At 68.9% G+C, this 115,343-nt stretch carries 95 protein-coding genes, 3 tRNA genes, 1 other RNA gene, 4 pseudogenes and 3 riboswitches (2 of these 106 running past the window's edge); of the genes and pseudogenes, 59 read left to right on the forward strand and 44 right to left on the reverse strand.

The genetic code is table 11. The features are described from left to right. Positions 1-123: the 3' portion of a DNA-3-methyladenine glycosylase I gene (locus IE157_RS02720; protein ID WP_082943480.1), read on the forward strand. The gene continues 543 nt to the left of window position 1, outside the view; only the last 123 of its 666 coding nucleotides appear in the window; its start codon lies off the left edge, out of view; it ends in the stop codon at positions 121-123. 3 nt (positions 124-126) lie between these two features. Here IE157_RS02720 and IE157_RS02725 read toward each other — a convergent pair whose 3' ends face one another. The 6 genes from IE157_RS02725 to IE157_RS02750 form a co-directional block, all read right to left on the reverse strand. Then, on the reverse strand, positions 127-1,701 hold the full coding sequence (locus IE157_RS02725; protein ID WP_193519032.1) for a dihydrolipoamide acetyltransferase family protein: 1,575 nt from the start codon (positions 1,699-1,701) through the stop codon (positions 127-129). A gap of 54 nt (positions 1,702-1,755) precedes the next feature. Further along, positions 1,756-2,730: an alpha-ketoacid dehydrogenase subunit beta gene (locus IE157_RS02730; RefSeq protein WP_064847424.1), complete on the reverse strand. Its 975-nt coding sequence runs from the start codon at positions 2,728-2,730 to the stop codon at positions 1,756-1,758. Beyond that, complete coding sequence (locus IE157_RS02735) at positions 2,727-3,908, reverse strand: thiamine pyrophosphate-dependent enzyme (RefSeq protein WP_193519033.1); 1,182 nt, start codon at positions 3,906-3,908, stop codon at positions 2,727-2,729. The genes IE157_RS02730 and IE157_RS02735 overlap by 4 nt, the downstream gene beginning before the upstream one ends. A 94-nt stretch (positions 3,909-4,002) precedes the next feature. Beyond that, positions 4,003-5,163, reverse strand: a complete 1,161-nt coding sequence (locus tag IE157_RS02740) for a histidinol-phosphate transaminase (protein WP_064847426.1) — start codon at positions 5,161-5,163, stop codon at positions 4,003-4,005. A gap of 44 nt (positions 5,164-5,207) precedes the next feature. After that, positions 5,208-7,403, reverse strand: a complete 2,196-nt coding sequence (locus tag IE157_RS02745; protein WP_318281273.1) for an alpha/beta hydrolase family protein — start codon at positions 7,401-7,403, stop codon at positions 5,208-5,210. Continuing rightward, complete coding sequence (locus IE157_RS02750; protein WP_193519034.1) at positions 7,400-7,819, reverse strand: hypothetical protein; 420 nt, start codon at positions 7,817-7,819, stop codon at positions 7,400-7,402. Before IE157_RS02750 ends, IE157_RS02745 begins: the two co-directional genes overlap by 4 nt. Positions 7,820-8,001: 182 nt before the next feature. Between IE157_RS02750 and purB the strand changes: the two genes are divergently transcribed. Further along, a complete protein-coding gene (gene purB / locus IE157_RS02755) occupies positions 8,002-9,435 on the forward strand; it encodes an adenylosuccinate lyase (RefSeq protein WP_404820553.1) in 1,434 nt (477 codons plus the stop codon). 218 nt (positions 9,436-9,653) lie between these two features. Here the strand turns inward: purB and IE157_RS02760 are convergent, their stop codons facing one another. From IE157_RS02760 to manA, 6 genes are all read right to left on the reverse strand, one after another. Beyond that, positions 9,654-10,463 (reverse strand): di- and tripeptidase, encoded by an 810-nt coding sequence (locus IE157_RS02760; protein ID WP_193519036.1) that lies wholly within the window; start codon positions 10,461-10,463, stop codon positions 9,654-9,656. Between the two features lie 213 nt (positions 10,464-10,676). Then, positions 10,677-12,521 (reverse strand): pyruvate kinase, encoded by a 1,845-nt coding sequence (locus IE157_RS02765; protein ID WP_193519037.1) that lies wholly within the window; start codon positions 12,519-12,521, stop codon positions 10,677-10,679. Positions 12,522-12,603: 82 nt separating this feature from the next. Next, positions 12,604-12,942 (reverse strand): acylphosphatase, encoded by a 339-nt coding sequence (locus IE157_RS02770; RefSeq protein ID WP_145003557.1) that lies wholly within the window; start codon positions 12,940-12,942, stop codon positions 12,604-12,606. Between the two features lie 256 nt (positions 12,943-13,198). Continuing rightward, complete coding sequence (locus tag IE157_RS02775) at positions 13,199-13,861, reverse strand: SDR family oxidoreductase (RefSeq protein ID WP_193519038.1); 663 nt, start codon at positions 13,859-13,861, stop codon at positions 13,199-13,201. 199 nt (positions 13,862-14,060) lie between these two features. Beyond that, positions 14,061-14,612 carry a TetR/AcrR family transcriptional regulator gene (locus IE157_RS02780; RefSeq protein ID WP_193519039.1) on the reverse strand — a complete coding sequence of 184 codons (552 nt, stop codon included), beginning with the start codon at positions 14,610-14,612 and terminating at the stop codon, positions 14,061-14,063. A 96-nt stretch (positions 14,613-14,708) separates the two neighbouring features. After that, positions 14,709-15,908 carry a mannose-6-phosphate isomerase, class I gene (manA, locus tag IE157_RS02785; protein WP_064847440.1) on the reverse strand — a complete coding sequence of 400 codons (1,200 nt, stop codon included), beginning with the start codon at positions 15,906-15,908 and terminating at the stop codon, positions 14,709-14,711. 79 nt (positions 15,909-15,987) lie between these two features. Between manA and IE157_RS02790 the strand changes: the two genes are divergently transcribed. Next, positions 15,988-17,397, forward strand: a complete 1,410-nt coding sequence (locus IE157_RS02790; protein WP_064847432.1) for a phosphomannomutase/phosphoglucomutase — start codon at positions 15,988-15,990, stop codon at positions 17,395-17,397. Between the two features lie 153 nt (positions 17,398-17,550). Here the strand turns inward: IE157_RS02790 and IE157_RS02795 are convergent, their stop codons facing one another. The 3 genes from IE157_RS02795 to IE157_RS02805 all read right to left on the reverse strand — a co-directional run bounded on the left by IE157_RS02795 (position 17,551) and on the right by IE157_RS02805 (position 21,279). Beyond that, positions 17,551-18,741 carry a globin domain-containing protein gene (locus tag IE157_RS02795; protein WP_064845130.1) on the reverse strand — a complete coding sequence of 397 codons (1,191 nt, stop codon included), beginning with the start codon at positions 18,739-18,741 and terminating at the stop codon, positions 17,551-17,553. A 56-nt stretch (positions 18,742-18,797) separates the two neighbouring features. After that, positions 18,798-19,286, reverse strand: a complete 489-nt coding sequence (locus IE157_RS02800; protein WP_064845131.1) for an RrF2 family transcriptional regulator — start codon at positions 19,284-19,286, stop codon at positions 18,798-18,800. 127 nt (positions 19,287-19,413) lie between these two features. Next, positions 19,414-21,279: a phosphoenolpyruvate carboxykinase (GTP) gene (locus IE157_RS02805; RefSeq protein ID WP_193519040.1), complete on the reverse strand. Its 1,866-nt coding sequence runs from the start codon at positions 21,277-21,279 to the stop codon at positions 19,414-19,416. Positions 21,280-21,594: 315 nt separating this feature from the next. Between IE157_RS02805 and IE157_RS02810 the strand changes: the two genes are divergently transcribed. Further along, positions 21,595-21,667: transfer RNA gene (locus IE157_RS02810), tRNA-Arg, on the forward strand. Between the two features lie 96 nt (positions 21,668-21,763). Continuing rightward, positions 21,764-22,933, forward strand: a complete 1,170-nt coding sequence (locus tag IE157_RS02815) for a GmrSD restriction endonuclease domain-containing protein (RefSeq protein ID WP_193519041.1) — start codon at positions 21,764-21,766, stop codon at positions 22,931-22,933. 80 nt (positions 22,934-23,013) lie between these two features. Here IE157_RS02815 and IE157_RS02820 read toward each other — a convergent pair whose 3' ends face one another. The 3 genes from IE157_RS02820 to upp all read right to left on the reverse strand — a co-directional run bounded on the left by IE157_RS02820 (position 23,014) and on the right by upp (position 25,297). Continuing rightward, entirely contained in the window at positions 23,014-23,535 is a 522-nt protein-coding gene (locus tag IE157_RS02820; protein WP_193519042.1) for a SixA phosphatase family protein, read from the reverse strand. 93 nt (positions 23,536-23,628) lie between these two features. Beyond that, the gene (locus IE157_RS02825) at positions 23,629-24,429 is read right to left on the reverse strand and encodes a winged helix-turn-helix domain-containing protein (protein WP_085106103.1); all 801 of its coding nucleotides are present in this window, start codon (positions 24,427-24,429) and stop codon (positions 23,629-23,631) included. 232 nt (positions 24,430-24,661) lie between these two features. Further along, a complete protein-coding gene (gene upp / locus IE157_RS02830; protein ID WP_064845136.1) occupies positions 24,662-25,297 on the reverse strand; it encodes a uracil phosphoribosyltransferase in 636 nt (211 codons plus the stop codon). 156 nt (positions 25,298-25,453) lie between these two features. Between upp and IE157_RS02835 the strand changes: the two genes are divergently transcribed. The 5 genes from IE157_RS02835 (at position 25,454) to IE157_RS02855 (ending at position 29,028) form a co-directional block, all read left to right on the forward strand. After that, positions 25,454-26,383, forward strand: a complete 930-nt coding sequence (locus tag IE157_RS02835) for an ABC transporter ATP-binding protein (protein WP_064845137.1) — start codon at positions 25,454-25,456, stop codon at positions 26,381-26,383. Then, on the forward strand, positions 26,380-27,663 hold the full coding sequence (locus IE157_RS02840) for an ABC transporter permease (protein ID WP_193519043.1): 1,284 nt from the start codon (positions 26,380-26,382) through the stop codon (positions 27,661-27,663). Before IE157_RS02835 ends, IE157_RS02840 begins: the two co-directional genes overlap by 4 nt. A 54-nt stretch (positions 27,664-27,717) precedes the next feature. Beyond that, complete coding sequence (locus tag IE157_RS02845; RefSeq protein WP_167318031.1) at positions 27,718-28,386, forward strand: DUF1129 domain-containing protein; 669 nt, start codon at positions 27,718-27,720, stop codon at positions 28,384-28,386. Between the two features lie 6 nt (positions 28,387-28,392). Beyond that, positions 28,393-28,875, forward strand: coding sequence for a tRNA adenosine(34) deaminase TadA (tadA, locus tag IE157_RS02850; RefSeq protein WP_404820554.1), 483 nt, complete (start codon positions 28,393-28,395; stop codon positions 28,873-28,875). Positions 28,876-28,938: 63 nt separating this feature from the next. Next, a tRNA-Ser gene (locus IE157_RS02855) sits at positions 28,939-29,028 on the forward strand. A gap of 67 nt (positions 29,029-29,095) precedes the next feature. Here the strand turns inward: IE157_RS02855 and IE157_RS02860 are convergent. Further along, positions 29,096-29,887, reverse strand: coding sequence for an enoyl-CoA hydratase/isomerase family protein (locus IE157_RS02860; RefSeq protein ID WP_193519044.1), 792 nt, complete (start codon positions 29,885-29,887; stop codon positions 29,096-29,098). Further along, positions 29,884-31,488, reverse strand: a complete 1,605-nt coding sequence (locus tag IE157_RS02865) for a fatty acyl-CoA synthetase (RefSeq protein WP_193519045.1) — start codon at positions 31,486-31,488, stop codon at positions 29,884-29,886. The genes IE157_RS02860 and IE157_RS02865 overlap by 4 nt, the downstream gene beginning before the upstream one ends. Positions 31,489-31,772: 284 nt before the next feature. On the opposite strand from IE157_RS02865, the pseudogene IE157_RS12775 reads away from it, so the two are divergent. The 11 genes and pseudogenes from IE157_RS12775 to IE157_RS12790 all read left to right on the forward strand — a co-directional run. Continuing rightward, a pseudogene (locus IE157_RS12775) lies at positions 31,773-32,435 on the forward strand (FAD-binding oxidoreductase); the annotation flags it as partial. A 169-nt stretch (positions 32,436-32,604) separates the two neighbouring features. Then, positions 32,605-32,739, forward strand: a pseudogene (locus IE157_RS12780) (2Fe-2S iron-sulfur cluster-binding protein); the annotation flags it as partial. A gap of 44 nt (positions 32,740-32,783) precedes the next feature. Continuing rightward, the gene (locus tag IE157_RS02875) at positions 32,784-33,866 is read left to right on the forward strand and encodes a fatty acid desaturase family protein (RefSeq protein ID WP_193519046.1); all 1,083 of its coding nucleotides are present in this window, start codon (positions 32,784-32,786) and stop codon (positions 33,864-33,866) included. 331 nt (positions 33,867-34,197) lie between these two features. Beyond that, entirely contained in the window at positions 34,198-35,019 is an 822-nt protein-coding gene (locus IE157_RS02880; protein ID WP_193519047.1) for a thioesterase family protein, read from the forward strand. Between the two features lie 200 nt (positions 35,020-35,219). Beyond that, a complete protein-coding gene (locus IE157_RS02885; protein ID WP_085106094.1) occupies positions 35,220-35,546 on the forward strand; it encodes a 2Fe-2S iron-sulfur cluster-binding protein in 327 nt (108 codons plus the stop codon). A 124-nt stretch (positions 35,547-35,670) separates the two neighbouring features. Further along, on the forward strand, positions 35,671-38,547 hold the full coding sequence (locus IE157_RS02890; RefSeq protein ID WP_193519048.1) for an FAD-binding and (Fe-S)-binding domain-containing protein: 2,877 nt from the start codon (positions 35,671-35,673) through the stop codon (positions 38,545-38,547). 12 nt (positions 38,548-38,559) lie between these two features. Then, positions 38,560-39,381 (forward strand): DUF4232 domain-containing protein, encoded by an 822-nt coding sequence (locus IE157_RS02895; RefSeq protein WP_193519049.1) that lies wholly within the window; start codon positions 38,560-38,562, stop codon positions 39,379-39,381. Continuing rightward, positions 39,371-44,371: an Lhr family ATP-dependent helicase gene (locus IE157_RS02900; RefSeq protein ID WP_193519050.1), complete on the forward strand. Its 5,001-nt coding sequence runs from the start codon at positions 39,371-39,373 to the stop codon at positions 44,369-44,371. Before IE157_RS02895 ends, IE157_RS02900 begins: the two co-directional genes overlap by 11 nt. A gap of 24 nt (positions 44,372-44,395) precedes the next feature. Then, positions 44,396-44,599 (forward strand): hypothetical protein, encoded by a 204-nt coding sequence (locus IE157_RS02905; RefSeq protein ID WP_064846562.1) that lies wholly within the window; start codon positions 44,396-44,398, stop codon positions 44,597-44,599. A 256-nt stretch (positions 44,600-44,855) separates the two neighbouring features. Then, positions 44,856-45,032, forward strand: a pseudogene (locus IE157_RS12785) (DNA-formamidopyrimidine glycosylase family protein); the annotation flags it as partial. 240 nt (positions 45,033-45,272) lie between these two features. Further along, the gene (locus IE157_RS12790) at positions 45,273-45,926 is read left to right on the forward strand and encodes an Fpg/Nei family DNA glycosylase (RefSeq protein ID WP_318281330.1); all 654 of its coding nucleotides are present in this window, start codon (positions 45,273-45,275) and stop codon (positions 45,924-45,926) included. 111 nt (positions 45,927-46,037) lie between these two features. Here IE157_RS12790 and IE157_RS02915 read toward each other — a convergent pair whose 3' ends face one another. Further along, entirely contained in the window at positions 46,038-47,066 is a 1,029-nt protein-coding gene (locus IE157_RS02915) for a CAP domain-containing protein (protein ID WP_193519052.1), read from the reverse strand. 274 nt (positions 47,067-47,340) lie between these two features. Then, positions 47,341-48,327 (reverse strand): pseudouridine synthase, encoded by a 987-nt coding sequence (locus IE157_RS02920; protein ID WP_318281274.1) that lies wholly within the window; start codon positions 48,325-48,327, stop codon positions 47,341-47,343. A gap of 74 nt (positions 48,328-48,401) precedes the next feature. Between IE157_RS02920 and idi the strand changes: the two genes are divergently transcribed. Further along, positions 48,402-48,944 carry an isopentenyl-diphosphate Delta-isomerase gene (gene idi / locus IE157_RS02925; protein ID WP_167318023.1) on the forward strand — a complete coding sequence of 181 codons (543 nt, stop codon included), beginning with the start codon at positions 48,402-48,404 and terminating at the stop codon, positions 48,942-48,944. Here the strand turns inward: idi and IE157_RS02930 are convergent. Next, the gene (locus IE157_RS02930; protein ID WP_193519053.1) at positions 48,924-49,937 is read right to left on the reverse strand and encodes a HEPN domain-containing protein; all 1,014 of its coding nucleotides are present in this window, start codon (positions 49,935-49,937) and stop codon (positions 48,924-48,926) included. The two genes, idi and IE157_RS02930, sit on opposite strands and share 21 nt — an antisense overlap. A 582-nt stretch (positions 49,938-50,519) precedes the next feature. Between IE157_RS02930 and IE157_RS02935 the strand changes: the two genes are divergently transcribed. Both IE157_RS02935 and IE157_RS02940 read left to right on the forward strand, forming a co-directional pair. After that, positions 50,520-51,698, forward strand: a complete 1,179-nt coding sequence (locus IE157_RS02935) for a glycoside hydrolase family 76 protein (protein WP_193519054.1) — start codon at positions 50,520-50,522, stop codon at positions 51,696-51,698. A gap of 62 nt (positions 51,699-51,760) precedes the next feature. Further along, positions 51,761-52,303: an NUDIX hydrolase family protein gene (locus IE157_RS02940; RefSeq protein WP_085108758.1), complete on the forward strand. Its 543-nt coding sequence runs from the start codon at positions 51,761-51,763 to the stop codon at positions 52,301-52,303. A gap of 26 nt (positions 52,304-52,329) precedes the next feature. Here the strand turns inward: IE157_RS02940 and IE157_RS02945 are convergent, their stop codons facing one another. Beyond that, positions 52,330-52,566 carry a hypothetical protein gene (locus IE157_RS02945; protein ID WP_193519055.1) on the reverse strand — a complete coding sequence of 79 codons (237 nt, stop codon included), beginning with the start codon at positions 52,564-52,566 and terminating at the stop codon, positions 52,330-52,332. A gap of 212 nt (positions 52,567-52,778) precedes the next feature. Between IE157_RS02945 and tgt the strand changes: the two genes are divergently transcribed. Next, the gene (tgt, locus tag IE157_RS02950; RefSeq protein ID WP_144997130.1) at positions 52,779-54,089 is read left to right on the forward strand and encodes a tRNA guanosine(34) transglycosylase Tgt; all 1,311 of its coding nucleotides are present in this window, start codon (positions 52,779-52,781) and stop codon (positions 54,087-54,089) included. After that, on the forward strand, positions 54,086-54,946 hold the full coding sequence (locus IE157_RS02955) for an MBL fold metallo-hydrolase (RefSeq protein WP_193519056.1): 861 nt from the start codon (positions 54,086-54,088) through the stop codon (positions 54,944-54,946). Before tgt ends, IE157_RS02955 begins: the two co-directional genes overlap by 4 nt. A gap of 64 nt (positions 54,947-55,010) precedes the next feature. Here the strand turns inward: IE157_RS02955 and IE157_RS02960 are convergent, their stop codons facing one another. Beyond that, positions 55,011-55,757, reverse strand: coding sequence for a queuosine precursor transporter (locus tag IE157_RS02960; protein ID WP_404820555.1), 747 nt, complete (start codon positions 55,755-55,757; stop codon positions 55,011-55,013). A 121-nt stretch (positions 55,758-55,878) separates the two neighbouring features. Between IE157_RS02960 and IE157_RS02965 the strand changes: the two genes are divergently transcribed. The 7 genes from IE157_RS02965 to IE157_RS02995 all read left to right on the forward strand — a co-directional run bounded on the left by IE157_RS02965 (position 55,879) and on the right by IE157_RS02995 (position 62,490). Next, positions 55,879-56,706, forward strand: coding sequence for a hydroxymethylpyrimidine/phosphomethylpyrimidine kinase (locus tag IE157_RS02965; RefSeq protein WP_098053503.1), 828 nt, complete (start codon positions 55,879-55,881; stop codon positions 56,704-56,706). A gap of 151 nt (positions 56,707-56,857) precedes the next feature. Next, entirely contained in the window at positions 56,858-57,523 is a 666-nt protein-coding gene (locus IE157_RS02970) for a TetR/AcrR family transcriptional regulator (RefSeq protein ID WP_193519057.1), read from the forward strand. Positions 57,524-57,676: 153 nt separating this feature from the next. Beyond that, the gene (locus IE157_RS02975) at positions 57,677-57,970 is read left to right on the forward strand and encodes a type II toxin-antitoxin system VapB family antitoxin (protein ID WP_098053504.1); all 294 of its coding nucleotides are present in this window, start codon (positions 57,677-57,679) and stop codon (positions 57,968-57,970) included. A gap of 126 nt (positions 57,971-58,096) precedes the next feature. Beyond that, a complete protein-coding gene (locus IE157_RS02980) occupies positions 58,097-59,350 on the forward strand; it encodes an endonuclease/exonuclease/phosphatase family protein (protein WP_193519058.1) in 1,254 nt (417 codons plus the stop codon). A 180-nt stretch (positions 59,351-59,530) separates the two neighbouring features. Continuing rightward, entirely contained in the window at positions 59,531-61,492 is a 1,962-nt protein-coding gene (locus tag IE157_RS02985) for an ExeM/NucH family extracellular endonuclease (RefSeq protein WP_193519059.1), read from the forward strand. A gap of 63 nt (positions 61,493-61,555) precedes the next feature. After that, complete coding sequence (locus IE157_RS02990) at positions 61,556-61,999, forward strand: hypothetical protein (protein WP_193519060.1); 444 nt, start codon at positions 61,556-61,558, stop codon at positions 61,997-61,999. Positions 62,000-62,097: 98 nt separating this feature from the next. Beyond that, on the forward strand, positions 62,098-62,490 hold the full coding sequence (locus IE157_RS02995) for a hypothetical protein (RefSeq protein ID WP_064846545.1): 393 nt from the start codon (positions 62,098-62,100) through the stop codon (positions 62,488-62,490). A gap of 204 nt (positions 62,491-62,694) precedes the next feature. On the opposite strand, the gene IE157_RS03000 is transcribed toward IE157_RS02995, so the two are convergent. From IE157_RS03000 to IE157_RS03020, 5 genes are all read right to left on the reverse strand, one after another. Further along, a tRNA-Ser gene (locus tag IE157_RS03000) sits at positions 62,695-62,779 on the reverse strand. Between the two features lie 130 nt (positions 62,780-62,909). Next, the gene (locus IE157_RS03005; RefSeq protein ID WP_167318016.1) at positions 62,910-63,725 is read right to left on the reverse strand and encodes a sugar ABC transporter permease; all 816 of its coding nucleotides are present in this window, start codon (positions 63,723-63,725) and stop codon (positions 62,910-62,912) included. A 100-nt stretch (positions 63,726-63,825) separates the two neighbouring features. Beyond that, complete coding sequence (locus tag IE157_RS03010; protein WP_318281275.1) at positions 63,826-65,343, reverse strand: ABC transporter permease subunit; 1,518 nt, start codon at positions 65,341-65,343, stop codon at positions 63,826-63,828. 110 nt (positions 65,344-65,453) lie between these two features. Then, positions 65,454-66,686, reverse strand: coding sequence for a sugar ABC transporter substrate-binding protein (locus tag IE157_RS03015; protein ID WP_035960781.1), 1,233 nt, complete (start codon positions 66,684-66,686; stop codon positions 65,454-65,456). Positions 66,687-66,748: 62 nt separating this feature from the next. Beyond that, positions 66,749-67,915: an ABC transporter ATP-binding protein gene (locus tag IE157_RS03020; protein WP_193519061.1), complete on the reverse strand. Its 1,167-nt coding sequence runs from the start codon at positions 67,913-67,915 to the stop codon at positions 66,749-66,751. A 372-nt stretch (positions 67,916-68,287) separates the two neighbouring features. Here IE157_RS03020 and IE157_RS03025 point away from each other — a divergent pair, with 372 nt between their 5' ends. The 8 genes and pseudogenes from IE157_RS03025 to IE157_RS03060 all read left to right on the forward strand — a co-directional run bounded on the left by IE157_RS03025 (position 68,288) and on the right by IE157_RS03060 (position 77,218). Beyond that, positions 68,288-69,355 (forward strand): LacI family DNA-binding transcriptional regulator, encoded by a 1,068-nt coding sequence (locus IE157_RS03025; protein WP_193519062.1) that lies wholly within the window; start codon positions 68,288-68,290, stop codon positions 69,353-69,355. 12 nt (positions 69,356-69,367) lie between these two features. After that, positions 69,368-69,464: signal recognition particle sRNA small type (gene ffs, locus IE157_RS03030), an RNA gene on the forward strand. Between the two features lie 64 nt (positions 69,465-69,528). Then, positions 69,529-73,104 carry a DNA polymerase III subunit gamma and tau gene (locus IE157_RS03035; RefSeq protein WP_193519063.1) on the forward strand — a complete coding sequence of 1,192 codons (3,576 nt, stop codon included), beginning with the start codon at positions 69,529-69,531 and terminating at the stop codon, positions 73,102-73,104. Between the two features lie 48 nt (positions 73,105-73,152). Continuing rightward, complete coding sequence (gene recR / locus IE157_RS03040; protein WP_064846538.1) at positions 73,153-73,758, forward strand: recombination mediator RecR; 606 nt, start codon at positions 73,153-73,155, stop codon at positions 73,756-73,758. A gap of 143 nt (positions 73,759-73,901) precedes the next feature. Beyond that, the gene (locus IE157_RS03045) at positions 73,902-75,188 is read left to right on the forward strand and encodes an aspartate kinase (protein ID WP_064846537.1); all 1,287 of its coding nucleotides are present in this window, start codon (positions 73,902-73,904) and stop codon (positions 75,186-75,188) included. A gap of 14 nt (positions 75,189-75,202) precedes the next feature. Next, positions 75,203-75,724: a MarR family winged helix-turn-helix transcriptional regulator gene (locus tag IE157_RS03050; protein ID WP_082943329.1), complete on the forward strand. Its 522-nt coding sequence runs from the start codon at positions 75,203-75,205 to the stop codon at positions 75,722-75,724. Continuing rightward, positions 75,717-76,613: pseudogene (locus IE157_RS03055) on the forward strand (3-methyladenine DNA glycosylase); the annotation flags it as partial. The gene IE157_RS03050 and the pseudogene IE157_RS03055, both read left to right, overlap by 8 nt. A 233-nt stretch (positions 76,614-76,846) precedes the next feature. Then, a complete protein-coding gene (locus IE157_RS03060) occupies positions 76,847-77,218 on the forward strand; it encodes a Rieske 2Fe-2S domain-containing protein (RefSeq protein WP_085107873.1) in 372 nt (123 codons plus the stop codon). Between the two features lie 39 nt (positions 77,219-77,257). On the opposite strand, the gene IE157_RS03065 is transcribed toward IE157_RS03060, so the two are convergent. Continuing rightward, the gene (locus IE157_RS03065) at positions 77,258-79,075 is read right to left on the reverse strand and encodes a glycoside hydrolase family 15 protein (RefSeq protein ID WP_318281276.1); all 1,818 of its coding nucleotides are present in this window, start codon (positions 79,073-79,075) and stop codon (positions 77,258-77,260) included. Positions 79,076-79,179: 104 nt separating this feature from the next. Then, a complete protein-coding gene (locus IE157_RS03070) occupies positions 79,180-80,022 on the reverse strand; it encodes an SDR family oxidoreductase (RefSeq protein ID WP_064846535.1) in 843 nt (280 codons plus the stop codon). A 234-nt stretch (positions 80,023-80,256) separates the two neighbouring features. On the opposite strand from IE157_RS03070, the gene purS reads away from it, so the two are divergent. The 5 genes from purS (at position 80,257) to cls (ending at position 85,825) form a co-directional block, all read left to right on the forward strand. Continuing rightward, positions 80,257-80,514, forward strand: coding sequence for a phosphoribosylformylglycinamidine synthase subunit PurS (gene purS, locus IE157_RS03075; RefSeq protein ID WP_035960791.1), 258 nt, complete (start codon positions 80,257-80,259; stop codon positions 80,512-80,514). Positions 80,515-80,516: 2 nt separating this feature from the next. After that, positions 80,517-81,308 carry a phosphoribosylformylglycinamidine synthase subunit PurQ gene (gene purQ, locus IE157_RS03080; protein WP_064846534.1) on the forward strand — a complete coding sequence of 264 codons (792 nt, stop codon included), beginning with the start codon at positions 80,517-80,519 and terminating at the stop codon, positions 81,306-81,308. 160 nt (positions 81,309-81,468) lie between these two features. Continuing rightward, positions 81,469-83,766, forward strand: a complete 2,298-nt coding sequence (gene purL / locus IE157_RS03085) for a phosphoribosylformylglycinamidine synthase subunit PurL (protein WP_064846533.1) — start codon at positions 81,469-81,471, stop codon at positions 83,764-83,766. A gap of 39 nt (positions 83,767-83,805) precedes the next feature. Continuing rightward, positions 83,806-84,321, forward strand: a complete 516-nt coding sequence (locus tag IE157_RS03090) for a GNAT family N-acetyltransferase (RefSeq protein ID WP_193519064.1) — start codon at positions 83,806-83,808, stop codon at positions 84,319-84,321. A gap of 13 nt (positions 84,322-84,334) precedes the next feature. After that, a complete protein-coding gene (gene cls, locus IE157_RS03095; protein ID WP_193519065.1) occupies positions 84,335-85,825 on the forward strand; it encodes a cardiolipin synthase in 1,491 nt (496 codons plus the stop codon). A 178-nt stretch (positions 85,826-86,003) separates the two neighbouring features. On the opposite strand, the gene IE157_RS03100 is transcribed toward cls, so the two are convergent. Then, the gene (locus IE157_RS03100; RefSeq protein ID WP_193519066.1) at positions 86,004-87,068 is read right to left on the reverse strand and encodes an alcohol dehydrogenase; all 1,065 of its coding nucleotides are present in this window, start codon (positions 87,066-87,068) and stop codon (positions 86,004-86,006) included. Between the two features lie 286 nt (positions 87,069-87,354). Here IE157_RS03100 and IE157_RS03105 point away from each other — a divergent pair, with 286 nt between their 5' ends. After that, complete coding sequence (locus tag IE157_RS03105) at positions 87,355-87,690, forward strand: DMT family transporter (RefSeq protein ID WP_318281277.1); 336 nt, start codon at positions 87,355-87,357, stop codon at positions 87,688-87,690. Here IE157_RS03105 and IE157_RS13055 read toward each other — a convergent pair. Next, positions 87,623-87,997, reverse strand: a complete 375-nt coding sequence (locus IE157_RS13055; protein WP_193519327.1) for an SdpI family protein — start codon at positions 87,995-87,997, stop codon at positions 87,623-87,625. The two genes, IE157_RS03105 and IE157_RS13055, sit on opposite strands and share 68 nt — an antisense overlap. A 312-nt stretch (positions 87,998-88,309) precedes the next feature. Continuing rightward, positions 88,310-89,737 (reverse strand): LLM class flavin-dependent oxidoreductase, encoded by a 1,428-nt coding sequence (locus IE157_RS03115; RefSeq protein ID WP_193519328.1) that lies wholly within the window; start codon positions 89,735-89,737, stop codon positions 88,310-88,312. Positions 89,738-89,814: 77 nt separating this feature from the next. Next, positions 89,815-89,929: riboswitch (SAM riboswitch) on the reverse strand. A gap of 128 nt (positions 89,930-90,057) precedes the next feature. Then, positions 90,058-90,149: riboswitch (SAM riboswitch) on the forward strand. A gap of 7 nt (positions 90,150-90,156) precedes the next feature. Here IE157_RS03115 and IE157_RS03120 point away from each other — a divergent pair. The 9 genes from IE157_RS03120 to IE157_RS03160 all read left to right on the forward strand — a co-directional run bounded on the left by IE157_RS03120 (position 90,157) and on the right by IE157_RS03160 (position 100,006). Beyond that, on the forward strand, positions 90,157-90,960 hold the full coding sequence (locus tag IE157_RS03120; protein ID WP_064846528.1) for an ABC transporter ATP-binding protein: 804 nt from the start codon (positions 90,157-90,159) through the stop codon (positions 90,958-90,960). 4 nt (positions 90,961-90,964) lie between these two features. Continuing rightward, complete coding sequence (locus IE157_RS03125) at positions 90,965-92,014, forward strand: aliphatic sulfonate ABC transporter substrate-binding protein (RefSeq protein ID WP_193519067.1); 1,050 nt, start codon at positions 90,965-90,967, stop codon at positions 92,012-92,014. Continuing rightward, positions 92,011-92,976 carry an ABC transporter permease gene (locus IE157_RS03130; protein ID WP_318281278.1) on the forward strand — a complete coding sequence of 322 codons (966 nt, stop codon included), beginning with the start codon at positions 92,011-92,013 and terminating at the stop codon, positions 92,974-92,976. Before IE157_RS03125 ends, IE157_RS03130 begins: the two co-directional genes overlap by 4 nt. A gap of 112 nt (positions 92,977-93,088) precedes the next feature. Beyond that, positions 93,089-95,221, forward strand: a complete 2,133-nt coding sequence (locus IE157_RS03135; protein ID WP_193519068.1) for an AMP-binding protein — start codon at positions 93,089-93,091, stop codon at positions 95,219-95,221. Positions 95,222-95,230: 9 nt separating this feature from the next. Next, positions 95,231-95,749 carry a DUF3995 domain-containing protein gene (locus IE157_RS03140; protein ID WP_193519069.1) on the forward strand — a complete coding sequence of 173 codons (519 nt, stop codon included), beginning with the start codon at positions 95,231-95,233 and terminating at the stop codon, positions 95,747-95,749. A 145-nt stretch (positions 95,750-95,894) separates the two neighbouring features. Then, positions 95,895-96,869: a succinate dehydrogenase cytochrome b subunit gene (locus IE157_RS03145; protein ID WP_193519330.1), complete on the forward strand. Its 975-nt coding sequence runs from the start codon at positions 95,895-95,897 to the stop codon at positions 96,867-96,869. Beyond that, a complete protein-coding gene (locus IE157_RS03150; RefSeq protein ID WP_098053523.1) occupies positions 96,869-97,564 on the forward strand; it encodes a succinate dehydrogenase/fumarate reductase iron-sulfur subunit in 696 nt (231 codons plus the stop codon). Before IE157_RS03145 ends, IE157_RS03150 begins: the two co-directional genes overlap by 1 nt. Positions 97,565-97,934: 370 nt before the next feature. Continuing rightward, a riboswitch (SAM riboswitch) is annotated at positions 97,935-98,032 on the forward strand. Between the two features lie 61 nt (positions 98,033-98,093). After that, on the forward strand, positions 98,094-99,518 hold the full coding sequence (locus IE157_RS03155) for an O-acetylhomoserine aminocarboxypropyltransferase/cysteine synthase family protein (RefSeq protein WP_193519070.1): 1,425 nt from the start codon (positions 98,094-98,096) through the stop codon (positions 99,516-99,518). Beyond that, on the forward strand, positions 99,515-100,006 hold the full coding sequence (locus IE157_RS03160; RefSeq protein ID WP_064846522.1) for a CoA-binding protein: 492 nt from the start codon (positions 99,515-99,517) through the stop codon (positions 100,004-100,006). The genes IE157_RS03155 and IE157_RS03160 overlap by 4 nt, the downstream gene beginning before the upstream one ends. A gap of 173 nt (positions 100,007-100,179) precedes the next feature. Here IE157_RS03160 and IE157_RS03165 read toward each other — a convergent pair whose 3' ends face one another. Next, the gene (locus IE157_RS03165; protein WP_193519071.1) at positions 100,180-100,365 is read right to left on the reverse strand and encodes a hypothetical protein; all 186 of its coding nucleotides are present in this window, start codon (positions 100,363-100,365) and stop codon (positions 100,180-100,182) included. A 200-nt stretch (positions 100,366-100,565) separates the two neighbouring features. On the opposite strand from IE157_RS03165, the gene IE157_RS03170 reads away from it, so the two are divergent. Beyond that, positions 100,566-101,840: a YkvI family membrane protein gene (locus IE157_RS03170; protein WP_064846521.1), complete on the forward strand. Its 1,275-nt coding sequence runs from the start codon at positions 100,566-100,568 to the stop codon at positions 101,838-101,840. Positions 101,841-101,978: 138 nt separating this feature from the next. Here the strand turns inward: IE157_RS03170 and IE157_RS03175 are convergent, their stop codons facing one another. The 3 genes from IE157_RS03175 to ilvD form a co-directional block, all read right to left on the reverse strand. Then, positions 101,979-103,469 (reverse strand): alanine/glycine:cation symporter family protein, encoded by a 1,491-nt coding sequence (locus IE157_RS03175; protein ID WP_098053524.1) that lies wholly within the window; start codon positions 103,467-103,469, stop codon positions 101,979-101,981. A 130-nt stretch (positions 103,470-103,599) separates the two neighbouring features. After that, complete coding sequence (locus IE157_RS03180; RefSeq protein WP_193519072.1) at positions 103,600-105,264, reverse strand: amino acid permease; 1,665 nt, start codon at positions 105,262-105,264, stop codon at positions 103,600-103,602. 40 nt (positions 105,265-105,304) lie between these two features. After that, positions 105,305-107,143 (reverse strand): dihydroxy-acid dehydratase, encoded by a 1,839-nt coding sequence (gene ilvD / locus IE157_RS03185; RefSeq protein ID WP_098053526.1) that lies wholly within the window; start codon positions 107,141-107,143, stop codon positions 105,305-105,307. 265 nt (positions 107,144-107,408) lie between these two features. Here ilvD and IE157_RS03190 point away from each other — a divergent pair, with 265 nt between their 5' ends. After that, a complete protein-coding gene (locus IE157_RS03190) occupies positions 107,409-108,935 on the forward strand; it encodes a gluconokinase (protein ID WP_064846518.1) in 1,527 nt (508 codons plus the stop codon). Positions 108,936-108,955: 20 nt separating this feature from the next. Here IE157_RS03190 and bioD read toward each other — a convergent pair whose 3' ends face one another. From bioD to bioB, 4 genes are all read right to left on the reverse strand, one after another. Continuing rightward, positions 108,956-109,672 carry a dethiobiotin synthase gene (gene bioD / locus IE157_RS03195; RefSeq protein ID WP_193519073.1) on the reverse strand — a complete coding sequence of 239 codons (717 nt, stop codon included), beginning with the start codon at positions 109,670-109,672 and terminating at the stop codon, positions 108,956-108,958. Beyond that, complete coding sequence (locus IE157_RS03200) at positions 109,669-110,943, reverse strand: 8-amino-7-oxononanoate synthase (protein ID WP_193519074.1); 1,275 nt, start codon at positions 110,941-110,943, stop codon at positions 109,669-109,671. The genes bioD and IE157_RS03200 overlap by 4 nt, the downstream gene beginning before the upstream one ends. Further along, positions 110,940-112,307, reverse strand: a complete 1,368-nt coding sequence (bioA, locus tag IE157_RS03205; RefSeq protein WP_318281279.1) for an adenosylmethionine--8-amino-7-oxononanoate transaminase — start codon at positions 112,305-112,307, stop codon at positions 110,940-110,942. The genes IE157_RS03200 and bioA overlap by 4 nt, the downstream gene beginning before the upstream one ends. Positions 112,308-112,383: 76 nt before the next feature. Then, entirely contained in the window at positions 112,384-113,781 is a 1,398-nt protein-coding gene (bioB, locus tag IE157_RS03210; RefSeq protein ID WP_064846516.1) for a biotin synthase BioB, read from the reverse strand. Between the two features lie 117 nt (positions 113,782-113,898). Between bioB and IE157_RS03215 the strand changes: the two genes are divergently transcribed. Next, positions 113,899-114,528, forward strand: a complete 630-nt coding sequence (locus IE157_RS03215; protein WP_064846515.1) for a TetR family transcriptional regulator — start codon at positions 113,899-113,901, stop codon at positions 114,526-114,528. A 146-nt stretch (positions 114,529-114,674) separates the two neighbouring features. Here the strand turns inward: IE157_RS03215 and IE157_RS03220 are convergent, their stop codons facing one another. Then, positions 114,675-115,343, reverse strand: partial view of a LysR substrate-binding domain-containing protein gene (locus IE157_RS03220; protein ID WP_318281280.1) — the 3' portion only. 42 nt of this gene lie beyond the right edge of the window; the window shows 669 of its 711 coding nt (coding positions 43-711); the start codon falls outside the window, past its right edge; its stop codon occupies positions 114,675-114,677.

A 115,343-nucleotide genomic window follows, 5' to 3' on the forward strand; every position in this document is an offset into this window, starting at 1 on the left:
CTGCGATCCCACGGCATCGTGCTGGTGGGCCCGGTCACCGCCTACCGATGGTTGCAGCGCATCGGCCGGGCACCGGGCCACCTCGCCGGGTGCTTCCGCACGGAGCCGGGCGACGGCGGCTGAGCATCAGTCAAGCAGCAGAGCGGGTTCCTCGAGGATGCGGGCCACGTCCGCCATGAACCGCGCGGAGAGGTCACCGTCCACCACGCGGTGATCGAAGGAACCCCCCAGGGTCGTGATCCACCGCGGGATGACGTCCCCGTCCACGACCCACGGCTTCTGCTTGATGGTCCCGAAGGCCACGATGGCGGCTTCACCGGGGTTGATGATGGGGGTTCCCGTGTCGATGCCCAGCGCACCGATGTTCGTGATGGACAGCGTCCCACCCTGCATGTCCCCCGGCTGGGTGCGCCCGGCGCGCGCGGTCTGCGTCAGCTCGTGCAGCGCGATCGCCAGCTCCCGGAGGCTGAGGTCCTGCGCGTCCTTGATGTTGGGAACCAGCAGACCCCGGGGCGTGGCCGCGGCGATACCCAGGTTCATGTAGCGCTTGATGATGATCTCGGTGTCGGTCCACGTGGCGTTGACCTGCGGGTTGCGGGCGGCCGCCCAGATCACGGCCTTGGCCAGGATCAACAGCGGCGTGACCTTCACACCCTCGAAGTGCGGGGACTGCTTGAGCCGCTTGACGAACTCCATGGTCCGTGAGGCGTCCACCTCCACGAAGATCGACACGTGGGGCGCGCTGAAGGCGGACTTGACCATGTTCTGGGCGGTGGCCTTGCGCACGCCCTTGACGCGGATGCGTTCCTCCCGCACGTTGGCCGGCTGGCCGGTGTGGGTCCAGAACGTGTCCGGGCCGTCCTCCACCTCGCGCAGGTGTGCCGCGTAGGCGAGCAGGTCGCGTTTGGTGACCTGGCCGCCGTCGCCGGTGGCCTGCACGTCCGCGAGATCGATGCCCATCTCCTTGGCCGCCTTGCGCACCGGGGGCTTGGCCAGGTTCGGACGGCGCGGGATCGACGCCGAGGCGGGCCCCTGTTCGGCACCCTCGTCCCGAGACTTCAACCAGGACTCCCCGCGGTCCCGAATCTTCCCGGCCTTCTCCGCGAGGTCCACGGCGGCACTTCCCAGTCCCGTGCGGGACAACCGGTCCGCCCAACCGTGCTTGCGCTCGTCGGCCGGCCCCGCGGCGTCGTCGGCGCGGGAGGTCGAGGCGCTCAGACCCTGGGGCGCCTCGGCGTCCGTGCGCATGCCCACGCGGGTACGACGCCGCCGACGCACCGGGTCCGCCTTGGGCCCCGAGCCCACGAGGGCCTTGCCCTGGGCGGAGTCCATGCTGCGCCCCGAACCGGACGTGGCGTCCTCACCGGTCGACGCGGCGGTGTCGGGCGCGGTGGCGTCGGCCAGACCGTCCTCCGGGGCGGAACCCGTGTAGCCGGGGTCAGTGGCACCGGCGGGAGCGTCGTCGGCGGAGCTCACGGAGATGATGGGCGTGCCCACCTCCACGGTGTCCCCCTCCGCGACGAGGATCTCCTGGACCGTGCCCTCGAACGGCGAGGGCAGCTCCACCACGGACTTGGCGGTCTCGATCTCCACGAGCACCTGGTTGACGGACACGGTGTCCCCCTCGGACACCTTCCAGGCCACGATGTCGGCCTCGGTCAGACCCTCACCCACGTCGGGCAGTGTGAATACCTGGGACATGACTTCTCCCTCCGGGCCACCGTGTCCGCGCCGGATCACGGTGGGGTGGATGCTCTAGTAGGCGAAGGACCGGTCGAGTGCTTCGAGCACCCGGTCCAGATCCGGGACGTAGTTCTCCTCCACGGCTGCGGGAGGATAGGGCAGATGGTAGGCGCCCACGCGCAGCACGGGAGCCTCGAGCGAGTAGAACGCACGCTCGGTGACGCGCGCGGCGATCTCCCCGCCCAGACCACCGAACGTGGGGGCCTCGTGGGCGATCACCAGGCGACCCGTCTTGCGCACGGACGCCGTGACGGTGTCGAAGTCGATGGGTGACAGGCTGCGCAGGTCGATGACCTCCACGCTGCGCCCGTCCTCCCGGGCGGCCTCGGCGGCGGCGAGCGCCACCGGCACGAGCGGTCCCCACGCCACGATCGTGGCTTCCTCACCCTCGCGGATCACGGAGGCCTTGAACGGGTCCCCCGGGGAAGTCTTCTCGTCCACCTCGCCCTTGAGCCAGTACCGGCGCTTGGGTTCGAAGATGATGACGGGGTCGTCGCACGCGATGGCCTGCTGCGACATCCAGTAGGCGTCCTGCGCGTTCGACGGCGCGAGCAAGCGCAGTCCCGCCGTGTGGGCGAACAGCGCCTCCGGGGATTCCGAGTGGTGTTCCACGGAGCCGATCACACCTCCGTACGGGATGCGGATCGTCACGGGAACCGTGAGCTGCCCGTCCGAGCGGGCGTGGATCTTGGCCAGCTGGGTCGTGATCTGGTTGAACGCCGGGAACGTGAACCCGTCGAATTGGATCTCGCACACGGGCCGGTACCCGCGTTCGGCGAGGCCCACCGCGGTGCCCACGATCCCCGCCTCACCGAGGGGTGTGTCCAGCACGCGGTGCGCACCGAACCTGGATTTTAGCCCCTCGGTCACGCGGTACACGCCGCCCAGGGAGCCGATGTCTTCCCCCATGAGCATGACCTTGGGGTTCTCCTCCATGGCCCGTGCGAGCCCGGCATTGATGGCCTTGGCCACGGTCAGCTGTGTCACGCGCCGGCTCCTCGGGTGTCGTGGTCGTCCATCTCGTCCTGGGGCGCGAAGCCCGCCTGGTAGTCCAGGTACTCGGCGCGTTCGGCGTCCACCAGTGAATGCTGCTCGGCGTACGCCTTGGCGAAGGAGTCCTCGAACCGGGGCGGGGTCATGGCCAGGACGTCCGCGCGCATGCGCTGCGCGATCTCGTCGTTCTCGCGCGCCACGGCCTCGAAGAACTCGTCCTCGACCCCGTGGGCGTCCCGCAAGTGGGCCCGCAGCCGGTCCACGGGATCCAGGTGGCCCCACTGCTCTTCCTCGTCCCGTTCGCGGTACTTGGTGGGATCGTCCGCCGTGGTGTGGGCCCCCATGCGGTAGGTCTCCGCCTCGATCAGCACAGGACCCTCTCCCGCGCGGATCTTCTCGAGCGCGTACCGCGTGGCCGCGACGACGCCCAGGATGTCGTTGCCGTCCACGCGCAACCCCTCGAAGCCGTAACCGGCCGCGCGCGTGGCCAGGGGCACGCGGGACTGGGTCGCGAACGGGACCGAGATGGCCCACTGGTTGTTCTGGATGAAGAACAGCACAGGGGCGTCGTAGGACGCCGCGAAGACCATGGACTCGTGGATCTCACCCTCGGTGCTCGCACCGTCCCCGAAGTACGCGATGACGGCCTCCGGGTCGGTTTCCGGCGGAGTGCCCGCATCCTGGGCAGCCTTACGGTCCAGGGCGGTTCCCATGGCGTAACCCACCGCGTGCGGGACCTGGGAGGCGAGCACCATGGTGTAGAGGTTCAGGTTGTGTTTCTCCGGGTCCCAGCCCCCGGCCGTGATGCCGCGGAACAACCGCATCAGATCGGACGGCGCCACACCGCGTTCTAAGGCCACGGCGTGTTCGCGGTAGGACGGGAAGATCCGGTCGGTGGGCAGCGTGGGCCACACAGAACCGACCTGGGCGGCCTCCTGACCCCGCAGGGGCACCCACAGCACGAGCTGGCCCTGACGCTGCAGCGAGGTACCCTCCTCGTCCACGCGCCGCGCCCCGGTCATGGAACGGTAGAGGTGCTGCAACTGTTCGACCGTGACGTCCGCGACGTACGGGGACAACAGGGCATCGTCCGCGATCGCCCCCTGTTCGTCCAGGATCTGGTGACGCGGGAGCGTGCTGGGCACGGCGCCTGCGTGGGTGCGTGATGCCATGGGTGGTGTCGGTCCTTCCGCTGTCCTCGCCTGCCGTCTCGCCACCGTCACGGCGATCCGGGCGTGCGCGGGGGTCTCGGTACTCGTAACGGTCTCAGGGCTGCCCAGGCAGGGGCATGGTGCTGGGGTGCGGGAACGCGGCGCACAGTTCCAGGAACCGGGTGTTCGCCTCGGGCTCCCCGAAACTCACGCGCACCCCTTCCGCACCGAAACGCCGCACGGACAGGGCGTGCTGATCGCACAGCTGGGAGAACGCTTCGCCGTGCTCCCCGAGGGGCAGCCACACGAAGTTCGCCTGGGTGGGCGGGTACTGCCACCCCAGGTCGTCGAGTCCGCGCAGCACGCGCTCCCGTTCGTCCACGACCCGCTGGACCCGTTCCTCGACCTGGTCGATGTTCGTGAGGGACGCGATCGCAGCGAGCTGGGCCACCTCTGTGACACTGAACGCCGGCGCGCTCTGGCGCAGGTACTGCGTGACCTCTTGCTGGGCCACGGTGTAACCCACCCGCAGCCCGGCCAGACCGTGGGCCTTGGAGAACGTGCGCAGGGAGACCACATTGGGGTGATCACGGTAGAGCTCGATGCCGTCGGCCAGGCCCTCGGCGCGCTGGAACTCCCAGTACGCCTCGTCCACGACGACCACCACGTGGGACGGGACCCGCTTCAGGAACTCGCGCACGGCGTCGTCACGCAGGCTGGGGCCCGTGGGGTTGTTGGGGGTGCACAGCAGGATGACCCGCGTGCGGTCGGTGACGGCGCGGGCCATCGCGTCAAGATCGTGCGAGCCGTCCGGGAGGTTGGGCACCTGCACGCCGAGCGCGCCGGCCAGACCCACCGAGATCGGATACGCCTCGAACGAGCGCCACGCGTGGATCACCTCGTCCGGGCGACCGTCCTCCCCGGAACCGGCGAAGGCCGCGAGCAGTTGGTTGAGTGCGCCCAGGCTGCCCGCACCGGCCACGACGTCCTGCGCGGGGACGTCCAGGTACTGCGCCAGGGCCTCACGCAGGGCGCTCGCGGCGGGATCCGGATAGCGGTTGTAGGCGTCGAAGGACGCGAGCGCCTCCCGCACGGCCGGAACGGGACCGAAGGGGTTCTCGTTGGATGCCAACTTGTAGGCCACGAGACCGGGGATCCCGGCGGCCGACTTGCCCGCGGCGTACGCGGGGAGCTTGCCGAGTACCGCCCGCGGCGTAACGCGCGTGGTCCGCTGCGGTGACCCCTGCGATCCGGGAGCGGGCGTGGAAGTTTCCATAGCTGCCATGCTAACGCCAGGGACCGCCCCACTTCGTCGGTGCGTCAGTGTTCCTCCCGTCCCTCGTAGACGTACGTTTCGGTGCGCGTCCCGGGCCCATGGGGCACCGCGTCCGCGAGCCGCTGCTCATGGGCCACCACGACCGGGTGCCGCGAATCGGTGATCCCCTGGGCGCCCACCGTGTACACGTACATCTCATGCGCCCCGATCCCCCTGAACCCCTGCTTCAGGGTCAGCGCATCCTGATAGGGGGTGTTCACGCGCACCGTGGATCGGTGGTCGGCATCCGGGTTGGGCACGCCGTCCAGGGTGGGCACGACGTCGTCCACGTGTTCCACCGCCATCACGGACGTGCCCTCGGGGATCTCGAAGTCCCCCACGGGCGAACCGAACGTGGTGACCGCGGCGACGTCATAACGCTCACGGAACGCACGGTTGGCAGCCAGCCCAGCGGCGTCGATCCCGCCCAGGCTGTGGCCCGTGAGCACCACGGTGTCCCCGGAGCGGATGCCCGCGTCCTGCAGCGCCTGCACGGCCATGCGCTGCGCCTGGGGCAGCTCGGTGAGTGCAGCGTCCGGTTGCGCCGTGATGCCCTGCCCGATCCCCTTCAGATCATGCACGCCGGGACTGTCCTCCCACTTCTCGGTCCCGGTCAGCACCACGGAGTACGCCGTCCTCCCGTTCCCGTCCGTGGCCTTCTGCACCATGACCGTGCTGTTCTCGACCTGCGCCCCGTCCGGGCCCGCGCCCGAGACGATGTTCTTGGCGTCCTTGAGCGCCGCGGCGGTCCCCGCGATCGTGGTGGGCACGGCTCCCGCGTGCCGCACCCCCGCCGGAAGCGGTCGCTCGGGCATGCCCGTCATGTGGTGGCGGGCCGCGTTCGCGGCGGTCACCCCGGTGAACACCTCCCGGCGTGCCTCGCGTAACGCGCGCGGGGCGAGCACCGGTCGCAGGGCAGCCGGCACACCGCGGTCGAAGGCCTCTGCCGGGGTCAACCGGCGCCCCTTGCGATACGGCGTGTACCACGCGATGCCCGCCAGAGAAACCGACAGCACGGCGGCCGAGGCGGGCGCGAGCATGGCCCCGAGCACCCCGGGTTCCTCCCCCGCTGCATCCCGCCACGGGTCGCCCGCGCCCCCAGTGGTCTTCTCGGACCTGCCGTACGCGGTGAGCAACCCCACGGCCAGCGCTCGCGCGTGCTGGCCCAGCGTTAAGGGCCTCGGCGCCGACGACGCCGCACCGCCGGTTCTCCCGCCCGGCTCCGCCGCGACGGCACCGGGCACTGGTGCGTCCGCACCGGCTCCCGGGGCGGTGTGGGACCCGGAGGCATTCCGGCCGGGCACGACGGGGTACTGAAGCAGCCCCTCCATGAGATCGTCCAGGCCAGGCCCACGGATGAGGGCGTCGGTCCCGCGCGGACCACCTCCCCGGATGATGACCCCGTACTGCCACGGCTGGACCCTCTGGAGGAATTCGTGCGGTGAGTCGATCCCCGCGCGAGCCAGTGCGACGTCCAAGTCCCCCAGGGCCCGACCGCAATCCCGGGCCAGAGGGCGGGTCACACCGTACAGGCGTGAGCCCCACACCGGCCCCGCCAGCAGGGACATCAACGCCCTCTCCACGGTCTCGTAGTTCTGCCGCGCGAGAACCAGTCGTGCGGCAGAGGCCTTCAGCCCGGCCATCTGCCCGAGTAGGTCGCGGCTCACGAGATCGGCGAGCGCCCCCGCACCCGCCAGGGACGGTTGACCCGTGAGGGACCACAGGTGCAGTTCGGCGGTGACCGGGACGAGCCCGGCGAGGGCGCCGCCCACGGTCTCGGCCACCGCGGTGAGCGAGCCCTCGATCCCCGAGATGACGTCCGTGTTCACGCTGAACGCGCCGCCGCCCGGGACGCCACCCGAGACCTCCATGCTGGTTCTCGCGCCCTCCGCAGCGGCCGCGACCCGCTCGGGATCCCCGTACCCGTCCGGCGCGGGGCGCTCCCCGGAACCCGGGGTGAACAGCTCGCTCTGGAGGTCCTCGGCCCGCCCGTGGACCTCGGTCACGCCGTGTTCCATGCTCACGGCGGTGTCCCGCGGGGACGAGGCGCCCACATCTTCCGCGTCCGGTACGGCGGCGGGGCCACTTCCCTCCACCGGCACGGTCGGCCTCCCGGCCTGTTCCTCACCCGCGGCCGGCACAGCTGCGTCCTCCGAGGATCCGGTGCTCGAGCCCAGCACCGTCCGCGCCGCCGCGGTCACGGCGTCCCGCCCCACGACGCGCTCGCAGCATGGCCCACCGCGAGTCCCACGCCCAGCACCGTGCTCAGTGCCGCGGCCATGGGAGCCCCCACCTGGGCGATGCTCTCCACCGCCGCGACCCGTTCCGCGAGCGCGGCCGCCCCCGTTCGCACGAGCTGAGCGGTTTCACGACAGCGGTGCGAAGCGTCTCGCAGTTCCTGTTCGTGGCGATCGGCGCGGGCCCGGAAGGACCTGGCGCCCGGGCCCTCCCACGATCCGTGGGTCTCCGCGAGGGACGCGATCCGGGAGGCGAGCCCCGCGAGGTGCTCCGCGGCGTCGTCGTAATGACGTGCCAGGAGGCAGAGCCGTTCGTGGACCAGCGCCGAGACCGCCGACGGGGACGTTCCCGGGAACACCGAGCTCGCGAGTTGTGACATGACCGGTTCCTTCCCGCGCCCCACCACGCGGGCGCCACGCGACCAGGCTAGGGAGCGGCGATCCTGTGCTCGGGCGGCCCCGGAAGCATGTGTGTCCGCGCCCTGTTCGGCCATCCCGAGGACCGCGGTGCAGGACGTTCACCGCGGCGAGGGGCGGCCCGGCGCGTGAAAGAATGAGGGCCATGTCGAACACCGCGCAGACCCTCCCCTCCGGACGTGTGGCCCTGAGCCAGCAGTCACCCGCCATCGCGCTGGGACCGCTGGACGGCCGTTACCGCCCCCAGACCGCCGTGCTGGTGGACTACCTCTCGGAAGCGGCGCTGAACCGCGAACGGGTGCACGTGGAGGTCGAGTGGTTCATCCACCTGTGCGAGCAGCGAGCGCTCACGGGTCTGGAACCCCTCTCGGATGAGCAAAAGAGCGGTCTGCGCGCGATCGTCGCGGACTTCGACGCCGCGTCGGTTGCGGAACTGGCCGAGATCGAGGCCGTCACGGTGCACGATGTCAAGGCGGTGGAGTACTACATCGGGCGCAGGTTGCCGGAGCTCGGCCTCGAGCACCTGACGCCGCTCGTGCACTTCGCGTGCACGTCCGAGGACATCAACAACCTCTCCTACGCGCTCGGCATCCGCGATGCGATCAACCACGTGTGGTTGCCCGCGGCGCGCGAACTGGTCGCGGCGGTGGCCACGATGGCGCGGGACGCGAAGGCCACCCCCATGCTGTCCCACACCCACGGCCAGCCGGCCACGCCCACGACCCTGGGCAAGGAACTCGCGGTGTTCGCGCACCGCCTGGGCCGCCAGGTGCAGCGCGTGGCGGACACCGAGTTCCTGGGCAAGCTCAACGGCGCCACCGGGACGTTCGCAGCGCACACCGCCGCGGCCCCGGACACGGACTGGCCCGAGATCTCCCGGTCCTTCGTGAGCCACCTGGGGCTCACGTGGAACCCGCTGACCACCCAGATCGAGTCCCACGACTGGCAGGCCGAGCTCTACGCGGACATGGCCCGGTTCAACCGGATCCTGCACAACCTCTGCACGGACGTGTGGTCCTACATCTCGATCGGGTACTTCCACCAGATCCCGGTGGAAGGTGCCACAGGCTCCTCGACCATGCCGCACAAGGTCAACCCCATCCGTTTCGAGAACGCGGAGGCCAACGCGGAGATCTCGTGCTCGCTGTTGGACACGCTCGCCGCAACCCTCGTGACCTCGCGGTGGCAGCGGGACCTCACGGACTCCTCGTCCCAGCGCAACATCGGGGTGGCGTTCGGCCACTCGTTGCTGGCGGTGTCCAACGTGCTCAAGGGCCTCGACCGCCTGGACGTGGCGCAGGAGGTGCTGGCCGAGGACCTGGACCAGAACTGGGAGGTCCTGGGCGAGGCCGTGCAGACCGCCATGCGCGCCGAGGCCATTGCGGGCCGCGAGGGCATGGACAACCCCTACGAGCGGCTCAAGGAACTCACCCGCGGCCACCGCGTGGACGCCGACCGGATGCGCGAGTTCATCGCGGGCCTCGGTCTCTCCAAGGACACCGCCCGGCGCTTGAGCGACCTGGGCCCCGGGCAGTACACGGGCCTGGCCGAGCAGCTCGTGGACCGTTACCTGGACTGAACCGCCGGTCCCCGCCCGGGCACCACCTGGCCACCCGGTCCCGGCCCGACCCCGCCCGGTCCTGCCCCCAGAGCGGCTCCGGGCAGGGCCGACGCAGCACCAAACATCTGTGTCCCGGAACAGCACGCTTCATGCGTGATCACGTGCTGTTCCGGGACACAGATGTTCTCGGGGGTCTCACGGGGGCCCGGAGCGGTCCCCGCCCGGGGTCATGTTCCCTACTTGCGCTTCTTCCGGCCCTTCGTGTCGGACTCCAGTTTCTTCCGATCACCGTTGGGGGAACCGTCCTCGAACTTCTCCGCGCGCTCACCCAGGGCCAGGTTGGGCGGGAACTCCTCCGGGAACTCCCCGAAGGCCTCGCGTGAGGCCTTGATGACCTGGCGGGCCATGGCCAGGTTGGCGCCGCCCCCCACCACGGCGCCCAGGCCGAACGGCAGCGCGCGGCCCCGCACCGCGCCGGACTGGCGGGCCAGGAACCGCTTGACGAACATGTTGCGGATCGAGCGGCCCACGTCGAAGCGCTTGGAGCTGTCCGGGGACTTGCCGAGCATCAGGCCCCACTTGCTCGTGAGGCTCTTGCTCGCGGACGAGCTGGACAGCAACTGGCCCATGAGCGCGCTCCCGTCCTCGCCGAGCATGAGTGCCATGATCATGGTCCGGTTCTGCTGCTCGTCCTTGGGCTCCACCCCGTGCAGTTCGGCCATGGCCTGCGCATACAGGGCCGTGGCCTCCAGGTAGCCCGCCACGGCGGCGGAGGACAGCCCGAGGGACGCGATGGTTCCGATCCCGGGGACCGCCGCGGTGGCACCCACGGTGCCGCCGCCCACGGTCACGGAGCGCAGGTAGAGCTTCTCGGCGCGCTTGGCGATCTGGGCGGGCGTCTCCTTGGGGTGCTGCGCACGCTCCCGCTTGAGCGCCTTGACCACCCACGGCTGCTGGATGCGCAGCACATGGTCCAGGAACTTGTTGACACCGGGCTTGGGTTTGCCGTTCTCGTCGAACGCCTTGTTCAGGGGGTTCAAGCCCATCAACGACCACTCCTCGAAACGGGTTGGGGGTGTTCGGCGGGTACCGCCGAAGACATCAGCACCACTATTCCACAGCGCGCAGCGATTTCGGTGTGCCCGACCCCCCGCGCATCATGCGCGCGGCCGACGACGCCGCCACGGCCCCGTCCCACGCGCGGCTCACCCCGGTACCGCATGACGGACCGCGTGCCCAGGCCCGGCCCTCCCCCGGGCTCAGCGCACGAACTCGGACCACGCGTGGAGCTTGCGCATGAGGTCCGTCTTCTTGGCAGCGTGCCCGGCCATTCGCTGCAGCACGGACGAGAGGGTTTGGATGGCCTCCACCACGAACGGGCCCTTGTTGAGCATCACGCACTCCGCGCGCTGGCCCTGGGCGGCGTCGGTGATCTCCGCCCGTGAGGGAACGCCCTTCTTGGCGAGACCCTCGAGCACCTGGGTGGCCCAGATGACCGGGACGTGGCCGGCCTCGCACAACCACAGGATCTCCTGTTGGACCTCGGCCATCCTTTCGAACCCGGTCTCCACGGCCAGGTCCCCGCGGGCGATCATCACACCGGAGTCCTGCCACCGCATGGCCGCGAGCAACATCATGGGCAGCTGCTCGAAACCGCCCACCGTCTCGATCTTCAGTGTCACGTCCATGGACGTGGCATTGAGCTCGGACAGCTGTTCCAGCAGATCCGCGACATCGTCCGCGCTGTGCACGAAGGACATGTTCACGATGTCCGCGTGCCGCGCCACGAAGCGCAGGTCCTCCCGGTCCCGCTCGGTCAGGGAGCGGATGCTGAGGTCCGTGTCCGGAAAGTTGATGCCCTTCTCCGCCTTGAGCTTGGTCCCCGCGGGCCCCGCGTGGGTGATCTCGAGGTCCATGTGCTCGGGTCCGGTGGAGCGGATCACGCCGCCCAGTTTGCCCTCGTCCAACCACACCCGCTGGCCCTCGCGGACGTCCCGGAACGCTTCCGGCAGGGTGCACCCGATCCGCGCCGGGGACTCGTCCGTCACGGCCACGGGCTCGGTGGAGTCGAGCAGGCGCAGGGTGTCCCCGATCCCGATGCGCAGGTACTGCTCGGTCTCGGGCAGTTCCCCCAGGATGGCCTCGGCGCCGTCGCGGGAGCGCAGCACGATCCCCGTGGCGAAGTAGACCGTCTTGGAGAACTCGACCAGGACGCCGTCGTCGTGCGCCTCGACCACGCGCAGGGTCCGGCCGGAATCGCGGGCGTCCCGCACATGGATCCGCTCCCCCTCGGTGCGCTCGGCGAGCCAGGCCGCGGGCATCACGGGAACGGAGGGGACGTCGTCGTCCGAGTGGGACGCGCCGAGCCACAGCCGCGCGGGACGAACGACGTGACCGGTCGCGTCCCGGTCCGGCTTGATCTTCTCCACGCGCGGACCGGGGGCCAGCGGACCCGTGCGGACCTTGGGCCCGGCCAGGTCCATCGCGATCCGCAGGTCACGACCGAACTCGGCGGCCGCATTACGCAGGTGCTCGATCATCCGGGACCACTCATCCGGTCCGTCGTGCGCACAGTTGATCCGTGCCACGTCCATCCCGGCGCCCACCATGCGGGCGACCAGAGCGGGATCGTCCGCCGCCTCGGATGGCATGGTGACCATGATCCGGGTGTCACGGTCCTCGGGTGCCTGACCGAGCAACCGCACGGTGTTGCGAGCCAGCGTGAGCGGTCCGGGGCGGGGATCCTCCCCCGGGAGAATGCCGGCGTCCAGGTCCGGCAACCGGGGCGGCTCCTGCCCCGCGACCGCAGCGAGCGTGTGGGCCACGGCGCTCAGGTGCTGCGCGACGTCGGACTCCATCCGGCCCAGCGAGGACAGACCCAGGGACGAGAGCTCGGCCTGCAGATCACGAACGTCCTGCGCGCGCACGGCGGCGTAGTCCACGAGGTTCGCGGCGGAGAAGCGGTGGCGAGGATTGACCCCGTTGATGTCCTCGAGCCGGGCCTCACGCGCGGCGCGCATCCGCTCGAACAGCTCGAGCACCCGGGTCAGGCACTCGCCCGCCCGTTCGCTGCGTTCGCGGTTGTCCTGCTGGCCGGTGCTCATGGTTCCTCCCGCTGCGGCGGTCTGCTCCGTGGCCTCCACCGTACGAAGCGCAGATCAACGGCAGGTGAACTCCGCCCGCGGGTCAGTGCGTGCTGAAGTCGGTGAACGACCCCGTGGGCGGGCCGAAGTGCTCGTCCACGGTGATCACCGCACCGGGGGTATCCCGGGAGATGAGCGCCTGCAGCAGCTCACCCACGGCCCAGCGCGGCCCCTCGGCCACGACGGTCACGGTGCCGTCCGGGTTGTTGGTGGCACTCCCCACGAGTCCCAGTTTCTCGGCCTGGCGCCAGCACCAGTAGCGGAACCCCACGCCCTGCACGGTCCCGTGCACCACGGCGGTGAGGGCGATGGTCTCGTTCAGGTCCAGCTTGTCCTGATTGCGGCCGGCTGACGCGGCGGGATGAATCGACGGCATCTCCATGACCCCAGCCTAGAAGACCCCAGCGTGGAAGACCCCGGTCGGAGCGACCCGGCAGACAGGGCACGCAGGTCAGGGGCGGCTATCAGGACCGGCTACCGGGGTCGGCTGTTAGGGCCAGCCGCCGGAGCCCGACCCATCCGGGCCTGATTCGCGGGGCCCGATCCGCCACGACCGGGCGTGAAAAATCGCCCGGTCCACGCGGACCCCGGTGGGGCCCGCCACGGACCGGGCGATCACGACTGACGAACGCCGCAGGTCAGCTCAGGTTCTCGAGCGCCTGTGCAATCGGTGTGTCACCGTCGGAGAACTCGATGAACTTCCCCGCGGTGCCACGCGGATCGGCGAGCGCCCGGGCGGCCACGAGGGCCACGTTGCCGCGCGCCGTCTTCCGCTCGTCGTCGCTGCCGGCGCGGCCCAGCGTGATCTCGCCCGAGGGGTCGTCGTCGGTGAGCGCCCCGGGGCCCAGGATGGTCCATTCGAGGGAACTCGCGCGCAGGTGGTCGTCCGCGTCCGCCTTGGACTGCGCGTAGGGGTAGAAGTCGTTGTCCTCGGGGACCCCGTGGTCCTGACCGGCGCCCATGTAGGACACCATGACGTAGTGCGTGACGCCGGCGGCCTGTGCGGCATCCATGGAACGGATCGCGGCGTCCCGGTCCACGGCGTACGTGCGCTCGGGGTCGCCCCCGCCCGCGCCCGCGGACCACACGACGGCGTCCTGGCCGGAGAACATCTCCGTCATGGCCTCAACGTCCAACTCCTGGACGTCCGCGACGACCGGGGTTGCCCCGGTGTTCTCCACGTCCTGGCTCTGCTCCCGCTTGCGGATCACCGCGTTGACGGTGTCCCCCTGCGTGGACAGCAATCGGCTCAGCTGCAGCGCCACCTTGCCGTGGCCACCGATGATCGTGATCTCGGACATTGCGGGTCCTTCCTGTCGGAACGGGTGTCGCGGGGACAGCGCGTGCCCCCGACATCCGGTACAGCATGCGTCAGCGGCGGATTATTCCGAACCCCCGGGGCCCACCCGGTACCCCTGCCGCCGCGCGATACGGGGGTCCGCCGCGCCCGGTGGGGCCGGAACGCCCCGGCCTCACGGGGCCGTCACACCCTGCGGGACCTCAGTTCTCGAGGCCGCCGGTGGCCAGGCTCGCGTTGAGCACCCGGGCGAGGGTCACCAGGTCTGCGTCCTGCTGTTCGGCGAGTGCGTCCGCGAGCACGCCCAGTAGGCCGTGGACCACGAACCGGTCCCGGATCTCGACGACGCCGCGGTCCTCCCCGCTCTCGCGATCCTCCCGGAGGCTGCGCAGACCCGTCATGGCGTGTTCCGCGACCGCCCCACGTGCCAGGGAGGGACCGGGCCCGCACAGCATGGCCCGGTAGAACTCCTGGTGCTCGCCCAGGTGCGCCACGAGCGGGGGCAGGACCAGGTCCAGCGGACTGGCCTCGCGGTTCTGCAGGGCGCTCGGGTCCAGGGGGAGGCGGGCCAGCAAGGATTGCGTGGCGCCGAGCAGCACCTGGTCCCGCGAGCCGAAGTTCTCGTACACGGCCTTGCGGCTGACCCCCGCGGCCTGCGCGATCTCGGTCATCCCCACCTGGGAGCCCCGGCGCGCGACCAGTTCGACGGCGGCTTCCACCACGGCCGCACGGGTGCGTTCGATCCGCCGGTCCATGTGCGCTCCAATATCAGGGTCGTAGAAAGGGTGCCCATCCATTGAACGCTCAAACAGGAAATTACGCGACAACCTAAAGGGTGAGACCCGAAAACCTCAGCGCGCGGGCGTAACCGCCTCCACGAGGAACACCCGCCCGTCCCCGCTCAGGGTCACCGTGCTCGGGGTCTCCAGGCAGATCAGGGACTCGCCCGACGTCGCTCGCGCACCCTCCGCGTCCGCGTCACCAGCAGAGCGCGCGGAGACCTCCACGTCCCCCTCGGTCACGAGCACCATGCACACCCCCGCGAGCTCCCGGGTGACGGGGCGCTGCGGGCTCACGCGCACCGCGGCCAGGGAGAGAGCGGGGTCCCACAGCGTGTACCGCACCACGCCGTCCTCGGCCTCGCGCGGTTCCAGGACGCTCACGGGTTGCTGGGCGGTGGCCATGACCCTCAGCAGTTCCGGGACGTCCACGTGCTTGGCGGTCAGACCAGCGCGCAGCACGTTGTCCGAGCACCCCATGATCTCCACCGCGGTGCCGCTGAGGTACGCGTGCACCTGTCGGTCCGGGGTGAACAGGGCTTGGCCGGGGGCCAGGTGCACCATGTTCATACACAGGGCCACGAGCAGACCCCGGTCACCCGGGTAGTGGTGGGTCAACAACCGGATCAGGTGCGTCGCGCGTTCCACGGGATCCGCCTCCGCGGACAACCGGGGTTTGTCCGCGTCCTCGCCGCGGGGCGAGGTGGCCGGGGTGGTATCCGCAGCGGTGACGCACGTGCGCACGGCGGCGGCAGCGGCGTCGTCGTCGAGCTCGAGCGCATACTGCACGGGACACTCGGACGCCGCGGCGTCCGCGAGCCACGGGAGGTTCAGTTCCCGGGCGAGGCGCTTCAGGTCGGCCCGGTCCTGCTGACCCGCGAGCAACCACATGGGTGACAGCGCCACGACCGTCTCCGGTTTGGCGCGCTCGTCCTTGTAATTACGGTGCGCGGAGTCCCGCGCGACGCCCGCGGCGTTCTCCCGCGCGAACCCCTCACGGGCCTGTTCCTCGGACGGGTGCACCTGGATGGACAGCGGCGCCGCGATCGCGAGGATCTTCAGGAGGAACGGCAGGTCGGGGGCCACTTCGTCCAGGCCGCGCTGGACCCCGTCGAGGGTCACCCGGGACGGAGCGCTCGCGTGGGCACCCATCCACAGCTCGGCCTCGGGTTCCTCGGTGGGTGCGGAGCGCCCCTGCATGCCGGCGAGGACCGATCGCGATCCCCACGCGTAGTGCTGGATCGGATTGGTCATCCTCAAGAACTCGGCCATGTCGAACATGTAACCACAGCGCCCCGGAAAACGCCGGACTACCGGGGTTCACCGATCCCGCTCACGTAGAATCGGGACGGTGACCACAGATCTTTCCTCATCATTCAAGGCGTACGACGTCCGCGGCATCGTGGGCGAGAGCATCACCGCGGACAGCGTGCGCGCCACCGGTGCCGCGTTCGTGGACGTCCTGGGCCTGGTCGGCTCCGGGGTGGTCGTGGGCGGCGACATGCGCCCCTCTTCCCCCGAGTTCGTGGAGGCGTTCGCGGCCGGCGCCACCCGCCGCGGTGCGGACGTCACGGTGATCGGCAGCATCTCCACGGACGAGCTGTACTTCGCGTGCGGCACCCTGGACAGCGCCGGCGTCACCTTCACCGCGAGCCACAACCCGGCCGAGTACAACGGCATCAAGATGGCCAAGGCCGGGGCCGTCCCCGTCTCCTCGGACACCGGCCTGTACGAGATCCGCGACGTCGCACAGCGCTACCTGGACGCCGGGGAGATCCCGGCCTCCGAGCACCGCGGCCAGGTCTCGCGCCGGGACGTACTGGGTGACTACGCCCATTACCTGCGCAGCCTGGTGGACCTCTCCGGGATCCGCCCCCTCAAGGTCGTGGTGGACGCGGGCAACGGGATGGCCGGGCTGACCACTCCGGCGGTGCTCGGGGACGCACTGTTGGACCCGCTGCCGCTCGAGATCGTCCCGCTGTACTTCGAGCTGGACGGCACGTTCCCCAACCACCCCGCCAACCCACTCGAGCCCGCCAACCTCGAGGACCTGCAGCGGGCCGTGCGCGAGCACGGTGCGGACATCGGGCTCGCGTTCGACGGCGACGCCGACCGCTGCTTCGTGGTGGACCAGAACGGTGATCCCGTCTCCCCGTCCGCGGTGGCCGCGATCGTCGCCGAGCGCGAGATCACCCGGGCCCGCGCCGCGGGTGAGGACCGGCCCGTGGTGATCCACAACCTCATCACGTCCAAGGCGGTCCCCGAGCGGATCGAGGCCTCGGGCGGGCGTGCCGTGCGCACGCGCGTGGGCCACTCCTTCATCAAGGCGGTCATGGCCTCCGAGCGCGCCGTCTTCGGCGGTGAGCACTCCGCGCACTACTACTTCAAGGACTTCTTCAACGCGGACACGGGCATGCTCGCCGCGATGCACGTGCTGGCCGCGCTGGGTGAACAGGACGCGCCGCTGAGCGATCTCATGCGCATGTACGACCCCTACGTGGCCTCCGGCGAGATCAACTCCGAGATCGAGGACAAGGCCGCCGCGGTGGACCGCGTCCGAGCCCACTTCGCGGCCACGGACCCCGCCGTGCAGGTCGAGGACATGGACGGCACCACGTTCACCCACCCCGAGCAGGGCTGGTGGTTCAACCTGCGTCCGTCCAACACCGAGCCGTTCCTGCGGCTCAACGTGGAGGCCCCGGACGCCGCCGCCATGGAGTCGGTGCGGGACACCGTCCTGCAGCTCGTCCGGCAGGACTGAGCCCGCCCGGGCGCCGCGGGTCCCACCCGCGGCACCCCCGCTCGAAACGCCATCCCCGGGCACCCGCCGCGGGCTGCCCGGGACGGCCCGCAGAACACGACGACGCCGCGCGGCCCAGGTGGCCACGCGGCGTCGTCGTCATGTCAGGGAGGCTCAGGCGTTCGCGGCGCGCGCCTCATCGTGGAGCATCCACTGGTCGGGACCGAAGATCTCGTAGTGAATGTTGCGCCCCGGCACACCCTTCTCGATGAGCTGCGAGCGCAGCGCCTTCATGAAGGGCAGGGGGCCGCACATGAACGCGTTGGTGTCCTCGTCCACGTCCAGGTCCACGTCCGCGATGTTCATGAAGCCCTCGTGGTCGCCCTCACCGGGGGTCTCCATCCAGGTGATCATCGTGGCGTTGGGCAGGCTGTCCACGAGACGCTCCATGATCTGGCGGCCGGGCCAGCGTTCCTTGGAATGATCCGCGTGCAGCACGGTGACCTTGCGCTGCGAACCCTCCTTGGCCAGGCGGTCCAGGAACGCGACGATGGGTGTGGTGCCGATGCCGGCCGAGGCCAGCACGAGCGAGCCGTGGCCCTCGTCCAACACCACGTCACCGTAGGGGTTGGAGATCTCCAGGACGTCGCCCTCGTTGATGTCCTCGTGCAGGATGGGCGTGACCTCGCCGTGGGGATCCTTGCGGATCACCACGCGGCGGTGGCCCTCCTGGGAGGGCACCAGTGTGAACTGGCGGGGCTGGCGGATCCCGTCCTTGACCTTGACCTGGATGGTCACGTACTGACCGGGGATGGAGCGGGTCAGCGGGGTGTCGTCCGCGGGTTCGAACTCGAACGCCACCACGCCTTCGGCAATGTCCTCCTTGGACACGAGTTTGAAGGGCGCGAACATGACGTCATTGGCCTGCTGACCGTAGAGGCCCTTCTCGAGCTTGATCAGCGCATCCGCCATGAGCCAGTACACCTCGTCCCATGCGGCCACGACCTCGGGGGTCGCGGCGTCACCCAGGTCCGCGGCGATGGCCCCGAACAGGTGCTCATGGACGGTGGGGTACTCCTCGGGCAGCAATCCCAGGGACGCGTGCTTGTGGGCCACGCGCGAGAGCACCTCGTCCGGGTAGGAGTCCGGGTGGTTGAGCAGGTGCGAGGCGAAGGCCGCGATGGAACCGGCAAGCGCCTGCGGCTGGGTGCCGTTCTTCTGGTTGGAACGGCTGAACATGCCGTCCAGCAGATCGGGGCGGGCGTTGAACATGGACTTGTAGAACTCGGGGGTGATCGCGGGGATCCGCTCGGCGATCACGCCGATGGTTTGCTCGATGACCGGGCGGGACTTCTGGGACAGCATGATGATTTCCTCTCATCGCGGTGTGACGAGAGTCAATTTAGCATTTGAAATGCACGTTAAAGAACCGACGCTCCACCCCTGGTGGCGGGGGTTCGCACGCTCGGGGGACGCAGCCCCAGTTGCACCGCGATGGGGCCCACCTGGCGGGGGTTCACGAGGTCCGCGATGGTGATGCCGTCCAGTTCCCGGTAGAAGGCCTCACGCGCCCCGGCCAGGGCCCGGCGCAGCCGGCAGCCGTGGTTGAGCGGGCACGCGGCCTCGTCCGCCTCGCACTCCACGATCGCGGTGTCCGCCTCCAGGATCCGCAGCACCTGGCCCACACTGGCCTCCCGGCCCTCGTCCGTGAGCATGACCCCGCCAGCGCGCCCGCGTTGCGAGCACAACAGGGACATCCCGCGCAGTTTGGCCACCGTCTTGGCCACGTGGTTGTACGGCGCCCCCACGCCGTCCGCGATGCGCTGCGTGGACATCATGGTGTCCGGGGGCAGCCCCCCCATGAGCAGCAGCACCCGCAGCGCGATGTCAGAAAAAGCTGTCAGCCGCACAGTTGTCCCTTCGTCACCGGCCCGCCCTCAGCCCACCGATGACGACGCCGCGCGGCCGGTCTGGCCGCGCGGCGTGATCATACAGGATGGCCCCGACCGCGTGACAACGCGGATCGGGAGACCGGCGTCAGCTGTTGCGCAACCGGTCCTCGAGCCCGGCGCGCTGTTCGAGGATCACCTCGGGCACGTCGCCGAGGCGCGCGAACCACTCGTCGATCCCGGGCAGTTCGTTGAGCCACTCGTCCTTGTCCACGCGCAGCGCGGCCTCGAGATCGGCGTCGGAGATGTCCAGGCCGGTCAGGTCCAGGTCCTCCTTGCCCGGGACCACACCCACGGGGGTCTCGTGTCCCTCCGCGGTGCCCTTGAGGCGTTCGACGATCCACTTGACCACGCGGGAGTTCTCCCCGAAGCCGGGCCACGCGAAACCGCCCTCCGGGGTGCGGCGGAACCAGTTGACGTAGTAGATCCGCGGCATGTTCTCCTCACCCACGCGGGCGCCGGTGTCCAGCCAGTGCTCCAGGTAGTCATTGACGTTGTAGCCGATGAACGGGAGCATGGCCATGGGGTCACGGCGCACCACACCCACGGCGCCCTTGGCGGCCGCGGTGGTCTCGGAGGACAGCGTGGCTCCCTGGAAGACGCCGTGTTCCCACCCGAAGGACTCGGAGACCAGAGGCACGGTCGTCTTGCGGCGGCCACCGAAGATGATCGCGGACAGCGGCACACCTTCGGGGTCGTCGTACTCGGGGGCCAGGATCTCGACCTGCTTGATGGGGGTGCAGAACCGGGAGTTGGGGTGCGCGGCGGGGCGGCCGGACTCGGGGGTCCAGTCGTTGCCCTTCCAGTCCGTGAGGTGCTCGGGGATGTCGTCGGTCATACCCTCCCACCACACGCCGCCGTCGTCGGTCAGCGCCACGTTGGTGAAGATGGTGTTGCCGCGTTCGATCGCCCGCATGGCGTTGGGGTTGGTGGACCACCCGGTGCCGGGTGCCACACCGAACAGGCCGGCCTCGGGGTTGACCACGCGCGGGGTGTGGTCCTTGCCGAAGCGGATCCAGGCGATGTCGTCCCCGACCATCTCGGCCTTCCAACCCTCGATGGTGGGCTCGAGCATCGCGAAGTTGGTCTTGCCGCACGCGGACGGGAACGCCCCCGCGATGTAGTGGGACTCCCCCTGCGGGTCGGTGATCTTGAGGATGAGCATGTGCTCGGCCAGCCAGCCCTCGTCATGGGCGATCGCCGAGGCGATGCGCAGCGCGTAGCACTTCTTGCCCAGCAGTGCGTTGCCGCCGTAACCGGAGCCGAAGGACCAGATGGCCCGGTCCTCGGGGAACTGCACGATGTACTTGGCGGGGTTGCACGGCCACGGCACGTCCTGCTCGCCGGGCCGCAGCGGGGCACCCAGGGAGTGGACGCACTCCACGAACTCCGCCTTGTCGCGGGACATCCTCTCGAGGACGGGCGTGCCGATCGTGGCCATGATCCGCATGGAGCACACCACGTAGGGCGAGTCCGTGATCTCCACGCCGTACTGGGGCTTCTGGGCGTCCAGGGAACCCATCACGAACGGGATCACGTACATGGTGCGGCCGCGCATGGCCCCATTGAAACGCTTGGTCAGCGTCTCCTTCATGGCCGTGGGGTCTTCCCAGTTGTTGGTGGGACCGGCACCCTTCTCGGTCTTGGTGCAGATGAACGTGCGCTCCTCCACGCGGGCCACGTCCTCGGGGTCCGAGAACGCCGCGAAGGAATTGGGGAGCTTCTCGTCCGAGAGCCGGACCAGGGTGCCCGCCTCCACCATGAGGTCGGTGAGCCGGGTCCACTCGGCTTCCGAACCGTCTGCCCAGTGGATGCGATCCGGCTGGGCCAGCTCGGCGATCCCACGCACCCAGTCCACGAGCTCCCGGTAATCCGTGGGGGGATTGTCCAGGGACTGCTGGACCTCGCGGTTCAGGGCGGTGGTCCCGGTGGTTGCTGTGCCGTTGTCAGCCATTGACATGTCTCCTCGTTGAGGCCGTCGTACGTGCCGCTTCCCGCCGAGGTGCGCCGCCCGTTCATGCTTGCCACGTCACTGTGGAACGGTTCCGGGGGCCGACCTCGCAGGGGGTTGCGCGCGGGTGTGCCTGGAGTCTATCGCGGGGGTGGCCTTCCGGAACGCGAGTTACACCACATCGCGGCCCCGACCACACGGCTCGCACCGCCCAGCCGCCCCGGCACCGCGAGGGCACCGCTCCGGCGCGATTTGTCGCCGGGCACCGGCGGGTGTAAGTTATTACCCGTTGCAAGGGCCTTGGTCGTTACTTCAGGAGCGCCTGTAGCTCAACGGATAGAGCATCTGACTACGGATCAGAAGGTTGTAGGTTCGAATCCTATCGGGCGCACTTCTTGTCGGACCCCGCATCCCCCAGGATGCGGGGTCCTTCTCATTCACCGCCGCGCCTCGGTATCAGGATCGGCTCCAGGATCGAGGTACCGCCGTGTCCCCTCTCACGACCCCTGTTCGTCGTCTCGCCCTGGGCGCCGCGGCGCTCGCGCTGGCTCTCACGGGGTGCGCGGCTCCCACCGATTCGGCGGCACCCTCCCCATCCGCCTCCGCGACCACGAGCGCTGCGGCCCCGACGACGACGCCCGCCGCGCAGTCACCGTCCCCCACCCGGGGCACGGAAGACGCGACGTCCCCCGCGGCGGCGGCGTCCCCGCAGGACGCCACCGATCACGCGGCGGCCGGGACCGCGCTGGCCGCGCTCGGTGACCTGCCCGTGAAGGGGCGCGCGCCCAAGACCGACTACTCGCGGGACCAGTTCGGCCCGCGCTGGGCGGACACCGATCACAACGGCTGCGACACTCGCAACGACATCCTGCGCCGGGACCTCACGGGGATCGCCGTCAAGCCGGGGACGCACGGGTGCAACGTGAGCTCCGGGGCGCTCGAGAGCCCGTACACCGGAGAGACGATCGACTTCGTGGCCGGGCAGGCCACGAGCTCACAGGTGCAGATCGATCACGTGGTCGCACTGTCGGACGCGTGGCAGAAGGGCGCGCAGCAGCTCGACGCCGCGCGGCGCACCGAACTCGCGAACGACCCGCTCAACCTGCTCGCCGTGGACGGGCCGAGCAACAACACCAAGTCGGACGCGGACGCCGCCACGTGGCTGCCGCCGCGCACCGGCGAGCGCTGCGAGTACGTGGCCACCCAGATCGCGGTCAAGCAGCGCTACGAGCTGTGGGTCACCGACGCCGAGAAGAACGCCATGGTGCGCGTGCTCGACACGTGCCCCGAGCAGCCGCTGCCCGAAGCGCGTTCCATCCTGGATCCCGCGGACTCACCCGCGGCTCCCGTGACCGAGGCGCCGGCTGCGCAAGCGGCAGCGGCCGAGGCGCCCTCGACTCCGGAGGCATCGGCTCCTGTGGCACCAGCTCCGGCCGCACCCGGTGCGGGCGCGGGATCCGATCCTGCGGACGCTGCCGTCGCGGAGGCCGAGGCGCCCGGTGCGGGAGCTCCGGGCGTTCCGGGTGCGGACGTCTACTTCTCGCGGTGCGCCGAGGCGCGCACGGCGGGGATGGCCCCGCTCTACGCCGGCACGCCGGGGTACCGTCCCGGCTTGGACGGCGACGGCGACGGCGTGGCCTGCGAGTCCAGGAGCTGAGCACCGGCTCGGGGTGAGCTCCACACCCGAGGGGACTCCGCATGAGCTCCATGCCCGTGGCGCATGGAACCGTGCGGGTTCTAGACCCCCGGGGTGTGGAAGCGCGTGAGGCGGGCGTCGGCGCCGTCGAGCACGGCCCAGTCCCCGGGGACCTCGAGCACCGCGGTGCCCCCGGTCGGGAAACCCGCGGCGGCATCCATCATGGCGTCCTGGTCCGAGTCACGAGAGGCCAGGCGCAGGACGGTGTCCAGCACCCCGGGCATGTGGGCGACCACCATGAGGGTGCGCACGGTTTCCGGGGCGTGGTTCACGGCCGCGATGATCTGCGCGTCCGTGGCGTCGTAGAGCCCGTCCCACAACTGCGGCGTGGGAGCCTTCTCCCCGAGTTCATGGCATACCCACGTGATGGTCTGGCGGGTGCGCAGCGCCGGGGACACCAGGATCATGTCCGGCGCGGCATGTTCGGCGAGCCACCGTCCCACGTCCGCGGCCTCACGGGCACCGCGCGTCACCAGGGGGCGGTCGTGGTCCGGGACGTCCCGCGGGAAGTCCGCTTCCCCGTGCCGCATGATCACCAGGTGCTTGAGGTCGTGGGGTGCCATGGGCCCCAGTGTGTCACGGCGGGGTGCAGCCCGGTCACGGAAGCAACGCGACGGCGCGCTCCCGGGTGAGCGCGGTCTCGCGACTGAGGAGGATTAGATGGAGTACTCGGGCGCGGCCCACACGACGACCTCGGGGTGGTCGTAGAACCGGTACCCCTGACCGCGAACGGTGCGCACGGTGTTGGCCAAGCGACCCAGCTTGGAACGCAACCGCCGCACGTGCACGTCGATCGTGCGCTCGGAGGGGACCTCCTCGGCGTCACCCCACAGGCTGTCGAGCAGCTCGGTGCGACCCACGGTGCGGGTGCCGTTCTCCACGAGGTAGTTGAGCAGTTCGAACTCGCGGTGGGTCAGGTTCAGCAGCTCCCCGTCCAGGAACACTTCGCGGCGGGAGAGGTCGATCAGCACGCCCACCCGCTGACGGTCAATCGCACTCCCGGCACCGGCCGCGGGCAGCGGCGCAATGGGTTCGATCACCGGGTCCGAGAACGTGGGGTCACCCAACGCGCTGCGCACGACTTCGAGATCCGTGCCTTCCGCGTGCACCGGGGCGAGGGCCACGGCGGCGTAGGAATCGGACTCGGGGACCGCGGAGCTGATGAACTGGCGGACGTCCTGCACGAGCTGCACGAGGTTGATCCCGCGGTCGGCGGCGGCTTGCTCGTCCACGCCCACGTAGATCACGAAGCCGCGGGCCTCAGTGGGCTGCTGCCCCGCGCCCGGTTGACGTTCCAGGCGTGAATCGGCACCGTGTTCGGCGGCGACGGAACGCAGGTGTCGGAAATCCTCAGCGGTCCCCACCATGCGATGCGCCCCGCGGGGTCGGGCCGTGGACTGGGCTCCACCCAGTCGGTGTCGCTGCGAGATGTGGACGTAACCCGGTGCGCCTGACATTCGAACCCCTGCCTCGTGATGCCCCCGTTCCCATGAATTCCCTGGAAAACGGCATTATCATCATGTTCTGCGACGCGCGGCTGGACTGGCAAGTAATATATGGGTTTTTTTCTCACATAGTGAGACCTACTCTTGATTCACGCGATCCCATGGCGAAATGGATTGCATTCTCGCCGAGATGAGGGGCTACTTCCCCGCTCGAGATGCTTTCCGAGAGCCGACGAGCGGGGCCTCAGTGCGCGACGCCGTACAGGCGGTCGCCCGCATCCCCGAGGCCGGGAACGATGTACGCGTTCTCGTCCAGTCGTTCGTCCACGGACGCCAGCACCACATTGACCTCGCTGTCGTCCAGTTCCCGGGTCAACCGGTCGAGGCCCTCGGGCGCCGCCAGCAAGCACACGCACGTGATCTGTTCGGCACCGCGGCGGTAGAGGAACTTGATGGCCTCGCTCAGCGTGCCACCCGTGGCGAGCATGGGATCGAGCACGTACACCTGACGGCCCGTGAGATCGTCCGGCAGCCGTTCGGCGTACGTGATGATGTCCAGCGTGGTGTCGTCACGCGCCATCCCCAGGAACCCGACCTCCGCGGTGGGGATCAACCGGGTCATCCCCTCGAGCATGCCCAGCCCCGCGCGCAGGATGGGCACCACGAGCGGCCGCGGGTACGCGAGCGCGATCCCCTGGGTCTCGGCCACCGGGGTCCGTACCGTGACCGGCTCCACGCGCACGTCCCGGGTCGCCTCGTACGCCAGCAGGGTGACCAGTTCCTCCACCAACAACCGGAACACCGGGGAGGAGGTGTCCTTGTCGCGCAGCACACTCAGTTTGTGGGCGACCAGGGGGTGATCCAAGACAGTGACTCGCATACCTCAGAATCTAGCAGCCGCCGCAGGGCCCGCGGACGTCACGGATTCATCACACGCCGGGGAAGATCAGCCGAGGGGACGAGGACGTGCCATAGGGTCATACGGGAGACTCGACATGGTTCTGCGCACGGCAATCCTCGGAAGGGACACCTGAATATGACGGCTCCGGTTCTCGAAACGGAGAATTTGGTCAAGATCTACGGCAGAGGAGAAACCCGCTTCGACGCCCTCAAGGGCATCAACCTGGAGATCGGCAAGGGCGAGTCCGTTGCGGTGGTGGGAAAATCCGGTTCGGGCAAATCCACTCTCATGCACCTGCTGGCGTTGCTGGACGCCCCCACGCACGGCGTCGTGGCCCTGGAGGGCAAGCCCACCGGGGATCTGAATGCCAAAGAACTCAACGAACTGCGCAATTCCGCGTTCGGTTTCGTGTTCCAGCAGTTCTTCCTGACCCCCAATCAGAGCGTGTTGGAAAACGTCACGCTCCCTCTGAAGATCGCGGGTGTTCCGGCCGGTGAGCGCAAACGCCGCGGCATGGAAGTCCTCGACCAACTGGACATGGCGGACAAGGCCGAGAACAAGGCCACCGATCTTTCGGGTGGTCAGAAACAGCGCGTGGTGATCGCGCGAGCCCTGATCAACGAACCCTCCGTGATCTTCGCGGACGAGCCCACCGGGAACCTGGACTCGGCAACGTCCCGGGTTGTGGAGGACATCCTCTTCGGGCTCAACCGGGACAAGGGCATCACCCTGGTGATCGTGACCCATGATCTGGACCTCGCGCAGCGGTGCTCCCGGCAGATCTACCTCGTGGACGGGCAGATCGTACCGACCCCGGAGGCGGCCACGAACGACGTCGTCGATCGGCAGCCGCGCCGCGCCGCGCACCCGGCGGGCGCCGACGACGCCACCGGGACCGTCCGGATCACCGAGCCCACGACCGGCGAGATGATCACCCTCAGCGAGGCCGACGCCGCCGAGCTCACCCGCGCCGCCCAGGAACCCGTGCGGCCGGGCAAGCACGCCGCCCCTTGGGCCACCAACACCCCACACCGCCCGACCGACCAGCCAGGAGCCACCGCGTGAAATTCCTCGATCTGCTGCGCACGGCGATCGCCAACACGTTCCGGTCCAAGGCCCGCACCATCCTGACCGTGATCGCCATCTTCATCGGTTCCTTCACGCTCACGCTGACCTCGGGCATCGGCACCGGCGTCAACGACTACATCGACAAGACCGTGGCCGCGTTCGGTAACCAGAACGCCCTGTACGTCCAGAAAGTGTCCGAGCGCTCCACCCCCGGCTCCGGCCAGGAGGACGGGCCCACCGAGTACGACCCCGAGCGGGCCAATGTGCAGACGGGGTTCGGTTCGATCGCAGGGCTCACGGACGCCGACATCGACAAGATCAGGGATATCGACGGCGTGGAGTCCGTGGACCCCATGTACATGGTCACGCCCACCTACCTGGAGGCCCCCGACGGCAAGAAGTTCCAGCTGAGCCTGGGCTCCCCGGCGGAAGCGGAAGGGCTGCAGCTGGAGGCCGGTGAGACCCCGGACCGGTCCGCGGACGAGATCCTGCTGCCCGCCTCCTGGGTGGCGCCCCTGGGCTTCGACTCCAACGAGGACGCCGTGGGCAAAACCGTGACGATCGCCATGCGCAACGCCGCCGGCGAGACCCGAGCCTTCGACGTCCGGGTCTCCGGCATCAGCCAGGCCTCCCTCGCGGGCGCGTCCACCAGCCCCATTCCCTCGTCGGAGCTGAACAGGAAGCTGTACGAGTACCAGACCTCGGGCTCACCCCGGGAGATGCCCAACACGTACTTCACCGCCACGGCCAACCTGAGCGACAACACCGAGGTGGGCCCCATCAAGTCCCAGCTCGCGGACGACGACATGCTGGGCATAACGGTCGAGGACCAGCTCGGGATGTTCCGGGCCGTGATCAACGGGATCGTGTGGATCCTCAACTCCTTCGCGATCATCGCGCTGCTCGCGGCCGGATTCGGCATCGTGAACACGCTGCTCATGTCCGTCCAGGAACGCACCCGCGAGATCGGGCTCATGAAGGCCATGGGGATGAGCGGGGGCAAGGTCTTCGGCCTGTTCTCCCTCGAGGCCATCTTCATCGGTTTCCTGGGCTCCGCGATCGGAGCCGCCGTGGGCATGGCCACCGGCAGCATCCTCAGCGGGGTCCTCTCCAACGGGTTGCTTTCCTCGCTGCCCGGGCTGAGTCTGTTCTTGTTCGACCCGCTCAAGATCGTGATCATCATCCTCGCAGTGATGTTCATCGCGTTCCTCGCCGGGACCATCCCCGCCATGCGGGCGGCCCGGCAGGATCCCATCAATGCCCTTCGATACGAGTAATCCCCCCACACTCACGCAGTATCACTCGCACGATGCACAGGAAGGACAGTCCTCATGAGCAACGACACCCCCAACAACAACCCGCACAACCCTCCGTACGGTGACCCGGGCGCGACCCAGCCCGTGCCGCCCCAGCCCCGCGGGCAGGGCGCAGTCAACGGCGCGCCCCAGGGCCAGCAGTACGGCATGACCGGCGGCAAGTACGGCACCTCGGAGTACAACCCCAACCAGTACACCGGCACCATGGGCCGCCCCTCCACGGTGGACAAGCTGCTCAAGCTGACCCTGGCGTCCCTGGGGCTCTACGTCCTCAACGGCATCATCGGCCTGATCGCGGCGAGCAGCGTGGACTACACCCAGATGTACCGCGACATGGGCCTGAGCACGGAAATGGCCGATCAGAGCGCGAGCCAGATGGCCATGACCACCGGCCCCGTCGCCAGCATCATCAGCCTGATCATCGGACTCGCGCTGTACTTCCTGGTCTACAACGGCCTGAAGAAGGGCAAGAACTGGGCTCGCATCCTGGGCACCGTCCTCGCGGCCATCGCCATCCTGAGCGGAATCTTCGGCCTGTTCGGTGTCTTCATCTACCCCGCGCCGTGGAACATCATCATGGCCATCCTGATGATCGTGAAGGTCGTGGTGGACATCCTGTGGATCGTGACCGCGTTCCGCGCCCCTACCTCCGCGTGGTTCAACCAGAACCGCGTCCAGCGCTGACACAGCGTGGCATTACCGCACACCGCCAGGTCCATCCAGCTCTCGGGCTGGATGGACCTGGCTCTGTCAGAGGCCCGCGCCACGGAAGGCACGGGGGACGTGCCGATCGGCGCCGTCGTCCTGGACCCGGACGGCCGGGTCATCGGGCGCGGGTACAACCGCCGCGAGGCCGACGGCGATCCCACCGCCCACGCCGAGGTCCTGGCCCTGCGAAAGGCTTCCCGCGCGCTGGGGTCCTGGCGGCTGGAAGGCTGCACCCTGGTGGTGACGCTCGAACCGTGCGCCATGTGCGCCGGGGCGATCGTGCTGGCTCGGGTGCCCACCGTGGTGTTCGGGGCATGGGACTCCAAGGCGGGGGCGTGCGGATCGGTGTTCGACATCGTGCGTGATCCGCGCCTGAACCACTGGGTGGAGGTCACGGGCGGGGTTCGCGAGGCCGAGTGCGCCGCCTTGCTGCACGAGTTCTTCCGGGGCCACCGCAACCCCTGAGCCGGTCCGCGCCCAGCCCTGGTTTGGAGGGGTTGCGCCCCGGGCTGTAAAGTGCTGGGAGTTGGTGACGTGTCCGAGCGGCCGAAGGTGCATCACTCGAAATGATGTTTGGTGTCAAAGCCAACGTGGGTTCAAATCCCACCGTCACCGCCAATTTTCGAGGCCCCTGCCTCCCCGAATTTCCGGGGGAACAGGGGCCTCGTTCATGACCGGAGCCGGTTCACCCCCGGCCCGCGAAGCCGTCCACGAGGGCCACGGACTCCGGAGTCCCGGAGCGCTCGGCGATCACGCTGATCTCCTCCGCCAGGTGGGTCTCGTACTCCGCGACGACGCCGCGGCGCAGCAAGCGCTTCGTGGACCCGTAGGAACCGGCGGTTCCCGCGACGAAACGGTCCTCCACCTCCGTCAATCGCTCGGCGAACTCCTCCGCCGAAACGGATTCAGCGGCAATCCCCCACTCGACCGCTTCCATCCCGGTGAGCCGGCGACCCCAGAGGGTCAGTTCCACCGAACGTTGATGACCCACTGCGCGGGGCAGCAGATAGGACACACCGGTGTCCGGCGTCAGGCCGATCGCGGCGTAGGCGGCGAGCACGGTGGCGTCCTCCCGGATGAGCGCCCAGTCGGAGTTGAGGATCAGCCCCAGTCCGGCCCCGGCCGCCGTGCCATTGACCCCGGCGATGATGAGCAGCCGCGAGCGCACCATGGCCAGGGCCAGATCCCGGGCCGCGGAGGCGAGTTCCCGCAGGAACCCGGGACGCTCGGTGGCCGGACGACCGGCCATGCCCTTGACGTCACCGCCCGCGCTGAAGAACCGCCCCGAACCCGTGAGGGTCAGCACGTGGACGGTGGGATCGGCTTCCGCCCGTCGCAGGGCGGACAGTGTCTCGCGCGCGAGGTCCAGGTCCACGGCGTTGCCGGTGGCCGCGCGGTCCCACACGATCCGCACCACGCCGGCTCTGTGCTCCACCCGGACGGCATCGGGGTGTTCCACGGTGTCCCCCTGCCTCATACCGGGCTCGTCCGTTCCGCCCGCAGTTCGCGCTTGAGCAACTTGCCGGACTGGTTGCGGGGCAGCTCCGCGACGAAGTCCACACGCTTGGGCACCTTGTAATCGGCCAGGCGGGCCTTCACATGGGAGCGCACCGACTCCGCGGTGAGCTCCGATCCCTCCTTGGGGACGATCACCGCCGTGACGGCCTCGATCCACCGTTCGTCCGGGAGCCCCACCACCGCGACCTCGGCGACGTCGGGCAGCTCGTAGATGCAGTCCTCGATCTCGCGAGGAGCCACCAGGACACCCCCGGTGTTGATCACGTCCTTGATCCGGTCCACCACCTGAATGTACCCCTGTTCGTCCTGCACCACCTGGTCCCCGGAACGGAACCAGCCGTCCACGAACGCGTCCGCCGTGGCCTCTGGCTTGTTCCAGTAGCCGGTCAGCAGCTGCGGGGAGCGGTACTGGATCTCCCCTGGCTCCCCGTGTTGAGCGACCCGACCCTCGGACGTGACCACCCGCGCCTCCACGTTGAACGCGGGACGCCCACACGACGCCGGACGGGCGTCGTGCTCGGCGGGTGTCAGGACGGTGCACAGGGGCCCGAGTTCCGACTGCCCGAAGCAGTTGTAGAACCCGATGCCCGGATAGCGGGAGCGCAACCGTTGCAGCACCGTGACGGGCATGATGGACGCGCCGTACTGCGCCTTGCGCAACGACGACAGGTCCCGAGTCTCGAGGTCGGGGTGATTGCTCAGCGGCACCCATACGGTGGGCGCCAGGAACAGCGAACCCACGTGCTCCTCCTCGACCAGCTGCAGGATCTCGGCGATATCCGGTTTCCGGGTCAATCGCACCGCCGCCCCCAGAGCGAGGTAGGGCAGCAGGAACACGTGCATGCCCGCCGAGTGGTAGAGCGGCATGGCCACGAGCGGACGGTCCTGCGCGGTCAGGTCCAGCGCGATGATCGCGGACGTGTACTCGGCCAACAGAGCGGCGTGCGTCATCATGGCGCCCTTGGGCGCGGACGTGGTGCCGGAGGTGTAAAGCAGCTGCAGCAGATCGTGGCCGCGCACCGTCACCCGGACGGCAGCGTCGTTGGCCCGGGGATCGAACGCGGTCTCCTGAAGCGAGGTGTCGTCGTCCTCGCCGCCGGGCAGCATGGGCAGGACGCGTTCGACGGCGCGTGCTCTCCCGGAGTCCCGGACCTGCGCCACGAGCGGCAACAGTTCGGGATCGGCAATCACCGTGGTGGCCCCGGAGTCCTCGAGGACGTACGCGAGCTCGTCCCCTTTCAGCGCGAAGTTGACGGGGACGTGCACGAGCCCCGCTTGGGCGCACGCGAGGTACAGGATCGCGTAGACGTCCGAGTTCACGCCGAACGCCGCGACGCGCGTCCCCGGGGTCAGGCCCGCATCGGCCAGGCGGCGCGCGACCCGCCGGACCGCGTCCCCCAGCTCCCGGTACGACCAGCACCGGTCCTGGAAGAGCAACGCGGTGGCACCGCCGTTGCGCGACACGGCCCGTTGCAGCAGAGCCCCCACGGTGTCGGCGCGGGCCTCGCCCTGCGGTTCGTCCTCGGTGGATGGCGGCGTATGTGGTGCGGGATCGGTCATGGCGGGGTTCCCCTCATGGTCGGGTCCTCGGAGTCGGCGCGGATCCGGGGACGACGGCGCTCCCCGGGTCCGCGCGCGTAGTAGCCACAGTGCCCAAATGCGGGGGTGTTGTCCAGATCACGCCAGCTCCGCGCCACATCCGCCCTCCTCGAATATCTAGTGGAGCAAAAGCAGCTCGGGGTGCTCGGATGCTGCTTCTACTCAGTAAAAGCAGAGGGGTGCAGGGGGCGCCCACATGCTGGACGCATATTGCACGTTTACTTACTAATAGGTAGAACTGGGGTATGGGCCACCCCGGGATCAAGGGATTCTTTCGTGCAGCCGCTGGAATCCTGAGCTACCCCCAGGACCCACGGTCCTTCGCGCAGGTCTTCGGCTCCCTGACGAGCGCACATTACACACGAGGCCGCATCACGCACGTGCGGCGCGAGACCCCCGACACCGTGACCCTGTTCTTCACCGCGGGTGAGGGGTGGATCCCGCACCGGGCGGGGCAGTGGGCGCGGATCGGCGTGGAAGTGGACGGGAAGCGGATCTGGCGTCCGTACTCCATCAGCGCCCCCGAACACGGTGACCCGTCGATCACCGTCAAAGCGCAGGGCCTGGTGTCCGAACACCTCGTTGAGCGCACCGCCCCGGGCAACGTGCTCTACCTGGAACGCCCCGAAGGACAGTTCCTGCTCCCGGACACCCCCACAGAATTGCTGTTCATGGTGGCCGGTTCCGGGATCACCCCGGTGATGTCCATGCTGCGGACCCTCATGCCGCGCAGGCCGGACCACGACGTCGTGCTGGTCTACGTGTCCCGGAGCCGGGAGTCGTGCATCTTCCACGACGAGATCCTGGAACTCGCGGACCAGTTCCCGGGTCTGCGGCCGGTCTTCTGGTTCACCGAGGAACGCGGCCGCCTCGACGCCTCCGACGCCGATGCCCTGGCCGAGCTGTGTCCCGATCACGCGGACCGGGTGACGTACGCGAGCGGCCCGGACTCGTTCGTCAGCGCCGTGGAGGACCTCTCGCGCAGCCACGGCGGCCCCCCCCGTGGTGGAACGCTTCGATGTCACCAGGCAGTTCAGCGGCGGCCAACGCGGGGAAGTTTGGTTCACCCGTTCCGAGATGACCCTGGGGGTGGGCCCGGACGAAACCGTCCTGGAGGCCGCCGAACGCGCGCAACACCAGCTGCCCCACGGATGCCGTATGGGCATCTGCCACAGTTGTCTGGTTCCCTTGACGGACGGGGCCGTGACCAACATCCGCACCGGTGAGCTGCACCGTGAACCCGGTCCCGTCCAGACGTGCGTGACCCGACCCGCTCCCCACGCCGCGATCCGCTGCGCCTCACGGAGGCCGAGCTCGCGGAACTCGCGGCCGATTTCGACGCCGTGCGGGACGAGGTCTTCTCCCGCCGCGGCCAGTCCGACGCCCAGTACATCCGCCGCGTGGTGGTACTGCAGCGCAGCCTGGAGATGACGGGGCGGGCCTGTCTGCTCTTCTCCCGTCACAAACCCCTGTGGTGGGCCGGTGTGGGGTGCCTGAGTGTGGGCAAGATCCTGAATAACATGGAGATCGGCCACAACGTGCTCCACGGGCAGTGGGACTGGATGAACGACAAGGAGATCCACTCGACCACGTGGGAGTGGGACTTCGTGGCGCCGTCGGCGGGCTGGCAGCGCACCCACAACGAGACGCACCACACGTGGACCAACGTGCTCGGCAAGGATCGGGACGTGGGGTACAACGTGCTGCGCATGGACCCCGATCAGCCATGGAAGCCCGTGAACCTGCTGAACCCGGTGATCAACCTGGGCCTGGCACCGGCATTCGAGTGGGGCATCGCGATCTACGACATCGAACTGGACCAGTTCCTGGCCGGCAAGAAGTCCGGGCGGGCCACGTTCGAGGACTTCAAGCGCGTGATGAAGAAGCTGGGCCGCCAGTCCGCCAAGGACTTCGTGGTCTCTCCGCTGCTGGCGTCCCTCACGGGTTCGGGGAAGGCGTCGCTTAAGGGGTTCCTGGCGGCGAACGTGATCCGCAACGTCTGGGCGCACACGGTCATCTTCTGCGGCCACTTCCCGGACGGCGCGGAGACCTTCACGGAGGAGGACGTGCGCGACGAGACTCGGGGGCACTGGTACCGCCGCCAGGCCATGGGCTCGGCGAACATCGACGGTTCACGCCTCATGCACTTCACGAGTGGGCACCTCTCCTTCCAGATCGAACACCACCTCTTTCCGGACATGCCGTCCAACCACCTGGCGCGCATCGCACCCCGCGTGCGGGAGATCTGCCGTAAGTACGGCATCCGCTACACCTCCGGCCCCCTGCCCCGGCAGGTCTTCCAGGCGTGGCGCAAGGTGTGCCGGCTCGCGCTGCCCTGACGACGCCGCCACTCTCGGCCCCGGCGCTCGCATCTACCGGCTCCGAATTCCCAGTGGAGTAGAAGCAGCTCGGGGTGCCCGGATTCTGCTTTTACTCCACGGGAGCAGCCACCCGCTGGGAGGGCCGGGCGGGCGGTTGCCGGGCGGGTGCGCGGGTCGTGAGCCCGCGGGTGGGCGGGCAACTCGTCCTGCCCGGCACGCGTCGCAAGTCCGATAGGTGTTCCCGCGACGCTCCCCTAGGGTGTATTCCGGCACACACTCGCACCGCGGGCGGCCATGTTCCAGGAACCGGACGCGGCCCCGCCCGCGGTCAGGACAGGCAGGAGCACGCATGAGTACCGAAGGAGCTTCCGGGCACCTGGGCGCCAACGGCGAGGACGTCCCGGACGCCCACTACGTGCGCACGAGCGATCACGGTTTCCGCACCACGGTGTACACGCAGGGAGCGTGGAGCCCCCTGGAACAGCACATGGCGGCGTCGTCCGGCCTGCTGGTACACGAGATCGAACGCAACCACCCGCGGGAGGACGTGCTGCCGGTGCGTTTCTCCTTCGACATTCTGGGGGTCATCCCCGGTGGTGAGATCGAGGTGCACACGCGCGTGCTGCGCCCGGGCAGAACCATCGAGTTGGTCGAGGCGACCATGAGCGCCGGTGGGCGGGACTGCATCCGGTTGAGCCTGTGGCGGCTGAAGACCTCGGACACCCAGGACGTGGCCGGCGGGGAGATCGAGCCCCTGACCCCCGTGGAGCAGTGCGAGCCGGTCAATATGTCCGAGGCGTGGGGCGGCGGGTTCATCAGCTCCGTCGAGGCACGTACCGCCCGGCGGCCCCGACCCGGCAACGGCGCGGGCTGGCTGCGGATCACCAAGTCGGTGGTCGAGGGCGAGGAGTCCTCCCCCACCGCCCGGTTCATCAGCTCGGTCGACGCCGCCAACGGGATCGCTCCGCGCGCGGAGATCGGACCGTGGGCGTTCCCCAATGTGGACCTGAGCATCCACATGTTCCGCGCCCCGGTGTCCTCGTGGGTGGGACTCGACACCCGGGTGGAGTTCGGCGGGGACGGCGTGGGCCTGACTCATTCGGAGCTGTTCGACGAGCGCGGTCCGATCGGTCGGGTGGCCCAGGCGCTGACCCTGCGCCGGGCGAGCTGAGAAGCCGGTGGCCCGCCAGGACTTGGGTGGGCCGGAACCGCCCGGCTCCGCCGGGGGTTGAGCAGGGGCCGGGCGGGTGCGGGTCTCATCACACTTCGCCACGCGATGTCCCCGGAGTTGACGCCCGATCATAGAATGGCCGCTAGTTCCCAGTAATCCGCAACATCCGGACGGGGTAGAACCCCAGGAGGTCCAGCCGCGTGAGCAGCATCCTGATCAATGTGACCAACCGCGAGGGCGAGCGCACCGAGGGCGTCGAGTGGAAGGACTACGAGACGCTCATGGAGTGCCTCACCCGCCACAAGTTCCCGATCCTCGCCACGTGCGGCGGCAACGCCTCGTGCTCCACGTGCCACTCGTACCTGGACCAGGACACGTTCGTGAAGACGGGCGGGACCAACGAGGAGGAGGAGGACCTCCTGGAGATGCTGGACGACACCCGCCACGACAACTCCCGGCTCACGTGCCAGGTGGAGTGGTCCGAGGACCTCGCGGGCGCGGAGATCACGATCGCCCCCGAGTGGTGATCGTCCGCCGCTGACGCGGTGGCAGCACGACACCGCCGCCCCGGCCCGGCGGTGTCGTCACCGGCGGCCTCATGACCGGCGACACGAGTTGGTAGCGCGGCGCCGCGTGGGTGAAAGTTAGAGCATGACTGCTCTCCGGGATGACCTCACCACACGCGCCGCTTACGTCTCGGACGCCTCGATCTATCGCCGGCTGCCGGCGGCGGTCGCGGAACCGCGCTCGGTCGAGGAGATCCGTGAGCTGTTGGCCACGGCCCGGGAGAACGGCTGGCCTGTGATCTCCCGCGGTGGTGGCACCTCCGTGGCGGGCAATGCGATCGGTGACGGGTTGGTCATCGACACCTCCCGGTACTTCAACCGCATCCTGGAGATCGATCCGCACGTCCGCACCGCCACGATCGAACCCGGTGTGATCTGCGATCAGTTGCGGGACGCCGCGAGCGAGTTCGGCCTGACCTACGGACCGGACCCCTCCACGCATTCGCGGGCCACCGTGGGCGGGATGGTCGCCAACAACGCGTGCGGTTCCCACTCGGTCGCGTGGGGTACGAGTGCGCAGAACCTCGTCTCGCTCACGGTCATGCTCGCCGACGGGCGCGAGGTCACCCTGGACGCGGGCGGCACCTCGGACGCCGCACTGGATTCCCAGCTCACCCAGTTGCGGGACCGACACCTGGCCATGCTGCGCACCGAACTGGGCCAGTTCCCCCGCCAGGTCTCTGGGTACGGACTGCACTACCTGTTGAGCGAGAACGGTTTCGACGTGGCCAAGGCGTTCGCCGGGACCGAGGGCACGTGCGGGATCATCACCCGGCTCACCGTGAAACTCGTGGCCAAGCCGCGCTTCACAGCGCTCGCGGTACTGGGTTTCACGGACGCGATCGCGGCGGCCACCGCGGCCCCGAAGTTCCGCGTCCGGGGCGTCACCACGATCGAGGGCATGGGCTCGGACCTGCTGGACGCCCTGCGCACCCGCCCCGGTCAGGAGAACGCGGGCCGTGAGCTCCCGGAGGGCGGCGGCTGGCTCTACTGCGAGGTGGGCGCGGACACCCAGGAGGCCGCGTTCGAGGCCGCCCGGGCACTGCCGGGACTCGTCGAGGAGACCGTGGTGGATTCCGTGGTCGTGGGCGACCCCGCCGAGGCCCGCGCCCTGTGGCGCATCCGCGAGGCCGGTGCGGGGATCGTGACCCGCTTGCCGGACGGCGGCGAGGCGTGGCCCGGGTGGGAGGACTCCGCCGTGCCCCCGCAGCACCTGGGCGCCTACCTCAAGGACCTCTACGCGCTGCTGGACGAGATGGACCTGCGCGGTATCCCGTTCGGCCACTTCGGCGAGGGCTGTGTGCACATTCGGATCTCCTTCGATTTCAACACGGACGAGGGCGTGGCCCACTACCGCCGGTTCATCGAGCGGGCCGCGGAACTCGTGCACCGCTACGGCGGCTCGGTCTCCGGGGAGCACGGGGACGGCCGTGCCCGCTCGGAGCTGCTCAGTACCATCTACTCCGACGAGGCACGCGGCGCCTTCGCCCGATTCAAGCGGATCTTCGATCCCGACAATTTGTTCAACCCCGGGGTCGTGGTGGATCCCGAACCCCTCGACCGGGGCATCCGCCCGGGTCCCGGCGCGCGCACGTTCGAGCTGACCCCGGTCCACGCGTTCTCCGCGGACGACGGCTCGTTCGGCCAGGCCATCAACCGCTGCGTGGGCGTGGGCGCATGCCGCTCGGACTCGGGTGCCATGTGCCCGTCCTTCCACGCGACCCACGACGAGGTGCACTCGACCCGCGGGCGCATGCGGTCCCTCGCCGAGATGCTGCGCGGCGAGCACATCACGGACGGGTGGAAGTCCAAGGAGACCTACGAGGCCCTGGACCTGTGCCTCTCGTGCAAGGCGTGCGCCACGGAGTGCCCCGTGAACGTGGACATGGCCACCTACAAGGCCGAGTTCTTGCACCACCACTTCCGCCAGGGCCTGGGCTCGTTCGTCGGCAAGGACCGCCGGCCCATGGCGCACCTGACCATGGGGTGGATGCCGTGGCTCATGAAGCTCGTGACCAGGGTCCCCGGTTCGCTGCGCGCGGTGAACTTCCTGGAACGCTTCCGTCCCATCGAGGAACTGACCAAGAAGCTCGGCGGCATCGAACCGAAGCGGCGGATGATCCGCTTCAACGACACCCCGCTCACGTCGTGGTTCAAGACCCGCACCCCACAGGGCGCGGTGGCGCGCGGAGGCGGCCGCGCGGCGTCGTCGGCGGAGAAACCGTCCGTGGTGCTGTGGCCGGACACGTTCACGAACTTCTCCGCGGACGGGCCCGGCAAGGCCGCCGTGGCGGTGCTAGAGGCCATGGGCTACCGCGTGCTCATGCCCATGGGAAACGTGTGCTGCGGACTCACGTGGCACTCCACCGGGCAGTTGGACATGACCCGCCGGACCCTGCTGCAGACCCTGGACGTGATGGAGCCGCTGCTCGAGGCTGGCTACCCGATCATCGGGCTGGAACCGTCTTGCACGGTGATGCTCCAGCACGACATCACCGAGCTGCTCCCGGATGACCCGCGCGCCCACAAGGTCCGGGCCCTCACGGTGACGCTCGGTGAGTTCAGTGCGCGCCACGCCGAGGACGGCGGGGACTGGCCGTTCGACACGCTCGAGACCCACGCGGGACCGGGCACCGCGGTGTGCCAGGTGCACTGCCACGAGAAGGCCCAGGGCGACTTCACGCCGGAACTACGCGTGCTCGAGAAGCTCGGGGTGGACGCCGCCGTGGTGGGCGGTGGCTGCTGCGGTCTCGCCGGGAACTGGGGCTTCGAACCAGGTCACCACGAGATCTCCCAGACCCTCGGGGAACGCAACCTGTTCCCCGCGATCCGTGCCGCGGGGCCCGGTTCGATCGTGCTCGCGGACGGTTTCTCGTGCCGCACGCAGATCGCCCAGGGCACCGACGCGGAAGGAGTCCACCTGGCACAGGTGATGTATGCCGCATTACGCGCGGAAAAGTAGCACACTGTTGCCATGAGGAGTCACTTGCCCGCCCCCCGGGGCACCCACACCGCCACCCGTCCGTTGCTCGCGGCCACCGCGCTGAGCGCTCTCATGGTCCTCTCGGCCTGCGGTTCCTCGGACGGCGCCTCGTCCGAGGAGCAGAACACCGCACCCGCCGGCGCCTCCGTCTCCGCGAGCGCCACGGCGTCCCCGAGCGCCTCGTCCATGTCCCCGAGCCCGTCGGCCAGCCGGTCCGCGAGCCCGTCCGCGAGCGCCGAGGCCACGGAAGCCACAAACGCCGCGGCGTCCGGTGGACAGGAGGGGCAGGCCGCGGAGTCGGCGCAGCCGTCCGCCGAGCCCGATCGCCTCGCGTCCGCTCCCGAACTGGGCATGCCCACTGCGAGCCCGTTCGACCAGGCGAAGGCGGATGCCCAGCGCGCCGGCGGCACGTGCAGTGCCGGGCAGCTCTCCGGATCGCTCACGCCGCAGCAGGGTGCGGCGGGTTCGGTCATTGCGTCCCTCACGCTCACCAACAACGGCTCCGCACCGTGCACCCTGAGCGGCTACCCGGGTGTGTCCTTCGTGGACGCGAACGGTGCTCCCGTGGGTGCGCCGGCCTCCCGGGACGCCTCGGGTGCGGGCACCGTGACCCTACAGCCCGGCGCGTCCGCGAGCGCCGGGGTGCGGATCACCCAGCCCGGTGTGATCGGTCAGGTGTGCAACCCGCACCAGGCCGCGGGCGTGCGCGTGTACCCGCCGGACAGCTACGAGTCGCTCGTGGTGCCCTACTCGGGTCAGGCGTGCGGCAACCCCAAGGTCTCCCAGTTGCAGGTCAAGGGTTTTGGGTCCTGACCCCGTCCTGAACCTTTTCTCCCCCGCGACCGCGCAGTGGTTCGACGCCGCGTTCAGCGGGCCCACGGCGGCCCAGCGCGGCGCGTGGGAGGCCATCTCGGCGGGCCGCCACGCTCTCGTGGTGGCCCCCACCGGTTCCGGTAAGACGCTCGCGGCGTTCCTGTGGTCGATCGACCGCTTGCTGACCGACAAGAAGGCGGACGGGTCCGACGACGCGGAGGACCGCACCTCGGTGCTCTACATCTCCCCGCTCAAGGCCCTGGGCGTGGACGTGGAACGCAACCTGCGCGCACCGCTGATCGGGATCACCCAGGCCGCCAAGGCCGCCGGCGGGGAGCCCCCGGAGATCTCGGTGGGTGTGCGCTCAGGTGACACCCCGCAGGCGATCCGCCGCGCCCTGTTGGCGCATCCCCCGGACGTGCTCATCACGACCCCGGAATCGCTGTACCTCATGCTCACGTCCAAGGCGCGGGAGACCCTGCGCCACGTGAACACCGTGATCATCGACGAGGTGCACGCGGTGGCCGGGACCAAACGCGGGGCGCACCTGGCGGTGAGCCTCGAACGCCTCGACGACCTCCTGGAACGTCCCGCGCAACGGATTGGGCTCTCCGCGACCGTGGAACCCGTGGACACCGTGGCCGGGTTCCTGGGCGGCTCCCAGCCCGTGGACGTGGTGCGCCCGCCGTCCGAGAAGGACTGGGACCTCACGGTGTCCGTGCCCATCCCGGACATGACCGTGTTGGGCGGGGCGGCGGCGTCGCCGTCGTCCGGGGACCTGGACGGCAACCTGGAGGCGTCCGACTACCAGGCCACCGCGTCCATCTGGCCCCACGTGGAGGAACGGATCGTGGACCTCGTGGAGGCGCACCGTTCCACAATCGTGTTCGCGAACTCGCGTGGCCTCTCGGAGAAACTCACTGCGCGACTCAACGAGATCCACGAGTTCCGGCTCGCCAACGCCACGGAAGAGAGCCCCACGGATTTGGACGGTGGCGATCCCGTGGCGCTGGGTGATGCGCTCTCCGACCTCCTGGACGGCGCCGCCGCGCAGGCCGACGACGCCGCGCGCAGCGAGGGCGCGGTCAGCACTTCTCGGGCCCGCGACTCCGCCCCCGCGGACATCCCCCGCCAGCACAACCGCCACGAGGGCGCGTCCCCGGTGCTCGCGCGCGCCCACCACGGCTCGGTGTCCAAGGACCAGCGCGGTCTGATCGAGGAGGACCTGAAGACCGGGCGGTTGCGGTGCGTGGTGGCCACCTCCTCCCTGGAGCTCGGGATCGACATGGGCCACGTGGACCTGGTGATCCAGATTGAGTCCCCGCCTTCGGCGGCGTCCGGTTTGCAGCGCGTGGGCCGCGCGGGCCACCAGGTGGGCGAGGTCTCGATCGGGCGGATCTACCCCAAGCACCGCGGGGACGTGCGGGACGCAGCGGTGATCGCTGAGCAGATGCTCGCGGGGCACCTGGAACCGCTGTCCGTGCCCACCAACCCCCTGGACATTCTGGCCCAGCAGACGGTCTCGGCGGTTGCCGCGGAGGACGTGGACGTGGAGAGCTGGTACGACACCCTGCGCCGCAGCGCCCCGTTCCGTTCGCTGCCGCGCTCCGCGTACGACGCCGTGCTGGACCTGCTCGCCGGGCGGTACCCCTCCGACGAGTTCGCCCAGTTGCGGCCCCGGCTGGTGTGGGACCGCGAGACCGGGACCCTGCAGGCCCGCCCCGGTGCCCTGCGGCTCGCAGTCACGAGCGGTGGCACCATCCCGGACCGTGGTCTGTTTCCCGTGTTCCTCGTGGGCGAGCAGGACAGCAAGTCCCCCAAGCGCGTGGGTGAGCTGGACGAGGAGATGGTCTACGAGTCCCGCGTGGGGGACATCATCGCCCTGGGTGCCTCGAGTTGGCGCATCGAGGAGATCACGCACAACCGGGTGGTCGTGGCCCCGGCCCCGGGCGTGCCCGGCAAGCTCCCGTTCTGGCACGGGGACGGTCTGGGCCGGCCCGTGGAGCTGGGCCGTGCCACGGGTCGGTTCACCCGTGAACTCGCCGGTGCCCAGGACACCGAGGCACGCGAGCGCCTGGCCGCCTCCGGCTTGGACGAATGGGCCCGGGACAACCTCATGGCCTACCTCTCCGAACAGCGGGAGGCCACGGAACACGTCCCGGACGATCGCACGCTCGTGGTCGAGCGGTTCCGGGACGAACTCGGGGACTGGCGCGTGGTGTTGCACAGCCCGTTCGGCACCCCCGTGCACGGCCCGTGGGCGCTCGCGGTGCGCGCCCGGTTGGACGAGCGCTGGGGTCTGGATGCCAGTGTCCAGGCCGCGGACGACGGCATCGTGCTGCGCGTCCCCGCCACGGACGAGGAACCGCCCGGGGCGGAGCTGTTCCTCTTCGACCCGGACGAGCTCGAGCGCACCGTAACCGAGGAGGTGGGCGGCTCGGCGCTGTTCGCGTCCCGGTTCCGGGAGAACGCCGCGCGTGCCCTGCTGCTGCCGCGGGCGGATCCCGGTAAGCGCACGCCCCTGTGGCAGCAGCGTCAGCGCTCCGCCCAGTTGCTGGACGTAGCCCGCAAGTACCCGCAGTTCCCGGTGATCCTCGAGACCGTGCGCGAATGCCTGCAGGACGTGTACGACGTCCCCGCGCTGCTGCAATTGCAGCGCGATCTGGCCGGGCGCAAACTGCGCATGGTCGAGACCACCACGGACACCCCCTCCCCCTTCGCGCGCACCCTGCTGTTCGGGTACGTGGCCCAGTTCCTGTATGAGGGCGATTCGCCCCTGGCCGAGCGCAAGGCCGCGGCCCTGTCTCTGGACCCCTCCCTGCTCAACGAGCTGCTCGGTCGCGCCGAGCTGCGCGAGCTGCTGGATCTCGAGGTCATCGAGACCACGGTCCTGCAGTTGCAGCGCCTCGCGCCGGACCGTCGGTTGCGCGGCGTGGAGGGCGCGGCGGACCTCCTGCGCCTGCTCGGTCCCATGACGGCCGACGACGCCGCAGTGCGCTTGCGCGCGGAAGGCACCGCAGCGGCGTCGCCCCCCGCGCAGAGCGCGCCGGAGACCCCCGATGCCCCGGAAACCGACGACACCGAGGATGTCGACGCGGCCGAGGACGTGGCCCCCGAGTACCAACCCATCAGCGCGGACGCCGCCCGCGAGCTGCTGGACGCCCTGGTGTCCACGAACCGGGCGATCGTCCTGCGCGTGGGCGGGCGCGAGGTCTACTGCGCGGTGGAGGACGCCGCGCGGATGCGGGACGCCCTGGGCCAGCCCTTGCCCATGGGTGTGCCCCTGGCGTTCCTGGAACCGGTCGCGGATCCCGTGGGGGACCTCGTGTCCCGGTACGCGCGCACCCACGGTCCGTTCAGCGTGGCGGAGGCCGCGCAGGCCCTGAGCCTGGGGCCCGCCGTGGTCGAGACCGCGCTGCGCTCGCTCGCCAAGCAGCGGCGCGTGAGCGAGGGGGCGTTCCGCCCGAGTGGGGACCCCGCGGCGTCGAAGTCGGAATGGTGCGACGTGGAGGTGCTGCGGACCCTGCGCCGCCGTTCCCTGGCCGCCCTGCGCGCGGACGTGGAACCCGTGGACCCGCAGGTATACGCCACCTTCCTGCCCGCGTGGCAGCACGCCGTCCCGGGGCACCAGTTGCGCGGGTTGGACGGGGTGCTCACGGTGATCGACCAGTTGGCCGGGGTGCCCGTGCCCGCGTCCGCGTGGGAACCGCTCGTGCTCGCGCAGCGCGTGGTGGACTACCGGCCCGCGATGCTGGACGAGCTCATGGCCGCGGGCGAGGTGCTCTTCTCGGGCGCGGGGTCCCTGGGCGGTGAGGACGGGTGGGTCGCGTTCCACCTGGCCGAGTCCGCGGAGCTGTCCCTGCCGCCCGTGCCGCAGCTCGAGGCCGCCGCCGAGGCCCTGGACTCCACGCTGGAACGTGAACTGCTCGCCGTGCTGCGGGCCGGTGGGGCGTACTTCGCGTGGCAGCTCATCCAGCCGCTCGCCGAGGCGGGCGTGTCCGTGGACATGGCCCAGCTGCGCACTGCGCTGTGGAACCTGCTGTGGGCGGGGCTCATCACCAATGACACCTACGCCCCGGTGCGCGCACTCGTCTCGGGCGGGCACTCCGCGCACAAGACGCCCAAGCGCCCGGGCCGTTCCCGTACGGCCGGGCGGCGCGGCGCCGCGCGGTTGCGGGCCGCGTCCCGCGGCCCCGGCGGTGTGGATCCGGCGGCGTCCGCGTCCGGCGACGGCGCTCGCGTCGTTCGCGCCGCGGGGGGCGGTGAGGACCGTGTCACGGCCGGGCGCTGGTCCGTGCTGCGCCCCGAACCGCTCAACCCCACCGTGCGGGCGCAGGCCCAAGCGGAGCTGTTGCTGGACCGCTACGGCATCCTCACGCGCGGTCCCGTGGCGGTGGAGGACGTCCCCGGCGGGTTCTCCACCGTCTACAAGGTCCTGCGCGCCCTCGAGGACGCGGGCCGCGCGCGGCGCGGGTACTTCATCGATGGCCTCGGCGCCGCCCAGTTCACGCAACCCGCGACGGTTGACGTGCTGCGCAGTTTCACGGACGACGACGCCGCTCGCAAGGCCGAACCCCGCGTCCTCGCCCTCGCGGCCACGGACCCCGCCAACCCCTACGGTGCCGCGCTGGACTGGCCGGAAGCGGTGGCTCTCGAATCCAGCACCAAGCACCGCCCGGGGCGCAAGGCCGGTGCCGTGGTGGTGCTCGTGGACGGGGCGCTGATCCTCTACCTGGAACGTGGCGGGAAGACCGCGCTCGCGTTCGTGTCAGACCCGGCCCTGCTGCGCCTCGCGGCGGAGGCCGTGGCCGAGCTCGTGCAGCGCAGGGCCATGGACTCGCTCGTGGTCGAGAAGGTCAACGGCGACTCGGTGCTCTCCTCCGAGGACCTCGTGACCGCGGTCCGGGACGGTCTGCTGGCGGGCGGCTTCTACCAGACCCCGCGCAGCGTGCGGATGCGGGCTCCCGTGGGCGGGGGCAGGTCCGGCTGATACCACTTTGATACCTTGAGGGGCATGGCGATGACTTTGCGGCTGACCGAGGACGACGAACTCGCTCTCGCCGCCCTGGCCGAAGCGGACGGCATCAGCCGTCAGGAAGCCACGATCCGAGCCATCCACGAAGTTGCGGCCCGGAGAGGTCACGAGCGGCAGGTGACCGAAGCGTCGGCGCGTGCACGTGCACGCTATGCCGATGTGTTGGACCGGCTCGGGCGGTGACGCGGTACCTCACGACCGAGGACCTACTCGTGGTGATCAACGATCTCGGAGTCGGCCCATTGCGCGATGTGGGGTTGCTGGAGGCCACGGCGAGTGGCCGAGCCGATCTCCATGATGTCGCCGCAATGCTGCGACGGTGGCACTGACGCCACAGCTGCGAACTGCCGCCGAGCCCACTCCCGTTCGACACTGAACACCCCACCCTACCTAGGAGGCCCAGGTGCCTGAAGGTGATTCCGTCTACCGCCAGTGCAAGATGCTGCGCGAGGCGCTGGAGGGGTCCGTGATCGTGAGCTCGAACTTCCGGGTGCCCTCACTCGCCACATCGGACGTGTCCGGGCGCACGGTCGTGGCCGTGGTGCCGCGGGGGAAGCACATCCTCATCCGACTCTCCCAGGCCCCCGATGCGGCCGAGCTGAAATCCGGGGCCGAGCCCCTCACCCTACATTCCCACCTCATGATGGACGGCACGTGGCGAGTCTTCGACCGGGAACCGGCGGGGGGCGCCACAACCGGCTCCGGCGGGGAACCACAAGCGGCACGCAGCAAAGGTGATGCTCCGGCCGGAAGCGGGCGAGCGGCGTCGTCGTCACGAGCAAGGAACGGAATGCGCACGAGCCGACCCGGGGCGAGTCCCTACCGACCGCGGGGGCAGGCCCGGCGGGGCGGCAGCGTGCGTTCACGCGCAGAAGCGAGGACCCGGCTCAGCGCGGACGTGTCCATCGGGCAGGGCTCGCACACCATTCGCGCGATCCTGCGCACCGAGGACGTGGAAGCCGTGGGTTTCGACGTCAAGGACGTCCGACTGGTGCCTACCCGCCTGGAGGACGAGCAACTCGTGGGGTACCTGGGCCCGGACATCCTCGGACCGGACTGGGACCTGGAGAGGGCCCTCGAGCGGCTGGGTGCGCAACCCGACCGGGCGATCGGCACCGCGCTCATGGATCAGCGCAACCTCGCGGGGATCGGCAACGTGTACCGCGTGGAGGTGCTGTTCATGTCGCGCACCAACCCATGGGTCACGGTCGGCTCCCTGCCGGAGGGCAAGCTGCGCGAGATCGTGACGCTCGCGCACAAGCTGCTGCACCTGAACAAGGACCGCTCGATGCGCTCGACCGTGGGGCAGGCACCGCAGGGTCGCCCCCTGTTCTGGGCGTACGGCAAGGACGGTCAGCCGTGTCGCCGGTGCGGCGCGGTGCTGCGGCGCGGAGAGATCGACGACGCTCTGCTCACCGTCCCCGCGCCGGACGGCACCACGACGGCGCCGGGCACCGCAGTGCAGCACCTGCGCAAGATCGTGTGGTGCCCGCGCTGCCAGAGCGAGTGACGGGCTGACGAAAAAGGGGATCGGCTGCGGGGTGCGCCCGGGCCTGTCAGGACCGGAACGCACCCCGTGCGCGCGCCGTCGGCGAATCCGGACGTTCCGGTTCGTGGTGCGTCAGCGGGTGACCCAGGTCTTGCCCGTGACCGAGGACCAATGGACGGTGTAGCCCTTGGAGAAGCGCTGGCGCATCTCGGAGCCCACGCGGTATTCCTCGGTGGTGGGGTAGCCCCACCCGCGCTCGAAGCCGGCTGCCTTCCAGCGCTTACCGATCGCGCCGGTCTCCTTGATCACGTGCGCGCCGGAGGACGGGGACCACATGAACTTGTACTGGGCGCCGCCCGCGGTCCTGAAGTTCTGGTAGACGCCGCCGTTGACCAGGCCGCCGCGTTCGTTCATGGTCGGGTAGCCGAACTTGGCGGCCCCACCCAGTGCTTGGTACCGGCTCTTGATGCCGCCCTTGACGGTGTAGGCCGGGGGTGCCACGCGCTTCGCGGCCACGGGGGCCACGGTGTCGGCCTGCGGGCGCGGCGCTGCCGCGGTGACCGTGCGGGTGACGTCCGAGGGACCGCTGCCGGCAGGGTATCCGTAGGAATCCACGGTGCCCACCAGGCGCCAACCCTCGCCCGTGCCGGACAACCGGCCGTCCACGTAGGTCAGTCCGATCCCCACGACCTGCATCCGGGGGTCCGTGAGGACCTTGTTGTGCGCATGGGAGCCCTTCCACCAGTTCATGAGGTCGGGAACCGAGTTCTGCCACGACAGTGCGTGGATCTCCCCCGCCGCGTTGTACCCGGCGGCCCGGCGGTCCGTGAGGAACAGGTTGCTGTGGTCGATGACCTCTTCCTTGACCAGTCGGTCGGACTGGCTCTGGGCAATGCCGGACAGCGACTTGGAGTACTTCACCGGGGCCAAGCCCTTGGATGCCCGGTGTTGGTTGATCAGGTTCAGGAGCTTCTGGGCGTCCGCCGCCCGCGTGCTGCTGGACACGGACACGATGTCGGAGGGCGCGGCCTGCGCGGGGGTGCCGGTGAACAGGCCCCCGCTCAGGATCATGAGAGCCGCAGTGATGGTCGCGGCCAGGTTCGAGAAGGCTCGTCGGGTCGGGGAGTACCCGTCGATGGCAGGAATGCGGTGATGTGACATGGGGACCATTTCGTCGTTGGGCGCACGCGCCCGCACCTCCGTGGCATGACACCACGAGGGTGTGACAGACGTACGCGCTGTGGGGGGACAGCTCGTGGTGGCATGTGCCAACCGACTCGGGGCTGCGTGTACGACAACCCCTGTACGGGCCCGATGAGGGGGGAAGACCCGCTGATAAGGGTACCCCGGGGTAGCCGGGTTTTGGTGTGTTACATCACACTCGGTCGGAACGTTTCGGCATCCTTCGACAGATGTTCAACTTTGCCCTTGCAGGTCAATGTGTCAGAAGTTCGCTGGGCGCCCCGGATCGACGAGCCGTATGGGCGCTGGATGACAGACGTGAGCTCACGGTGATCGTCTCACCCGTCATGGGATGGGTGAAGGTCAGGGAGCGGGCGATCAACTGCATGGGGTTGTCCGGATCCTCCACGTCGAAATCGTCCAGCGGTACCGGGTACAACTTGTCCCCGCGTAATGGGAGGCCCAACGAGTTCATGTGCACCCGGATCTGATGGGTGCGCCCGGTCAGCGGAGCGATCTCGTAGCAACCCCACTGCCCCGCGTCATCGGTGAAGCGTTCGAGCAGGCGGATGTCCGTGACGGCGTTGACGTCTCCCGGTTCCTCGAAGGCCTGCACGACTCCCTGGATCTTGCGGATCCGGGACTCCACGCGCACCGGCTCCTTCCCCACCCGATCATTGACGCGGGCCACGGCCCAATAGGTCTTGGTCACCGTGCGCTCCTGGAACATGCGGTGGAACACCCCGCGGTCCGCCGCGTGCTTGCTCAGCAGCAGCACCCCGCCCGTGGAGCGGTCCAGCCGGTGCACAGCGGAGATCTCGTCGTTGTGGAACTGGCACCGCGCAGCCACCACCACGGAGCGGCGGACGTTCTCGCCCTTCGGGGTGCTGCACAGCCCGTGCGGTTTGTCCACCGCCAGGATCCATTCGTCCTCGTACAGCACGTCGAGGGTGATGGGCACGGCGTCGTCGTCCGGGACCGGGCGGTGGAACCATACCGAGGCCCCCGCTTCGTAAGGGGTGGCCGGGGTGACGACGGCGCCGTCGTCCCCGCGGACACGACCAGCGGCGACCTCGTGGGCGAACCACGCGGCGTCGTCCGGGAAACGCTGCTGGACGTAGTCCGCGGCCGTGGTCGGGAGACCGTCCAGAGCCCGCAAGACCGGGTCCGGGGAACCCGGGCCGGGCATCCGGACCCGCGCGGGCCCCACGCCGCGCACCGTGGGTAGCGGAGGGTTCACGCGTCGTCTCACTGCGTGCCCGATCCGGCGGTTACCATGGCCTGGAACCTAACACATGACCGTGAGGCGGCCTCGTGAGCGAGCACACCAGCCCGGAGCGCGTGGTGCTCCTGGACGATCAACACCAACCCACCGGAACGGCCCTGAAATCCACGGTTCACACCGAGGACACCCCCCTGCACCTGGCGTTCTCGTGCCACGTGCTCAACTCCCGCGGCCAGGTCCTGGTGACCCGCCGCGCGCTCGGCAAGCGCACGTGGCCCGGCGTATGGTCCAACAGTTTCTGCGGTCACCCGGGACCGGACGAGTCCTTCGAGGACGCCGTCGCCCGCCGTGCCCAGCAGGAACTCGGCCTGGAGATCCGCAACCTCACCGTGGTGCTGCCCGAGTTCCGATACCGGGCCACGGACGCCTCCGGGATCGTTGAGAATGAGTTCTGCCCGGTGTTCATTGCCGTCGCCGACGACGATCCCCGTCCCGCCGAGTCCGAGGTCGCCGAGTACTCGTGGGCCGCCCCCCACGACCTCGTGGCCGCGGTGGAGAGCGCCCCGTTCGCGTTCAGCCCGTGGCTCGCGGACCAGATCCGCGAACCCGTGCTACGGGAGGCGCTGGGCTGAGGGCCCAGGTTCACCATCCTGGATCGGGTCACCTTTGGCCGTTGTGTGTTGATCGTCCCTCGGGTCATTCGGGGCGTAGAAATCTGGCATCAGTGTTCTTCCCCAGCGCACCAAATTACCTCCACCCTCGGTGAGTGGGATCGACTCCACCAGCTTCTCCGGGGAGCACCCGACATACACGAGGCAACGGGAGGCCACCAAGACGGTCAGCGAGGTAAAAAGCACAAGGTTTTTCCTGAGCTGGGTCTGCTTCTGCAGGCCATGGGCGTAGTTGTTCCGCAGGCTCTTCACTTCTCTCTTCCACAGGTCGTGTGCCCCGGCAGCCGTCCCACAGATTATCGGCACCAGTGGCTGTACATCGTCCAAGATGTCCTGGACACGCTGCTCAAGTGTGGGTTCTCCCAACTGGCTATTGAGGACACGATTTTTCAGGGTGGAGGCTATGAGATCGTCTATTTCCCCTTCATCCTTGGCCCTCGCGATGATGTCCCCGATGGCGCGACGGGCCTTTTTTTGAGCTTTTGTCAGGGCACCGGTTTTCCCAGAGTGAAGCTTGCGGTGTAGCCCCTCCAGCGACATGACCATCGTGGAGAAGTCTGCGTCCACGAACCGTTCGCCATACGTGCCATGAGCTAGAACATTCGCTGTAAGTTCAGGAGCCCGCCCCAGTTCTGGGCGTCGTTCCAGCCAGGCAGCAATGAGCTCGACGCCAGACTCGCCCCTCCGAGCGGCCATGCCGTCATGACGTTGATCGTCTAGGGGATCTTCAACCACCCGACCGTCGACCTCCAACGGCCGCTCGGGCCCTCCGGCGATCCTCACTCGGTACCGGTCGACCACAGCCCGGTTCATGTGCAGCAAGGAGAAGAATTCCTGCCGTTCCTCAGCTTGGTCAGAAGTGCTCTCCAGGGACGCGATCGGAGCTTGCGCCCAGGCCTCCAATCCGCTCAGATGCATGAACAGGCAAAGTGGGGTGATCTGGGTCGATGCCATACACGAGCTCGCGCACCACGCGCCTATTCCACCCGCAAGTGATTACTCCTCGTGCATTTACTGGGGCCATACCGAGCACTCGGCCCCGACGGTCGTCCCTGCCTGCCGGCGATGGCCGCACGCTGCTCTCCGTGCACCCGGTGGGGCCGTCCTTCGAGAACGCCCCCTATGCCCAGACCCGGGCTTTCTACACCAGGATGGGTTTCCTTCCCCTGGAGGAGCACGAGGACCTCGAATGGCCGGGCCCCACGCTCATCCTGGTCCGGGCCTTGCCCGCGACAGGCCAAGGCCACACTGAGAACCAGGACCACACCCAGGGGACATCAGCACCACCAACCAACGGGGCAGGCGGCGTTGGGAGCGAGATGTCGGGGAATCGATGGGGCCCATGAAGCGAGTGTATGGGGAGGTGTTCAGGGATCCGCGCACGCCCCGACGCGAATTCCTGGTGGAGTAAAAGCACCCCACCACGGGGAAAAGCTGCGATAACTCAGAAAAGGCAGCGGGGGCACCGGGCGAGCCGCAGCAGCACCGGGCGATAAACTCCTCACACACCCCACCCGTCCTCCCAGGAGCCCCGCGATGTCCGAATCCCCCGCCCACCGCGCCGCGAAGGCCGCGCACTCCGTGGACTACCTGTTCGGTACGCGGGCGCTGCGCGTGCCGGGCACGTACCTGGGGGCTGTCGCGTTCCCGCGCCCGTGGCGGGGGCCGTGGCACTACTGGTGGCAGGCCCATTTGCTGGACGCGTTCGTGGACGCCGCGGCCCGCGAGCGCCACGCCGGCAACCAGGACACCGCTGAGCTGGCCCGCTCCCGCGCGCATCGGTTGCTGCGGGGCATCGCCGTGCACAGCGGCGGGCGGGTGACCAACAACGTGTTCTTCGACGACATGGCCTGGCTGACCCTCGCCGTGGGGCGCCTGCGTGACGAGGACCTCGCCGCCACGGGCCGCACATCGCGCGCGGTGCAGGACGACGGCGCCGCTCTGGCCACGCGCCTCGCCTCCGGTTGCGACGACACCATGGGCGGCGGTGCGTGGTGGAACACCACGCGGGACTACAAGAACACGGCGTCCACCGCCCCGGTGGCGCTGACATTCCTACGCATGCACCGCACTGCCGAGGCTCGCGCACTGCTCACGTGGTTGTTCGACACCCTCTTCGACGCCGAGCGCGGCGTGTTCCTGGACGGCATCCGCATGGCCGCGGCGGGCTCCGGGAAGGAGATCACGTCCGTGGACCCGCACGTCTACACCTACAACAGCGGCCCGGCCCTCGGTGCGGCCCTCGAGCTCGCGGAGGTCACCGCGGATCCCGCCGAGCACGCACTGTGGCTCGACCGGGCGGCACGGCTCGTCCACGGCGCGGCCCGGGAGTTCACGGTCCCCGGCCCCCACGGTGCACCCGTGTTGCGCGGCCAGGGCGGCGGTGACGCCGGGCTGTTCACGGGCATCCTGGTGCGCTACCTGGGCGAAGCCGCGTCGTCGTCGTTGCTGGACGACGACGCTCGGGCCACCGCCCGCGCGCTCGTCACCGACACCGCGGACGCCCTGTGGGACGGGCGTCGGGAATTCGATCCGAACGAGGACTTCACGGTGCCCGCCGCGGTGCGAACGGTGGGCGAGACGGTCGCGGTGTTCTCCCCCGAACCGGCGCAGCACGCGAACCAGGCGCAGCGGGCCGGCGCCCCGGTGGAACTCAGCACGCAGGTGCAGGCGTGGACCGTACTGGAAGCCGCCGCGCGTTCGGCTGATCGCTGAACTCGGCCGCTGACGCCGCAGATTCCTGGCCCGCGGGGGCGTCACGACGGTAGAAACGAACCATGAGTTCAGTACGCACCCCGGACCCCAACCCTGGCTGGCTCAGCGAGGACGACCTCAATCGTGCCCGCGCGTCCCTGCCGATCGTGTACGTACAGGCCATCCCCGTGCGCCTGGACCCGCTCGGTTGTCTGTCCGAGATCGGGTTGTTGCTCACGCCCAACGACGAGGGCCGCATGGTGCGCACATTCGTCTCGGGACGCGTGATGTACCGCGAGACGGTGCGCGCGGCGCTGCTGCGTCACCTCGAGAAGGACCTGGGACCGCTCGCCATGCCGCAGATGCCGTCCACCACGGTCCCGTTCGCGGTGTCCGAGTTCTTCCCGTCCCCGTCCGAGACCGGGCTGACCGACGACCGGCAGCACGCGGTGGCGCTGAGCTACATCGTCCCCGTGCGCGGTGAGTGCGAGCCCCGTCAGGACGCCCTGCAGTTGTCGTGGATGACCCCGGACGAGGCGCTGTCCACGGATGTCCAGGACGAGTTCGAGGGCGGGCGCGAGGACCTCATCCGTCAGGCGATCGCCCACGCGGGATGGGGCCGCTGAACAGCGGATGATCTGCCCGGAGGGCGTCACGTGCTCCCGTTGGCCGCTTGCCGCATGAGCGGGATCGCCTGGGTGTCCGCCGCGACCATGGCCCAGTAGCTGTGGGACAGCCCGCTGAGGCTGCCCAGGATGCCGGCCACACCCGTGGCCAGGAAAAACCGACCGGCGTGGGCCCACAGCTGTCCCGTGGTCAGCCCGTGATGCTCCGGGACGGGCACCACCGGTTCCGACGCCCCCAGGTTGGACAGCAACACACCGAGCATCCCGCATCTGTGATGAGAACCCCCGCCTGGGTCTGGTGCTTGAACCGCGCGCGGATGAGCTCGTTGCGCGCGTAGATGGAGGTGAAGGCACGGACTGTGGGACCCTGAAGAATTCTGTGACCTGACTCACCGGATTGCGCTCGTTCTTTCGGCATCGGGTGGAGGGGACACCACATTGTCTCTCGCTTTCGCGCAACCGGCACAATGGTGTGGTGTCCAGCACCGAATCCCCCTCCCCGTTCACCTTCCGGCTCCACACGCGCCTGCGTGATTCTCCCGTTCCGCAGCAGCGCATCCGGGACAATGGCGGCCAGTTCCAGGCCCGCACGGGCACCATCACCACGCCGCACGGCCCGATCCGTACCCCGGCGTTCATCCCGGTGGCCACGCAGGCCGCCGTGAAGGCCGTGCTCCCGGAGTCCATGGCTGCGGAGGGCGCCCAGGCGATGCTGGCCAACGCGTACCACCTGTTCCTCGAGCCGGGCGACGACATCCTGGACGCCGCCGGCGGGCTGGGCACCTTCATGAACTGGCCCGGCCCCACGTTCACCGATTCGGGCGGGTTCCAGGTGATGTCCCTGGGTTCGGGGCTCGGCAAGGTCATCGACATGTCCGCGCTCACACCGTCCCCTGGGGGCGCACAGCCCGCCCCCGGGCACAAGCGCATGGCGCGCGTGGACGACGACGGCGTGTGGTTCCGTTCCTACCTCAACGGGGACCTGCACCGGTTCACGCCGGAGGTCTCCATGCGGGTGCAGCACAACATCGGCGCGGACATCATGTTCGCGTTCGACGAGCTCACTACGCTCCACGATTCCCGCGAGTACCAGGAGGACGCCCTGGAACGCACCCGCAAGTGGGCCCTGCGCTGCGTGGCCGAACACTGCCGACTCACCGAGGCCCGCCCGGACAAGCCCTACCAGGCGCTGTTCGGGGTGATCCAGGGCGCCCAGTACGAGGACCTACGGCGCATGGCCTGCCGGGATCTGGCCGAGATGGGCTTCGACGGGTTCGGGATCGGGGGTGCCCTGGAGAAACGTCAGCTGGGGACCATTGTGCGGTGGTGCACGGAAGAACTGCCCGAGGAGACCCCCAAGCACCTGCTGGGCATCTCCGAACCGGACGACATCTTCACCGCGATCGACAACGGCGTGGACACCTTCGACTGCGTCTCCCCCACTCGCGTGGCCCGCTCGTCGGCCGTCTACTCCCCCGATGGCCGGTTCAACCTCACGAACATCCGCTTCAAACGCGACTTCACGCCCATCTCGGACACGTGCCCGTGCTACACGTGCACCCACTACACCCGCGCGTACCTGCGTCACCTGTTCAAGGCCAAGGAGCGCAACGCCGCAACACTCGCGTCCATCCACAACGAGCGCTTCATCCTGGACCTCGTCTCCGGCGCGCGGGACGCCATCGACGCGGGGACGTACTTCGACTACCGTGACGATTTCCTGGCGAGGTACTACGGCGCGCCGTCGACCTCCCCTGTTCCTTCCGAAACGGGAGGCCCGCGATGAGCGACCCCAAGCCCGTGCACGCCACCCCAGGCGTCCTGCGCCGCGTGAGCGCGTGCGCCGGCGTGGTGCTCGCGCCCAATCCCGGGCCCATGACCCTCGACGGCACCAACACGTGGATCCTCTCCGCCCCGGGGGACGGCCCGGAGCACCCGAACTACGGCCACCACCCGTCCGCGCAGGGCCGGGGCGAGTGGCCCGGACCGGACGTCGTCGTCGTGGATCCCGGACCCCTGGACGAGGCGCACCTGCAGGCGGTCGCGGCGACCGGGACCGTGGTGCTGATCCTCGTGACGCACCGCCACGGGGATCACACGGACGGCATCGACCGACTCCACGAGATCACCGGTGCGCCCGTGCGTGCGGCCCTGCCCGAGTTCTGCCGGGACAGCGGCGAGCCCCTGCGGGACGGCGACTGCATCCTGGCCGCGGGCGTGAGCATCCGCGTGCTGGCCACCCCCGGGCACACCTCCGACTCCGTGTGCTTCCGGTTGCCCCACGACGAGCCGGAGACGGTCATCACCGGGGACACCGTGCTGGGGCGCGGTTCCACCATGATCGACCACCCGGACGGTTCCCTGGGCGACTATCTGCGCTCCCTCGAACTGCTCGGGCAACGCTCGGGCGCCACGGTGCTACCTGCTCACGGCGCACCCCTGCCGGATCTGCAGGAGGTGTGCGAGGAACTCACGGAGCACCGGCTCGAACGCCTGGATAAGGTGCGGGAGATCGTCGCCGGACTCGGCCGCGACGCGAGCGTCGAGGCGATCACGGACGCCGTCTACGCCGACGTCCCCCCCGGGGTACGGCGCGCCGCGGAGCGCTCCATCGCCGCGCAGCTCGCCTACCTGGGGTACTGACCCGGGGGCACCTCGCCTACGTGGGCTCCCGAGCCGGGGGCACGACGACGCCGCTCGCGCCCCGCTACCGCGCGTTCGCCTCCTCGAGGGCGCGCGTGTCGTAGCCGGGTTCGCGGCGCTTGATCCAGCCGATCACCGCGTACGTGACCGGCATGATCAAGACCTCCACGAGGACCTTGTAGACATAGCCCACCAGGACGTAGTTGAAGAACGCGGACCACGAGTCGATCCCGATGATGGGAGCGGCGATCGAGCAGAAGATCACGGTGTCCACGAGTTCGCCCACCATGGTGGAGGAGATCAGCCGCGCCCACAGGTGCTTCTCCCTGGTGCGTTCCTTGACCTTGACCATCACGTATGCGTTGAGCAGCTGACCCACCAGGTAACCCAGCAGGGAACCCGCCACGATCAGCGGGACCGGGCCCAGCACCGTCTCGAACGCGCTCTGGTTCTCGTAGAAGGGCGCCGGCGGCAGGATGATCACGATCCAGAACACCAGGGAGGAGAACGCCCCGAAGAAGAAGGACGTGATGATCGCCTTGCGTGCGGCCCGGAAACCGTAGACCTCGGAGACCACGTCCCCCAGCACGTAGGCCAGTGGGAACAGGAAGAACCCGCCGTCCGTGATGATGGGGCCGAACTGCACGCCCTTGGTCGCGCCGATGTTGGAGAGCACCAGGATCACGCAGTACGCGGCCAGGATCACGTCGAAGTACGTCCGGGGGCGGCGCGCGAAGAGGGACTGCCGTTCGCCCTGCGCGAGCGCGGCGGTGCGGGAGGAGGAAGTGTGGGGCGGGGTGGCGTCAGACACGGGTGTCCTTGGGATGTACGGAAGGGTCAGGGACGTCGTCTGCCACCCGGCGTCGAGCCCAGTGTAATGGGGTGGTGCGCCGAGTCGCGGGCACGTCCCGTGCGGGAGCACAATAGCGTGCATGAGCGAAACCACACGTAACCAACCGCCCGTTGCCATGACCGTCGCGGGCTCCGAGGCCACCGGCGGCGCCGGGGCGCTCGCGGACATCAAGACCTTCACGTCCCTGGGAGTCTTCGGATCGCTCGCGCTGACGTGCATCGTGGCGTTCGATCCCGAGAACGACTGGGGCCACCGCCTCACGCCCGTGGACCAGCAGACCCTGGCGAACCAGCTGCAGACCATTTCCGCGGCGTACGACCTGGACGCCGTGAAGATCGGCATGCTGGGTTCACCGGACACGATCCACACGGTCGCCACGGCCATGAAGGACCTCGCGCCCCGCCACCTGGTGCTGGACCCGGTGCTGATCTGCAAGGGCCAGGAACCGGGCGCCGCGCTCGACACCGATCAGGCGCTCAAGGCACAGATGCTGCCCCTGGCCACGTTCGTGACCCCCAACCACTTCGAGTCCCTGTCCCTATCCGGGATGGAGGAGATCAACGACGTGGAGGACCTCAAGGAGGCGGCCCAGCGCATCCACGACTCCTCCGGGGCCACCGTGCTCGCGAAGGGTGGCGTGCGGCTCTCCGGCCCGGACGCCGTGGACGTGTTCTACGACGGCTCCACGCTTGAGGTGCTGTCCGAACCCAAGGTGGGCGAGGTCCCGGTCTCGGGCGCCGGCTGCTCGTTGGCCGCGGCCGTCACCGCAGAGCTGGCCAAGGGCGCCTCCCCGCTCCAGGCCGCCCGCACCGCCAAGAGTTTCGTCTCCGCCGGCATCCGGCACCGGCTGGGATCCCACCTGCCGTTCGACTCCCTGTGGCAGGGCGGGCTCGCTGCCGAGGCCTGACCGAACACCGGCGACGAAGTTCCTGAAAGCCCGCGGGGAATGCCCTGAAGTAAGGGGCATTCCCCGCGGTCATGCGGTGGAATGGGGGAAGAACACACACGGCCCGTCAGTGCCCCGTCCTTTTGCTGACAGAATCAGGTAAGGTGTCGTCATGCCCCGCATCACCGCTTCCAGTAATGCCGCCCAGCGCGAGCGCACGCAGCGTGCCGTTCTCGACGCGTTCGGGGACCTGCTGTACAGCAACGGGCTCACCGATCTGACCATGACCCAGGTGGCCAAGACCGCCGGGGTGGGGCGCACCGCGGTGTACAACTACTTCGCGGACATGGGCGAACTGCTCGTGGCCTACGCCCTGGACAAGACCGAGCGCTTCGTCTCGGACCTGCATCGAGAACTCGCCGCGGTGGAAAACCCCGTAGACCAGTTGGGCGTGTACGTGCGGTTCCAGATCGAGGACCTCAGCCGCCGGCACCTGCCTCCCGGCCAGGCCATGCGCACCGTGTTGTCCCCGGAGGACTTCGCCAAGCTCGGCGAGCACGTGCAGCAACTGCAGTCCCTCCTCGCGTCCATCCTGCAGCGCGCCATGGACGAGGGCTACCTCCCGGAGGGCGACACCGACGAGCTGTCCGACCTGGTCCACGGCTCCCTCACCTCCGCCGCGGATCGCAGCAAGTCGGTGCAGAGCGAGCGCGCCCAGCGCGAACGCACCCTGGCCACGGTCCGGTTCATCCAGCGGGGTCTGGGCGCCCAGTTCGACGCCGACTCCCGCCCCGTGCGCCTGCCCTCGCAGCCGCCCGCGCTGAGCGCGGTCTCCTGATCCCGAGCCCGGCCCCTCCGTCGGGTCCGGTCGACTTGTCCAGACGCCTGCCGCCTGCTGCAGCACGGGGAGCCTTCAGCCCGGCCGACGACACCTACCCGCCACGTACGCCCCGGTTCTGCGGACCGGGGCGTACGGCTTTAGGGTGAATCCATGATTTTCAAGGCCGTGGGAGACGATCGCCCCTATCCGGACCACGGTCTGGTCACGCCCTCCGACTGGTCCAAGGTGGCCCCGCAGCAGGTCCGCCTGGGGGATCTGGTGACCACGACCTCCACCCTGAACCTGGCCACCCTCCTGGACTCGGACTGCACCTTCTACGGGGACCTCTTCCCCCACGTGGTGTCCTGGCGGGGAACCCTTTACCTCGAGGACGGTGTGCACCGGGCCCTGCGCACGGCCCTGCACCACCGTTCCGTGATCCACGCGCGGGTCCTGGAGCTCTGACCGCGCCGTCGCACGAGCCTTCGCGGCGCACGTAGCACGGATCACCAAATCTTCACTTTCCCGCCACGACCTGGTCGTTCGGCCTCCCTACCCTCGGGTCATCTCGTTCTGACCTGGAGGTTTGCCATGCGTCTGCGTTCTCGTACCGCTGTTGTCTCGGCCGCGGCACTGGCCGGAGTCCTCGCCGTGACCACCGTGGCACCGGCCGCGGCGGGGGAAGGTCCGCGAGCGGCGTCGTCGTCCAAAGGACACGAAAGCCGGGACAAGCACGGACTGCGCGTGGCCACGTACAACGCGTCCCTGAACCGGGGCGAGCAGGGGCAATTGCTGCGGGACCTGTCCACACAGGACAACCAGCAGGCCCGGAACATCGCCCAGGTCATCCAGATCAACGACCCGGACATCGTGCTGCTCAACGAGTTCGACTACGTCCCGGGCGGACGCGCCGCGCGGGCGTTCCGCGACAACTACCTGGCGGTGAGCCAGAACGGCCACGCGCCCGTGGACTACCCCTACCACTACGTGGCGCCGGTGAACACGGGCGTGCCGTCCGGTCTGGACCTCAACCAGGACGGCACGGTGGACGGACCGGACGACGCCTGGGGCTTCGGGCTGTTCCCGGGCCAGTACGGCATGGTGATCTACTCCAAGTACCCGATCGCCCGGGATCGGGTCCGTACGTTCCAGCACTTCCGGTGGCAGGACATGCCCGGCAACCGCCTGCCCACCGACTACTACACGCCGGAGCAGGCTGCGCAGCTGCGGCTGTCCTCCAAGTCCCACTGGGACGTCCCCGTGCGCGTGGGCCACAAGACCGTGCACGTGCTGGCCGCGCACCCCACGCCGCCCAGCTTCGACGGCCCCGAGGACCGTAACGGGCGCCGGAACAACGACGAGATCCGGTTCTGGGCCGATTACGTCACGGGCACCAAGTCGGCGCGCTACATCTACGACGACGCCGGGCGGCGCGGCGGTCTGCCCCGCGGCGAACGCTTCGTGATCGTGGGCGACTACAACTCGGACCCGAACGACGGCGATTCCTTCCCGGGTGCCGCGCGGCGGCTGCTCGACAACTCCCGGGTGCACGATCCGCAGCCCACGTCCACGGGCGCCGTGGTGGCGAGCGCGCGCCAGGGCGGCGCCAACCGGACGCACGTGACGCGCCCGGCACTCGACACCGCGGACTTCTCGGACGATCCCGCCCCCGGGAACCTGCGGGTGGACTACGCGTTGCCGTCCAAGAACCTGCCCCTGCTCGACGCCGGTGTCTTCTGGCCCGCTCCGGGCCGGCCCGGTTCCGAGCTGACCGGTGAGTACCCGTTCCCGACTTCCGACCACCGCTTCGTGTGGGTGGACGTCAAGGTCCCGGGCAGGCGCTGATCCCCGCACGACGGCGCGTCGCGGGTCTTCGTGTGAAGCGCCGCCCGCTTCCGACACCGCCTGTCACGCACCCCCCCTGTTCCCACACCCCCTGTTTTCGCATCCTCTGTTTGCGTAACCCCGCCCCGGGGCGTGCGATCCCGATCCCCCACCCGACAAACCCTCAACTGGAGACCCCTCATGCCCGTGACATCACCCCTGTTCAGCCTGCGGACCCGCATTGCGGCCATGTCCTCCGGCGCGCTCCTGCTGTGCGGCGGCCTGGCCGCAGCACCCGCGGTGGCCGCGCCCACCCCCGCGCCTTCCGGTTCCACCGGGACCGTGTCGATCGCTCAGATCCAGGGCACCGGGGACGAGACGCCCCTGAAGGGCCAGACGGTCACCACCGAGCCCTCCGTCGTCACCGCCGTGTACCCGGGTGATCCGGGGACCCTGGGCGGATTCGCGATCCAGACCCCCGGAACCGGTGGGCACGTGGACACCTCCCGGGCCTCGAACGCCGTGTTCGTGTACACGGGAGCCACCCAGTCCACGGTGTCCGTGGGTGACCGGGTGCAGGTCACGGGTGTGGCCGGGGAGTTCAAGGGCCTGACCCAGCTCGCGGGCAACGTGGAGGTCACTCCGGTGCGCGACAAGCTCCCCGCAGTGAAGCCCGTGACGAACAACTGGGCGTCCACCGCCGCGAACCGCGAGAACCTCGAATCCATGCTCTACCTGCCCAAGGAGAAGTTCCGGGTCTCGGACACCTACGGCGTGGGCCGCTACGGTGAGCTGGGCCTGTCCGCGGGCAAGGAGCTGCCCGCCCAACCCACTCAGGTGGCACGCCCGGACAGCCCCGAGGCGCGCGCCCAGGCACAGCGCAATGAAGCCATCTCGGTCACGTTGGACGACGGCACCAACCGGGGCTTCGCGGCATCGCCCACCCAGGAACCCCGCCAGGTCCCGTACCTGACCCCCGAGAACCCCGTGGCCGTGGGCGACACCGCGCGGATCACCGCCCCAGTGATCGTGGACTACCGCTTCGACAAGTGGCGCCTGCAGCCCACCGCCCCGGTGGTCCCGGGCAAGGAACCGGCCCGGTTCTCCGGCTCGGCGGACCCCAAGCCGGGGGTGGGTGGACAGGTGCGGATCGCGTCCTTCAACGTGCTGAACTACTTCACCACCGTGGGGCAGGACAAGGGCTGCCGCGGCGGGAACTACTCCACGGACGGCACGTACAACGTGGCGCAGGGCTGTGACGCGCGCGGGGCCTACGACCGCGCGGACTTCGAGCGCCAGCAGGCCAAGACGGTCTCGGCGATCAACAAGGTGGATGCCTCCGTGGTCGGGCTCATGGAGGTCGAGAACTCCGCGAAGCTCGGCGAGTCCAAGGACGAGGCGCTCGCCTCCCTGGTCAAGGCGCTGAACAAGACGGCCGGCTACACCAAGTGGGCCTACGTCCCCGTGGCGGATTCCGAGCTGCAGCCGGTCGCAGAGCAGGACTTCATCACCAACGCGATCATCTACCAGCCCCGCGAGGTCACGCAGGTGGGTCAGGCCCGGGCCCTCGGCTCCGAGGCCGTAGCCGGCGGCGCCTTCGAGAACGCGCGCACCCCGATCGCGGCCACGTTCACCGCGACCAAGGGCGGCGGCAAGCACGGCGCAGCACCCACCACGGTGGTGGTCAACCACTTCAAGTCCAAGGGCTCCGCTCCCCGCACCGGTCCCAACCGGGACACCGGTGACGGCCAGGGTGCCTGGAACGCGTCGCGCGTGGCGCAGGCGAGCGCCGTCGTCGACTGGATCCCCGAACTCACGGTCGCCGCGGGCTCCCAGGACGTGGCCGTGCTCGGCGACTTCAACTCGTACGCGCAGGAGGACCCCCTGCAGGAGTTCTACCGCGCCGGGTACGCACGGGCCGCCGATGAAGACTACACGTACGTGTTCGGGGGCCAGGTGGGTTCGCTCGACCACATGCTGATCTCACCGTCGCTCGCCAAGCGCATGACCGGCGCGGCCGCGTGGAACATCAACTCGGGCCAGTCACCCTTGCTGCAGTACGCCCAGTACCGCACCACGGCCCTGGACTACTACGTCCCGAACGAGGTCGCCTCCTCCGACCACGACCCGTTCATCACCGGGTTCCGGGCGGGCAAGAAGTAGCCCTCCCTTCCGGTACGACGACGCCGCCCGGCCCGTTGCGCACGAACGCGGCCGGGCGGCGTCATGCTGCCAGCCCCCGCGACCTCGGAGGCGCGGGACTCCCCGGCCGCCACGGGTGGGTCGGGGAACTCCGCGGACAGCAGCGACCCCTCCGGTGGGATGGCCGTGGTGACCGGCTCGCTCACGGCGGCCGAGACGTGCCAGCACATCGACGCGTTCCGGGCCAACATGCCGGGCAACGTGAGCAACGATCCCGCGGGTGCCCGCGAGGCCGTGGCGCGGCCGCGCTCGGCGGCACCGCAGGAGCTCAGCGGTAACCTGCGCGGCATGAAGCAGGTGCTGTGCAACTTCGAGAACGGCAACAACCCCATGCAAGCGGTCGAGGGCAAGATGACCGGGCTGACCAACCAGTGCCGGGGCCTCGCGAACCGGAGACGGATCCGCGCAGACATGTGCGATCGTAATTATTCGGCGGATATTACTCGGGGGTCATTCCTGTTCCTATGATGTGCTCACCCCCTTGATCGGTGAGTACCGCACAGGCCGGCGGAGCTGTCATCACACGCCCGCCACGGGCTTCCTCACCCTTAACGAAGGATCCGCGCATGTCCGCCGCAACCTCCATCCGCCGCTCTGTCACGACCGGGCTCATCGCATTGTTCCTCGCCTCCGGCACCGTTGCCGTGGGCTCCTCCGCACCGGCCGAGGCCGCCGTGGTCAAGCCGTGCAAGGCCAGCATGTCCGTGACGCAGCCCCGCCAGTACACCAAGACCTCCGTGAAGGTCTCTCAGGTGGGTGCACGCGCCAAGGTCACCACCACGGCCAAGTACAAGACCACCACGACCAAGAAGTACGCCACCGCCTCGACCAAGGGCACCGCCGTGACGACCTACTCGATCGGCCGGGCCACCCTGAACCGCAAGGTGGTCGTGGACGTCGTCGCCACCTCGGGCAAGACCACGTGGAAGTGCTCCACGTCGTTCACGCCGAAGCGCTGACGCCTCGGGTGGTGGGCCGCCTTCCCACCCCTTCCGCTGGTGAAAATTAAGTGGAGTAAGAGCAGCCTGGCGCACGTGAGGCTGCTCTTACTCCACGAGGAATTCGACACGAGGTTCGACGGAGGGCCCACGCCCACGCGCCGGCGTTCACGAATGAGAAATGCGCCCCGTGCTGACACCGGGCGCATTTCGTCGATCACAGCGCGGAGGATGGGGGATTTGAACCCCCGAGGGCGTTAACCCAACACGCGTTCCAGGCGTGCGCCATAGGCCGCTAGGCGAATCCTCCAAGCAAGCACGAGCCCCACATACGTGGGTAACGTGCGGCCATCAGCATAACGGAACTGGGCGGGCGGACGCGAATCGATGAAGTAAGTGAGCCGCCCGCGGCGGGCCCAGCGACGTCGTGAGCCCCCGAACTACCCCTTCACGGCCCCTCCGGTGAGACCGGAGACGATGTAGCGCTGCAGGAAAAGGAACAGCAGCACCACGGGGATCGCCGACAGGATGGCGCCTGCGGTGAACACTCCCCAGTTCTCACCGAACTGTACGGAGACGAATTGGTACAAGCCCACGGCCAAGGTGTACTTCTGCGGGTCCTGCAACACGATTTGAGCCAACAGGAAGTCCGAGAAGGACGCGATGAACGACAGCATGCCCACGACCACGAGGATGGGTGTGACCAGGGGAAGGATGATCGTCCAGTAGATCTGGGAGTGTGACGCGCCGTCCAGTGTCGCAGCTTCGTCCAGGTCACGCGGAATGGTGTTGAAGAAGCCGTACATCAAGAAGGTGTTCGCCCCCAACGCGCCCCCCAGGTAGACCGCGACCAGACCCATGCGGGAATTGAGCCCCAGGAACGGATACACCTCGGAAATACTGAAGAGCAACAAGAAGATTGCCACGAAGGCCAGCAACTGCGGGAACATCTGAATGATCAACAGGGACATCAGACCGCCCCTGCGGAACCTAAACCTGAACCGGGAGAAGGCGTATGCAGCTGCCGCGCCCATGAGAACCGTGCCCACAGCCGTGATGGACGAGATCAACATGGAGTTTCCGAACCATGTCAAGAACGGGTTCTGTGGATCGTTAAGAAGGTTTCGGTAGTTGGCGCCGGTGATCTCCGCGAAGAGGTCATTGGATCCCAACAAGGACCCCGTGGGCGACAACGAGGCCGATAGCGCGTAGACCAGGGGGAACAGGGCGAAGACGCACGCGATGACTGCGGCCACGTGTTTCCATCCCCCACGGGCGAACCGTTGTCCGACACTGAGCCGTGACCGGGACCCTGGCTTCCTGGAGGCGACGTTCGAGACTCGTGATGTGGACATGTCAGTTGATCTCCTCGAGTGCCCTGCTGCGGCGGAAGGTCAGTGCCGAGACCACCGCCACCATGATGAAGATGAGGATCGACAGCGCGGAGGCAACTCCATAGTCGTTGGCACCGCCGGCGAAGGCGATCTTGTAGACGAACGAGATCAGGATGTCCGTGGCCCCCACTCCCGTCGTGGATTCTAAGTCCTGGGGCCCGCCGCCGGTGAGCAGATAGATGACATTGAAATTGTTGAAGTTCATGGCGAAGGAAGCGATCAGAAGGGGTCCCACAGCCACCATGAGCATCGGCAGAGTGATCGAGCGGAACTTCTGGACGGCTCCCGCACCGTCCATGTCCGCGGATTCATAGAGTTCCGACGGGATGGACTGGAGCGCGCCGGTGGTCACCAGGAACATGTAGGGGAACCCCAACCACAGGTTTACCAGCAACAGTGAAGCCTTGGCCAGCCACGGATTGTCCAACCACGGGATGTTCGCCCCGCCCAGCAGCACCTGGTTGATGTAACCGAAGTCGGCGTTGAGCAGCCCCGCCCAGATCAGGATGGAGAGGAATGCGGGAAACGCGTAAGGCAAGAAGATGATGGCCCGGTAGACGTTACGGAACTTGAGGTTCTTGTCATTGAACAGCATGGCCAGAAACAGACCGAGGAAGAACGTCAGGGCCACCGAGAGGATCGCGAAGGCGAAGGTCCAGAGGGTGACGGAAACGAACGGCCCGCCAAGGATGGCGGGATCGAAAATGGCCGCGAAGTTGTCCAGCCCCACGAAAACCCGCCACCCGGGACGCAGCTCTTCTCCCGCCGGGCCGACGAAGGCCCCCTGCCCGTTATCCGCGTACACGGTCCCGTCGTCCGAGACCATGGCATTGGCCTGCTCGTCGTAGACCAGCGTGGGCGTGTAGGGATAGGCAGTGCGGCCGTCATCGGTGCGCAGCGCACCGTCGGCCGGATCATCGGAGACCGGGACTCGCAGGTCCATGACCGCTTCGTGCGCCGCGGTGACCTGCCCGTAATCGAGGATGTCGTAACCGGGGACCGCATCGATGGCACCGTTCGTCACGGTCGCACCCTCGACCGGGCTGAGCGCCTGGTGTGCGGAGCCGACGAGAACCCGGCCGTCCTGCACGGTCGCCAAAGCCAGGTCACCGTCCGCATTGAGCACCGAGACCGGATATTCCTGACCACCCGCCACCCGCTGTTCGTACGTACGGGTCAGCTGATTGACGGCCGCTTGTTTCGTGGAATTGTGACCATCACCGTAATTGGTGAACGCGGTGGCCGCGGTATAGAGGACCACGAAGATCTGGAAGACCAGTAGGAAGATCAGCCCGGGATAGAGGTACTTAGCCGGGAGCATCCTGCGGGTCGGTAGGAAGTACACGAGGTCCGCCGCGATCAGGGCCAGGAGCAGGAACACCAGGATGCCCCAGCTCTCGGCCGCCCATGCGGACAGGATGCCGAACAGCCCGAAGGCGTTGATCAGGGCCATGAGCACGAGCTTGATCACGAACCCCATGCCGAAGCCGCGCGAGTGGGAATGCCGGATGCTCGGAGGTGACTCCGGCCGGCCGTCACCTGCTGAGTCCCTCTCCGTCGGAGAGATCACTGGACGGGCGGGGGTCGTGCTCATTGGATCTGTCCTTCGATATTGGCGATCATGCGATCCCACAGCTCGATCGGGTCCCCGTTGCCGTTGACGATTCCGTTCTCGGTGGTTCCCCAGAAGGACCACACTGCGCCCATCGCGGGGATGGCGGGCATGGGCAGTGCCTTGGTGGCGTTCTCTGCGTAGGCGGAACGCAGCGGGTCACCCTGCATACCGTCAATGGCCACTTTGCTGGCCGGTGGCCGCCCCGTGCTCTTGTAGAGCGCAGTCTGTGATTCCGAGCGTGTCAGGTAGTTGGTCGCGAAGTCCTGCGCGGCCACGGGATTCGCCGCGTTCGCATTGACGAAGAACGCCTGGACTCCGGCGAACGGGCGTGCTTCCTTCCCACCCGCGGACGGGACGGGAAGAACGGTCACGTCCATACCCGCGGCTTCGATGTCGCCGAGCTCCCACGGGCCCGCGATGTGGAAGGCGGATTGCCCGGAGATGAAGGATTCTTTTGCGATGTCCGGTGTCATGGACGTCCTGAGGTCACCGCTGCGCCCCAGCTCCGCCAGGTAGCGGGCGAACTCGTGACCATTTTGTCCACCCATGGCCAGCTCGTTCGAGTACTCACCGTCCGCGCCCCGCTGGAACACTTCCACACCGAACGAGGTCTGAAGGGGGTAGAGGTGATAGGGATCCCCGGCATCGGGTGACTGGCTCACCGTGAAGGGGTATTTGATGCCGCGTTCGTCCATGAGCCGATGGCCCTCGGCGCGCAGTTCGTCGAAGGTCGCGGGATCATCAGTGGTCAAGGCATTGTTGCGCACCAGGGCCACGCTTTCCACGGCGTAGGGCACCCCGTAGCTGACTCCGTTGTAGACGACGGCGTCCCGCGCGTTCTTCGTGAATTCCTCACCCCGGTCCCCCAGCTCCACGGGGGCGACCACCCCGTTGGCCGCCAACTGTCCGAGGTTGTCGTGCGGTGACACGATGATGTCCGGAGCTTGACCCGTGGGGCTCTGGGAGATGAAGTTCGAGATGGCCTGGGCGTTGATCTCGCGCTCGATGAACCGGACGTTCACACCCGTGTCGGCCGTGTATTCCTGCGCGATCTCACGCAGCGCGGGGATCTCGTCGTCACCGGCCTGGATGGTGACCTCCCCCGGCCCTCCGCCCAGCCCCGCCACCCCTGTTGTGGGTACGCTCGAACACCCGGCCAGTAGCAGAGCGCAACCAGCCAGAGCGGCTGCCCACCGCGTGCGTCTCATGGGCTTGTCCTCATCTCTCGTTCGGGTCCGTCGTCCGGCACGCCCACCGGGTCGCACGGGGCTCACGAGGGCAACCGGTTTCCGGTCGCGGCATCGAAAAGGTGGATGCGCTCGGGATCGGGAGCGACCCACAGGGTGCTCCCGGCGCTCGGCGGCGTGCGGCCGTCCGTCCGAACCACGATGGGGCTGGCGCCCCCATCGGCCCCTTCCTCCTCGGAATCGATGGAGTGGTCCGCGGCGTGTGCGGACGGATCCACCCGTACCACCGACGTGGCGGCTGTCAGCGGGGCGAGTTGGCCGTACACGTATGCATCGGCGCCGAGTTCCTCAACGACCTCCACCGTGATCGGGACCCCCGTCCCTTCCGCTGCGGGTGACAGGTCCTCCGGGCGGATTCCGACGGTGACCTGATGATCGGTCACCGCCTCCTGCTGGGCGGAGGACAACTGCAGAGAAAGCGTGCCCAACTCCACATGACCGGCGGAAACCGGGGCTCGGAACAGGTTCATGGCCGGGGACCCGATGAAGCCCGCCACGAATTCGCTGTTCGGTCGGTCGTACAGGTTGCGAGGGGTGTCCACTTGCATGAGCACCCCGTCCTTGAGCACAGCCACCCGGTCACCCATGGTCATGGCCTCCACCTGATCGTGGGTCACGTACACCGTGGTCACACCCAGCCGACGGGTCAGGGACGCGATCTGGGTCCGCGTCTGGACACGCAGCTTGGCATCCAAGTTGGACAGTGGCTCGTCCATGAGAAACACCTGCGGTGAACGGACGATCGCGCGTCCCATGGCGACGCGCTGCCGCTGGCCGCCGGAGAGGGCTTTCGGTTTGCGATCGAGATACTGCGTCAGGTCCAAGATCTTCGCGGCCTCTTCGACCCGCCGACGCCGTTCCTCGGGATTGACCTTGGCGATCTTGAGCGCGAAGCCCATGTTCTCCGCCACCGTCATGTGTGGATAGAGGGCGTAGTTCTGGAAGACCATGGCGATGTCCCGATCACGGGACGGGACATCCGTAACATCACGGTCACCGATCAGGATCGTGCCGTCCGTGACCTCCTCGAGTCCGGCCAGCATGCGCAGGGTCGTCGATTTGCCGCATCCGGAGGGGCCGACCAGGACCAGGAACTCCCCGTCCGCGACATCGAGGTTCAGATCGGTCACGGAGGGGCGCTCGGCGCCCGGGTACTGACACGTGATGTGGTCGAAGGTCACGGCGGCCATGGGCTGAGCTTCCTTTCAGAGTCCCCGTCACGGGGAAATTCCGACATGTCACGAGGAGACTGCCGGGCGCCACCACCACCATGCGATAGTGATGGACCTCACTAATGTAAGCGATTCCATCAGTGGGAGGCAGGATCGGCACTTTGTTGCGTTGACATGTCGGAAGGAAGGAGCAAGCGTTTCCAGAAATGGGGTGAGACCCGCAGAGGAGAGGGAGCACGGGTTGGCCGGAGGCCGGTCCGCCGTGGAAGGTTTCGGGCCATAATTGGCGCATGCGGCGGTGGCGGCCCGCATCGCAGCTCATCCACCGCCCCGCCACGTGTTCTGTGCGGGATCACGCTGGTACCCACCCCTTGATGCGGAGGCACGCCCATGATCGCCCGAGAACTGTCGGCAACGCGTCGGCCGCAGGGGCCACCCCGCTTGAAGGACGTGGCCTCCAAGGTGGGGATGTCCACGGCCACCGTCTCACGCGCGCTCACGGGCCGGGGGCCCGTCTCCCCGGGGACGAAACGCCGCATCGAGGCCGCAGCCAAAGAACTCGGGTTCGTGGCGTCCTACCACGCATCGAGTCTCGCGAGCGGGCGCAGCCGGAACATCGGCGTCGTCCTGCCCTACGTGGATCGCTGGTTCTTCGCCACGGTCCTCGACGGCATCGCGAGCACACTGACAGCAGCCGGGTACGACGCCGCCCTGTACAACTTGCAGGGCGAGAACTTCCGCGAGAGCGTGCTCACCGATTTCCTGCTCCGCAAACGGCTGGACGCGGCCGCCGTGGTCTCGCTGCGATTGACACCCGGAGAGACCGAACAGTTGTTCTCCGCCGGCATTCCGCTGGTAGGAATCGGGGGCTCCCTCGAGGGTGCCCCCACGATCAGCGTGGGCGATCTGAATGCGGGACTGCGCGCGACCAATCACCTGATCCAGTTGGGACATTGCCGTATCGCCTTCATCGGAGGGCCCCCCGAGGCCGGCCGTTCCTTCCCCATGTCCAGTGATCGACGCCGCGGTTTCGAACGAGCGATGTCAACTGCGGGACTGCCGATCCACGAGAGGGACCAACTCGTCTCGGACTTCACGTTCCTGGGCGCCTATCAGCAGGTTAAGAATCTGCTCGCCGAGCCAGAGCAACGGCCCACCGCCGTATTCGCCGCGAGCGACGAAATGGCGACCGGTGCCATTCTCGCGGCGAGGGACCTGGGTCTCGATGTCCCTCGGGACCTGTCAGCCATCGGCATCGACGCCCATCCCATTGGTGGGACTTTCGGGCTGACTACCATCGACCGGCGAGCCCGCCGCCGGGGCACCCACGCCGCGCAACTGCTCCTGCGCCAGTTAGTTAGCCGGGGAACCGGTCACGGCGACCACGAACTGCATCGGGCCCACTTCATCGCACGATCCTGGACGGCACCGCTCGGTTCGAACTCCTCGCCGGCTTGAGCTAGAGTATGGGGCAGCCCCTCGTGTGGCGCCATCTCGTAAAACTCCCCCAGGACCGGAAGGTAGCAAGGGTATATGGGCTCTGGCGGGTGCACGGGGGGTCTTTTCGTACCCGGCTCCCCACCCCCGCGAGCGCGCTGTGCGCGTCCGGGTCCCCGGCTAAGGTTTCATACGTGACTACCGCCCTGTACCGCCGCTACCGCCCGGAGACCTTTCAGGATGTCATCGGTCAGGAACACGTGACCGAGCCCCTGATGACCGCGCTGCGCAAGAACAGGGTCAATCACGCCTATCTCTTCTCCGGTCCGCGCGGCTGCGGTAAGACCACGTCCGCGCGCATCCTGGCCCGCTGCCTCAACTGCGCGGAAGGGCCCACCGCCACACCGTGCGGTCACTGCGAGTCCTGCCAGGATCTGGCCCGGGACGGTGCCGGCTCACTGGACGTCATCGAGATGGACGCGGCCTCCCACGGCGGCGTGGATCATGCCCGTGACCTGCGGGAACGCGCCACGTTCGCCCCCGTCCGGGACCGCTACAAGATCTTCATCATCGACGAGGCCCACATGGTCACGCGGGAGGGCTTCAACGCCCTGCTGAAGATCGTGGAGGAACCGCCGGAGCACGTGAAGTTCATCTTCGCCACCACCGAGCCCTCCAAGGTGCTCACCACCATCCGCTCGCGCACGCACCACTACCCCTTCCGCCTCGTTCCCCCGGAACCGCTCATGCGCTACCTCGAGCAGCTGTGCCAGGAGGAGGGCGTCACCACCGAACCGGGCGTGCTGTCCCTCGTGGTGCGCGCCGGCGGCGGCTCGGTGCGTGATTCGCTCTCCGTCCTGGATCAGCTCATGGCCGGCTCCGAGGACGGCGGCATCACCTACGATCTCGCGGTCGCCCTGCTGGGCTACACGCACGCGGCCCTGCTCGACGACGTCGTGGACGCCTTCGCCGCCGGCGACGCCGCCACGGTCTTCGCGTCCGTGGACCGCGTCATCCAAACCGGGCAGGACCCCCGCCGTTTCGTGGAGGACCTGCTCGAACGCTTCCGCGACCTGGTGGTGGTCAACGCGGTCCCCGATTCCGCCGCGAACATCCTGCACGGGATGCCCACGGACCAGATCAACCGGTTGCGGAACCAGGCCACCCAGCTGGGCGCGGCCGAGCTCTCCCGCTCCGCGGACATCACCAACGAGGCCCTCAACGAGATGACCGGGGCCACCTCCCCGCAGTTGCACCTGGAACTGCTGTGCGCCCGCATCCTACTGCCCTCGGCGGATCACACAACGCGCGGCATCACGTCCCGGGTGGACCGTTTGGAACGCCGCCTGAGCATTCCTCGGGGCACCGGAATTCGTACGACGGCGCACGACGCCGCGTCGTCGTCCCCCGCGGTGGAACCGACCGCACGCGGAAGCCAGGAGCCCACATCTCCGGAGCAATCCGGCACCGCCGCGCCGGCACCCGCGTCGTACGACGCCCCCGCACCGGAATCCGCCGGGGTACCTTACCCGATACCCCCCGAGTTCGACGCCGCCGCAACGGACTCCGTTGCCCCGTCGCAGCCCGTGCGCCCGGACGGGTCCGCCGCGGACGGTTCCGCAACGGGCCGTCCCGCGGAGGAGACCCCGGACGTCCAGGAACCCACGGACCCGCAGGACGAGTCCGAACAGCCCGAGGGCAGCAGCCACCCCGCCGCTGCGGACCCCGTTCCGGAAGGCGAGCGCGGCCCCGACGCCCAGCACCCGCCCGCGGACGGCACGACCGACACCCGCTCCCCCGCGGCACAGGACGCGGGAGCCGATGTCTCGGCACGCATGCAGCAACGGGAGACGTCGAACCAGTACGGGTCCCAGCGGCCTGACGACGACGCATCCCGCCAGTACGCGCAGGGGGAGCCTCGCCGTGACGTCGCGCCACACGATGACCACCAGCCGCAAGCCCCGCAGGCGTCCGAGGAGCAGGCCGCCCCGAGCGACGTCACCAGCGGTGAACTGGAACTGCTGCGTTCCTCGTGGCCCGAGATCGTGTCCGCGCTCGCGGAGATCCGCCGCGTGGCCTGGGCCATCACTGTGCGAGGAACGCCCATCTCGTTCGAGAACCGCACTCTGCGGATCGCGTTCGAGAACGACGGCGACCTCCTGAACTTCCCCCGCTTCGAGGCGGACGTCCGTAATGCCATCCAGAGCGTGGTGGGGTTGGATTGTGCAGTGGAAGCAGTGCGCCCCGGTGACACGCGCGGCCGGCAGGACACCCCGGGTGCGGGTGGTCCGCCGTCGAACGCGGGCCGTGGCACCGGGCCCGGTCCCGGGCGGGACGCCGGCGGTGGACAGGGTTACCGGGGAGATCGCCCCGCGCCCCGGGGCAGCGGGCCCCAGAACGCTCAGGGATCCCGGCAGGATCGCGGATCGCAGCAGGACCGGGGTTATCAACGCGACGATTCCTCCTCGGAGCACGGCCAACAGTACGGATCCGGCTCACGGCGAGACACCGGTGCATCTCGCGGCGACGGACCCACCGGGCGGGACGCCAGGCTGAACGCCTCGGGCCAGGCCGGATCCTCCGACCAACCGGACTATTTCCGCGAGTCTGAGGGCTTCGGGGTCAATCGTCGTCGGGGCAATCCTCCCGCGCCCGACCGCGAACCGACACCGGAACGCGAGTCGCGGTCCATGCCCGATTCCGCCTCTCGTTCCACGTCCGGCACTGACCGGTCCTCCGTGCCCGCTTCCTCGTCGCACTCGGCGCCCGCATCCGCCCCGGACGACGACGAACCCGTCACCTCGTGGTCCGTGGCCTCCATTCCCCAACCGGGTTTCGCCGCACCGAGCGGCGGGGATTCCACGTCGAACACCGCCGATGCGGCGCCCACGCGTGATGATTCGGACCAGAATCCGGACACGTCCGACAGCTTCGGGGGCGACTCCTCCAGGGACGATGCCCACCGAGCGACGGATTCCCCGGCGGACGACCGCGCTGGCACCGGCGATTCCACCTCGGTTCCGTCTCGTGAGGGCTTGGGCGGTGCCAGTGACTCCGCGGACGTCGGCGCGACCTCGTGGACCCCTGGCGCCCCCGCGTCGGATGGCCCCGGGTCGGATGTTCCCGCTTCCGATGACTCCGCGGCATCCGAGTCCCACGATTCCGGGGCCGCTACCGGCAGACCCGATCTGTCCATGCGTGACGGTTCCATGCGGGATGGTTCCGTGCGCGACGGCTCCGTGCCCGAGGACCCCGCATCCGGTGCTCCTTCCTTCCGTGCCCCGCAGCCGCGGGATCGCGGCCCGGAGTACTGGAGCCCGGAGGAACCGCCGCCCCCACCGGAGGATGACCCCCCGGCGGATATGTACGACGAACCCGTGCCCCGAGCGCCGTCGCCCGCGAGGGATCGTAGGGCCCAGGGCGGGAACGGCCCCGGCGGCGACAACCCGGCGGGGCCCGGTCCCGACCACGACGGGCGCGGGAACACCCGCCCCGGCGGCGTCGTCCCTCGCGAGAACGGCGACACCCGCCCCGGCGGGAACCGCCCGAGCTGGCGAGAGCGCCACGCGGAAGCGATTGCCGCGGCGGAACGGCGCTCCACCGACATCGCGCCCCCGACCTCGCGCAGCCCCGGCATGGAGGACGAGAACTTCGTCCCGGGCGCGGACGACGAATCCCTCGAGGACTCGTCCCTGTACGGGCGGGCGGCCATCGAGCGCATCCTGGGCGGCATGCTCATCGACGAGCACGCCCACGGAACGGATCAGTGACCGGGCCCATCGCCCGGCTGTTCACGAACACGACAATGAAGGAGCACGGTGTACGAAGGACCGGTCCAGGACCTCATCGATGAGCTGGGGAGGTTGCCGGGTATCGGCCCCAAGTCCGCGCAGCGCATCGCCTTCCACCTGTTGGACGCGGACAAGGACGAGGTCCAGCAGCTCGTGGAGGCCATCACCACGGTGAAGACCTCGGTGTCGTTCTGCGTGATCTGCGGCAACGTCACAGAGCAGGAGGAGTGTGCGATCTGCCGGGACGCCCGCCGGGACCGCAGCGTGATCTGCGTGGTGGAGGAGTCTAAGGACGTCATGGCCATCGAACGCACCCGCAGCTACCGGGGGTTGTACCACGTGCTGGGCGGCGCGATCTCGCCGCTGCAGGGTGTGGGACCGGATCAGCTGCGCATCCGCGAGCTGATGACCCGGTTGTCGGACGAGACAGTTCAGGAGATCGTGCTGGCCATGGACCCCAATCTGGAGGGCGAGGCCACCTCCACGTACCTCACCAGGATGTTGAAAACGCTGGGTATCCGGGTCACCCGGCTGGCCTCGGGGCTGCCCGTGGGCGGTGACCTCGAATACGCCGACGAAGTCACGCTGGGCAGGGCCTTCGAGGGACGCACGGTGGTCTCCGAGGCCCGCTGAGGCCCGTAACATTCGCGTCCCTCTTTGTGTCCACGAATGCCCGCTCGACTCCGCGCGGCTGCGGGTGAGCGGATAGCATGGATCACTGATCCCGCGAGACCGCCCGTGCGTTCGGGCCGGGTGCCTGCCTGTGAGAGGAATGTATGAGCCTCATTGTCCAGAAGTTCGGCGGTTCATCGGTCGCCGATGCCGACGGTGTCCGCCGGGTCGCCCGGCGAGTAGCCGAGACCAGGAACGCCGGCCACCAGGTGGTCGTGGTCGTCTCCGCGATGGGTGACACCACGGACGACCTCCTGGACCTCGCCGGTGAGGTGGCCCGCAAACCACCGGCTCGCGAGTTGGACATGCTGTTGACCTCCGGGGAACGCATCTCCATGGCCCTGTTGGCCATGGCCATCTCCGACCTCGGCGTCCCCGCGCAGTCCTTCACCGGATCCCAGGCCGGAATGATCACGGACGGCGCCCACGGTGCGGCCAAGCTCGTGGAGGTCAGCCCCCTCCGAGTGCGTGAGGCGCTCGACCACGGCAACGTCGCGATCATTGCCGGGTTCCAGGGCGTCAACCGCTCATCCAAGGACATCACCACGCTGGGCCGCGGCGGTTCGGACACCACCGCCGTGGCGCTCGCCGCCGCCCTGGACGCGGACGTGTGTGAGATCTACTCGGACGTGGACGGCGTCTACACCGCGGACCCCCGCATCGTCCCCACCGCCCAGAAACTGGACCGGGTCTCCTCCGAGGAGATGCTCGAGCTCGCCGCCAACGGCGCCAAGATCCTGCACCTGCGCTGCGTGGAGTACGCCCGCCGCTTCAACGTGCCGTTGCACGTCCGTTCGTCTTTCAGTCACAACGAGGGCACCATGGTCATCCCCAGCCCGCACGAGAACCTCACGCCGCAGAAGGAGATCCCCTTGGAACAGCCGCTGATCGCCGGTATCGCTCATGATCGCAGCCAGGCCAAGATCACCATCGTGGGGGTCCCCGACCGCCCCGGGATCGCCGCGCGGATCTTCCGGTTACTGGCCGACTCCAAGGTGGACGTGGACATGATCGTCCAGAACGTCTCCACCGGCGAGAACCCGCTCACCGATGTGTCCTTCACCCTGGCCGAGTCCCAGGGTGACCTGGCCATGAACCTGCTGCGTGCCGCCGAAGAGAAGATCGGCTATGCGAGCCTGGACTACGACGACGAGGTGGGCAAGCTCTCCCTCGTGGGCGCCGGTATGAAGACCAACACCGGCGTGGCGTTCACGTTCTTCGAGGCGCTCGCGGAGAACGACATCAACGTGGACATGATCTCCACGTCCGAGGTCCGGATCTCGATCATCACGTCCATCGCCAAGCTCGACGAGGCCGTCCGGGCCGTGCACACGGTGTTCGGTCTGGACTCGGACGAGACCGCCACGGTGTACGGGGGTACGGGACGCTGACCCCGGCTTCATCCATGAGTTCTGATTCGGACCCGTCCGAGGATCCCCGGCTCGCCGAGATCATCGACTTCCTGGGTGGTTCGGACGAATCCGCCGTCGAGGATCCGCTGTCCCTGGCGGACCAGCTGTGCTTCTCGCTGTCCGTGGCGTCACGCAGGGTCGCGCACAGCTACCGCCCCGTGCTGGAGCCTCTGGGACTGACGCTGCCCCAGTACCTCGTGATGCTCGCGCTGTGGGATGCCAACCCGCGCACGGTGAAGGACCTGGGCGAGCAGCTCATGCAAGATTCGGCAACGCTCTCGCCCCTGCTCAAACGCTTGGAGGCCCGCGGTTACCTCACGCGGGAACGCGATCCGCACAACGAGCGGGCCCTTGCCGTGACTCTCACGGAGGAGGGCGCGCGTCTGCAGGACGGGGCGCAGGCCGTGCAACCGGAGATGATGCGCCGGTTGCGGTTGTCCCCTCAACAGGTCCGGTTGCTGAACCGCGGGATGCAGCGGTTGATCGACAACACCCAGGACGCCGAGAGTGCATGAGGCGCTGACCCGGGAGGAGTGGTCACGCCGGGCGCACGCGCACGCGGAGCGGGTGGCGCCCCACACCCGGCCGTTCCTGGACCGGCGGTCCCGCGGGGAAAAGCATCCCGTGGAGGACTTCCTGTTCACGTACTACACGCTGTCCCCGGCCCAGTTCACGCGGTGGCACCCTGGGCCCGGCGTCATCCTCTTGGATGCCTCGGAGCGCGAGGGCTGGAAGCACTACCGTCCCGCGACGACCGCGGAGCTCGAGGCGGCGGGCGCGGGGGAGGGCGTGAGCGGCGTCGTCGTCGCGGTGGAGGAATTCGTGGCCGAGCGGGGCACCGCGGTGCGGTTCACGCGCGAGATCCTCGCGAACACCCTGGCCAGGAGCGGGACGTTCGACTGCTTCGGGCTGCATGAGTGGGCCATGGCCTACCGCGCGCAGAGCAACGGTGTGCGCCACGAGGACGCGCCGTTGCGCTTGGGGGCGTCCGGGACGGACGACGTGGTGGAGGCCCACCGGATCCGCTGCTCGCACTTCGACGCGTTCCGTTTCTTCCAGCCCCAGGCCGTGGAACGCAACGAGCTGCAGCCCACGCGCGAGTCACAGCGCCGCATGGAACAGCCGGGGTGCCTGCACGCGAGCATGGACCTGTACAAGTGGGCCTACAAGTTGTTGCCCGCGGTGGATTCGGACCTGCTCGCGGACTGCTTCGACCTCGCGTGGGACGTGCGCGTGACCGACATGGAGGCCTCCCCCTACGACCTCACGGAATGGGGGTACGAGCCCGTGCGGATCGAGACGCCCGAGGGCAAGGCCGAGTACGTCCGGCGCCAGCGCGCCTTCGCGCAGCGGGGTAATCGGTTGCGAGAGCGCTTGGCGGCGACCGTCGAGCGGCTCCTGGACGGGGTCGACGACGCCGCGTCCGCGCCGCTCGATTCCACCGGCTCCGCGCCCCGGTCACGCCGTTCGGACGACGCCGCGGTGCCCGTCCGCGCGGCCGGGCATGATGGCGCGACGAGGCAGTCCGGAGCGGGCGGGCACATCGGCGCTATGGCGCGGACCGGAGCAGTCGGACGGAACGGCGCGAGCGGCGTCGTCATGCAGGGCCGAACCGCTCGGACCCGCGGAGACCGTTCATGAGGCCCGGGGAAACCGCCCACGGATGGGAACGGATCACCGTGGTCTCCGCGGTGGCGGAACCCCTCGACTTCGTGACCGCCCGCTCGAGCGCGGGCCCGGTGCTCGTGACCCGGGATGCAGACGGGGCGCTGCACGTGCTGTCCAACACGTGCCCACACCAGCAGGCCACGGTGTGCCGGGAGGCCGCGGGGCGCGCCGAGAGCTTCGAGTGTCCCAACCACTACTGGGTGTTCGGCCCGGACGGCCGGTTCCTGGGCTCGCGACTGGCCATGGCCGCCGGTCGGCAGCTGCCGCACGACCCGGCCAAGGACCTCCCCGCGGCCGCCGTGGATGTGGTGGACGGCTGGGTGGTGGCGCGCTTCGACTGAGCGGACCTCGGCGTTCGTCGTCTCCTGCTGCAGCGCGTCCTACTCGAGCGCCGCCTGCTCGAGTGCCACGGCGGCGTTGAGCAGGGCCAGGTGGCTGAGGGCCTGCGGAAAGTTGCCCAGAAACGAGTTGTCCTCGGGGTCGATCATCTCGGTGAACAACCCCACGTCATTGGCGAGAGGGAGCATCTCGTCCATGAGGTCCACGGCCTCGTCGCGGCGGCCCACCGTGGCCAGCGCCGCCACGGTCCAGAACGAGCACGCCACGAACGCTCCCTCCTCCTTCTCCATGCCGCTGTAGCGGTACATGAGCGGACCGCGGCCCAGCTCCTCCCGAACGGCGTCGATGGTCGAGGACATGCGGGGACCACGATCGAACCCGGTCATCGCGTGCAGCAACACGGACACGTCCAGCTCGTCGGTTCCCGGGTACCAGACGTACGCGCCCCGTTCCTCGCTCCAGCCCTCGGTCTCGATCCACTCCCGGATCCGTTCCCGTTCCGAGCGCCACCGATCCACGCACCCGGGGATGTGACCGGCCTCCGCCAGTTTCACGGCCCGGTCCAGGCCGTGCCAGCACCCCAGCTTGGAGCTCGTGTAGTGCCGGTGCTCAGGCAGTTCCCACATCCCGGAGTCGGGGCGGCGCCACAGGTCGCACACCGCGTCCGCGAGGTCGGCGAACATCCGGGCGGTGGCGGTGTCCAACACGTTGCCGCCGCCCACGTAGAGGTGCGCGATGTCGAAGACGTCCCCGTACACGCCCAACTGCAACTGGTCCGCGGCGTCGTTGCCCGAGACCACGGGGCCGATCCCCCGCCACCCGGGGGCGTCGTACTCGGTCATCTCGGAGGCGGGGACCTCGCCGTCGAAGCGGTTAAGGACGTGCAGGTCGGGGGTCTGTGCCCGGGCCCGGCGCAGGATCGTGGACACCTGCGCGTGCACGTCCTCCTGCTCCCCCAGTCGCAACAGCGAGTGCAGGGTGTAGGTGGCGTCACGGATCCACGCGAAGCGATAATCGAAGTTCTTGGTGCCCTCCCTGTTCTCGGGAAGGGACGTGGTCGCCGCGGCCGCCACGGACCCCGACGGGCTGTGGCTGAGCAGTTTGAGCGCGAGGGCGCTGCGTTCGACCTCCGCGCGGTAGGGACCGTCATAGTCGAGCAGATCACGCCATCGGCGCCACGTGTCCCGGGTCATGGCCACGTTCTTGCGGATCTCACGGGGCGAGGGCAGGCGCAAGGGCTCATCGTGCGTGGCGACCACCGCGAGCAGGTGCTCGGAATCGGGGCGCGTGGTGAACCGCCCGGAGATCTGCTGGGTCCCCACCTGCGGTTCCCCCGCATCGTCGGTGCGGACCCCCATGCCCACCCGGTTCGTGCGCAGCACGGGCTCCCCCGCGATCATCTCGACCCACGGGGAGACGGTGTTGAACATGGTGCCCGGGGCCACCCGCCACACCATGGCCACGTTCCCGGTCACACCGTCCACCGAGCGGGCCAGTTCGTTCCACGGCAATTGCCCCGTGGACCCCATGTTGAGGCAATCGGTGACCCGCACGGTCCCCGAGGCCGTGGAGAACGTGGTGGTCAGGATGTTGGTCCCGGGGACGTACTCCCGGGTGACCTCGAACTCCTCCTCCGGGCGCAGCTCGATACACCCGCCGTGCTCGGCGTCGAGCAGCTTGGCGAACGGCGGCGCGGAGTCCAGGTCCGGGACGGGGTACCAGTCCACGGATCCGTCCTGGGCCACCAGCGCCACGGTGCGCCCGTTACCCAGGGCTGCGTAGGAACGCAGGTCCACGTAGCCGTCCCGGCGCCGGGACACCTTGTTCAGGAGCTCGGCGCGGTCGGGGGTTGCGTTCACGGGGCTCGTTTCTCTCGTGAGGCGGGACGGGAGGACGGCGGATCGCGCCGCAGGAACGGCACGACCCGCCCTCCGGAGGACTCGGTGACGTCAGCGCGGCCGGGTCACAGGATCGGGCTGCCGCCGGTGACGGCGATCCTCGCCCCGGAGACGTAACTGCCGTCGTCGGACGCGAGCAACACGTACACCGGGGCCAGTTCTGCGGGCTGGCCGGCGCGCCCGAGGGGCTCCGCGTCCCCGAAACTCTCGAGCTGCTCCGCGGGGATGGTCGAAGGGATCAACGGTGTCCAGACGGGCCCGGGGGCCACGCTATTGACGCGGATCCCGCGCTCCCCGAGCAACTGCGCGAGACTCGCCGAGAAGTTGGCGATCGCCGCCTTGGTCGCCGCGTACGGCGCCAGGGTGGGGACCGGCATGTCCGAATTGACCGACGAACTGCCGATGATCGCCGATCCCGGCGCCATGTGCGGCACGGCCGCCTTGGCCAGGTAGAAGTACGCCCCCACGTTGAGCTTGAAGGTGTGCTCCCACTCCTCGTCGGGGATCTCCTCGAGGCTCTCGCGCGTCATCTGGTAGGCGGCGTTGCTCACGAGCACGTCCACCTTGCCGAACTCCTCCACGGCCTTCGCGATCACGGCACGGCAGTGCGCCGCTTCGGACAGGTCCCCGGGGACCAGGACGGCCTTGCGTCCCGCCTCCTCGATGTAGCGGGCGACGTCGCGGGCGTCCCGTTCCTCCTCGGGCAGGTAGGTGATCAGCACGTCCGCGCCCTCGCGGGCGTAGGCGATAGCCACCGCTCGGCCGATCCCGGAGTCACCACCGGTGACAACCGCGGCCTTGCCCTCGAGCTTGCCCGATCCGCGGTAGCTGTCCTCACCGCAATCGGGGACAGGGTTCATCTCGGCCTGCAGTCCGGGGGCCTCTTGCTGTTGTTCAGGGAATCCCATGACAGTGTCCTCTCTGGTGGAGCGGGTCCGGGCGAACTCTCGCGCTTCGCCGACCCGGTGACCGGGAGGACTCCCGGGCGGGCCGACGCTCAGCACACTTTCCATCGTAGGGGACGCCCGTGTCCGGAAACATCCCCTGCGGGCCGCGCACGGCAGCTCTGCCGTCTGCCCGCGGCCCACCCGCGGGCCGATAGGATGGGCGAGGATTGGCCCGTAAGCGCAGGAGTAGTGGAAATGGCCCGTATCGTCGTTGACGTCATGCCCAAACCGGAAATCCTTGACCCGCAGGGCAAGGCGATCGCGAATGAGTTGCCCCGGATCGGGCTCAGCGGTTTCACGGAGGTGCGCCAGGGCCGCCGGTTCGAACTCACGGTCGAGGGCGAAGCGGACGAGCAGGTGCTCGCCCAGGCCCGCGAAGCCGCGGAGAAGCTACTGTCCAACCCGGTGATCGAGGACGTCGTGAACGTCTCCGTGGCCCCCGAGGAGGACTGAGCGTGGCCCAGAACCTCACGGCCGAGCAGACGCCCCTCGTGGCGGACCTCTCCGAACCCGCCACCGATTCTCGACTCGCGGACGTGCGGGTGGGTGTCGTGACCTTCCCGGGCACGCTCGACGACCGCGACGCCGCTCGCGCCGTCGAGATCGCCGGCGGCACCGCGGTGCCGCTGTGGTACGCAGACAAGGACCTCAACGGTGTGGACGCCGTGATCCTGCCCGGTGGCTTCTCCTACGGGGACTACCTGCGCGCCGGTGCGATCGCCCGCTTCGCCCCCCTCATGGACAGGATCGTGGACGCTGCCAATGCCCGGGAGGGCATGCCGGTGCTGGGGATCTGCAACGGTTTTCAGGTACTCACCGAGGCCCACCTGCTGCCGGGGTCCATGATCAAGAACGAACAGCTCAAGTTCATCTGTCGGGACCAGGCGCTGCGCGTGGAGAACACGGACACTGCGTGGACCGGGCGATTCGAGCAGGGCCAGACCATCGTGGTGCCGCTGAAGAACCAGGACGGGCAGTACGTCGCGGATCAGCGCACCCTGGACGAGTTAGAGGCCGAGCACCGGGTGGTCTTCCGCTACGCGGGCGGCAACCCCAACGGTTCCCGCAACGACATCGCCGGGATCACCAACGCGCGGGGCAACGTGGTGGGACTCATGCCCCACCCCGAGCACGCCGTGGAACCGGGCTTCGGCGCCGATCTTTCCGGCTCCGGTCCGGTCCAGATGCGCCAGGGAACAGACGGGCTGGACGTCTTCGTCTCCGCCCTGGAACACCTATTGCGCTGACCCGTCCACGCCGCGCTCGCCCGCAGCGAGGACCGCGGCGTCCCATCCGTTCGTCATCGGGCCAGTTCGGGGAACCGCACCCGGCCCACACCATGCCTCCGCGTGAGCGCCCGCCCGGCACCGCACGCCCCATCGTTCGCAAAGGGATCTAGTAGTCGTCATGAGCGAAACCCACTTCAACCTGGACACCGTGGAGCACGCCGCCTCCACCCCGGACACCGAGCTGCCCTGGGCGGAACTGGGGCTGAACGAGACCGAGTTCGAGCGCATCAAGGAGATCCTGGGCCGCCGCCCCACCGCGGCGGAACTGGCCATGTACTCCGTGATGTGGTCTGAGCACTGCTCGTACAAGTCCTCCAAGGTGCACCTGCGCCAGTTCGGGGACAAGGTCACGGACGAGATGCGCAAGAACCTCATGGTGGGCATCGGTGAGAACGCCGGCGTCACGGACATCGGGGACGGTTGGGCCGTGACCTTCAAGATCGAGTCCCATAATCACCCGTCCTACGTGGAGCCCTATCAGGGTGCGGCCACGGGCGTGGGCGGGATCGTGCGGGACATCATCTCCATGGGTGCCCGCCCGGTGGCCGTGATGGACCCGTTGCGTTTCGGCGCGATCGACCACCCGGACACCCAGCGTGTGGTGCACGGGATCGTGGCCGGCGTGGGCGGCTACGGCAATTCGCTGGGGTTGCCGAACATCGGCGGAGAGGTGGAGTTCGACCCGTGCTACCAGGGCAACCCCCTGGTCAACGCGCTCGCCGTGGGCGTGATGCGCCACGAGGACATCCGCTTGGCGAACGCGTCCGGGACGGGCAACAAGGTGGTGCTCTTCGGCGCGCGCACCGGCGGGGACGGGATCGGCGGCGCCTCGGTGCTCGCGTCCGAGTCCTTCGACGACTCCAAGCCCTCCAAACGCCCCGCGGTGCAGGTGGGTGACCCCTTCGCGGAGAAGGTGCTCATCGAGTGCTGCCTGGAACTGTTCAAGGGCTCGCTCGTGGAGGGCATCCAGGACCTCGGTGCGGCGGGCATCTCGTGTGCCACGTCCGAGCTCGCGTCCAACGGTGACGGCGGCATGCGCGTGGACCTCACCGAGGTCCTGCTGCGCGATCCGTCCCTGACCCCGGGCGAGATCCTGATGTCCGAGTCGCAGGAACGCATGATGGCCGTGGTCACCCCCGAGAAGGTCGCGGGCTTCGAGGCCGTGATGGCCAAGTGGGACGTGGAGTACTCGTGGATCGGCGAGGTCACGGACACCGGCCGCCTGGTCATCGACTACCAGGGTGAGGTCATCGTGGACGTGGATCCCCGCACCGTGGCCCACGACGGTCCCGTGTACGAACGCCCCTACGCGCGCCCCGAATCCCAGGACGCCCTGCAGGCAGCCCACTTCACGGGCTCCCCGGAGGACGCCGCCCGCCCGTCCGGCGCGGAGCTCGGCCCTGCGCTCGTGGAACTGATGGCCTCCCCGAACCTGTGCTCCAAGGACTGGGTCACCGACCAATACGACCGCTACGTTCAGGGCAACACCGCCATGGCCATGCCGGATGACGCCGGCGTGATCCGCGTGGACGAGCGCACCAACCTGGGCGTGGCCCTTTCCACGGACTCGAACGGCCGCTACACCCGCCTGGACCCGTACCAGGGCGCCCAGTTGGCGCTCGCCCAGGCGTACCGCAACGTGGCCACCGCGGGCGCGCGCCCCGTGGCCGTGTCCGACTGCCTGAACTTCGGTTCCCCCGAGGACCCGGACATCATGTGGCAGTTCGCGGAGGCCGTGCGCGGCCTCTCGGACGGGTGCCAGACCGTGGGTGTGCCCGTGACCGGCGGTAACGTCTCCCTCTACAACCAGACCGGCGGCGTGGCCATCAACCCCACCCCGGTGATTGCCATGATGGGCGTGTTCGACGACGTCACGCGCCGCACGCCCTCGGGCTGGAGTGAGGATGGCCAGGCGATCTACCTGCTCGGCGAGACCGCGGACGAGCTGGACGGCTCCGAGTGGGCGCGCGTGCGCGGCCACCTGGGTGGGTTGCCCCCGCGCGTGGACCTGGCCCGCGAGCGCGTCCTGGGTGACATGCTCATCAACATGTCCCGGGACGGGATGATCGACGCCGCGCACGACGTCGCGGAGGGCGGCCTCGGGGCCACGCTCGCCGAGATGGCGTTGCGCTTCGGCGTGGGCGCCCGGATCGGCCTCGGTGAGGTCGCCGAGCGGGACGGCGTGGACCTGTTCACGCTGTTGTTCTCCGAGACGCAGGGCCGCGCCGTCGTGGCCGTGCCGCGCTCGGAGGAGGTGCGCTTCCAGGACATGTGCACCGTGCGCCGCTACCCGTTCGCGCGGATCGGCGTGGTGGACACCGAGGCCGGGGCCCTGGACTTCCAGGGCGAGTTCACGGTGGCGCTGGACGAGCTGAAGACCGCCCACGCATCAACCCTGCCCCGTCACTTCGGCTGACGGGCCGGGGCCAGAGCACGAGAACCCTCGGAGGGAGCCATGTTGGACGATATGCCGCGGCCGGTTCCGCCGCAGCCGTTGCGCACGCAGCGGTTGGAGCTGCGCGCGTTCACACCGGACGAACTCGAGGCCGTGGCCGGGGGCTCACGACTGCCCGAGTTCGCGCCGGGTTTCCCCACCCCCGAGAACGAGGACTGGGCCCGGGAGGCGATCGAGGCCGGTGAGCACTTCTTCACGGAGAGCGACTGCGCCCTGCTCGTCGTGATCCGGCTCAGCTCGGGGCAGGTCATTGGCGCCGCGGGGTTCGCGGGACCCGCCATGGACCACGAACTGGAGATCAAGGGGTCCATCGTCCCGGAGCACCAGAACCAGGGGCTGGCCACCGAGGCCTTGCGCGCGCTCGTGGACCGCGCATTCGAGGACCCCGGGATCCGTGCGGTGCACGGCTCCGTCCCGGCCGACCACGAACCGGCACGCCGGGTGCTCGTGCGCTGCGGGTTCGTGAAACGACCCTCCGAGGGCTCGGAGGACACCTACTACCTGCGGCGCCCCTGACGAACGGTCACGGATGTACCCCTGGATACCCTTCGACCTGCTCCCCGCGGACACCCTGCCGGAGTGGATCCTCATCATCCTGGCGGTCCTGGACCTGCTCCTGAAGATCCTGGCCCTGGGCTGGATCCCCCATCAGCGCCGTCCGTCCGTGGCGCTCGCGTGGTTGCTCGCCATCTTCCTGATGCCGTACGCGGGGCTCCTGTTGTTCGTGGTGATCGGCTCCACCCGGTTACCGCGTAAACGCATGGCCAAGCAGGCCCGGATGAACCACGTGATCCAGGAGAACACCCCCGAGCGCCTCCCGCTGGGGCCCGAGCTCGCCGAGTACCCGGAATGGGTGCGCACCACCGCGGAGCTGAACCAGAACCTGGGTGCCCTGCCCATGGTGGGCGGTAACGACTTCGAGATCCTCACCGACAATCACGATTCCATGGCCCGGATGGCCCGGGACGTGGACCGCGCCACGGACTACGTGCACTTCGAGTTCTACATCGTGGCCGTGGACCAGGTCTCCCGCGAGCTGCTCAATGCCCTGATCCGCGCCCACGAACGAGGTGTGCGCGTGCGGATCCTGATCGACCACGTGGGGTCCCTGGGTTACCCGGGGTACGCGGAACTGGTCCGCCAGTTCAACCGTTCCGGGGTGCCGTGGCGGCGCATGCTTCCCATCCGCCCGTGGCGCGGTGAGTGGCAGCGCCCGGACCTGCGCAACCACCGCAAGATCCTGGTGGTGGACGGCCAGGTGGCCTACACGGGCTCACAGAACATCATCCACCGCTCCTACAACAAGAAGAAGAACCTGCGGAAGGGCCTCGAGTGGAAGGACCTCATGGTCCGGGGCACGGGATCCGTAGTCACCGAGTTGAACGCGGTGTTCGTCTCGGACTGGTACTCGGAGACCGACGACCTCTTGCTGGACGAGACCCCCGCCGCGCTCGAGCACACGGCCGGGCCCATGTACGCCCAGGTGGTGCCGTCCGGGCCCGGGTTCGAGAGCGAGAACAACCTGCGCCTGTTCAACCACCTGATCTACAACGCCAATCACCGCGTGGTGATCTCCAGCCCGTACTTCGTCCCGGACGAGTCCTTGCTCCACGCCATCACCACGGAGGCCCAGGCGGGCGTACGGGTGCAGTTGTTCGTGGGTGAGACCTCGGACCAGTTCCTCGCGCAGCACGCCCAGAACTCGTACTACTCCGAACTCGCGCGCGCCGGGGTGGAGATCTACCGCTACAGCTCCCCCACCGTGCTGCACGCCAAGTTCGTGCTCGTGGACGACATCGTCTCCGTGATCGGTTCCTCCAATATGGACGAGCGTTCCTTCGCGCTGGACCTTGAGGTCTCCGTCCTGATCGTGGACGAGTCGTTCCGCACCCGGATGGAGGACGTCGTGGGGCAGTTCCGCGCCAACTCCACCCTCTTGGACCTGGACGCCTGGGAGAAACGCTCGCTGGGGCGCAAGTTCGTGGAGAACGTCTGCCGCCTTACTTCCGGCCTGCTCTGACGCGCCCCGGACGACGACGCCGCGGGGCCGGGCGCGGCGTCGTCCGTCCCCTCGGTGCCGCCCACCCGGGGCGGGCACGAGTGTCCGTTCCTCGCCCGGGTGCGCGAACGCCGTCGCCGCCCGCAGAGATCGGGGTGGCGACGGCGTCGTGCACGGTGGGCACGGGGCCCGGTGCGGATCAGCCCGCTACGAGCACCGCGCGGCCGTTGAACGTGCGGTTGCGCAGGCCGTCCAGCGCGGAGTTGACCTCCTGTGCGGTGAGCGGAAGCTCCGTGATGGGCGGCTTGGGCAGATCCGTGTCCTGGGCGAGCTTCACGAGCTCCTTGAGCTCGGGCAGGCTGCCCACGAAGTTGCCGCGAATGTTCAGCAGGTTGAACGCGGTAAGCGCGGTGGGGAACTGGTACTGGCCCCCGAACAGGCCCACGCTGACCAGGGTCCCGCCGTTGGCCATGGCGAAGAGCGCGGCGTTGGAGGTGTCCCCGTTGTTGACGAGGTCGATGGCCGCGGCAATCTTCTCCCCGCCGGCCCGGACGATGTCGCCCACGAGGTCCTCGCCGCCCACGGCCACCGTGGCGGACGCGCCCACCGCCTGGGCGTTCTTCAGCGCGGCCTCGCTCATGTCCACGGCCACGATGTTCTCGTGACCCAGGGCCTTGAGCACCGCAATGGTCATCAGCCCTACACCGCCCGCGCCGATCACGGCCACGGGCTTATCCGCGGGCAGTGGCATGATCTTCTTGACCGCTGAGTAGGAGGTCAGGCCGGAGCAGGCGAGCGTGGCGCCGAAGGACGGGTCGATGTCGCCCAGCGGCACCAGGTAGCGCTCGTCCGGCACGTGGACCTCCTCTGCGTAGCCGCCGCGGCGCTGCACCGAGAGGTTGCGCTTCTTCCCGCTGCAGTAGTTCTCGCGGTCCTCCGAACAGGCCTGGCACTCGCCGCAACCGATCCACGGGAACACGATGTACTTGGTGTCCCCGGGCGTCACCGTGGCGTCCGGTCCCGCGGCCACGACCTCCCCCACGATCTCGTGCCCGAGCACCACGGGGTACTGCGCGCCCGCCGCGGTCAGTTCGTAGCGTCCGGCGCTGCCGAGGTCGAAGTACCCGTCCTGGCAGTGCACGTCCGAGTGGCAGACCCCCGAGTTGGTCACGCGGATCATGACCGCGGAGCCTTCCAGTACGGGCCGTTCCACCTCGAGTTCCTGGGCTGCTCCACCCGGCTCCGTGTGCGCGAAAACCTTCATGTTTACTCCTTCGTAGCGTGTGTGGAAGTCGCCTTACCATGTAAGCTGTGTCACCACTCTAGGCCGCCGGGGTGAATTGTCCACGGACTCGCTCCCGTCGGTTCGAGGGATGACGACGCTCGCGCGCCCCCGCGCGGTCAACGGCAACCGCCGCCCGACTTCGGTCACACGGCATGGCTCCGGGTGCCGCCGCGATAGGCTCACCGGCGATGATCTCCTGCCCGAGTAGCGCCACAGCGCCCGACCGTGCCGTCGCCGGTGTTCGCAACCGCCGAGACCGGGTGTCATGAGGCAGGGCAACGTCATGGCCTGGTTCTTCCTGGCCGGGGCCATCCTCCTGGAGGTCACCGCGACGCTCAGCATCAAGGCGGCCCTGGGACAACCCGCCCTGTACGCCGTGGTGGTGCTGGGGTACGCCGGGGCCTTCATGTGTCTCACGCTGGTACTGCGCCGCGGGATGCCCCTGGGGGTCACCTACGGGATCTGGGCCGCCGCCGGGGTGGCCCTCACGGCCGTGCTGAGCCGCATCCTGTTCAAGGAACCGCTCACCCGGGTCATGGCGCTGGGGATCCTGCTGATCGCCTCCGGTGTCCTGCTCGTGGAGCTCGAAGCGAGTCACTGATCCGCAACCTGGCCGCCAGCACCGCGACCTGCAGCAGTACACCCACCAGCCCGGCGACGATGCCCCATTCGGGCCACCCCAGAACGAGCAACACGATCGCCGCCACCACGGCACACACGGCCACGGGAACGGACCACCGCACCCTCGGAAGGGCCGCGGCGTGACCCGCGGACCACGCGGCGTCGGACGTGCGCGTATGCCGGGTCCGGAGGCCCACGGCCCCGTTGCGATCGAGCGAGCCGGCGGCCGCTGCCCTGACGGTCACCACGGTCACGACGCACACCAGGACCGTGCTGAACGACAGCATGATCACTCCGAGCAGGTCCTCGTCCACGGTTCCCTCCGGGTCACGGGCATTTCCTCCACCCTACGACCGTCACGGATCCGGGCACTGCGGGTCCGCTGACGTCATCCGCGAACGCCTCCACCGCAAGGTGCTCCGCCGCAGGGCAGAACCCAGTGGGGAATCCTGGTCGTCGTCAGCTGACACAAGGTCATGACGAGGTCGCTCTCTTCCGCATCGCCAGGGATGGGGCGGTCACGGTGACCGGGGTCGACGACGACGCCCTGCCGGACCTGCGGGACCGGGCGCGAGCGGCGTCGTCGTCGGAGGGAGGTGTCAGCCCACCAGCTCGCGGGACGGCGTGTCCGCGACGGAGGGCTTGCCCACGAACGCGCCGCGGTACTTCGCGGCGGGGTGGGTGTCCTTGACCCGCAGCTGGCCCTCGCCGTAGAGGGACTCGCGCAGGGTGGTGCCCTCGTACTCGGTGCGGTAGCGCCCGCGCTTCTGCAACTCGGGGACCACGTACTCCACGAAGTCCTCGAAGGAACCGGGGCTCACGTGGTAGGCCAGGTTGATGCCGTCCAGGCCGCCCTCGTCCACCCAGGTCTCGAGCTGATCCGCGACGGTCTGTGCGGAGCCCACGAGCACGGCACCCATCCCGCCCAGGGCGCAGTGCTTGGCGATCTCCTCGCGCGTCCACTGCTTGTCCTTGGACTGCAGCGTGAACGGGGTCAGGAAGGACTGGATGGAGTCGGTCTTGATGTAGTTCAGGGCCTCGTCCTCGTCGAACTGGGACAGGTCCACGCCGGACCACCCACCGATGATCGCCTGGGAGGCCTCCAGGTCCACGTATTGCAGGTAATCGCGGTACTTCTCCTGGGCCTGCTCGTCCGTGTCCGCGACGACCACGGAGAGCATCGCGTAGATCTTGACGTCGTCACGGCTGCGGCCCTCGGCCTGAGCCCGGTCGCGGATCTTGTCAGTCACGAAACGTGTGAGGTCCGGGCGCAACCCGCCGATGAACACGGCTTCCGCGTGCTTACCCGCGAACGCCTGCCCGCGCGAGGACGCGCCGGCCTGGAAGATCAGCGGTGTGCGCTGCGGGGACGGTGCCGTGAGCCCCGCTCCGGGAACCGTGAAGTGCTCCCCGCTGTGCCGGATGGGATGGACCTTGGTGGGATCCGCGTAGACACCCGTCTCACGGTTCTGAACCACGGCGTCCTCCTCCCACGAGCCCTCCCAGAGCTTGTAGCACACGTCCAGGAACTCCTCCGCGATCTCGTAACGCGTATCGTGCTCGATCTGGCGCGGCAGGCCCTGGTTCTCCGCAGCGGACGGAAGGTAGGAGGTCACCACGTTGAATCCCACGCGGCCCTTGGTGAGGTGATCCAGTGTGGCGTACTTGCGGGCCAGGGTGTAGGGCTGCTCGTAGGTCACCGCGCTCGTCACGCCGAAGCCCAGGTGCTCGGTCACGGCGGCCATGGCCGAGACCTGCATGAACGGGTCGTTGACCGGGACCTGGGCCCCGTCACGCACGGCCGGAGCCGCGGAGTTCTTGTAGATGTCGTAGATGCCCACCACGTCCGCAAGGAACAGTGCGTCGAACTTGCCCCGCTCCAGCAGCTTGGCCAGCTCCGTCCAGTACTCGATGGTGTTGTACTCGGTGGCCCGGGACCGCGGGTGGCGCCACAACCCGAAGCTCTGGTGATCCACGCAGGTCATGTCGAACGCGTTGACGGAAATCCGTTTGCTCATCTCGGTCAGCCCCTCAGCAGGAACACGACCCGCGCCCCGTGCACCACCTACGGCGGCCTACCTTGCGGGTCCAGCGCGCTTGTGTGGCGCCGTACTTGCCGCATGCGGTGTGTCATGCGGCCCGATCCTCACCTGGGGCACCCCGCTACGGGAGAGGGTTGCCGTCCGACAAGCCAGGGCTAAACGTCGGAACTCGTGATCGTTGTGGCATTGATCCTAACGGGGATCCCCGGTCCTCGGAAACACCTCGGGTTACGGCACGTCACGACGGCGCCCCGGCGCGTCACACGATTTGCACCCGCGGGCTCCCGGCCCGTTCAATGGTGGGGTTCCCATCCGGAGCGGCTGAGAGACCTGGCTCGTTGACGTCGCAGCAACCAGCCCCACGCGGGCAAGGTGCTAATGCCAGGAACGATGGAGTTGATGAATTGAGCCATATCCTCACGCGCCCGGAATCTGCCGTCGACGCCGCGGCGGTCATCTTCGACCGGGTCGGCAAGTCCTTCCCCGCGCACCAGGGACCCGGAACGCACCGGGTGTTGCAGGATGTGACGTTCACGGTGCGCCCGGGCGAGATCGTCTCGGTCCTGGGCCCCTCGGGCTGCGGCAAGTCCACCCTGTTACGCGCCGTGGCCGGGCTCGGCACGGCGAGCGAGGGCGAAGTCCGGATCGACGACTCGGTGGTGCGCGAGATCGACCCGCGCTGCGCCGTCGGCTTCCAGGAACCGCGGTTGCTGCCGTGGCGCAGCGTGGCCCGCAACGTGGCGCTGGGTCTGCCCGACGGGACTCCCGCCCGGGAGGGGAAGCAGCGGGTGGCGCAGCTGTTGGAGCTCGTGGGCCTGTCCCACCACGCGAATCACCGTCCCGCGGAGATCTCCGGGGGCATGGCACAGCGCGCATCCCTGGCCAGGGCCCTGGCACGGAACCCTCGGGTCCTGTTGTTGGACGAGCCCTTCGGGGCCCTGGACGCCCTGACCCGGATCAGGATGCAGGACCTGTTGCTGGACGTGCACCGCGCCGATCCCACGACCGTGCTCATGGTCACCCACGACGTCGAGGAAGCCCTGGTGCTCTCCGATCACGTGGTGGTGCTCGCGCGGGAAACGGCCACGGGCCCCGCGACCATCGCCGAGATCATCTCCCCCGAGCTGGCCCGCCCGCGCTCCCGCGAGGACAGTGAGATCACCGCGCTGCGCGCCCACCTGTTGGCCCTGCTCGGCGTGGAGCGCTGAGCGCATGGCGCAGCTGTCCCGACGCCGCGCACTGCAGGCACTCGGCCTGTCCGCGCTGGCGCTGCCCCTGAGCGGATGCGTCATGGAGGGTGAAGGTCCGGGCCGTGGTGTGGCCGGCGGTTCCGCGAACGAGATCTACCTGGATTACGCGACCTACAACCCGCTGTCCCTGATCATCAAGGCCAAGGGCTGGCTCGAGAAGGTCGCCGGCGCCCACGGCCAGACCGTGACGTGGGTGTACTCGGCCGGTTCCAACAAGGCCAACGAGTCGCTACGCGCCGGGGTCGTGGACGTGGGCTCCACGGCAGGTTCCGCCGCACTGCTCGCGCGTGCCAACCGCTCGCCGATCAGGACGATCGACCTGTTCTCACAGCCCGAGTGGTCCGCGCTCGTGCGCACCCCGGACTCCCCCGTGCGCACCGTGGCGGACCTCGCGGGCACGTCCGTGGCCGCGACGAAGGGCACGGATCCGTACTTCTTCCTCCTGCAGTCCCTCGGCGCGGCGGGCATGAGCGCCCAGGACGTCACCGTGGTGAACCTGCAGCACGCGGACGGGCGCACCGCGCTGGACACCGGTCAGGTGGCCGCATGGTCCGGACTGGACCCCGTGATGGCCGCCGCGGAGAAGGCGGGGGACGTGCTGTTCCACCGGCAGTTGGAGTTCAACACGTACGGGTTCCTCAACGCGAGGGAGGTGTTCCTGCAGCTGAATCCCACGGGTGCGCAGGACGTGGTGAACACGTACGCCTACGCGCGGCAGTGGGCGCTGCAGCACCCGGAGGAGGGGATCGCGATCCTCGCGGAAGGCGCGAGCATCGATCGCGACACCGCTCGGCGGGTCTGGCAGCGCACCCACCTGGACATCGACCCCGTTCCGGGCCCCGAACAGCTCGCGGTGCTCGAGCGGGTCGGGCCCATCCTGGTGGAATCCGGGGACGTCTCCTCGCAGCAGGACGTGGACGAGGCGCTCGCGAACATCGTGGAGCAGCACTACGCACAACACGCCGATGCGGCCGCCGTGGCCCAGGTGATCGAAGGGAAGCAGTCCTCATGAGCACTCACGACACCTCCTCCGCCGCACCGCGGTCCTCGGACGGCGCGTCCTCCGAAGCAGCTGGCGTCACTGCGGTGGCCACACTGTCCGACGACAACGGACGCCACGAGGCGGGCGCGGTGGCACCCGGCGACGTCGCAGCCCCATCAGACACCCCTGCCGCGGCGGATTCCCGCACGCGTCCCAGCGCGCTGCGCAATCCTTGGGCCCTGGGGCTGATCGGGATCGTCCTGCCCGTGCTGCTGGTGCTCGCGTGGCACACCCTCTCCACGAACGGGACCTTCTCCCCCGTGCAGTTGCCGCGCCCGTCCGCGGTGCTCGCCGCGGGATGGGAGCTGCTGCGCAGCGGTGACCTGTGGTTGCACGTCGGGATCTCCACGCAGCGCGTGATCGTGGGCTTCCTGATCGGCAGTGGGCTCGGGCTGTTGCTCGGCGCGTTGCTGGGGCTCTCCCCGTGGGCGCGGGCCATCGGCTCGCCCACGATCGGCGCGCTGCGCGCCGTGCCGTCCCTCGCGTGGGTACCGCTGCTATTGCTGTGGATCGGGATCGGGGAGAACTCCAAGGTGACCCTGGTGGCGATCGGCGCCTTCTTCCCGGTGTACACCACGGTGTCCGCCGCGCTGCGCCACGTGGACCGGCACCTGATCGAAGCCGCACGGTCCTTCGGGCTGCGCGGGGTCAAGCTCTTCACCACCGTGCAGTTGCCCGCGGTGCTGCCCTCCGTGATCTCCGGGCTGCGCCTGGCCCTGGCCCAGGCGTGGTTGTTCCTGGTGGCCGCGGAACTATTGGGCTCCTCCATGGGCCTGGGATTCCTGCTCACCGATTCGCAGAACAACGGCCGCACGGACCGGTTGCTGCTCGCGATCGTGTTGCTGGCCGTGCTGGGCAAGCTCACGGACGCCCTGCTCGGCATCTTCGAGCGGTGGACCCAGCAGCGCTGGAGCGTGGCCGGAACCAGGTGACAACCCGCCCGGTTCCCGCCGGCGCCCGCCGTTCCACCGCGGCCCGGTCGTTCGACCGGGGGCCCGGCCGTTACAGACACCGACCGTTCGGATCGACATCACAGGAGGACTCGTGACCGGTACGCACTCGTACTCAGACCCCGCTCACCCCACACCGAACCCGGCGTTGATCTCCGACGACGCCCGGGTGCAGTTCTGGGTCGAGCAGGCCGGGCGGCTGGACTGGGCGCAGCCGTGGCACACGGCTCACCGGTTCGAGAAGCCGCAGCGCACGGGTGAGGACCACGACGGCAACCCCACTTACACCGTGCCCGAGATCGCGTGGTTCGAAGGCGGGAAACTCAACGTCTCGTACAACTGCGTGGACCGCCATGTGGCAGCCGGGCGTGGTCAGCACGTGGCCCTGTACTTCGAGGGTGAACCCGGGGACCGCCTGGTCTATACCTACGCGGACCTGCAGCGTGAGGTGTCCAGGGCCGCCAACGCCCTGCTCGAACTGGGCGTGGAGAAGGGCGACCGCGTGGTCATCTACCTCCCGGTCATCCCGGAGACCGTGATCATCACGCTCGCGTGCGCGCGCATCGGGGCGATCCACTCGCTCGTGTTCGGCGGGTTCTCCGCAGAAGCCCTCAAGTTCCGGGTCGAGGACACCGGAGCCAAGGTCCTGGTGACCACGGACGGGCAGAACCGGCGCGGCGCCGTCGTCCCCGTGAAGACCAATGCGGACGAGGCCTGCAGCGGTGAGAACAGCATCGAGCACGTGATCGTGGTGCGCCGCACGTCCCGGCCCGGGCGCACCGATCTGCCGCGCGGCACCCGGGGCCTGCATTCCAAGGACGAGGAACTCGTGCCGTGGACCCCCGGGCGTGACGTGTGGTGGCACGAGCTCACCGAGGGCGTCTCGGACGTTCACGAGCCCGAGGCGTTCGACGCGGAGACGCCCCTGTTCATCATCTACACGTCCGGCACCACGGGGAGGCCCAAGGGCCTGGTCCACACGATGGGCGGATACATGGTGCAGACGGCATACACCCACGCCCTGCTGTTCGACCTGCTCCCGGACGTGCCCGACGCGTCCGGGGTGCTGCGCCCGGAGGAGCTGTCCGCCGTGAACGACCCCGCCAAGGTGGACTCCACCGTGCACTGGTGCACCGCGGACCTCGCGTGGGTCACCGCGCACACCTACGAGATCTACGGCCCGCTGGTCAACGGCGTGTCCCAGGTGATCTACGAGGGCACGCCCAACACCCCGGATTACGGTCGCCACTTTGAGATCATCGAGCGCTACGGCGTGACCAACTACTACACGGCACCCACCCTGATCCGCTCGCTCATGGGCGCGTTCCCCAAGGGGCTGCCCCCGGTCTACAACCTCTCCTCGATCCGGTTGCTCGGCTCCGTGGGCGAGTCCATCAACCCGGAGGCGTGGCGCTGGTTGCGCGCCCAGGTAGGCCGCGACGAGGTGCCCTTCGTGGACACGTGGTGGCAGTCCGAGACGGGCTCCTGCGTCGCATCCCCGCGCCCGCACGATCCGCAGTTCGCCCCTCCCGGCACGTTCGACGAGGCCGCAGCGCACACCTCCCTCAAGCCCGGTTGCGCTACGCGTGCGGTCCCCGGCGTATCTGTGCGGGTGCTGGACGAGGCCGGTGAGGAAGTGGCCCCCAACCTGCAGGGCTATGCCGTGATCGACAAGATCGGCCCGTCCATGGCCCGCACGGTATGGGGCGATCCGCAGCGCTACCTGTCCTCCTACTGGGCGGCCTACGGCGAGCGCGGTTGGTTCCGGGCCGGCGACGGCGCACGCACCGATGACGAGGGCGACCTCTACATCCTGGGGCGGGTGGACGACGTGATCAACGTGAGCGGGCACCGGTTGTCGACGATCGAGATCGAATCCGCCCTGGTGACCCACCCCCACGTAGTGGAGGCCGGGGCCACCCCGATCCGCGACGCGGTAACGGGCCACGCCATTTTGGCGTGCGTGGTGCTCACGGCGGATGCGCAATCGCTGTCCGCGGACGAGGTCCGCGAGGAGCTGCGCGCGCACGTGGCCCGGGAGATCGGCCCGATCGCCAAACCGCGCGAGGTCATCGTGGTTCCGGATCTGCCCAAGACCCGTTCGGGGAAGATCACGCGCCGCCTGCTGACCCAGCTCTACGAGGGCGAGCAGCTGGGCGACCGTTCCTCGCTGCAGAACGAGGAAGCGCTAAACGCGATCGCGGAGGTCTTGGCAGGGCGTGCTTAGCTTGACCACATGAGCTTGTTGCCCCGATCCCACGGCGGTCGCGGCTGGGTCTGGTTGGCGTGTGCGGCCGGGATCGTGCATGCCGGATTCAGCCTCTACTGGGCTTTGGGCGGGCACTGGTTGCTGGACACCGTGGGGCAGTGGACGGTACGGCTGTCCTACGAGGCACCCCTGGCCGTCGGGCTAGGGCTGGGCATGGTTTCGCTTTTCAAGCTCATGGCGGCCGTCATCCCAGTGGCGGAAGCCTACGACAGGGTGCCCTGGCGGCGGTTCTGGCGGGCCATAAGTTGGGTGGGTGCCGTGGTCCTGGTGGTCTACGGCGGGACCAACACGGTGATCAGCAATGCCGTGCTCATCGGGCTCATCCGCCCGGCCACCGGATACGAGCGACTAGCCATGATCGGTCACGCATGGTTGTGGGATCCACTGTTCCTGGTCTGGGGTGCCGCGCTGCTGATCCATCTGTGGCGGTCCCGGCCGGCGCGGACGCGCCCGCACGGCACACGTAAGTCACTTATCGGGAGGTGAACATCCGCACGAAGGAGACGACCGGGGAACCCACGCCACCAACTGCGGATGACCACCACCCAGGCTTCTTCCCGATCTGCGGGCATGACCGCGTGTGACCCCGTGAACTGTTATGCCCCGAAGGAACTTCTAAGATGGCTCAGTGATGAATTCCGCCGCGCAGCCCTCGACCGAGCGACCCGTCACCGGCACTACCCGCACGGCCACCGCCCCCGCGGACGCGTCCGTCACTGCCGGGATTGCTACCGTGGCCGGCGATGCCTGGCAGCGCATGTTCGGGGACACCCACAGCTCCGACCTCAAGCTCGCCATGGCCGCCTCGGGCACCGTGTTGAGCGTGTTCACTGTGGGGCACATGGCCGGGAACATGCAGGTCTACCTAGGCCGGGACCACTACAACGAATACGCCGAGTTCATTCGCACGGTGGGCGCGCCGGTGCTGCCCCGCAACTCCGTGCTGTGGGTCGTGCGTATCGGGTTGATCGGAAGTGCTGCGACCCACGTGTTGGCCGGAACCGAGCTCACGCTGCGGGCCATGAGCGCCGAGGGCCGAACGGTCGCTGATGCGCTCCGGCCCATCACGTGGCGGGTGGGCGCCGCCGCTCAGAAGATACGGAACGGTTTCCCCACCGCGCCTGCCCCGAGCGGGACGCAACGGTACCGGAAAGCGGCGTTCGACCGAGCCTTCCTGGCCAGCCACTTCGACCGCCACGCGCCACGTCAGCGTCCCCGAGGCCGACGCCGCTCCGTCCCCCGAATCATCGCCCGCTCGATGCGCTCCACGGGCGCGGTGCTCGGACTGTTCACGGTGTACCACGTGCTGGACCTGACGGCGGGCGCCCGGCCTGCTGCTTCCGTAAGCCACACCCACGGTGACGCGTACGGCAACCTGGTGGCGAGCCTGTCCCGGCCGTCCGTGGCGGTGTTCTATACGGCCTCGATGGCCGCGCTCGCCGGACACATGATCCATGGCTTGCGGACCGCCGCGATGGACACCGGGGTGACCGGAACCGCGCGACGGGTACGACAGGTGGACACGATCGCTAAGGCCGTGGGCGGCGTCGTCGCCCTGGGGAACGTGAGCATTCCCGTGGCCGTACTGACCAAGGTGGTGCGCTGATGCTGTTGACCGTTCACGTGTGGCGCCAGGCGGGCGAGGACGAGCCCGGTGGCTTCGAGACCGTCCACCCCGTGCAGGCCCGCGAGGACCTGAGCATGCTCGAATTGCTCGATGCCGTCAACGAGACGCTCGAGCGCCAGGGTGCAGAGCCGGTGAGCTTCGACGACGGCTGTCGCGAGGGCATCTGCGGCAAGTGCGGCGTGACCGTGGACGGCGTGGCCCACGGGCCGGAGAAGAACCGGGCCTCGTGCACGCAGTCGCTCAGGGCCTACCGGGACGGGGACGAGATCTTCATCGAGCCCCTGCGCGCGGGAGCGTTCCCGGTCAAGAAGGACCTGTCCGTGGACAAGAAGGCCCTGCGGCGCGTGGCCAAGGAGGCCAAGTTCCCGGTCGCGATGAAGGCATTGAACACCGCTGGGTGCATCAGCTGCGGCGCGTGCGTGGCCGCGTGCCCCAACGGCTCGGGCCAGCTCTACGTGGGCACGCTGCTCAAGGAACTGCCGCCGCTCGCCAAGACGCCCGAGGAACGCGACGAGCGCTCGAGCAAGGTGCTCGACGCCGCCGAGCACGAGTTCGGCCCGTGCTCCCTGCTGGGCGATTGCACGGAGGTCTGCCCGGCGGGGCTGCCACTCGAGAACCTCACCGCGGTGGCGCGGGAGAACCTGCGCCGGAAGGACCCCGAGAAGTACGGCTGAGTTCCGCCCCGAAGCCAGCGAGCTCACCAGCAGTCGGCGACCCCACGGGCGGGAAGTTCACCGCTTTCACCGCGGGCCCCACCGGCCGGGGGCCGAACCGCGGACGGGCGGGTCAGCCCTTGCGCCACCGGGGAAAGGGCAGCCGCAACAGCCCGGCGGGACGCGCGGTGGTGCGGGCCGCCGAGCGTGAGTCCTCGACCACCGTGGCATCCGGGATCCTGCGGGCCAGAGAACGCTGGAACCTGTTCTGCAGCGTGACCTTCGCGGCGGGGCACCCGTGGCGCGCGCCCTCTGAATCAATCGCACCCGCTTTCGGGCGGCTGCGATCCGCACGGTTTGGTCCGTCACCCACGCACGCGACACAATAGACGCACCATCCCGAGCGGCCGAGAGACCTGGATCCATGACGCCGCAGCAACCCGCAGTGCTCGGCCAACTGCACGGTGCTACCGCCAGGACCGATGGAGTGCTGCGCGGCCCCGGGCAGCTGTCGGACGGGAGCCGTACCCGGCCGACGAGGAGGACATCCATGGCCGAGCACCAGTTCGGTTTCCGCACCCGCGCCCTGCACGCCGGCGGCACCCCGGACGCCGAGCACGGCGCCCGCTCCGTGCCCATCTACCAGACCAGCTCGTTCGTCTTCAAGGACGCCGACGACGCCGCCAACCTGTTCGCGCTGCAGAAGTACGGCAACATTTACTCGCGCATCGGCAACCCCACCGTGGCGGCCCTGGAAGAGCGCATCGCCTCCCTCGAGGGCGGGATCGGGGCGGTCGCCACGTCCTCCGGGATGGCCGCCGAGTTCATCACGTTCGCCGCGCTGTGTGGCCAGGGTGACCACGTGGTGGCCTCGTCCCAGCTCTACGGCGGAACGGTCACCCAGCTGGACGTGACCCTGCGTCGCTTCGGTGTGGAAACCACCTTCGTCCCCGGGACCGACCCGGCGGACTACAAGGCTGCGATCACCGAGCACACCAAGGCCGTGTACACCGAACTCGTGGCCAACCCGTCCGGCGAGATCGCCGATCTGGAGGGGCTCGCCGCGGTGGCCCGCGAGGCGGGTGTCCCGCTGATCGTGGACGCGACCCTCAACACCCCGTACCTGTGCCGCCCGTTCGAGCACGGCGCGGACATCGTGATCCACTCGATCACCAAGTTCCTGGGCGGGCACGGTAACACTCTGGGCGGCGTGGTGGTCGAATCCGGCCGCTTCGACTGGGGCAACGGGAAGTTCCCGGCCATGACCGAACCGGTTCCCTCGTACAACAACGTGACGTGGTGGGGGAACTTCGGTGAGTACGGATTCCTGACCAAGCTCCGTTCCGAACAGCTGCGCGACATCGGGGCGTCCCTGACCCCGCAGGCCGCGTGGAACCTGCTGCAGGGTGTGGAGACCCTCCCCCAGCGCATGGACGCCCACGTGGCCAACGCGCAGGAGGTCGTGCAGTGGCTCGCCACGGATCCACGCATCTCCTACGTCAATTACGCGGGACTCGAGGACCACCCCCACCACGAACGCGCGCAGAAGTACCTGCCCCACGGCATCGGATCCGTCTTCGCCTTCGGTGTGGCTGGCACGGACGAGTTGAGCGGCCGTGAGGTGGGCGCCCGATTCATCGGGAGCCTGCAACTGGCCTCACACCTGGCCAACATCGGGGACGCCCGCACCCTCGTGCTGCACCCCGCGTCCACGACCCACCAGCAGTTGAGCTCCGAACAGCTCGCCGCGGGCGGGGTCAAAGAGGACCTGATCCGGATCTCCGTGGGTCTCGAGGACACCGCGGACATCCTGTGGGACCTGGACCAGGCACTGAGCGCAGCCAGCGGCAGGGACCGGGAGGGCGGCGTCGTCGCCCCCTCCGCCGCGCTCACGGGCGCGGCGCGCACCACCCTGGACCAGGACAACAGTGCGGCGGCCTGCGCGCTGCCCGGAGACGAAGGAGAACAGGCATGAGCACGCAACGCACCTGGGTGGGCCCCAGCGCCCCCGAACGGCTCGGCATCCTCCGAGGCACGCGCTCGATCGCGATCGTGGGGATGTCCAACAAGCCGTCCCGTGCGAGCTACTTCGTGGCCACGTACCTGCAGTCGTCGAGCCCGTACCGCGTGTACTTCGTGAACCCCGTGCTGGACGAGGTGCTGGGCCAGAAGGCCTACCCGTCGCTCGCGGAGCTGCCCGAGGTCCCGGACCTCGTGGACGTGTTCCGCAAGGACGCGGACCTGCCCGACGTGGCTCGGGAGGCCGTGGCCGTGGGCGCCAAGACCCTGTGGCTGCAGCTGGGCTCGTGGAACGAGGAAGCGGCGGCCATCGCGGAGGACGCCGGGCTGGACGTGGTGATGGACCAGTGCGTGAAGATCGAGCACGCGCGCTTCCACGGCGGTCTTCACCTGGCCGGGTTCAACACCGGAGTGATCTCCTCGAAGCGCCAGGTCCTGGCCTGAGACCGGGGCGCGACGGCGCCGGCGCGCCGCTGCCGACGCCGCTGACCGGCCACCCCCGCTGACGCCCGCACCGGAAATCGAATTTCTAGTGGAGTAAAAACAGATTTGGGCGCGAAACCCTGCTTTTACTCAGTTAAATCGCGAGGGCTATCGGCCCTGCGAGTGCGGGTCGCTCAGGGTGGAGTGCACCACGGGTGACCCCATTCGTCCACCTCGAAGCGCGAGTAGTCACCCATGGGTGCGTCGAACGATCCCGCCTCCCCGGAGCACACCAGGACCTCCTGCTGCAGGGCGTCGTCGCGGACGGCGTCCCAACCGGCCACCCAGCTCTCGAGATCTGCCTGCCACTGCTGCGTCACGGGGTGCTCCCTTCGTCGAATGCTCCGCCTCCGAGTATTCCACCGGCCCCTGAGCCGGGAGGTGTCGGCATCATCACGTCACGGGCAGGCCGCTGCCACGTGGCGCGGACGAGCCCACTCCCTATGCTTGACCAGTGGAGAAGACCTGGAATGTGGTCCGAGCCACATGAGAACCGTCCGACCCCCGAGGAGTTGCTCCCGTGTCCGCCAAGAAAACCCTGCAAGTCACCCTGGCCTTCGTGGGCCTGCTGGTGGGTGCCGGTTTCGCCACCGGTCAAGAAGTCATCCAGTACTTCATCTCGTTCGGTGTCTGGGGGCTGGCCGGCGCGGTGGTCTCGGGGATCCTGATGATCGCCGCGGGTGCCGTGATCATCCACATCGGCAGCTACTTCCTGGCGGACGAGCACCGCCGGGTCTTCCGGTCCGTGTCCTCTCCCGTGGTGTCCCGGTTCCTGGACATCGCGGTGAGCCTGACCCTGCTGGCCATGGGCATCGTGATGCTCGCCGGTGCGGGTTCCACACTGGAACAACAGTTCGGGCTGCCCGCATGGATCGGTTCGGCCATCATGGTGGTGCTCGTGATGGTCACGGGGCTGCTCAACGTCAACAAGGTCACCAACATCATCTCGGCGGTCACCCCGGCGATCTTCGTGGCCGTGATCGTGGCGTTCGGTTACACCCTGACTAAGCTCCCCGTGGATCTCGGATCGCTGCACGAGCTCGCGGTGCAGGCGGGCTCCCCCGTGAGCCCGTGGTGGCTGTCCGCGATCAACTACACGTGCATGGCCCTGATGCTGGGCGTGTCCATGTCCCTGGTGATCGGCGGCAACGCCCTCAACCCGCGCGATGCCGGCTGGGGCGGGCTGCTGGGCGGCGTGGTCTACACCGTTCTTCTGGCCATGAACGCCTTCGCCCTACTCGTGAACTTCGATGCCGTGGGCGGCTCCGAGGTGCCCATGCTCCAGCTCTTCCAGACCATGCACCCCTGGGCCGCACTCGGGATGGTTGTGGTGACGTTCGTGATGATCTACAACACGACCATCAGCATGTTCTACGCCCTGGGTCGCCGGGTCACCGTGAACCACCGCCACCGCTACGTCCCGATTTTCCTGGGCCTGTGCGCGGTGGGTTACGTGGTGAGCCTCGTGGGCTTCGGCACCCTGATGAGCGTGGTCTACCCGATCATCGGGTACGTGGGCATGGTCCTGGTGGTCGTCATGCTGTGGTGGTGGTTCCGTCACCGCGAGGACATCAGCGTGGAGGCCGGGCGCCGCAACCGAATCCGCGCCCTGCTGACCAAGCGTCGCGCGCAGGACAAGGAGTTCTCCGAGTTCAACGAGCACCAGCTCCGGGACGCGGCCCACGATTCCCCCGCGGACGACGACGCCCTCACCGGCGCGATCGACACCCAGGTCCAGCAGGATCTCGCGGACGGCTCGGGCGATTCCCCGAGCCCCTCGCCCGAGCGCGGCTGAGCGCAGCCGTCGAGCGGCCCCCGCGAGCGGCGTCGTCCGCGCGCGCCGCGCACAGACGACGACCTGCGCGCGGGGACGACAGCGGCGTCGTCGCCCCTGCAAAGAGCCGGGGACGACGACGCCGCGTACGGGTCGCTCTCAGCGGCGCGCCCCGTTCTTCTGGTTGGCGCGCTGTTCCCAGAACACGGGGAGTGTGACGGTGTCCGTGCCGTCCCAGGCGGAGAGACCGGTGATCCCGGGGACGTCCCCGGCCTTGAACACGGGCTCCACCCCGGCCTTGCGCTGTTCCATGTAGTTGGCCAGCACCTTGGCGGCGACACCCGCGAGCATGCACAGCGCGATGAGGTTCAGCGTGGCCATGAGGGCCATGAACAGGTCCGCGAGGGACCACACGAGGTCCAGCGCGAGCATGGCGCCCAGGAACACGCACACGAGCACGGCGAAGCGGTAGATGTTCATGGCCGCACGGGACTTGGTCATGAAGCGGATGTTGGACTCGCCGTAGTAGTAGTTGCCGATCACCGAGGACCACGCGAACAGGAAGATCGCCACGGTCAGGAAGTGCACGGCCCAGTCACCCAGCTGCATGCCCAGGGCGCTCTGCGTGAGGGAGGCACCCTGGCGCTCGTCGCCGAACGTGGGGTTGGAGAGCAGCACGATGAACGCGGTGATCGAGCACACGAGCATGGTGTCGAAGAACACCCCCAGGGACTGCACGAAGCCCTGCTTGGCCGGGTGGGAGATGGACGCGGTCGCACCGGCGTTGGGCGCGGAACCCATGCCGGCCTCGTTGGAGAACAGACCGCGCTTCATGCCCTGGATGATCACACCGAGCACGCTGCCCGTAACGAACTCACGGATGCCGAACGCACCCTCCACGATCATGAGCAGCATGCCGGGGACCGCGGTGATGTTCAGGACCACCACGAGCAGCCCCAAGACCAGGTACAGCACGGCCATGACGGGGACCAGGATCTGCGTCACGGAGGAGATGGAGCGGATGCCGCCGAAGATCACGGCCGCGGTGATGACCACGAGCGCGAGACCCAGGACCACACGCATCCACATGCCCTGGCCGTTGGTGATGTCCACGTCAAAGGACCCGCTCACGGCGTCCACGATGGAATTGGACTGCACGGAGTTGAACACGAAACCGTAGGTCACGGTGATGATGACCGCGAACAGCAGACCCATCCAGCGCTTGTTGAGCCCGCGCTCCATGTAGTACGCGGGACCGCCCACGTAGCCGTCGCCGGTCTTGACCTTGTACAGCTGCCCCAGCAGGGACTCCACGAACGCGCTGGCCGCGCCGATCGCGGCGATGACCCACATCCAGAACACCGCGCCGGGCCCACCCAGGCTGATGGCGATGGCCACACCGGCGATGTTGCCCGTGCCCACGCGAGCGGCCGCGGAGACCGTGAACGCGCGGAACGAGGAGATGCCCTTCCGGCCGTTCTCGGCATCACCGGGCGGATCGGTGAGCACCCTGAACATCTCGGGGATCCCGCGTAGCTGAATGGCCTTGGTGCGGATGGTCAGGTACAACCCCACACCAATCAGGATCGCGAAGACGACGTACCAGATGTAACCGCCCAGCGTTCCCACGAGTTCTGTCAACGCATCCATGTGATTCCCCGGAATTCTGCCTCAAGACGGTTCCGGCCGCTGCGCGATGGGCAGCGGGGAACCGGGTGACTGACGTGTGCTGTTGCACTGATCTAGGTCACAGTAGCGGAAACAGGGCCCCGTGTGAGTGTCAGCGGGACGTGTCAGGGCCCTGGTGCCCCGGGCCCTGGTGCCCCGGGGGCGGCGTCGGGGCACCGTCGGTGGAACCCGGCCCCGGGGCCCGATGCAGGGACGCCGTGGACGTGGTGGACCCGGAACCCGTGGAGTTCTCCCGGCCCACCGGGCGGAACGCGCCCACCGCGGGCCGCTCCGCGAGCACCGGGAACGCCCCCGTGAAGCCCTCGCGTTCGGCGGCGATCTCGCGCACCCTGCCCCGCACCATGAACCACCCGATCACCAGGACCGGGATCAGCACCAGGGAGGACGCCAGGGTGAAGGTGCCCACGGGGTAGTCCACAGCCATCAGCACAAGGACCCCCGCGAGGAAGAACATGGTCAGCCAGTTGGTGAACGGCGCCAGCGGTGCCCGGTAGGTCGGGCGGTTGTAGAAGCCCTTCCGCGCCAGGGAGACGTATCGCTGGTGGGACAGCGAGATCGCGGCCCAGCCCGCCATGGTGCCCAGTGCCGCGAGGTTCAGCACGATCTCGAACGCCTGCTCCGGGACCACGAAGTTCAGCCCCACGCCGAGCACGGCCACCCCGGCGGTCAACAGGATGCCGCCGTAGGGCACACCGGACGCGGACAGCTTGCCCGTGAACCTCGGGGCGGAACCGGCCTGCGCCATGGAATGGACGATGCGCCCGGTGGAATAGAGGCCTGCGTTGAGCGAGGACAGCGCCGCGGTGATCACCACGAGCTGCATGATGGGCCCCGCCGCGTCCACGCCAATGGACGAGAAGAACGTGACGAACGGGCTCTCGGTGGCGCTGTAGGCGGTGTAGGGCAACAGCAGGCACAACAGCAGGACGGAGCCCACGTAGAACACCGCGATCCGCAGGATCACCGTGTTGATGGCCCGGGGGATGACCTTCCCCGCGTTGCGGGTCTCCCCGGACGTGGTGCCCACGAGCTCGATGCCGGCGTACGCGAACACCACACCCTGCACCACGATGAGCGCCGGCAGCACGCCGGACGGAAAGAGGCCCCCGTTGTCCCGGATCAGGGAGAACCCCACCTCGGAACCGGTGGGCGTGCCAAACAGCACGAAGAACGTGCCGATGACCAGGAAGACCACCAGGGCCAGGACCTTAATCAGAGAGAACCAGAACTCCAGCTCGCCGAACACCTTGACCGAGACCAGGTTCAGCGACACCACTAGGACCACCACGATCAATGCGAGGATCCACTGCGGGATCCCCGCCACGAACGCGCTGTACTGACCGAACCACTTGATGTAGATCGCGATGGCCGTGGCATCCGCGACCGCTGTCATGGCCCAGTTCAGCCAGTACAACCACCCGGAGACGTACGCGGCCTTCTCGCCGTAGAACTCACGGGCGTAGGAGACGAACGAACCGGAGGACGGCCGGTGCACCACGAGTTCGCCCAGTGAGCGCAGGATCAGGTAGCCGAAGAAACCGCACACCGCGTACAGCAGGAACAGGGACGGACCGGCCTGCTCCAAACGGCCACCGGCTCCCAGGAACAGCCCGGTCCCGATCGCGCTGCCGATCGCGATCATCTGCAACTGGCGGGCGCCCAGCCCCTTGTGGAACCCCGCCGTCTCGTCCTCGAAGCGCCGCCGCAGGACGTGTTTCTCCTGGGCCTCGGTCAACCGCGGGCCGTTCTGGGACATACCTGTTCCCTTCGTCCTGACCGCCCGGGTCGGACCGTCCTCAGTCCTCCACGACGCGCACTGCGCCCTTGTCCGCGGAGGTCACCATGGAAGCGTACGCCCGCAGCGCCTTGGACACGCGACGTTCACGCGGCTTGGTGGGCTTCCAGGGGGCGTCACCCTTCTCCTGGCGACGGCGCGCGAGCTCGGCGTCGTCCACGTTGACCCGCAGCACGCGGTTCTCCACGTCGATCTCGATCTCGTCACCGTGCTCGATGAGACCCACGGCACCGCCGGCCGCGGCCTCCGGGGAGATGTGGCCGATCGAGATCCCGGAGGTGCCCCCGGAGAAGCGGCCGTCCGTGATGAGCGCGCACTTCTTCCCGAGCCCCAGGCCCTTGAGGTAGCTCGTGGGGTACAGCATCTCCTGCATGCCCGGTCCGCCCTTGGGTCCCTCGTAGGCGATGACGACGATGTCCCCCTCCTTCACGTTCTTGGAGAGGATCTCGTGCACGGCCTCGTCCTGGGACTCCACCACGAAGGCCCGGCCGGTGAAGTGGAACAGGTCGGGGTCGATCCCGGCGGTCTTGATCACCGCGCCGTCCTCGGCGATATTGCCGAACAGCACGCAGAGCCCACCCTCCTTGGTGTAGGCGTGCTCCACGGAGCGGATGCAGCCCTCGGCGGCGTCCACGTCGTGGTCCTCGTACTCGTTGGCCTGCGAGAACGCCTGGGTGGTGCGCACGCCGCCCGGTGCCGCCAGGAAGAACTCCTTGGCGGCGTCGGATGCCTTGCCCGAGCGGATGTCCCACTCGTCCAACCACTCGCCCATGGTCTGCGAGTGGACGGTGTGGACGTCCTCGTTCAGCAGCCCGCCGCGCCGCAGTTCACCCAGGATCGCGGGGATGCCGCCCGCCCGGTGGACGTGCTCGATGTGATACTTGGTGGAGTTCGGCGCCACCTTGGCCAGGCACGGGACCTTCCGGGACAGCGCGTCGATGTCCGAGAGATTGAAGTCCACCTCGGCTTCCTGCGCGGCGGCCAGGATGTGCAGCACCGTGTTGGTGGACCCACCCATGGCGATGTCCAGGGCCATGGCGTTGCGGAACGCTGCCTTGGTGGCGATGTTGCGGGGCAGCACGGAGTCGTCGTCGTGCTCGTAATAGCGCTTGGCGGATTCCACGATCCGCCGCCCGGCCTCCAGGAACAACCGCTTGCGGTTCACGTGCGTGGCCAGCGTGGTGCCGTTGCCGGGCAGGGACAGACCCAGCGCCTCGGTCAGGCAGTTCATGGAGTTGGCGGTGAACATCCCGGAGCACGAACCGCACGTGGGGCACGCGTTCTCCTCGATCTGGGCCAGCTGCGCGTCCGTGACGGACTCGTCCACGGCCAGGGCCATGGCGTCCACGAGGTCCACGCGGTGCTCCACCACGCCCTCCACGCCCTCGCCGGATTCCATGGGGCCGCCGGAGACGAAGACCACGGGGATGTTCAGGCGCAGCGCGGCCATGAGCATGCCGGGGGTGATCTTGTCGCAGTTGGAGATGCACACCAGGGCGTCCGCGCAGTGCGCGTTGACCATGTACTCCACGGAGTCGGCGATGATGTCCCGGGAGGGCAGGGAGTACAGCATGCCGTCGTGGCCCATGGCGATGCCGTCGTCCACGGCGATGGTGTTGAACTCCTTGGCCACGCCTCCGGCCTCGCGCACCGCGGAGGCCACGAGCTCCCCCATGTTCTTCAGGTGCACGTGACCGGGGACGAATTGCGTGAAGGAGTTCGCGATCGCGATGATCGGCTTGCCGAAGTCCTCGCTGCCCATGCCGGTGGCGCGCCAGAGGGCGCGGGCACCCGCCATGTTCCGACCGGTGGTGGACGTTGCTGAACGTAGCTGCGGCACTGTGACCCCTTCCCGAAGGCTGGGCCGGGACGTGGACGGCGCGAAATGCGCCGTTCTCCCGGCAAAAAGTGTTCCCTCCAGGATACGCGTGACCCCGACACAGTTTTCACATAGCAGACAGCAGTCTCACCATTCGGGACGAGGGGACGACGACGCCGCCGTCCGTCCCGCGCGCCCCGGACCCCGGCGCCGTCGTCCGCCGAGCGCGCACCGGGCCCGTCCCTAGACTGGGAGGACGGCACAACCGCGAGGGAGCAAGACGCAGATGGGCAAGCACAAGAACACACCGTGCATGGACGACGGCGTGGACTTCGCCGTGGAACTGGACCGGGCGCAGGACCCCCTGGTGATGACCCTGGACATCGGCTCCACCGCCACGCGCGGCTCCGTGCATGACGCCACCGGGACACCCGTGCGCGGGTACCGCCACAAGATCCCCCACGCGTTCACCACCGCGGCGGACGGCACCTCCGTGATCGACCCGGACCAGGTGGTGGACGAGATCCGCGAGATCCTGGACGTGGTGTGCGACCGGAAGGAGCTCGCGGGGCGGGTGCGCGGCGTCGGCCTGGACTCCTTCGCGTCCTCCCTGGTGGGTGTGGACGCGAAGGGTGACCCCGTGACCGAATGCTTCACGTACGCCGACTCACGGTGCGCGCCGCAGCTGAAACAAATGCGCGAGGAACTCGACGAACGGCAGGTCCAGCAGACCGTGGGCGCGCGCCTGCACACGAGCTACCTGGCCCCGCGGTTCCGGTGGCTCGCGGAAACGCGCCCCGAGGACTTCGAGGCCGCAGAGCGCTGGCTGAGCATCGGCGAGTACGTGTGGTTGCGTCTGCTCGGCACCACCGCCGCGGGTACCGCGACCGCCGCGTGGACGGGGCTGCTCAACCGCCGTTCGGGCAACTGGGATCGGCGGATGCTCAAGGCCGCCGGCATCACCGCGGACGCGCTCTCCCCGGTCCTCGAACCCCACGAGCCGCTGCCGGACGTGGATCCCGATCGCACCGCGCGTTGGCAGGGGCTCGCGGACGCGCAGTGGTTCGCGCCCGTGGCGGACGGGCTGTGCGCCAACCTGGGGGTGGGCGGATCGGACGAGCACACGATCGTCGCGTCTGCGGCGACCTCCGGCGCCATGCGGGTCCTGCTGCACCACCGCCCCCAGGACATCCCGCCGGGGCTGTGGTGCTACCGCATTGACTCCTCCCGGTGCCTGCTGGGCGGCGCCCTCAACGACGTGGGCCGCGCCGTGAGCTGGTTGCTCGACACCCTCGCGCTCGACGGCGTCGTACTCGACGAGATCGCCGCCGCGGATCCCTCCCCCGACACCCCCGGGGTGCTCCCCTTCCTGACCGGCGAACGCTCCACCGGGTGGGCGGGCAGTGCGCGGGCGGTGTTCGCAGATGTGTCAGCGTCCACGGATGCCTCCGCTATGGCGCGCGGGATGCTGGAGGGGATCGCTGGTTCCTACCGGAGGGTGTCGGACGAGCTGGAACGGGCCGCCACGGACGTGGAGCGGATCGTGGCGGCGGGCCGGGTCACCCAGGAGTTGCCGTCCTGGTTGCAGATCCTGGGCGACTACCTGGGCACCCCCGTGATCCACCAGACCATCAAGCGGTCCACGTGCCGCGGCAATGCCCTGCTCATGCTGGAGTCACTCGCGCCGGACGTGGAGTGCTCCTCCCCGGAACCCGCGGGGACGTACACCCCTCGCGATTCCGCGCAGGAGTACTACCGGGGTGTCCACGACCGTTTCGAGCGGCTCTACGGGGCGGCGGTGGAGGGCTCGTGAGCCCCGTCCATGTGCCGTCTTCAGCTCACGCCGACGTTCCATCCCGCGGGGACCGCGCCCAGTAGGGGGATGTGGTGGCCGCTCACATCCGGCAGGTCCGCCAGGTAGTCCCGATTGGATTCCTGCACCGGATCGGGGTGAGCCGGCCAGGATCCCAGCACGACCCCCGACACCCGCACGCCCCGGTGGTGCAGGGCCTCCAGGGTCAGCAGGGTGTGGTTCAGGGTTCCCAGGTCCGGGCGGGTCACCACGACCGTCCCGACGTCCTCCCCCGCGCGGCCTTGCAGCTCCCGCGCCAGATCCGCGATCGTGTGCTGCTGCCCGTCCAGTTCCACGAGCACTCCCCCGCTGCCCTCCACCAGCACGAGGTCTTGGGATTCCTGTAATTCCATGACCCGCTCCACGTGCGCGGTGATCGACAGAAGGTCCACCCCGTCGATCGCCGCCGCGGGAGGCGGGGCCATGGGCTCGGTGAGCCGCTGTCCCTCCGCCACGGTGAGCGCCGCGGACGGCACGCCGACGGTATGAGCCAGCCGAGCGACGTCGTCAACGTCCCCCGGATCGTCCCCGCGCACGCCTGTCTGTTGGGGCTTGTAGACCGCGATCCGTTGGACTCCGGAGGACCATGCGGCCACCGCGAGCGCCGCGGTCGTGTAGGTCTTGCCCACGTCCGTGTCCGTCCCCGTGACGATGGTGATACGGGGAAGGGGCGCATGGGCGAGTGGGTTGTGAGTCATGCGGTGACCTCCTGGACGGATGGCGTACCTCTATCGGCGCCGGAACCCGGGGCCGGAACGGGTCGCGACGGCGCGATCCGGCCGGGGCCGGCGCCCATTCCCGGCGTGGACGGCTCCAGAGCGCGCAGAACCTCCCGCACCCGATCCACCGCCCCCGACAATTCTTGTAATTCCATGTTCGCGCGCGCCGTGAGACGCAGCCTGCTGATGCCGTCCGGCACCGACGGCGGGCGGAAGCATCCCACCGCCACCCCACGCTCACGCAGGGTCCGGGCCGCGTCCACGGCGAGTTCCGCCGATCCCACGGGCACCGACTGCACCGCAGCGTGCGCGAGAGGCACGTCCAGCGCGCGGGCCACGAAGGCCGCGCGCTCGTGCAACCGGTCCGCAAGGTTGGGCCGCCCGAGGACGATCCGGGCGGCCTCCGCGGCGGCCGCGGCACTCGCCGGTGCGAGGGCGGTGTCGTACACGAACGGGCGCGCACGGTTGAGCAGGTGGTCGCGCAGCAGCTCGGACCCGAGCACCGCCCCGCCCTGCGCGCCGAGCGCCTTGGACAGCGTCACGGTCAGGACCACGTGCGGCGCGCCCGCGAGACCGAGTTCGTGCACGAGCCCGCGACCACGGCCGGCGACCCCGATCCCATGGGCCTCGTCCACGAGTAACAACGCATCGTGCGCGCGACACACCCGCGCCAGCGCCTCGAGCGGTGCGCGATCCCCCCACACCGAGTACAAGGATTCGACGACGACGATCGCCCGCGACTGCGACCGCTCCGCCAGCAGCTGCTCCACGTGGGCCACGTCCGAGTGCCGCGCGATCCGCACGGGCGAGCGGGACAACCGGGCACCGTCCACGAGGGAGGCGTGCACGTGGGCGTCCGAGACGATGAGGGTGTCCACATCTCCCAACGCCGTGAGCACACCCGTGTTCGCCGCGTACCCGCTCGAGAAGACCAGGGCCGCGGGCTGACCCGTGAGCTCGCACAGGGCGCGCTCGAGCTCCTCGTGCACGGGCAATGTGCCCGTGACGAGCCGCGACGCCCGTGAACCGGCCCCGTACCCGTCCAGTGCGCGGTGCGCCGCGGCCACGACGCGGGGGTCCCGCGACAGGCCCAGGTAGTCGTTGGACGCGAGGTCCACACACGGCCCTCGCATGGGCCGCAGTTCACGCCGCAGTCCCAGTTCGTCGCGTTCCCGCGCCCGGTCGTGAAGCCAATCGTCAAGGGGTCCCGCGGCGGTTCCGGCCGCGGCCGCTTCCGTGTGCGCGTTCATGCTCCGGCCTCCCTTGTCACGTCCCGGGCCGCGTGCACCACGGCGTGGGCGATGCGGCGGGCGTCGTCGTCCGAACAAATGTAGGGCGGCATCGCGTAGAGCAACCGACCGAAGGGCCGCACCCACACACCGTGCTCGAGGGCTGCGCGCGTCAACCGTGCACTGTCCGGGGCCCGATGGAATTCCACGACACCCACCCCTCCGATCACCCGCACGTCCTCTACCGCGTCGAGTTCGGCGGCCGCGGGGAGGATCTCCCGGAAGGCGGTTTCCAGTCGGGTGATGTCCCGGCGCCACGTGTCCCGGAGCATCCGCACGGACTGCAGGGCCACCGCGCACGCGAGCGGGTTGGCCATGAACGTGGGCCCGTGCATGAGCGCACGCTGCGGTGACGCCGTGATGACCGTTCCCACGGATCCGGACACCAGCACAGCGGCGAGGGTCATGTATCCGCCGGTCAGGGCCTTGCCCACGCACATCACGTCCGGGACCACCCCGGCCCACTCGCACGCGAACCACCGCCCGGTGCGTCCGAACCCCGTGGCGATCTCGTCCGCGATGAGCACGAGGTCCAGCTCGTCCGCGATCTCCCGCAGGGCTCGCAGACAGCGCGGGTCGTACGTGCGCATCCCGCCGGCTCCCTGCAGAACGGGCTCCACGATGACGCCCGCGAGCTCGTCCCGGTGCGCCCGGGCCGTGGCGCGCACGTCCGCGATCCACCGCGCGATGTCCTCGTCCGGCCCCACCCACTCGTGATCCTCCCCCGACGACGACGCCGCGGGAGGCGGTGCCACGAACAGCTGCTCCGCCACCAGCCCGGAGAATTCGGCGTGCATCCCGCCCTCGGGGTCGCACACGCTCATGGCGCCAGTGGTGTCCCCGTGGTAGCCGCCGCGCACCGTGAGGATGCGCCGACGCTGCGGCCGGCCGCGCGCCGCCTGGTACTGCACCGCGAGCTTCAGCGCGACCTCCACGCTCACGGAGCCCGAGTCTGCGAAGAACACGTGCTGCAGCTCGGGCGGGGTGACCTCCACCAGCAGCTCCGCGAGTTCTACGGCCGGGCGGTGCGTGAGCCCCCCGAACATCACGTGGGAGAACTCGGTGATCTGGTCCACGGCGGCGCGGTCCAGTTCCGGGTTGCGGTAGCCGTGCACGGCGCACCACCACGAGGCCATGCCATCGATTGCCCGGATCCGGTCCCCCTCAGGAGTCTCCAGGGTCAGGGTCACGCCCTCCGCGGCCAGCACCGCGTGGGGTGCGGGTCCGTCCAGCGGTGCGTAGGGGTGCCAGAGCAGCCCGCGGTCACGAGCGGCGAGGCGGGTGGGCTCCACGGCGTTGTCACCCTGTTCTGCCGTCTCTGCCACGGCACCCGCGGCGGGGCAAGAAGCCTCCCCGCTGCTCTCGGCGGGCGCGGTGCCGTGCGTGATCTGCGGTGCCGGTTCAGGCATTCGGCGCCACCGAGGTCCCCGCACCACGACGCCGCACGGTCGGGCTCAGCTCGATCCTCACCCGGGTGTCGTTCTCGTCGCGTTCGGGCCCGTCGCCCGAGCTCAACAGGGCGGCGAGCGCCGCGGAGACCGGGGCAGCTGACCGAGTAGGGACCGGGCCCTGCGCGGTCGAGGGCAGCGCGGCGTCGTCACCCTGATCGGAAAAGACGGGGTCGAAGGGGGCCGGACCGCCGCCCGAGGTTGCATCGGGACCGGCAGCTCCACCGGTTCCGCACGTGGCCCCGCAGGGCGTGCTCGCCGGGCCTGCCGAGCCCGTCTGACCTGCCTGGCCCGCCGCAGCCTGCTCGGGAGCCGCGCCGCTCGAGGCGTGGGCGGGCACCGCGGCGTCGTGCTCACGGGAAAGGTCTGGCCCCGCACCAAGGACGGTGAAGCCGGCGTCCGCGATCATGTCCAGGTCCGCCTTGGCCGCCTGCCCTTCGGAGGTGAGGTAGTCGCCCAGGAACAGGGAGTTGACCACGTGCAGGGCGAGCGGCTGCAGCGAGCGCAGGTGCATCTCGCGGCCACCGGCCATGCGGATCTCCTTGTCCGGGCACACGAAGCGCACAACGGAGAGGATCTTCAGGCACTTCTGCGGGCTCAGCTGCCACGTGCCTGCCAGGGGCGTGCCGTCGAAGGGCATGAGGAAGTTCACCGGCACGGAGTCCGAGCCCAGATCCCGCAGCGCGAAGAGCGCCTCAACGAGCTGCTCGTCCGTCTCCCGCATGCCCACGATCAGCCCGGAGCACGGGGAGAGCCCGGCGTCCTTCGCGCGCTCCACGGTGTCCACGCGGTCCTGGTAGGTGTGGGTGGAGCAGATGGACTCGTAGTGGGACTCGGCGGTGTTGAGGTTGTGGTTGTAGGCGTCCACGCCCGCGCCGCTCAGCGTCTCCGCCTGGCCGTCCTTGAGCAGGCCCAGGCATGCGCAGACCTCCACATCCGGGTGCTGCTCCTTCAGCGCCTCGACCGTGCGGGTCACGTTGCCCACCTCACGGTTGGACGGGCCGCGACCGCTCGCCACGAGGCACACGCGGCTCGCACCACCGCGGATACCGTACTCGGCCTGCTCCACCGCCTTTTCGGGGCTCAGCCACGAGTACTTGAGGATGTCTGTCCCGGCGTTCAGGCGCTGGGAACAGTAGCCGCAGTCCTCGGCGCACAGCCCGGACTTCAGGTTGACCAGGTAGTTCACCTTCACGGTCATCCCGAAGTGTTCGCGGCGCAACCGTGCGGCGGCGGCCACGAGGTCCAGCATGCCGGGGTCGTCGGTGTGCAGCAGTTCGAGGGCTTCGTCCGGGGTCACGGGGTCGCCAGCCAGGACGCGCTCGGCCAGCTCGGCAGGGTTCTTGAACATGGTTCAATTATTGAACGCCGTTCAAGAAAGTCAATTCTCCAACGCCCGCCCCGCGCCGCACCGGCCGATCGGTAGAGTCACACGCAGCACCCGACCGAGCACCCCGAGAGGAGCACCGTGGCCCTGAACCGCGATGACGTGGTGGATGCCGCGTGGCACATCCTGCAGAGCTACGGCCTGGGTGATCTCTCCATGCGCCGCCTCGCCAAGGAGCTCGAGGTCCAGCCCGGCGCCCTCTACTGGCACGTGGCCAACAAGCAGGAGTTGCTGGCGGTGCTCGCCCAGCGCATGGTCGCACCGCTCGCCGCCGACCGCGCGGTGCACGACGACGCCGCTCCCCGCGCCGTCCGCTCGGCCGGTCACGACGGGGCGGGTCCGGGGCACTCCGATGACGGCCGCACCGAGCCCGGCCACCTCGACCCCGCTCGGGTTGCCGCGGAGTTCCGTCGGCTGATCCTCGCGGTGCGCGACGGCGCGGAGGTCGTCGGCGTGGCCCACGCCCTCGATCCGCTCGACCTGCCGCCGGTTCCGCTACTCGTCGCGGCCCTGTCCGCCACGGGTCTCACGCAGCGGACCGCCGAGAACACGGCCCTGACCCTGGTCCGGTTCACACTGGGCTCCGTCACCGCTCAGCAGACCCGCGAGGCCATGGGGCTGCCCACCACTGACAGCGCTCCGCGGTTCGAGGCCGGACTGGCCCTGATCCTCGGTCGTGAGGCAGCACCCCTCGAGAGGTCCGACCCATGACACGGCCCGCCTTCACCATCCGTCTCCCCGAGCCCGACGACGCTCCCGCCCTCGCGGCCGTCCACGTGCGTTCCTGGCGTGAGACGTACGCGGGCATACTCCCGGAGCGCTTCTATGACGAGACGGCGCAGCGGCGTCGTCGCCACTCACGCTGTGCCGGCTGAAGCGGCCAATTGGTCCTTCATGTCCTCGACCGCCGCCCGGAGCGCGTCCATCACGGCCTTCACCGCGGGGCGCTTCAACAGGTCCGGGCGCGAGACCGCCCAGTCGGACGCACGGAACGCGAACTCCTCGGGGAAGAGCCGCACGAGGTCCCCGGCGCGATCGGCCAGGTAGCACGGCAGCAGGCCGATACCCGCCCCGGACCGGGTCAACTCCACGTGCACCATGGAGGACGTGGCCCCGATCGACTGGTGCATCCGCGGCAGATGCCGCACGGGATCGATCAGCTCCGGGACGTCCTGCATGGACTCGATGAAGTAGAGCAGAGGGTGCTCCTGCAGTTGGGCGGGGGACTCGACGGCCGGGTGGCGTTCCACGTACGCCGCGGACGCGTAGAGCCCCAGGAAGTAGTCCGCCAAGTGGAACGACTCGTTCCGGGAGACCTCTGGGCGCCCCACGGCCACCGCGACGTCGATCCCCACGAGGTTGGCGCTCGGGCGGCGCGCCGCGTTGATCATCTCGAGCCGCACACCGGGGTGGGTCTCGGACAGCCTGCGCATGGCCTCACCCACGGCGATCCCGCCCAGGCCGTCCGGGGCCAAGACCCGCACGAGCCCCTTCACCCCGCCTCCCGCACCGCCCGATTCCAGGGC

Source organism: Kocuria marina (genome assembly GCA_014652975.1).
Taxonomy (GTDB): domain Bacteria; phylum Actinomycetota; class Actinomycetes; order Actinomycetales; family Micrococcaceae; genus Kocuria; species Kocuria marina.

Bases quoted from the DNA above. Each gene is read 5' to 3' on its own strand.
- IE157_RS02765 (WP_193519037.1), bottom strand. From the start codon at position 12,521: ATGAGCACCGGCCAGCAGGACAACCGCGAACGCAGCGAACGGGCGGGC.
- IE157_RS03025 (WP_193519062.1), top strand. From the start codon at position 68,288: ATGATCGCCCGAGAACTGTCGGCAACGCGTCGGCCGCAGGGGCCACCC.
- IE157_RS03150 (WP_098053523.1), top strand. From the start codon at position 96,869: ATGCTGTTGACCGTTCACGTGTGGCGCCAGGCGGGCGAGGACGAGCCC.
- IE157_RS03125 (WP_193519067.1), top strand. From the start codon at position 90,965: ATGGCGCAGCTGTCCCGACGCCGCGCACTGCAGGCACTCGGCCTGTCC.
- manA (WP_064847440.1), bottom strand. From the start codon at position 15,908: ATGGCCGAGTTCTTGAGGATGACCAATCCGATCCAGCACTACGCGTGG.
- IE157_RS02750 (WP_193519034.1), bottom strand. From the start codon at position 7,819: ATGTCACAACTCGCGAGCTCGGTGTTCCCGGGAACGTCCCCGTCGGCG.
- IE157_RS03060 (WP_085107873.1), top strand. From the start codon at position 76,847: ATGAGGCCCGGGGAAACCGCCCACGGATGGGAACGGATCACCGTGGTC.
- IE157_RS03180 (WP_193519072.1), bottom strand. From the start codon at position 105,264: ATGTCCCAGAACGGCCCGCGGTTGACCGAGGCCCAGGAGAAACACGTC.
- IE157_RS03020 (WP_193519061.1), bottom strand. From the start codon at position 67,915: ATGGCCGCCGTGACCTTCGACCACATCACGTGTCAGTACCCGGGCGCC.
- IE157_RS13055 (WP_193519327.1), bottom strand. From the start codon at position 87,997: ATGCTGTCGTTCAGCACGGTCCTGGTGTGCGTCGTGACCGTGGTGACC.
- IE157_RS02940 (WP_085108758.1), top strand. From the start codon at position 51,761: ATGAGTTCAGTACGCACCCCGGACCCCAACCCTGGCTGGCTCAGCGAG.
- IE157_RS03015 (WP_035960781.1), bottom strand. From the start codon at position 66,686: ATGAGACGCACGCGGTGGGCAGCCGCTCTGGCTGGTTGCGCTCTGCTA.
- IE157_RS03010 (WP_318281275.1), bottom strand. From the start codon at position 65,343: ATGGGGTTCGTGATCAAGCTCGTGCTCATGGCCCTGATCAACGCCTTC.
- IE157_RS02955 (WP_193519056.1), top strand. From the start codon at position 54,086: ATGAGCGACCCCAAGCCCGTGCACGCCACCCCAGGCGTCCTGCGCCGC.
- IE157_RS02880 (WP_193519047.1), top strand. From the start codon at position 34,198: ATGAGTACCGAAGGAGCTTCCGGGCACCTGGGCGCCAACGGCGAGGAC.
- IE157_RS02845 (WP_167318031.1), top strand. From the start codon at position 27,718: ATGAGCAACGACACCCCCAACAACAACCCGCACAACCCTCCGTACGGT.
- IE157_RS03045 (WP_064846537.1), top strand. From the start codon at position 73,902: ATGAGCCTCATTGTCCAGAAGTTCGGCGGTTCATCGGTCGCCGATGCC.
- IE157_RS02825 (WP_085106103.1), bottom strand. From the start codon at position 24,429: ATGTCAGGCGCACCGGGTTACGTCCACATCTCGCAGCGACACCGACTG.
- IE157_RS02980 (WP_193519058.1), top strand. From the start codon at position 58,097: ATGCGTCTGCGTTCTCGTACCGCTGTTGTCTCGGCCGCGGCACTGGCC.
- IE157_RS02995 (WP_064846545.1), top strand. From the start codon at position 62,098: ATGTCCGCCGCAACCTCCATCCGCCGCTCTGTCACGACCGGGCTCATC.
- bioD (WP_193519073.1), bottom strand. From the start codon at position 109,672: ATGACTCACAACCCACTCGCCCATGCGCCCCTTCCCCGTATCACCATC.
- IE157_RS02890 (WP_193519048.1), top strand. From the start codon at position 35,671: ATGACTGCTCTCCGGGATGACCTCACCACACGCGCCGCTTACGTCTCG.
- IE157_RS02895 (WP_193519049.1), top strand. From the start codon at position 38,560: ATGAGGAGTCACTTGCCCGCCCCCCGGGGCACCCACACCGCCACCCGT.
- IE157_RS02725 (WP_193519032.1), bottom strand. From the start codon at position 1,701: ATGTCCCAGGTATTCACACTGCCCGACGTGGGTGAGGGTCTGACCGAG.
- IE157_RS02970 (WP_193519057.1), top strand. From the start codon at position 56,858: ATGCCCCGCATCACCGCTTCCAGTAATGCCGCCCAGCGCGAGCGCACG.
- IE157_RS03140 (WP_193519069.1), top strand. From the start codon at position 95,231: ATGAGCTTGTTGCCCCGATCCCACGGCGGTCGCGGCTGGGTCTGGTTG.
- IE157_RS02775 (WP_193519038.1), bottom strand. From the start codon at position 13,861: ATGTCCGAGATCACGATCATCGGTGGCCACGGCAAGGTGGCGCTGCAG.
- IE157_RS02835 (WP_064845137.1), top strand. From the start codon at position 25,454: ATGACGGCTCCGGTTCTCGAAACGGAGAATTTGGTCAAGATCTACGGC.
- IE157_RS02740 (WP_064847426.1), bottom strand. From the start codon at position 5,163: ATGGAAACTTCCACGCCCGCTCCCGGATCGCAGGGGTCACCGCAGCGG.
- IE157_RS03105 (WP_318281277.1), top strand. From the start codon at position 87,355: ATGAGGCAGGGCAACGTCATGGCCTGGTTCTTCCTGGCCGGGGCCATC.
- IE157_RS02945 (WP_193519055.1), bottom strand. From the start codon at position 52,566: ATGCTCGGTGTGTTGCTGTCCAACCTGGGGGCGTCGGAACCGGTGGTG.
- IE157_RS02795 (WP_064845130.1), bottom strand. From the start codon at position 18,741: ATGCTGTCCCAGAAGTCCCGCCCGGTCATCGAGCAAACCATCGGCGTG.
- IE157_RS02965 (WP_098053503.1), top strand. From the start codon at position 55,879: ATGAGCGAAACCACACGTAACCAACCGCCCGTTGCCATGACCGTCGCG.
- purB (WP_404820553.1), top strand. From the start codon at position 8,002: ATGTCGAACACCGCGCAGACCCTCCCCTCCGGACGTGTGGCCCTGAGC.
- IE157_RS02905 (WP_064846562.1), top strand. From the start codon at position 44,396: ATGGCGATGACTTTGCGGCTGACCGAGGACGACGAACTCGCTCTCGCC.
- IE157_RS02860 (WP_193519044.1), bottom strand. From the start codon at position 29,887: ATGAGGCAGGGGGACACCGTGGAACACCCCGATGCCGTCCGGGTGGAG.
- IE157_RS03070 (WP_064846535.1), bottom strand. From the start codon at position 80,022: ATGGGATTCCCTGAACAACAGCAAGAGGCCCCCGGACTGCAGGCCGAG.
- cls (WP_193519065.1), top strand. From the start codon at position 84,335: ATGTACCCCTGGATACCCTTCGACCTGCTCCCCGCGGACACCCTGCCG.
- IE157_RS03130 (WP_318281278.1), top strand. From the start codon at position 92,011: ATGAGCACTCACGACACCTCCTCCGCCGCACCGCGGTCCTCGGACGGC.
- IE157_RS02985 (WP_193519059.1), top strand. From the start codon at position 59,531: ATGCCCGTGACATCACCCCTGTTCAGCCTGCGGACCCGCATTGCGGCC.
- IE157_RS03190 (WP_064846518.1), top strand. From the start codon at position 107,409: ATGGGCAAGCACAAGAACACACCGTGCATGGACGACGGCGTGGACTTC.
- upp (WP_064845136.1), bottom strand. From the start codon at position 25,297: ATGCGAGTCACTGTCTTGGATCACCCCCTGGTCGCCCACAAACTGAGT.
- IE157_RS03200 (WP_193519074.1), bottom strand. From the start codon at position 110,943: ATGAACGCGCACACGGAAGCGGCCGCGGCCGGAACCGCCGCGGGACCC.
- purS (WP_035960791.1), top strand. From the start codon at position 80,257: ATGGCCCGTATCGTCGTTGACGTCATGCCCAAACCGGAAATCCTTGAC.
- IE157_RS02770 (WP_145003557.1), bottom strand. From the start codon at position 12,942: ATGGAGATGCCGTCGATTCATCCCGCCGCGTCAGCCGGCCGCAATCAG.
- IE157_RS02990 (WP_193519060.1), top strand. From the start codon at position 61,556: ATGCTGCCAGCCCCCGCGACCTCGGAGGCGCGGGACTCCCCGGCCGCC.
- IE157_RS02865 (WP_193519045.1), bottom strand. From the start codon at position 31,488: ATGACCGATCCCGCACCACATACGCCGCCATCCACCGAGGACGAACCG.
- IE157_RS02735 (WP_193519033.1), bottom strand. From the start codon at position 3,908: ATGGCATCACGCACCCACGCAGGCGCCGTGCCCAGCACGCTCCCGCGT.
- bioB (WP_064846516.1), bottom strand. From the start codon at position 113,781: ATGTTCAAGAACCCTGCCGAGCTGGCCGAGCGCGTCCTGGCTGGCGAC.
- IE157_RS02915 (WP_193519052.1), bottom strand. From the start codon at position 47,066: ATGTCACATCACCGCATTCCTGCCATCGACGGGTACTCCCCGACCCGA.
- IE157_RS03050 (WP_082943329.1), top strand. From the start codon at position 75,203: ATGAGTTCTGATTCGGACCCGTCCGAGGATCCCCGGCTCGCCGAGATC.
- IE157_RS02975 (WP_098053504.1), top strand. From the start codon at position 57,677: ATGATTTTCAAGGCCGTGGGAGACGATCGCCCCTATCCGGACCACGGT.
- IE157_RS02780 (WP_193519039.1), bottom strand. From the start codon at position 14,612: ATGGACCGGCGGATCGAACGCACCCGTGCGGCCGTGGTGGAAGCCGCC.
- IE157_RS02760 (WP_193519036.1), bottom strand. From the start codon at position 10,463: ATGGGCTTGAACCCCCTGAACAAGGCGTTCGACGAGAACGGCAAACCC.
- IE157_RS03155 (WP_193519070.1), top strand. From the start codon at position 98,094: ATGGCCGAGCACCAGTTCGGTTTCCGCACCCGCGCCCTGCACGCCGGC.
- IE157_RS02805 (WP_193519040.1), bottom strand. From the start codon at position 21,279: ATGGCTGACAACGGCACAGCAACCACCGGGACCACCGCCCTGAACCGC.
- IE157_RS02820 (WP_193519042.1), bottom strand. From the start codon at position 23,535: ATGGCACCCCACGACCTCAAGCACCTGGTGATCATGCGGCACGGGGAA.
- IE157_RS02935 (WP_193519054.1), top strand. From the start codon at position 50,520: ATGTCCGAATCCCCCGCCCACCGCGCCGCGAAGGCCGCGCACTCCGTG.
- IE157_RS03145 (WP_193519330.1), top strand. From the start codon at position 95,895: ATGAATTCCGCCGCGCAGCCCTCGACCGAGCGACCCGTCACCGGCACT.
- IE157_RS03100 (WP_193519066.1), bottom strand. From the start codon at position 87,068: ATGAAGGTTTTCGCGCACACGGAGCCGGGTGGAGCAGCCCAGGAACTC.
- IE157_RS03090 (WP_193519064.1), top strand. From the start codon at position 83,806: ATGTTGGACGATATGCCGCGGCCGGTTCCGCCGCAGCCGTTGCGCACG.
- IE157_RS03175 (WP_098053524.1), bottom strand. From the start codon at position 103,469: ATGGATGCGTTGACAGAACTCGTGGGAACGCTGGGCGGTTACATCTGG.
- IE157_RS03160 (WP_064846522.1), top strand. From the start codon at position 99,515: ATGAGCACGCAACGCACCTGGGTGGGCCCCAGCGCCCCCGAACGGCTC.
- IE157_RS02930 (WP_193519053.1), bottom strand. From the start codon at position 49,937: ATGGCATCGACCCAGATCACCCCACTTTGCCTGTTCATGCATCTGAGC.
- purL (WP_064846533.1), top strand. From the start codon at position 81,469: ATGAGCGAAACCCACTTCAACCTGGACACCGTGGAGCACGCCGCCTCC.